The organism is Streptomyces pluripotens (assembly GCF_000802245.2).
Taxonomy (GTDB): Bacteria; Actinomycetota; Actinomycetes; order Streptomycetales; family Streptomycetaceae; genus Streptomyces; species Streptomyces pluripotens.
The window spans coordinates 5,565,969-5,681,311 of sequence record NZ_CP021080.1 but is presented as its reverse complement, the minus strand read 5'-3'; the positions used below and the strand labels follow the sequence as shown (position 1 = coordinate 5,681,311).

At 69.9% G+C, this 115,343-nt stretch carries 94 protein-coding genes, 2 pseudogenes and 1 riboswitch (2 of these 97 cut by a window edge); of the genes and pseudogenes, 31 read left to right on the top strand and 65 right to left on the bottom strand.

Annotated elements, in window-relative coordinates; translation table 11 throughout:
* Positions 1-1,149, bottom strand: the 5' portion of a protein-coding gene (locus LK06_RS25525) for a class I SAM-dependent RNA methyltransferase (protein ID WP_043434898.1). It extends 180 nt beyond the left edge of the window; 1,149 of the gene's 1,329 nt are visible here — the first part of the coding sequence; it begins with the start codon at positions 1,147-1,149; its stop codon lies beyond the left edge, outside the window.
* Between the two features lie 123 nt (positions 1,150-1,272).
* Positions 1,273-3,321, bottom strand: coding sequence for an APC family permease (locus LK06_RS25520; RefSeq protein ID WP_039652457.1), 2,049 nt, complete (start codon positions 3,319-3,321; stop codon positions 1,273-1,275).
* A 396-nt stretch (positions 3,322-3,717) separates the two neighbouring features.
* On the opposite strand from LK06_RS25520, the gene LK06_RS25515 reads away from it, so the two are divergent.
* Together LK06_RS25515 and LK06_RS25510 are read left to right on the top strand one after the other, a co-directional pair.
* Entirely contained in the window at positions 3,718-4,389 is a 672-nt protein-coding gene (locus tag LK06_RS25515; RefSeq protein ID WP_039652459.1) for a potassium channel family protein, read from the top strand.
* Positions 4,389-5,060 carry a potassium channel family protein gene (locus LK06_RS25510; RefSeq protein WP_039652461.1) on the top strand — a complete coding sequence of 224 codons (672 nt, stop codon included), beginning with the start codon at positions 4,389-4,391 and terminating at the stop codon, positions 5,058-5,060. Before LK06_RS25515 ends, LK06_RS25510 begins: the two co-directional genes overlap by 1 nt.
* Before the next feature lie 85 nt (positions 5,061-5,145).
* Here the strand turns inward: LK06_RS25510 and LK06_RS25505 are convergent, their stop codons facing one another.
* From LK06_RS25505 to LK06_RS25475, 7 genes are all read right to left on the bottom strand, one after another.
* Complete coding sequence (locus tag LK06_RS25505) at positions 5,146-5,910, bottom strand: DUF3159 domain-containing protein (protein ID WP_039652462.1); 765 nt, start codon at positions 5,908-5,910, stop codon at positions 5,146-5,148.
* Positions 5,911-5,913: 3 nt separating this feature from the next.
* Complete coding sequence (locus LK06_RS25500; RefSeq protein WP_071659157.1) at positions 5,914-6,312, bottom strand: OB-fold nucleic acid binding domain-containing protein; 399 nt, start codon at positions 6,310-6,312, stop codon at positions 5,914-5,916.
* Between the two features lie 43 nt (positions 6,313-6,355).
* Entirely contained in the window at positions 6,356-7,075 is a 720-nt protein-coding gene (locus LK06_RS25495) for a response regulator (protein WP_052319020.1), read from the bottom strand.
* Positions 7,069-9,651, bottom strand: a complete 2,583-nt coding sequence (locus tag LK06_RS25490) for an ATP-binding protein (protein ID WP_052269914.1) — start codon at positions 9,649-9,651, stop codon at positions 7,069-7,071. Before LK06_RS25490 ends, LK06_RS25495 begins: the two co-directional genes overlap by 7 nt.
* 256 nt (positions 9,652-9,907) lie before the next feature.
* Positions 9,908-10,669 (bottom strand): DUF3710 domain-containing protein, encoded by a 762-nt coding sequence (locus LK06_RS25485; RefSeq protein ID WP_039652466.1) that lies wholly within the window; start codon positions 10,667-10,669, stop codon positions 9,908-9,910.
* Position 10,670: 1 nt separating this feature from the next.
* Positions 10,671-11,231 (bottom strand): dUTP diphosphatase, encoded by a 561-nt coding sequence (gene dut, locus LK06_RS25480; protein WP_039652467.1) that lies wholly within the window; start codon positions 11,229-11,231, stop codon positions 10,671-10,673.
* Positions 11,228-11,812, bottom strand: a complete 585-nt coding sequence (locus LK06_RS25475) for a PaaI family thioesterase (protein WP_039652468.1) — start codon at positions 11,810-11,812, stop codon at positions 11,228-11,230. The genes dut and LK06_RS25475 overlap by 4 nt, the downstream gene beginning before the upstream one ends.
* Before the next feature lie 58 nt (positions 11,813-11,870).
* Here LK06_RS25475 and LK06_RS25470 point away from each other — a divergent pair, with 58 nt between their 5' ends.
* Positions 11,871-12,335: a DUF3093 domain-containing protein gene (locus LK06_RS25470; protein WP_039652470.1), complete on the top strand. Its 465-nt coding sequence runs from the start codon at positions 11,871-11,873 to the stop codon at positions 12,333-12,335.
* Here LK06_RS25470 and LK06_RS25465 read toward each other — a convergent pair.
* The 4 genes from LK06_RS25465 to LK06_RS25450 form a co-directional block, all read right to left on the bottom strand.
* The gene (locus LK06_RS25465) at positions 12,332-13,246 is read right to left on the bottom strand and encodes a hypothetical protein (protein ID WP_039652472.1); all 915 of its coding nucleotides are present in this window, start codon (positions 13,244-13,246) and stop codon (positions 12,332-12,334) included. The two genes, LK06_RS25470 and LK06_RS25465, sit on opposite strands and share 4 nt — an antisense overlap.
* 13 nt (positions 13,247-13,259) lie before the next feature.
* The gene (locus tag LK06_RS25460; RefSeq protein WP_005481602.1) at positions 13,260-13,556 is read right to left on the bottom strand and encodes a DUF4193 domain-containing protein; all 297 of its coding nucleotides are present in this window, start codon (positions 13,554-13,556) and stop codon (positions 13,260-13,262) included.
* A gap of 392 nt (positions 13,557-13,948) precedes the next feature.
* Complete coding sequence (locus LK06_RS25455) at positions 13,949-15,196, bottom strand: sensor histidine kinase (protein WP_039652479.1); 1,248 nt, start codon at positions 15,194-15,196, stop codon at positions 13,949-13,951.
* A 6-nt stretch (positions 15,197-15,202) separates the two neighbouring features.
* A complete protein-coding gene (locus LK06_RS25450) occupies positions 15,203-15,856 on the bottom strand; it encodes a response regulator transcription factor (RefSeq protein ID WP_003993508.1) in 654 nt (217 codons plus the stop codon).
* Between the two features lie 415 nt (positions 15,857-16,271).
* Here LK06_RS25450 and LK06_RS33870 point away from each other — a divergent pair, with 415 nt between their 5' ends.
* On the top strand, positions 16,272-16,445 hold the full coding sequence (locus tag LK06_RS33870) for a hypothetical protein (RefSeq protein WP_167381439.1): 174 nt from the start codon (positions 16,272-16,274) through the stop codon (positions 16,443-16,445).
* Between the two features lie 461 nt (positions 16,446-16,906).
* On the opposite strand, the gene LK06_RS25445 is transcribed toward LK06_RS33870, so the two are convergent.
* Entirely contained in the window at positions 16,907-17,722 is an 816-nt protein-coding gene (locus LK06_RS25445) for an inositol monophosphatase family protein (protein WP_039652483.1), read from the bottom strand.
* An 8-nt stretch (positions 17,723-17,730) separates the two neighbouring features.
* Positions 17,731-18,858, bottom strand: coding sequence for a ferrochelatase (locus tag LK06_RS25440; protein ID WP_039652484.1), 1,128 nt, complete (start codon positions 18,856-18,858; stop codon positions 17,731-17,733).
* 135 nt (positions 18,859-18,993) lie between these two features.
* Here LK06_RS25440 and LK06_RS34550 point away from each other — a divergent pair.
* The 3 genes and pseudogenes from LK06_RS34550 to sepH form a co-directional block, all read left to right on the top strand.
* Positions 18,994-19,642 (top strand): annotated as a pseudogene (locus LK06_RS34550) (MFS transporter); the annotation flags it as partial.
* Positions 19,605-20,924, top strand: coding sequence for a D-arabinono-1,4-lactone oxidase (locus LK06_RS25435; RefSeq protein WP_039652577.1), 1,320 nt, complete (start codon positions 19,605-19,607; stop codon positions 20,922-20,924). The pseudogene LK06_RS34550 and the gene LK06_RS25435, both read left to right, overlap by 38 nt.
* A gap of 430 nt (positions 20,925-21,354) precedes the next feature.
* Positions 21,355-22,383 carry a septation protein SepH gene (sepH, locus tag LK06_RS25430; protein ID WP_039652486.1) on the top strand — a complete coding sequence of 343 codons (1,029 nt, stop codon included), beginning with the start codon at positions 21,355-21,357 and terminating at the stop codon, positions 22,381-22,383.
* 65 nt (positions 22,384-22,448) lie between these two features.
* Here sepH and LK06_RS25425 read toward each other — a convergent pair whose 3' ends face one another.
* Entirely contained in the window at positions 22,449-23,300 is an 852-nt protein-coding gene (locus LK06_RS25425; protein ID WP_039652487.1) for a sulfurtransferase, read from the bottom strand.
* A 322-nt stretch (positions 23,301-23,622) separates the two neighbouring features.
* Between LK06_RS25425 and LK06_RS25420 the strand changes: the two genes are divergently transcribed.
* Positions 23,623-24,414, top strand: coding sequence for a VOC family protein (locus tag LK06_RS25420; RefSeq protein ID WP_039652489.1), 792 nt, complete (start codon positions 23,623-23,625; stop codon positions 24,412-24,414).
* Positions 24,415-24,493: 79 nt separating this feature from the next.
* On the opposite strand, the gene LK06_RS25415 is transcribed toward LK06_RS25420, so the two are convergent.
* The 4 genes from LK06_RS25415 to LK06_RS25400 form a co-directional block, all read right to left on the bottom strand.
* A complete protein-coding gene (locus LK06_RS25415; RefSeq protein WP_039652490.1) occupies positions 24,494-25,144 on the bottom strand; it encodes a thymidine kinase in 651 nt (216 codons plus the stop codon).
* A 70-nt stretch (positions 25,145-25,214) separates the two neighbouring features.
* A complete protein-coding gene (locus LK06_RS25410) occupies positions 25,215-26,405 on the bottom strand; it encodes an alkaline phosphatase family protein (protein WP_039652492.1) in 1,191 nt (396 codons plus the stop codon).
* On the bottom strand, positions 26,405-27,001 hold the full coding sequence (locus tag LK06_RS25405) for a DUF5998 family protein (RefSeq protein ID WP_039652494.1): 597 nt from the start codon (positions 26,999-27,001) through the stop codon (positions 26,405-26,407). Before LK06_RS25405 ends, LK06_RS25410 begins: the two co-directional genes overlap by 1 nt.
* Before the next feature lie 192 nt (positions 27,002-27,193).
* On the bottom strand, positions 27,194-30,034 hold the full coding sequence (locus LK06_RS25400; protein WP_043434033.1) for a bifunctional acetate--CoA ligase family protein/GNAT family N-acetyltransferase: 2,841 nt from the start codon (positions 30,032-30,034) through the stop codon (positions 27,194-27,196).
* A gap of 169 nt (positions 30,035-30,203) precedes the next feature.
* Between LK06_RS25400 and LK06_RS25390 the strand changes: the two genes are divergently transcribed.
* Positions 30,204-30,485, top strand: coding sequence for an HPr family phosphocarrier protein (locus LK06_RS25390; RefSeq protein ID WP_039652498.1), 282 nt, complete (start codon positions 30,204-30,206; stop codon positions 30,483-30,485).
* Positions 30,486-30,776: 291 nt separating this feature from the next.
* Here the strand turns inward: LK06_RS25390 and LK06_RS25385 are convergent, their stop codons facing one another.
* The 4 genes from LK06_RS25385 to LK06_RS25370 all read right to left on the bottom strand — a co-directional run bounded on the left by LK06_RS25385 (position 30,777) and on the right by LK06_RS25370 (position 35,598).
* Positions 30,777-31,463 (bottom strand): GntR family transcriptional regulator, encoded by a 687-nt coding sequence (locus LK06_RS25385; RefSeq protein ID WP_039652499.1) that lies wholly within the window; start codon positions 31,461-31,463, stop codon positions 30,777-30,779.
* A gap of 201 nt (positions 31,464-31,664) precedes the next feature.
* On the bottom strand, positions 31,665-32,417 hold the full coding sequence (locus LK06_RS25380; RefSeq protein WP_039652501.1) for a M23 family metallopeptidase: 753 nt from the start codon (positions 32,415-32,417) through the stop codon (positions 31,665-31,667).
* Positions 32,418-32,429: 12 nt separating this feature from the next.
* Positions 32,430-32,587: riboswitch (cyclic di-AMP (ydaO/yuaA leader) on the bottom strand.
* 219 nt (positions 32,588-32,806) lie between these two features.
* Positions 32,807-34,207 (bottom strand): M16 family metallopeptidase, encoded by a 1,401-nt coding sequence (locus tag LK06_RS25375; protein ID WP_039652503.1) that lies wholly within the window; start codon positions 34,205-34,207, stop codon positions 32,807-32,809.
* Entirely contained in the window at positions 34,204-35,598 is a 1,395-nt protein-coding gene (locus LK06_RS25370; protein ID WP_039652504.1) for a M16 family metallopeptidase, read from the bottom strand. The genes LK06_RS25375 and LK06_RS25370 overlap by 4 nt, the downstream gene beginning before the upstream one ends.
* A 316-nt stretch (positions 35,599-35,914) precedes the next feature.
* Here LK06_RS25370 and LK06_RS25365 point away from each other — a divergent pair, with 316 nt between their 5' ends.
* Positions 35,915-38,374 (top strand): DNA gyrase/topoisomerase IV subunit A, encoded by a 2,460-nt coding sequence (locus LK06_RS25365; RefSeq protein WP_039652507.1) that lies wholly within the window; start codon positions 35,915-35,917, stop codon positions 38,372-38,374.
* Positions 38,375-38,429: 55 nt separating this feature from the next.
* Here LK06_RS25365 and LK06_RS25360 read toward each other — a convergent pair whose 3' ends face one another.
* Both LK06_RS25360 and LK06_RS25355 read right to left on the bottom strand, forming a co-directional pair.
* Positions 38,430-39,515, bottom strand: a complete 1,086-nt coding sequence (locus LK06_RS25360) for a CobW family GTP-binding protein (RefSeq protein WP_086083773.1) — start codon at positions 39,513-39,515, stop codon at positions 38,430-38,432.
* Between the two features lie 172 nt (positions 39,516-39,687).
* A complete protein-coding gene (locus LK06_RS25355) occupies positions 39,688-40,854 on the bottom strand; it encodes a citrate synthase/methylcitrate synthase (RefSeq protein WP_039652512.1) in 1,167 nt (388 codons plus the stop codon).
* A 112-nt stretch (positions 40,855-40,966) separates the two neighbouring features.
* Between LK06_RS25355 and LK06_RS25350 the strand changes: the two genes are divergently transcribed.
* From LK06_RS25350 to LK06_RS25335, 4 genes are all read left to right on the top strand, one after another.
* Positions 40,967-42,223, top strand: coding sequence for a citrate synthase (locus LK06_RS25350; RefSeq protein ID WP_039652513.1), 1,257 nt, complete (start codon positions 40,967-40,969; stop codon positions 42,221-42,223).
* Between the two features lie 53 nt (positions 42,224-42,276).
* Positions 42,277-43,218: a ferredoxin family protein gene (locus tag LK06_RS25345; RefSeq protein WP_043405661.1), complete on the top strand. Its 942-nt coding sequence runs from the start codon at positions 42,277-42,279 to the stop codon at positions 43,216-43,218.
* A 101-nt stretch (positions 43,219-43,319) separates the two neighbouring features.
* A complete protein-coding gene (locus tag LK06_RS25340; RefSeq protein ID WP_071659159.1) occupies positions 43,320-45,017 on the top strand; it encodes an ATP-binding protein in 1,698 nt (565 codons plus the stop codon).
* A complete protein-coding gene (locus tag LK06_RS25335; protein ID WP_039652517.1) occupies positions 45,011-45,694 on the top strand; it encodes a response regulator in 684 nt (227 codons plus the stop codon). The genes LK06_RS25340 and LK06_RS25335 overlap by 7 nt, the downstream gene beginning before the upstream one ends.
* A gap of 27 nt (positions 45,695-45,721) precedes the next feature.
* Here LK06_RS25335 and LK06_RS34545 read toward each other — a convergent pair.
* Positions 45,722-45,945: pseudogene (locus tag LK06_RS34545) on the bottom strand (ABC transporter substrate-binding protein); the annotation flags it as partial.
* 143 nt (positions 45,946-46,088) lie between these two features.
* Here LK06_RS34545 and LK06_RS33425 point away from each other — a divergent pair.
* A complete protein-coding gene (locus LK06_RS33425; protein WP_159025337.1) occupies positions 46,089-46,298 on the top strand; it encodes a hypothetical protein in 210 nt (69 codons plus the stop codon).
* Positions 46,299-46,319: 21 nt separating this feature from the next.
* On the opposite strand, the gene LK06_RS25325 is transcribed toward LK06_RS33425, so the two are convergent.
* The 5 genes from LK06_RS25325 to LK06_RS25305 form a co-directional block, all read right to left on the bottom strand.
* A complete protein-coding gene (locus LK06_RS25325; protein ID WP_039652519.1) occupies positions 46,320-47,912 on the bottom strand; it encodes a solute symporter family protein in 1,593 nt (530 codons plus the stop codon).
* Positions 47,909-48,457: a DUF485 domain-containing protein gene (locus LK06_RS25320; RefSeq protein ID WP_071659160.1), complete on the bottom strand. Its 549-nt coding sequence runs from the start codon at positions 48,455-48,457 to the stop codon at positions 47,909-47,911. The genes LK06_RS25325 and LK06_RS25320 overlap by 4 nt, the downstream gene beginning before the upstream one ends.
* Positions 48,458-48,525: 68 nt before the next feature.
* Positions 48,526-49,209: a response regulator transcription factor gene (locus LK06_RS25315; protein ID WP_039652523.1), complete on the bottom strand. Its 684-nt coding sequence runs from the start codon at positions 49,207-49,209 to the stop codon at positions 48,526-48,528.
* Positions 49,206-50,357 carry a sensor histidine kinase gene (locus LK06_RS25310; RefSeq protein WP_039652524.1) on the bottom strand — a complete coding sequence of 384 codons (1,152 nt, stop codon included), beginning with the start codon at positions 50,355-50,357 and terminating at the stop codon, positions 49,206-49,208. Before LK06_RS25310 ends, LK06_RS25315 begins: the two co-directional genes overlap by 4 nt.
* Entirely contained in the window at positions 50,354-50,872 is a 519-nt protein-coding gene (locus LK06_RS25305) for a DUF1453 family protein (protein WP_039652525.1), read from the bottom strand. The genes LK06_RS25310 and LK06_RS25305 overlap by 4 nt, the downstream gene beginning before the upstream one ends.
* A 717-nt stretch (positions 50,873-51,589) precedes the next feature.
* Between LK06_RS25305 and LK06_RS25300 the strand changes: the two genes are divergently transcribed.
* Positions 51,590-53,176 (top strand): IS1182 family transposase, encoded by a 1,587-nt coding sequence (locus LK06_RS25300; RefSeq protein ID WP_086083060.1) that lies wholly within the window; start codon positions 51,590-51,592, stop codon positions 53,174-53,176.
* A gap of 59 nt (positions 53,177-53,235) precedes the next feature.
* Here LK06_RS25300 and LK06_RS25295 read toward each other — a convergent pair whose 3' ends face one another.
* On the bottom strand, positions 53,236-55,359 hold the full coding sequence (locus LK06_RS25295; RefSeq protein WP_039652526.1) for a DNA gyrase/topoisomerase IV subunit B: 2,124 nt from the start codon (positions 55,357-55,359) through the stop codon (positions 53,236-53,238).
* Between the two features lie 441 nt (positions 55,360-55,800).
* Between LK06_RS25295 and LK06_RS25290 the strand changes: the two genes are divergently transcribed.
* On the top strand, positions 55,801-56,031 hold the full coding sequence (locus LK06_RS25290) for a DUF7455 domain-containing protein (RefSeq protein ID WP_039652528.1): 231 nt from the start codon (positions 55,801-55,803) through the stop codon (positions 56,029-56,031).
* A 100-nt stretch (positions 56,032-56,131) separates the two neighbouring features.
* On the opposite strand, the gene LK06_RS25285 is transcribed toward LK06_RS25290, so the two are convergent.
* The 6 genes from LK06_RS25285 to LK06_RS25260 all read right to left on the bottom strand — a co-directional run bounded on the left by LK06_RS25285 (position 56,132) and on the right by LK06_RS25260 (position 65,855).
* A complete protein-coding gene (locus LK06_RS25285) occupies positions 56,132-56,992 on the bottom strand; it encodes a S1 family serine peptidase (protein WP_043405675.1) in 861 nt (286 codons plus the stop codon).
* A 119-nt stretch (positions 56,993-57,111) separates the two neighbouring features.
* Positions 57,112-58,653, bottom strand: a complete 1,542-nt coding sequence (locus LK06_RS25280; protein ID WP_039652580.1) for an RNA polymerase sigma factor — start codon at positions 58,651-58,653, stop codon at positions 57,112-57,114.
* Positions 58,654-59,083: 430 nt separating this feature from the next.
* Positions 59,084-59,971 carry a FadR/GntR family transcriptional regulator gene (locus tag LK06_RS25275; RefSeq protein ID WP_078859101.1) on the bottom strand — a complete coding sequence of 296 codons (888 nt, stop codon included), beginning with the start codon at positions 59,969-59,971 and terminating at the stop codon, positions 59,084-59,086.
* Between the two features lie 162 nt (positions 59,972-60,133).
* Positions 60,134-62,575 carry an ABC transporter ATP-binding protein gene (locus tag LK06_RS25270; protein WP_174673937.1) on the bottom strand — a complete coding sequence of 814 codons (2,442 nt, stop codon included), beginning with the start codon at positions 62,573-62,575 and terminating at the stop codon, positions 60,134-60,136.
* 154 nt (positions 62,576-62,729) lie between these two features.
* Positions 62,730-63,488, bottom strand: coding sequence for an NUDIX hydrolase (locus tag LK06_RS25265; RefSeq protein ID WP_039652531.1), 759 nt, complete (start codon positions 63,486-63,488; stop codon positions 62,730-62,732).
* Between the two features lie 177 nt (positions 63,489-63,665).
* Positions 63,666-65,855 carry a glycogen debranching N-terminal domain-containing protein gene (locus tag LK06_RS25260; RefSeq protein ID WP_234367499.1) on the bottom strand — a complete coding sequence of 730 codons (2,190 nt, stop codon included), beginning with the start codon at positions 65,853-65,855 and terminating at the stop codon, positions 63,666-63,668.
* Positions 65,856-66,310: 455 nt separating this feature from the next.
* On the opposite strand from LK06_RS25260, the gene LK06_RS25255 reads away from it, so the two are divergent.
* On the top strand, positions 66,311-66,709 hold the full coding sequence (locus LK06_RS25255) for a YunG family protein (protein ID WP_039652532.1): 399 nt from the start codon (positions 66,311-66,313) through the stop codon (positions 66,707-66,709).
* Positions 66,710-66,948: 239 nt separating this feature from the next.
* Here the strand turns inward: LK06_RS25255 and LK06_RS25250 are convergent, their stop codons facing one another.
* Positions 66,949-68,493 carry a DUF4192 domain-containing protein gene (locus LK06_RS25250; protein WP_052319071.1) on the bottom strand — a complete coding sequence of 515 codons (1,545 nt, stop codon included), beginning with the start codon at positions 68,491-68,493 and terminating at the stop codon, positions 66,949-66,951.
* Positions 68,494-68,634: 141 nt separating this feature from the next.
* Here LK06_RS25250 and LK06_RS25245 point away from each other — a divergent pair, with 141 nt between their 5' ends.
* Together LK06_RS25245 and LK06_RS25240 are read left to right on the top strand one after the other, a co-directional pair.
* Positions 68,635-70,800: a RecQ family ATP-dependent DNA helicase gene (locus tag LK06_RS25245; RefSeq protein ID WP_039652533.1), complete on the top strand. Its 2,166-nt coding sequence runs from the start codon at positions 68,635-68,637 to the stop codon at positions 70,798-70,800.
* A gap of 266 nt (positions 70,801-71,066) precedes the next feature.
* Complete coding sequence (locus LK06_RS25240; RefSeq protein WP_039652534.1) at positions 71,067-71,687, top strand: hypothetical protein; 621 nt, start codon at positions 71,067-71,069, stop codon at positions 71,685-71,687.
* Between the two features lie 465 nt (positions 71,688-72,152).
* Here the strand turns inward: LK06_RS25240 and LK06_RS25235 are convergent, their stop codons facing one another.
* The 5 genes from LK06_RS25235 to LK06_RS25215 form a co-directional block, all read right to left on the bottom strand.
* Complete coding sequence (locus LK06_RS25235; protein WP_071659062.1) at positions 72,153-72,776, bottom strand: hypothetical protein; 624 nt, start codon at positions 72,774-72,776, stop codon at positions 72,153-72,155.
* 68 nt (positions 72,777-72,844) lie between these two features.
* Positions 72,845-73,546, bottom strand: a complete 702-nt coding sequence (locus tag LK06_RS25230) for a ribonuclease HII (RefSeq protein WP_039652536.1) — start codon at positions 73,544-73,546, stop codon at positions 72,845-72,847.
* Between the two features lie 1,129 nt (positions 73,547-74,675).
* Complete coding sequence (locus LK06_RS25225) at positions 74,676-75,581, bottom strand: ADP-ribosylglycohydrolase family protein (RefSeq protein WP_039652537.1); 906 nt, start codon at positions 75,579-75,581, stop codon at positions 74,676-74,678.
* A gap of 12 nt (positions 75,582-75,593) precedes the next feature.
* Entirely contained in the window at positions 75,594-76,253 is a 660-nt protein-coding gene (locus LK06_RS25220) for a histidine phosphatase family protein (RefSeq protein ID WP_039652538.1), read from the bottom strand.
* 181 nt (positions 76,254-76,434) lie between these two features.
* Positions 76,435-77,040, bottom strand: a complete 606-nt coding sequence (locus tag LK06_RS25215; protein ID WP_039652585.1) for a YdbC family protein — start codon at positions 77,038-77,040, stop codon at positions 76,435-76,437.
* 153 nt (positions 77,041-77,193) lie between these two features.
* On the opposite strand from LK06_RS25215, the gene LK06_RS25210 reads away from it, so the two are divergent.
* Positions 77,194-77,727 carry a TerD family protein gene (locus LK06_RS25210; protein ID WP_039652539.1) on the top strand — a complete coding sequence of 178 codons (534 nt, stop codon included), beginning with the start codon at positions 77,194-77,196 and terminating at the stop codon, positions 77,725-77,727.
* Positions 77,728-77,810: 83 nt separating this feature from the next.
* On the opposite strand, the gene LK06_RS25205 is transcribed toward LK06_RS25210, so the two are convergent.
* On the bottom strand, positions 77,811-80,705 hold the full coding sequence (locus LK06_RS25205) for a vitamin B12-dependent ribonucleotide reductase (protein WP_043435544.1): 2,895 nt from the start codon (positions 80,703-80,705) through the stop codon (positions 77,811-77,813).
* Between the two features lie 164 nt (positions 80,706-80,869).
* The gene (gene nrdR, locus LK06_RS25200; RefSeq protein ID WP_039652586.1) at positions 80,870-81,421 is read right to left on the bottom strand and encodes a transcriptional regulator NrdR; all 552 of its coding nucleotides are present in this window, start codon (positions 81,419-81,421) and stop codon (positions 80,870-80,872) included.
* A gap of 593 nt (positions 81,422-82,014) precedes the next feature.
* Between nrdR and lexA the strand changes: the two genes are divergently transcribed.
* On the top strand, positions 82,015-82,794 hold the full coding sequence (gene lexA / locus LK06_RS25195; RefSeq protein WP_039652541.1) for a transcriptional repressor LexA: 780 nt from the start codon (positions 82,015-82,017) through the stop codon (positions 82,792-82,794).
* A 198-nt stretch (positions 82,795-82,992) separates the two neighbouring features.
* On the opposite strand, the gene LK06_RS25190 is transcribed toward lexA, so the two are convergent.
* The 4 genes from LK06_RS25190 to LK06_RS25175 form a co-directional block, all read right to left on the bottom strand.
* Positions 82,993-84,969 (bottom strand): ATP-dependent DNA helicase, encoded by a 1,977-nt coding sequence (locus LK06_RS25190; protein ID WP_039652542.1) that lies wholly within the window; start codon positions 84,967-84,969, stop codon positions 82,993-82,995.
* Between the two features lie 199 nt (positions 84,970-85,168).
* Positions 85,169-85,921: a GNAT family N-acetyltransferase gene (locus LK06_RS25185; protein WP_039652587.1), complete on the bottom strand. Its 753-nt coding sequence runs from the start codon at positions 85,919-85,921 to the stop codon at positions 85,169-85,171.
* A 125-nt stretch (positions 85,922-86,046) separates the two neighbouring features.
* On the bottom strand, positions 86,047-88,005 hold the full coding sequence (locus LK06_RS25180) for an IucA/IucC family protein (RefSeq protein ID WP_043435542.1): 1,959 nt from the start codon (positions 88,003-88,005) through the stop codon (positions 86,047-86,049).
* Positions 88,006-88,413: 408 nt separating this feature from the next.
* Positions 88,414-89,907, bottom strand: a complete 1,494-nt coding sequence (locus LK06_RS25175; RefSeq protein ID WP_078859100.1) for a diaminobutyrate--2-oxoglutarate transaminase family protein — start codon at positions 89,905-89,907, stop codon at positions 88,414-88,416.
* Between the two features lie 351 nt (positions 89,908-90,258).
* On the opposite strand from LK06_RS25175, the gene LK06_RS25170 reads away from it, so the two are divergent.
* On the top strand, positions 90,259-90,990 hold the full coding sequence (locus LK06_RS25170; RefSeq protein WP_039652545.1) for a DUF4142 domain-containing protein: 732 nt from the start codon (positions 90,259-90,261) through the stop codon (positions 90,988-90,990).
* Positions 90,991-91,170: 180 nt separating this feature from the next.
* Here LK06_RS25170 and LK06_RS25165 read toward each other — a convergent pair whose 3' ends face one another.
* Positions 91,171-92,535 carry an alkaline phosphatase gene (locus LK06_RS25165; protein WP_043405691.1) on the bottom strand — a complete coding sequence of 455 codons (1,365 nt, stop codon included), beginning with the start codon at positions 92,533-92,535 and terminating at the stop codon, positions 91,171-91,173.
* A 137-nt stretch (positions 92,536-92,672) separates the two neighbouring features.
* Positions 92,673-94,514, bottom strand: a complete 1,842-nt coding sequence (locus LK06_RS25160) for a copper resistance CopC/CopD family protein (protein ID WP_234367498.1) — start codon at positions 94,512-94,514, stop codon at positions 92,673-92,675.
* A 328-nt stretch (positions 94,515-94,842) separates the two neighbouring features.
* Between LK06_RS25160 and LK06_RS25155 the strand changes: the two genes are divergently transcribed.
* Positions 94,843-96,072: a trypsin-like serine peptidase gene (locus LK06_RS25155; RefSeq protein ID WP_174673936.1), complete on the top strand. Its 1,230-nt coding sequence runs from the start codon at positions 94,843-94,845 to the stop codon at positions 96,070-96,072.
* A gap of 72 nt (positions 96,073-96,144) precedes the next feature.
* On the opposite strand, the gene hflX is transcribed toward LK06_RS25155, so the two are convergent.
* The 4 genes from hflX to dapF form a co-directional block, all read right to left on the bottom strand.
* Positions 96,145-97,635 carry a GTPase HflX gene (hflX, locus tag LK06_RS25150; protein ID WP_039652548.1) on the bottom strand — a complete coding sequence of 497 codons (1,491 nt, stop codon included), beginning with the start codon at positions 97,633-97,635 and terminating at the stop codon, positions 96,145-96,147.
* A gap of 166 nt (positions 97,636-97,801) precedes the next feature.
* Positions 97,802-99,367, bottom strand: a complete 1,566-nt coding sequence (locus tag LK06_RS25145; RefSeq protein WP_052319105.1) for a M1 family metallopeptidase — start codon at positions 99,365-99,367, stop codon at positions 97,802-97,804.
* Positions 99,368-99,450: 83 nt separating this feature from the next.
* A complete protein-coding gene (locus LK06_RS25140; RefSeq protein WP_043435763.1) occupies positions 99,451-101,688 on the bottom strand; it encodes a RelA/SpoT family protein in 2,238 nt (745 codons plus the stop codon).
* Positions 101,689-101,969: 281 nt separating this feature from the next.
* Positions 101,970-102,839 (bottom strand): diaminopimelate epimerase, encoded by an 870-nt coding sequence (gene dapF / locus LK06_RS25135; protein ID WP_043405697.1) that lies wholly within the window; start codon positions 102,837-102,839, stop codon positions 101,970-101,972.
* A 69-nt stretch (positions 102,840-102,908) separates the two neighbouring features.
* Here dapF and LK06_RS33420 point away from each other — a divergent pair, with 69 nt between their 5' ends.
* Positions 102,909-103,055, top strand: a complete 147-nt coding sequence (locus tag LK06_RS33420; RefSeq protein WP_159025336.1) for a hypothetical protein — start codon at positions 102,909-102,911, stop codon at positions 103,053-103,055.
* Between the two features lie 150 nt (positions 103,056-103,205).
* Here the strand turns inward: LK06_RS33420 and LK06_RS25130 are convergent, their stop codons facing one another.
* Together LK06_RS25130 and miaA are read right to left on the bottom strand one after the other, a co-directional pair.
* A complete protein-coding gene (locus tag LK06_RS25130) occupies positions 103,206-103,703 on the bottom strand; it encodes a hypothetical protein (protein WP_039652553.1) in 498 nt (165 codons plus the stop codon).
* A gap of 109 nt (positions 103,704-103,812) precedes the next feature.
* Positions 103,813-104,751 (bottom strand): tRNA (adenosine(37)-N6)-dimethylallyltransferase MiaA, encoded by a 939-nt coding sequence (gene miaA / locus LK06_RS25125; protein ID WP_039652555.1) that lies wholly within the window; start codon positions 104,749-104,751, stop codon positions 103,813-103,815.
* Between the two features lie 195 nt (positions 104,752-104,946).
* Between miaA and LK06_RS33415 the strand changes: the two genes are divergently transcribed.
* Positions 104,947-105,087, top strand: a complete 141-nt coding sequence (locus LK06_RS33415) for a hypothetical protein (protein WP_159025335.1) — start codon at positions 104,947-104,949, stop codon at positions 105,085-105,087.
* 190 nt (positions 105,088-105,277) lie between these two features.
* Here the strand turns inward: LK06_RS33415 and LK06_RS25120 are convergent, their stop codons facing one another.
* Together LK06_RS25120 and miaB are read right to left on the bottom strand one after the other, a co-directional pair.
* Positions 105,278-105,991: a class III extradiol dioxygenase subunit B-like domain-containing protein gene (locus LK06_RS25120; protein ID WP_052319104.1), complete on the bottom strand. Its 714-nt coding sequence runs from the start codon at positions 105,989-105,991 to the stop codon at positions 105,278-105,280.
* Positions 105,992-106,210: 219 nt separating this feature from the next.
* Positions 106,211-107,737 carry a tRNA (N6-isopentenyl adenosine(37)-C2)-methylthiotransferase MiaB gene (miaB, locus tag LK06_RS25115; protein WP_052319103.1) on the bottom strand — a complete coding sequence of 509 codons (1,527 nt, stop codon included), beginning with the start codon at positions 107,735-107,737 and terminating at the stop codon, positions 106,211-106,213.
* A 334-nt stretch (positions 107,738-108,071) separates the two neighbouring features.
* Here miaB and LK06_RS25110 point away from each other — a divergent pair, with 334 nt between their 5' ends.
* Together LK06_RS25110 and LK06_RS25105 are read left to right on the top strand one after the other, a co-directional pair.
* Positions 108,072-108,431, top strand: coding sequence for a DUF6204 family protein (locus LK06_RS25110; RefSeq protein WP_039652559.1), 360 nt, complete (start codon positions 108,072-108,074; stop codon positions 108,429-108,431).
* A gap of 54 nt (positions 108,432-108,485) precedes the next feature.
* Positions 108,486-108,938: a MarR family winged helix-turn-helix transcriptional regulator gene (locus LK06_RS25105; protein ID WP_039652560.1), complete on the top strand. Its 453-nt coding sequence runs from the start codon at positions 108,486-108,488 to the stop codon at positions 108,936-108,938.
* A 255-nt stretch (positions 108,939-109,193) separates the two neighbouring features.
* Here the strand turns inward: LK06_RS25105 and LK06_RS35110 are convergent, their stop codons facing one another.
* Positions 109,194-109,436: a hypothetical protein gene (locus LK06_RS35110; RefSeq protein ID WP_324618360.1), complete on the bottom strand. Its 243-nt coding sequence runs from the start codon at positions 109,434-109,436 to the stop codon at positions 109,194-109,196.
* 244 nt (positions 109,437-109,680) lie between these two features.
* Between LK06_RS35110 and LK06_RS25100 the strand changes: the two genes are divergently transcribed.
* On the top strand, positions 109,681-110,718 hold the full coding sequence (locus LK06_RS25100) for a hypothetical protein (protein WP_324618359.1): 1,038 nt from the start codon (positions 109,681-109,683) through the stop codon (positions 110,716-110,718).
* 3 nt (positions 110,719-110,721) lie between these two features.
* On the opposite strand, the gene LK06_RS25095 is transcribed toward LK06_RS25100, so the two are convergent.
* Positions 110,722-111,129 carry a pyrophosphohydrolase domain-containing protein gene (locus LK06_RS25095; RefSeq protein WP_039652562.1) on the bottom strand — a complete coding sequence of 136 codons (408 nt, stop codon included), beginning with the start codon at positions 111,127-111,129 and terminating at the stop codon, positions 110,722-110,724.
* Positions 111,130-111,370: 241 nt separating this feature from the next.
* On the opposite strand from LK06_RS25095, the gene LK06_RS25090 reads away from it, so the two are divergent.
* Entirely contained in the window at positions 111,371-112,369 is a 999-nt protein-coding gene (locus LK06_RS25090; RefSeq protein ID WP_039652563.1) for a TAXI family TRAP transporter solute-binding subunit, read from the top strand.
* A gap of 6 nt (positions 112,370-112,375) precedes the next feature.
* On the opposite strand, the gene LK06_RS25085 is transcribed toward LK06_RS25090, so the two are convergent.
* Entirely contained in the window at positions 112,376-113,794 is a 1,419-nt protein-coding gene (locus LK06_RS25085; RefSeq protein ID WP_039652565.1) for a sensor histidine kinase, read from the bottom strand.
* 9 nt (positions 113,795-113,803) lie between these two features.
* A complete protein-coding gene (locus LK06_RS25080; RefSeq protein ID WP_039652566.1) occupies positions 113,804-114,490 on the bottom strand; it encodes a response regulator transcription factor in 687 nt (228 codons plus the stop codon).
* 288 nt (positions 114,491-114,778) lie between these two features.
* On the opposite strand from LK06_RS25080, the gene LK06_RS25075 reads away from it, so the two are divergent.
* Positions 114,779-115,343 carry the 5' portion of an amino acid ABC transporter ATP-binding protein gene (locus LK06_RS25075; RefSeq protein WP_039652568.1) on the top strand. 212 nt of this gene lie beyond the right edge of the window, so only the first 565 of its 777 coding nucleotides appear in the window; it begins with the start codon at positions 114,779-114,781; its stop codon lies off the right edge, out of view.

The window sequence follows — 115,343 nt, the reverse complement described above, 5'->3', positions numbered from 1 at the left end:
GGACAGGTGCTCGACCGTCCTGCGTCCCGCGCCCGCGCGGGGCGGGTCCAGGACGATGAGGTCGACCTCCGTGATCCCGGTGCGCGGCAACACCGATTCGACCTTGCCCTGCTCGATGCGGACCCGGGGGAAGTCGGCCAGGTTGTGCCGCGCGTCCTCCACGGACCGCTTGCCGGACTCGATGCCGAGGACCGCGCCCTTCTCCCCGAGACGGTCGGCCAGGGCGCCGGCGAAGAGACCGACTCCGCAGTACAGGTCCAGAGCCGTTTCGCCCTTGCGGGGCAGGAGGCCCTGCATGACGGCGGTGACCAGGGTGTCGGCCGCTTTGGGATGGACCTGCCAGAAGCCGCCGTTGCCCACGCGGTAGGTACGGCCGTCAGCACGTTCGCGGACGAAGGGGCGGCCGTGCACGCGGTGGACGCCACCGGACTTCTCGTCCACCCGCAGTACCGAGACCGGCTTGTCCAATTCCACCAGCGGGAGGCGGGCGCCGGGGCGCGGGGTGAGGATCACCTGACGGTCCTGTGAGCCGGTGGCCGCGATCGCCTCCACCGACTCCATGCCGGACCAGTCCCGCTTCTCGATGCCGAGTTCGCTGACGCCCTCTGCCGCGATCATGCAGTGGTCGATGCGTTCGACCTCGTGCGAGCGGTGGCGGCGCAGGCCCGCGTGCCCCTCGGCGTCGACGGCGTACTGCACCCGCGTGCGCCACTGAGGGACCTGTCCGGAGGGCAGCTTGTCCCCTTCGGCGGGAACCACCGTGCCATCCCAGCCCGCCTCCTCGGGGGACAGACCCGCGAGCCGCTTGAGCTGCTCGGCGATCACCTCGGCCTTCAGCCTGCGCTGGGCGCCCGGCTTGGCGTGCTGCCAGTCGCAACCACCGCAGCGGCCTGGGCCGGCGAAGCGGCAAGGGGCTGCGATGCGGTCCTTGGCTGCCTCCAGAATCCGGACGGCATCGGCGCGCAAGAAGCGGGCGCCCTCCTCGCCCTCCGTCACCCGGGCCACCACCCGCTCACCGGGCAGGGCGTGCCGGACAAACAGCACCTGCCCCTCGGTGGTGCGGGCGATGCAGTGGCCGCCGTGGGCAACGGGGCCGATCTCGACCTCGTACTCCTCACCCACCAGCGACTTGGTCGGTTCTGCCTGCATGGTGGGGTGACTCCAGATCGGAAAATCGATGACGGGCGGCGAGAGCGGAACGGCCGCGACGGGTGGGCCGGACAACAGCCCACCAGTCTACGTGTTCGCCGCCCCGCTTCGGTCCGGGCTCGCTCAGTCCTTCCCCGCGGGCGCCGCCTTGGGCCGCTCGGCAGGACCCCGCCGGACCGCACCGGGCGCGTTCCACTCCTGCCGCTTGCGGGCTCGCAGCTTGGCCGCCTCGGAGGAGGCCAGCTGGTAGGGGATGGAGGTGACCATCACTCCGGGGGTGAACAGCAGCCGGCCCTTCAGGCGCAGGGCGCTCTGGTTGTGCAACAGGTGCTCGTACCAGTGTCCGACCACGTACTCGGGAATGATCACGGAGACCGCGTCGCGCGGGGACTCCTTGCGCAGGCTCTTGACGTACTCGATCACTGGCCGCGTGACCTCTCGGTACGGCGAGTCCAGCACCTTCAGCGGAACGTCGATGCCACGGACCTCCCACTCCTCGCGCAGCGCCTTGGTCTCGGCCGGGTCGACATTGACCGTGAGCGCCTCCAGGGTGTCCGAGCGCATCAGCTTGGCGTAGGCCAGGGCTCGCAGCGTAGGACGGTGGATTTTCGAGATCAGCACCACCGAGTGCACCCGGGACGGGCGGACCATGTCGTCGCTCGGACCCTCCGGGGCCGCGATCTCCTCGGCGACGCGGTCGTAGTGCTTCCGGATCGCGGTCATCGTCGCGTAGAAGATGACCATGCCCAGCAGGGCGACCCAGGCGCCATGGGTGAACTTGGTGACCAGGACGACGACGAGCACCAGGCCGGTGAAGAAGGCGCCGAACGCGTTGATCGCGCGGGAACGAATCATGCGGCTGCGTGAGGCCGGGTCCTTCTCGACCGCCAGATGGCGGTTCCAGTGCCGGACCATGCCGATCTGGCTGAGCGTGAAGGACACGAACACGCCGACGATGTACAACTGGATCAAGCGTGTGGAGTCCGCGCCGTAGACGACCGTCAGCAGCATGGCGGCGCCCGCGAGGAGCACGATGCCGTTGGAGAAGGCGAGGCGGTCGCCGCGGGTGTGCAGCTGGCGCGGCAGGTAGCGGTCCTGGGCGAGGATCGAGCCGAGCAGCGGGAAGCCGTTGTACGCCGTGTTCGCGGCCAGGAACAGGACGAGCGCCGTCGCAGCCGCCAGTACGACGAACAGGAAGCTGCCCTCGCCGAACACCGCCGCGGCGACCTGGGAGATCACCGGGTCCTGAACATAGCCGGCACCGAGCGGCTGCCCGTTGTGGAGCAGGTCGGCGGCCGGGTTCTCGGCCATACGGACCTTGGTCACCAGGGCGAGGGCGATGATGCCGCAGAACATGGTCACGGCCAGCAGGCCCATCATCGCCAGCGTGGTCGCCGCGTTCTTGGACTTGGGCTTGCGGAAAGCCGGGACGCCGTTGGAGATCGCCTCCACGCCGGTGAGCGCGGCGCAGCCGGAGGAGAAGGCCCGCAGGAGCAGGAAGATCAGGGCGAACCCGGCAAGTCCTTGGTGTTCGGCCTTGATCTGGTAGTCGGCCGTGGGCGCGCGCATGGTGTCGCCCAGGGCCAGACCGCGGAAGGCGCCCCACAGGATCAGGATGAAGACGCCACCGACGAACACGTACGTCGGGATCGCGAAGAGCTTGCCCGACTCCTTCACGCCACGCAGGTTCATCAGCGTCAGCAGGACGATCACGGCGACCGCGCAGAGCACCTTGTGCTGCACGACGAAGGGGATCGCGGAACCCAGGTTCTCGATGCCGGAGGCGATGGAGACGGCGACGGTCAGGACGTAGTCCACCAGCAGGGCGCTGGCGACGGTCAGGCCCGCCTTCGGTCCGAGGTTGGTGGTGGCCACCTCGTAGTCGCCGCCACCGCTCGGGTAGGCATGCACGTTCTGCCGGTAGGAGGCGACGACGGTGAACATCAGCACGACGACCGCGAGGGCGATCCACGGGCTGAAGTGGTACGCCGACACGCCCGCGACGGACAGGACCAGCAGGACCTCTCCTGGCGCATAGGCGACGGAGGACAGCGGGTCGGAGGCGAAGACGGGGAGTGCGATGCGCTTCGGCAGGAGTGTTTCCCCCAGCCGGTCACTGCGCAGTGCGCGCCCGATCAGGATCCGTTTGGGCACGTCGGTCAGTTTGGACACGACAGAGGATCGTAAGCCTTCGAACTGGCAGCCGCCCACCCGCCATCCCCTATCCGACCCCGAACCGTCCCCTGTCTGCCCCACGAGTGAACTCGGCAGAATGTGGAGTTGCGGATTCCGCAGCCACTGCAGGCTCCGTACCCAGGTCGCAGATTCCCGCCCGCCACCGGCCCCCGGAGGGGCCACGCCCGCGACTGCTGAACTCATTCGGGGCGGCCACCCCTCCCGCCTACCTCGGAATCCTGACCCGGTACGGCGTGCGCAGCATCACTCGCCGACGGGCCGGGCAACCTCCGGCAGGGGGGTTGCCCGGCCCGCGACGCCCGTGTGTAGCTTTGGGCGTCGGTCTGAGACCCTGATGCCGAGCAGTAACTTTTGGACACCGGAAGGACGGTCGTGCACATCGTCATCATGGGCTGCGGAAGAGTGGGTTCCGCTCTTGCCCAGACCCTGGAGCAACAGGGACACACGGTCGCCGTGATCGACCAGGACCCCACCGCCTTCCGTCGGCTGGGTCCGGGATTCGGGGGCCGTCGGGTCACCGGCGTCGGCTTCGACCAGGACACCCTGCGCGAAGCGGGCATCGAGGAGGCCGGCGCCTTCGCCGCCGTCTCCAGCGGCGACAACTCCAACATCATCTCCGCGCGCGTGGCCCGCGAGATGTTCGGCGTGGAGAATGTGGCCGCCCGCATCTACGATCCCCGCCGCGCAGAGGTCTACCAGCGTCTGGGCATCCCCACGGTGGCCACGGTCCGCTGGACCGCCGACCAGATGCTGCGCCGTCTGCTGCCCTCCGGGGCCGAGCCCCTGTGGCGCGATCCCACCGGCGGGGTGCAGCTCGCCGAGGTTCACGCGTCCTCCGAGTGGGTGGGGCACAAGATCAGCAAGCTGCAGGAGGAGACCGGCGTCCGGGTGGCGTTCCTGACCCGTCTGGGCGAGGCGATCCTGCCGACCTCGCAGACGGTGCTGCAGGAGGGCGACCTCGTGCACGTGATGATGCGGACGGACGACGTGGACAAGGTCGAGGCGGCATTCGCCGGAGGCCCGGAAGAGGAGGGCGGTCACTGATGAGGGTCGCCATTGCCGGGGCCGGCGCCGTCGGCCGCTCGATCGCGGGCGAGCTGCTGGAGAACGGCCACGAGGTCCTGCTCATCGACAAGGCCCCGACCGCCATCTCGGTGGAACGGGTGCCGCAGGCGGAGTGGCTGCTGGCCGACGCCTGTGAGATCACCTCCCTGGACGAGGCAGCGCTACAACGCTGCAACGTCGTGATCGCCGCGACCGGCGACGACAAGGTCAACCTGGTCGTGTCACTGCTCGCCAGGACGGAGTACGGCGTTCCGCGTGTCGTGGCCCGGGTGAACAACCCCAAGAACGAGTGGCTGTTCAACGAAGCCTGGGGCGTGGACGTGGCCGTCTCCACCCCGCGTCTGATGTCTGCGCTGGTCGAGGAGGCGGTGAGCGTCGGCGACCTGGTCCGCCTGCTCCGCTTCAGCCACGGCGACGCCAACCTCGTCGAGCTGACGCTGCCCGAGGAGTCGGCCCTGGCCGGCACCCAGGTCGGTGACGTGGAGTGGCCGCAGGACACCTCCCTGGTCACCATCATCCGCGGCACCCGGGTCCTGACCCCCTCCACGGAGGACTCCCTGGAAGCGGGCGACGAACTCCTCTTCGTGGCCGCACAGGCCCGGGAGGAGCAGCTGGAGGAACTGCTATCGGTGCGGCGGGAAGACACCTGACGGTCTCGGCGGCACCGCGGCGGGCGTTCGTGGCTTCAAGGACGCCCGCCGCCACACTCCGACCGGTCCCGCGCCACGGCCAGGGTCACCCCCGGCGGTGCCTGCCGCCCGCCGGCTCGCCGCCCTCGGTGGCCAGCGCCGCCTCGCGCTCCTTCTCGGCCTGCTCCTCGGCCTCCATCTCCGCGAACACGTCGATGGGCGCGGGCGCCTTGGCGAGGAAGACCCAGGTGAGATACACCGCCAGCAGGAACGGCGGGATCTTCAGGATGACCAGGACCCAGCCGAGCTGCGTGGTGTCAGCCCACCAGTACAACGGGAAGAGGATCGCGCACTTGGCGAGCAGGATCATGCCCCAGGCCCAACTGGCCTTCGCATAGGCCTTCTTCCGGCCGGGGTTACGGGTGCGCCAGGAGAGGTTCTCCTTGAACACCGGGCCGAGGATGAGGCCAATCAGGGGCACACCGGCAAGCGTCGTGATGATGTACGCGAATCCCAGGCCCAGCGTGTAGAGCATGCCGGGGAGGTAGAAGTCCTTGGCGTTGCCGGTGAACATCGCGAACGCGACGCCGAAGACCACACCGAAGACGCCGCTGAAGGCGTGCTTGACGGTGTCCTTCATGGCCAGCCGGACGACCACCAGGACGAGGGAGACCGCCAGCGCGGCGATCGCCGACAGGTGCAGGTCCTTGTTGACCGTGAAGATCGCGACGAACAGCAGGCCCGGCACGACCGTCTCGACCATGCCGCGGACACCGCCGAACGCTTCGAACAGCGCCGCCTCGGTCACCGCGCGGGCGTCCCCCGCTAGAGGCTGGTCGGTGTCTTCGGTCGGCTTGTCGAGGGACGTCACCGGCTACTCCCGTCCGAGAGGTCGCAGTTCGTACTTCGGATTGAACAACACCCGGCGGCCCCGGCTCATCGAGATCCGGCCCGATGCGATCAGCTTGCGCCCCGGTTCTATGCCCACGATGGAACGCCTGCCGAGCCACACCACGTCCAGCGCGGCGGAACCGTCGAACAGCTCGGCCTCCAAGGCCGGGACGCCGGCACGCGGACGCAACGTGACCGTGCGCAAGGTACCAGTTACGGTAACGATCTGCCGGTCCCGGCAATCACAGATCTTCGTGCAGCCGGTCGTCTCGGCATCTTCGCGCAGCTCCTCGGACTCCAGGTCCTCCTGGGACGTGGAGAGCCGGTCGAGCATGCGCCGGAACCGGCCGGCCGGCTTTCCGGAACGAGGAACAGCACTCATACCTGAAGCGTACCGGGGCCCGCTGACAGCGCCGTAGCCAAGCTCACTTCTCGAACCGGTACCCCATCCCCGGCTCGGTGACGAAGTGCTTCGGGTGTGAGGGGTCCGTCTCCAGTTTCCGGCGCAGCTGGGCCATGTACACGCGCAGATAGTTGGTCTCGGTCCCGTACGACGGCCCCCACACCTCCTGCAGCAGTTGCTTCTGGCCGACCAGCCGGCCGGTGTTGCGGACCAGCACCTCCAGCAGGTGCCACTCGGTCGGGGTGAGCCGGACGTCCCTGCCGGCGCGACTGACCCTCTTGGCGGCCAGATCCACGGTGAAGCCCTCGGTTTCCACCACCCTCAGATCGTCCTCGGCGGGGCCGACCGGCTCGGCCCGGCGCACGGCGGCCCGTAGCCGGGCCAGCAGCTCGTCCATGCCGAAGGGCTTGGTGACGTAGTCGTCGGCGCCCGCGTCCAGCGCTTGGACCTTCTCTTTCGAGGAGTGCCGTGCGGACAGCACCAGGATCGGCACCCGGGTCCAGCCGCGCAGGCCCCTGATCACGTCAATGCCGTCCATATCGGGCAGGCCCAGGTCAAGGACGACCACGTCGGGGCGGCGGGAGGCGGCGAGTTCGAGGGCGCTCCGGCCGTCGGAGGCCGCGTCGGCCTCGTATCCGCGTGCCTTGAGGCTGATCACGAGGGCGCGCACGATCTGCGGCTCGTCGTCGACCACCAGCACCCTCGTGGGGGTCTGTGGGGTTCCCCCGTTCGGGCTCACCATGGGGTCCGCCTTTCTGGTCCTGCGGTGTCTTCCGCAGCCTCCGCGGTGTTCTTCGGTGCCCGAGCGGACCCGGGACGCGCCCCTGCCGCGCGCAGGCTGAGGACCATGGTGAGTCCACCGCCCGGCGTGTCCTCGGCGTCGAGGGTGCCGCCCATGGCCTCGGCGAAGCCCCGGGCCACCGCGAGCCCGAGCCCGACACCGGCACCGCGCGGGGCGTCACCGTACCGCTGGAACGGCTCGAAGATGCGGTCCTTGGCGCCGTCCGGCACGCCCGGGCCACGGTCCACCACCCGTACCTCCACCCGATCGGCCATGGCACTTGCCGAGACCAGGACGCGCTGCCCGCGCGGACTGTACTTGACCGCGTTCTCCACCAGGTTGGCCACCGACCGCTCCAGCAGCCCGGGGTCGACCGCAACCATCGGCAGTGTTTCGGGCACGTCGAGTTCGACGCTGTCCTCGGGTACGCCCCCGAGCGCCATCGGCACGACCTCGTCGACGTCGATCTCGCGGATGAGCGGGGTGACGGTGCCGGTCTGCAGCCGGGACATGTCGAGGAGGTTGCCGACCAGGTGGTCGAGCCGGTCGGCGCCTTCCTCGATACCCGCCAGCAGCTCGGCCCGGTCCTCCTCGGTCCAGGTGACGTCACCGGAGCGCAGCGACGACACGGCGGCCTTGATACCGGCCAGCGGGGTGCGCAGGTCGTGGCTGACGGCGGCCAGCAGGGCGGTGCGGATGCGGTTGCCCTCGGCGAGCGTGCGCGCCCGGTCGGCCTCTTCCTGCAACCGTCGGCGGTCGAGGACGACGGCGGCCTGCGCGGCGAAGGCGGCGAGCACCCGGCGGTCCTCCGCGGGCAACACACGGCCGGTGAGCGCGAGAGCCATGTGGTCGCCGACGGGCATGTCGACGTCGGCGTCCTCGGGGCGCGCCAACAGGGGCCCGGTCCCGGCGTGGCCCGCGCAGGTCCACGGTTCCGTGTCGTCCGCCCGTTCCAACAAGGTGGCCGCCTCCATAGCGAAGGTCTCCCGGACCCGCTCCAGCAGCTCCTCCAGGCTGGTCTCGCCGCGCAGCACGTTCCCGGCGAGGAAAGAGAGGATCTCGGACTCGGCGCGCAGCCGGGCGGCCTGGCGGGTGCGCCGGGCCGCGAGATCCACCACCGAGGCCACCGACACCGCCACCCCGAAGAAGATCACGATGGCGACGATGTCCTTGGGATCGGCGATGGTCCACCGGTGCAGCGGTGGGGTGGAGAAGTAGTTCAGCAGCAGCGAGCCGAAGACCACCGCGGCCAGGGCGGGCGGCAGACCGCCGAGCAGGGCCGCGGCGACGGTCACGGCCAAGAACAGCAGCACGCCGCCCGCGAAGCCGAGGTGGACCGCGCTCAGCAGCACGGCGAGCGCCACCGGCCCGGCCAGCGCCACCGTCCAGCCCCAGCGGGTCCGGGCCCCACCGAGCCGTCCGCCGCGGGCCATGGGCAGCCCACGGCCTTGGGCCGCCTTCTCGTGGGTGACGATGTGCACATCGAGGTCGGGACCGGAGTCCCGGGCGACCGTCGCACCGACACCGGGCCCGAAGACGTACTGCCAGGCTTTGCGGCGGGAGGAGCCGAGCACGATCTGGGTGGCGTTGACACCACGCGCGAAGTCCAGCAGCGCGGCCGGTATGTCGTCGCCGACCACGTGGTGGAAGGTGCCGCCGAGGTCCTCCACGAGAGTGCGCTGGACGGCCAGCTCCTTCGGGGAGGCAGCGGCGGGGAGGCCGTCGCTGCGGGCTATGTAGACGGCGAGGACCGTGCCACCGGCGCCCTTCTCGGCGAGTCGGGTGGCACGGCGGATGAGCGTGCGCCCCTCGGGTCCGCCGGTGAGTCCGACGACGATCCGCTCGCGGGAGCCCCAGATCCCGAAGACCCGGTGCCGGCTGCGGTACTCGTTCAGGTACTCGTCGGCCCGGTCGGCCACCCACAGCAGCGCCAGCTCCCGCAGGGCGGTGAGATTTCCGGGCCGGAAGTAGTTGGACAACGCTGCATCGACCTTGTCCGGCCGGTAGACGTTGCCGTGTGCCATACGGCGGCGCAGCGCCTGTGGCGACATGTCGACCAGCTCGATCTGATCGGCTCGCCGCACCACCTCGTCAGGGACGGTTTCCAGCTGCCGCACCCCGGTTATCGACTCCACCACATCACCGAGTGATTCCAGGTGCTGAATGTTGACGGTCGAGATCACGTCGATCCCGGCGGCGAGCAGTTCCTCCACGTCCTGCCAGCGTGTGGCGTTGCGGGAGCCGTGCACGTTGGTGTGGGCCAGTTCGTCCACCAGGGCCACGGCGGGGGCCCGGCGCAGTACGGCGTCAACGTCCATCTCGGCAAAGACGGCACCCTGGTGCTCCAGCCGTCTGCGCGGCACCTGTTCCAGACCGTGCAGCATCACCTCGGTACGCGGCCGGTCGTAGTGCTCGACGAACCCGACGACACAGTCGGAGCCGCGCTCCACGCGGCGGTGCGCCTCGGCGAGCATGGCGTAGGTCTTGCCCACCCCCGGTGCCGCGCCAAGGTAGATCCGGAGCTTGCCGCGTGCCATGGCCTCATCGTCTTCCCGTGACTGCCGCGTCTTCCCGTGACTGCCGCCTGCGCAGCGTCGACCTTACGGCCCATGATGCGGGCATCCGGGACGAGGACGCGGGCATCGGACGTCTTTGACGCAACCCTGACGGCAGGGGCGCTGCGTGGTGGATCTCCGCGCGCGCTGTCCCCCGCTGCCTTACCCGGGCCAGGATCGGCCGTACGTGCGGAAGGGCCGCACCCCCACGGGGACGCGGCCCTTGACGCCTTCGCCGTCAACGAACCTCGGTGATCTCCGGTCCGCGCTGCAGCTGGCCCATGCCGCCGGAGAAGCGTGAGGACTCCTCCGACTGGACGCCCTCGGGCACCATCTGGGCATCGTTGGGCAGCTTGAGGACGATCGGGTCGCGGGGGGCCATCGGTCCGTCACCGCGGACCACGACCGTGTCGCGGAAGATCTGCTCCAGCAGCCCAGCGGCCTGCGGCTGCACCGCGCCCTGGCCGGAGATCACACCGCGCAGGAACCAGCGGGGGCCGTCCACACCGATGAACCGCACCACCTGGAAGCCGCCGGTGCCGTCGGGCAGTTGCACCGGCACCTGGGCCCGCAGCTCCCAGCCCAGCGGGCCCTCGACCTCGTCGATGATGCCGCCTTGCTGCGTGATGCCGGAGGCGATCTCCTCGCGGACCTCGCCCCAGATGCCCTCGCGCTTGGGCGCGGCGAACGCCTGCAGTTGGACGGCGCTGTCGCGCAGCACCACGGTCGCGGCGACGATCGCGTCGCCGGCGACCTCGACCCGCAGCTCCATGCCGTCGACGCCCGGAACGAACAGACCGCCGAGGTCCACGCGCCCTTCGCTCGGGTCGCTCACCTCACCGCTGTCCCACGGCCCGTCGGGCCGGGGCCCGGGCTCCAGCCGGACGCGCTCGCGCTCGGCCTCCTCCTCGTCCGCCTCGGTGTCGACGCTGTCGACGACCTGCTCGGCCTCGCCGGCCGCGTCCTCGGCGGCACCCTTCTTCTTGCGACGTCCGAACACGTCACTGTCCTTCCCGGTCGGATACGACCGAAGCGTATCGATTCCCACCCGCCGGACCACCCACGGTGGTCCGGCCCCTTGTGCCGCTGTCGCCGCCCACCGCGGCATGACCACCGGTGGACCCGAAGCCCCCCTCGGCCCGCGTCGAGCCGGGAAGCTCCGCGACCTCACGGAAGCGAACCCTCTCGACCTGCTGGACGACCAGTTGGGCAATCCGGTCGAAGCGCTCGAACCGCACGGACTCGCGCGGGTCGAGATTCACCACGATCACCTTGATCTCTCCACGGTACCCGGCGTCAACCGTCCCCGGGGCATTCACGAGGGCGACACCGCAGCGGGCGGCGAGGCCGGAACGTGGGTGCACAAAGGCCGCGTACCCCTCCGGGAGCGCGATCGACACTCCCGTGGGCAGTACGGCCCGCTCACCGGGCGCCAGCTCGCACGCCTCGGTGGTGCGCAGGTCGGCTCCGGCGTCCCCGGGATGCTCGTATTCCGGAAGCGGTACGTCAGGGTCGACGCGGCGGAGCAGCACGGCGAGTTCCTGGCGGGGCTCACGGCTCACGGGTTCACCTCGAAGGCTCGGGTACGCCGGATCTGGTCCGGGTCGTCCATGACGGCCTGGATCTCGTCCTTGCGGCCGTGGTCGATGAAGTGGTCCACCTTCACTTCGATGAAGAGGGCGTCGGCGCGGACGGCGACGGGCCCGTCGGGACCGCCGATGCGCCCGGTGGCGCTGGAGTAGATCTTCCGCCCGGCGACGGCGGTGACCTCGGCCTCCAGGTGCAGCGTGGTACCCACCGGAACCGGTCGCACGAAATCGGTTTCCAGTCGCCCGGTGACGGCGATGGTCCGCAGCAGCCAGTTCAGCGAGCCGAGGGTCTCGTCCAGGGCGGTGGCGAGCACCCCGCCGTGGGCGAGGCCAGGGGCGCCCTGGTGGGCGGGCTGGACGGTGAACTCGGCGGTCAGCGAGACGCCGTCGCCGGCGCGAGCGGCCAGGTGCAGGCCGTGCGGTTGCCCGGGGCCACAACCGAAACAGTGTTCGTAGTGGGCACCGAGGAGTTCACCGGGTGCGGGCGCATCGGGGTGCCGTACCGGTTGCACCGCGTCGGCGGGGGGCTGAAGAGCTGCAGAACTACCACTCACAGGCGCAGACCTTACCCGCGAGTCGGCGTGTTGCGGATCCCGTGCCAAGCTTGGCCCCATGCAGCTCTCCGCCAGCCCCTACGAAGAACGCCTCACCGCCCCCCGCTCGTGGTGGCTGGTCAGCTTCCTCGTGGGCGTCTCGTTCGCCCTGATCCTGCTCCCCTTCGGACCTCTGCCGCTGCTCGGCGGCCTGGTCGGGGGTACGGCTGCGGCAGCGGTGGTGACCAGTGCCTACGGCTCCCCCCGCATCCGTGTGGTGGGTGACTCCCTGATCGCGGGCGAGGCGAAGATCCCGGTGTCGGCGCTCGGCGAGTCACACGTCCTGGACGCGGAGGAGGCCCGTGCCTGGCGGACGTACAAGGCCGACACCCGCGCCTTCCTGTTGCTGCGCTCCTACATCCCCAGGGCGCTGCGCGTGGAGGTCACGGACCCGGCGGATCCGACGCCGTACCTGTACCTGTCGACGCGGGAGCCGGAGAAACTAGCGGCAGCGATCGCGGCGGCGCGGAAGGCGCGCGCCTAGAGTTCCCCGGGGAGTTCCCCGAGCCTCAGCGGATGGGCCGGCTCCTCTAGGGGCTGCAGTTCGGGCAGCTGGTCCCACGGCACCGCGACCCTGCGCAGGTCGGCGCGGATACGTGCCGCGAGCCTTCTGGTTTCCCGGCGGTTCAGGACCGCACCGACCGCGGCACCCACCATGAACGGCATCAGGTTGGGCACGTCCCGGACGACCCTCTTCATGATCTGCCGGCGTAGCTCGCGCTTCATGTGGCCGCCGAGGGCCGCGTCGTACGTCGACGGTCTGAGCACGTTGATCCCGCGCTCCCCCGACCAGGAGGACAGATACGCGGTGCTGCGGGTTCTGAGGTTTCCCGGCGGCCGTACGCCGTAGACCTCGTGAAGTTCGGCGATGAGCTTCAGCTCGATCGCGGCGACCCCGGTGATCTCGGCGGCCAGCTCGGTCGGCATGGCCGGTGGCACCGGCAGCATCGCCGCCGCCCCGATCCCGGCTCCGAGGGTCGATGTACCGGCCGCGGCACCCGCCACGAGCTTGTCGGCGAGCTCTTCGGGCCCGAGGCCCGGAAACTGCCCGCGCAGGGTCGCGAGGTCGCGCACGGGGACACGTGGGGCGATGTCGATGACCCGGTCCACGAGATAGGTCAGCCCCGCGCGAGCGCGGCTGCCGCCCCTGCGGATGCCTTCCCCGGCCATGTCCCGGGCCGCTTCCGTGATCACCGCGGCCCGTCGCCAGGCGACGGGCGCGGGCTGCTGCGCCGGCGCCGGGTGGTCTGCCCGGTCGGCCGCCGGTTCGAGCGAGGCTCCCGCACCGAATGAGCCCCGCTCGTCGTCACGCGCGCCGTGCGGGCCGTTGGACGGCCCATGGTCCGCTTTCCGCAAGGGGAAGCGGCGCTTCCGAGGAGGGGTCGAGCCAGTCACGGCCGACCCGCCCTCAGTCGCAGTCGCGGCAGATCGGCTGACCGTTCTTCTCCCGGGCCAGCTGGCTGCGGTGATGCACCAGGAAGCAGCTCATGCAGGTGAACTCGTCCTGCTGCTTGGGCAGCACACGGACGGCCAGCTCCTCGTTCGAAAGGTCGGCCCCGGGCAGTTCCAGGCCTTCGGCGGCCTCGAACTCATCGACGTCGACCGCGGAGGTGGACTTGTCGTTCCTCCGGGCCTTCAGCTCTTCAAGGCTGTCCGAGTCGACGTCGTCGTCGGTCTTGCGTGGAGTGTCGTAATCGGTTGCCATATCGCTCTCCCCCTCTGGGTGTCTGCGGTGTCTCCAGCGCACGTAACGCGTGAGAGGCCGGACTTGTGCCCGACCTGAGGCGGAGATTTTGCCTCACATCAAGGTCTGTTACTCAATCGACACCCAATCCGACCCCTCAAGAGTGATCGGCTTGGATGGCGGAGAGGACCGTACACGGTCCCCATGTCGCGCTCCAAAGGCGCCTCACCGTGTACTTCCCGTGATCAAGACCCTTAAAAACCCGGACATTACAGACTTTTCATCCAGCATCTTGATCACGGAGAGTACGTGACCGGAAATCCGCCCATGTGATCGATCACACAGGGACAACCTCGCAGGGCGCCCCGGAAATTCCGCCCAAAGCGAATATCTCTCGCGTGTGTCGGTCTCGATCACAGTGGCAAGGTGACGCGCATCACCAGACCGCCGCCCTCACGGGGCCGAGCCGCGATGTGGCCGCCGTGCGCGCGGGCCACGGACCGGACGATGGACAGACCGAGGCCCACACCCTTGTCACTGCCCGTGCGCTCCGTACGGAGCCGTCTGAAGGGCTCGAAGAGGTTGTCGATCTCGTACGCCGGCACCACCGGCCCTGTGTTGGTCACGGTCAGCACAGCCTGCCCGTGCTCGACGCCGGTTTCCACCTCGACCCATCCGCTCTCCGGGACGTTGTAGCGCACCGCGTTCTGCACCAGGTTCAGCGCGATCCGCTCCAGCAACACGCCGTTGCCCTGCACCACGGCGGGCTTGCGCTCGCCGCGGATCTCGACGCCCTTGGCCTCCGCCTCGGCATGCACCTGATCGATGGCCTGCGTGGCGACCTCGGCCAGATCGACGGGTTTGCGCTCGACGATCTGGTTGTCGCTGCGGGCAAGCAGCAACAAGCCTTCGACCAATTGCTCGCTGCGCTCGTTGGTGGCCAGCAGCGTCTTGCCGAGTTGCTGCAGTTCCACCGGCGCATTCGGGTCCGACAGGTGCACTTCGAGGAGCGTGCGATTGATCGCGAGCGGGGTGCGCAGCTCGTGGGAGGCATTGCCGACGAAGCGCTGCTGGGCGGTGAAGGCGCGCTGCAGGCGCTCCAGCATGTCGTCGAAGGTGTCCGCCAGTTCCTTCAGCTCGTCGTCTGGGCCGTCCAGCTCGATCCGGCGGGACAGGTCCGAACCCGCCACCGCACGTGCCGTGCGCGTGATCCGGCCGAGCGGGGACAGCACCCGGCCCGCCATCGCGTAACCGAACGCGAAGGCGATCACGGCGAGGCCCAGCAGGGCCAGCAGCGAGCGGCTCAGCAGGTTGTCCAGGGCGGCCTGGCGCTGCTGGTCCACACAGTGGGCAATCGCGTCGTTGAAATCCGACAGCGCCAGGCTCTTGGTGTTGATCGCGGGACAACTGTCACTGGAGACCTTCAACTCCTGGAAGCTGACGATCTTGAACAGGGGCTGGTTGCCCGTACTGATCGCCTGAGCGGCCAGCAGGTAGATGATCGACAGCAGCAGGATGCCGGCGATCAGGAACATGCCGCCGTACAGCAGCGTGAGCCGTATGCGGATGGTCGGGCGCAGCCACGGGAAGGGGGGCTGCGGTCGCCTGGGGTCCCAGGTGGGTTTCGGTGGCGCCTGGGGCGGCGCGGGTGTCGCGGCCACGGGGGATCAGATCCGGTAGCCGGAGCCGGGCACGGTGACGATGACGGGCGGCTCGCCCAGCTTGCGGCGCAGGGTCATGACCGTCACGCGCACCACGTTGGTGAACGGGTCGGTGTTCTCGTCCCAGGCCTTCTCCAGCAACTGCTCGGCCGAGACGACCGCTCCCTCGCTGCGCATCAGCACCTCCAGCACCGCGAACTCCTTCGGCGCGAGCTGCACCTCCTTGCCGTCACGGAAGACCTCACGGCGGTTGGGGTCGAGCTTGATGCCGGCGCGCTCCAGGACCGGCGGCAGGGGCACGCTGGTCCGGCGACCCAAGGCACGCACCCGCGCGATCAGCTCACTGAACGCGAACGGCTTGGGTAGATAGTCATCGGCGCCGATCTCGAGACCTTCGACCCGGTCGCTGACGTCACCAGAGGCTGTGAGCATGAGCACGCGTGTGGGCATGCCCAGCTCGACGATCTTGCGGCAGACGTCGTCGCCGTGCACGAGCGGGAGGTCGCGGTCGAGGACGACCACGTCGTAGTCGTTGACGCCGATGCGCTCCAAGGCGGCTGCACCGTCGTACACGACGTCGACGGCCATGGCCTCCCGGCGCAGTCCGGTGGCCACCGCATCCGCGAGCAGCTGCTCGTCCTCGACGACGAGTACGCGCACGTCGCTCTTCCTTCCTGTGTCCACCCGTGTGGCGCTCCGTGAGCGCGTGAGGGCAGGGATGTCCTGGGGTTGCGGCCTCCATCCTGCCCTTTTCCGCCGTAAGTCGGCTGTAAGACGGATGCCGGACCGCAGGGGCCGGGGCTCCGGCGCGGGCGTGCGGGATTTTTTTTCCTGCGGTTGAGGTTTCCGCCGAAGGGAGTGGGGGGAGGACGGCTTTACACCCCGCGATCACGCTCTGCATGTGCCGCAGCACCATGCGGTACTCCGCGATCCGCTTCGCAGAGCGGGCGTGGGTGTCCGGCACCGTCGCCGCCCGGCAGGGCAGCGCTGGGCACCTGCGAGAGACGTGATCGCCCTTCCCGACCGGCACACCCCCGTGCCACCGACCCACGACCCAAGGACGAGGGGGCGCAGCATGGACGCTTTCACCGCAGGACTTCTGCAACGCATAAAGGCGACCGAGTCCGATCTGTCGCGGGCTCGTGACGAGGGCGACGACTTCCTCGTCGAGGTGGAGCAGGCAGAACTCGACGACCTGCGCCGCCTCGCCGCCGAGCATGGTGTGGAAGTCGGCGCGTCACGCGTCTGACCGGCCCGCAAGCACAGCTAGACGGGCCCCCGGCGCATCCAGGACACCGCTGGTGGATCGTGGGGGGCGAGCATGACATCGGCCTTCACGACCTGCTACGGATCGTGAAGGCCGATGTCATGCTCGGCAAGGAGCCGGTACCGCTGCGCGCAATGCGGCCGGGCCACCGAAACGCCTCACGAACCGGCCGTACGTCCGGCTCCAACCGGCCGCTGAGCGGCGTGGGGCCCTCACCGGCCCACGGCTCCCGGCCCCTCGTCACCCGGGCGTTCGCTCGCATGACGAGGGGGTGGGGGCCGATCCGGGGGCCTCAAACGCACCGGGACACGTCCGCATGTCCCAGCGCACCGTGCCGGCCGAATCCGCCGGCAGTGTCAATGCCGCGCGGGGTCCCGCTCCGCTGTGTGCGACTGGCTTCTCCGTGGCCACGCCCCGCACGTGCGTCCGGCTCACTTCGGGGCTCAGTCGTGCCAGGCCCCAAAGTCCTCCAGCAACTGCTGCAGGAGCTCGAAGACTCCCGGCGTCCCCGCGACGGTCAGATCGCGCGACGGGCGCTCTCCGGGCCGTCCACCGGTCAGCACGCCCGCCTCCCGCGCAATCAGGTCCCCGGCCGCGACGTCCCATGCGTTGAGCCCGCGTTCGTAGAACCCGTCCAGCCTGCCGCAGGCCACGTCACACAGATCGATCGCCGCTGAGCCGCCGCGCCGGATGTCCCGCAGCAGCGGGACGAGCCGGCCGACCACCTCGGCCTGGTGAGCACGGACCTCGGCGACGTAGTTGAAGCCGGTGGAGACCAACGCCTGGTCCAGCGGGGGCGCGGGACGGCAGGAAAGCGCCCGCTCGCCCTCCCACGCACCCGTGGCCCAGGCACCGCCGCCACGCACGGCGTGGTACGTCTCACCGCGCATCGGAGCCGCGACGACTCCGACGACGGTCTCGCCGTGCTGTTCGGCGGCGATGGACACGGCCCAGGTCGGCAACCCGTACAAATAGTTGACGGTGCCGTCGAGCGGGTCGATCACCCAGCGGATACCGCTCGTGCCCTCGACGGAGGCGCCCTCCTCGCCGAGGAAGCCGTCGTCGGGGCGCCTGCCGGCGATCAGATCGGTGATCAGCTTCTCCGCCGCGATGTCCATCTCGGTGACGACGTCGATCGGACTGGACTTGGTCTTCGCCACCACGAGATCGGCCGGACGGCCGTCCCGTAGCAGTTCACCGGCGCGCCGAGCGGCCTCCCGGGCCAGTTCGAGCAGGTCGTGGTGCAGAACGTCGGTCACGGGTCTCCTCACGCGTAGGGACTGTCGGCGCCTGCGGCGGCCGGATGGGGGGCACGGGCCGGACAGCAGCCGACCGGACACAGGTGGTGGCTCGGGCCGAGGGCGCCCAGGGCGCAGGGGGCGACCTCCTGCCCGCGCTCCGCGGCGGCCCGCTCCTGGACCAGCTCCCGGACCGCTGCGGCGAACCGGGGGTCGGCACCCACGGTGGCCGAGCGGCGCACCAGCAGTCCCAGTTCCTGGGCCTTGGCCACGGCCTCGGTGTCGAGGTCGTAGCGGACCTCCATGTGGTCGGAGACGAAGCCGATGGGGGCCATGACGACGGCCGGGACGCCAGCCGCGTGCTGCTCTGTCAGGTGGTCGCAGATGTCCGGCTCCAGCCATGGAATGTGCGGGGCGCCGGAGCGGGACTGGTAAACGAGTCGCCAGGGGTGTTCGACACCGGTCCGCTCGCGGACGGCGTCGGCGATCAGCCGGGCCACGTCCAAGTGCTGCGCGACGTAGGCACCGCCTTCCCCGTGGGCCTCGGCGGGGCCGGAGGTGTCGGCCGCGGAGATCGGGATGGAGTGGGTGGTGAAGGCGATGTGGGCGCCGCCGCGGACCTCCTCGGGAAGGTCGGCGAGGGAACGCAGCACGCCCTCGATCATGGGCTCGACGAAGCCGGGGTGGTTGAAGTAGTGGCGCAGCTTGTCGACCCTCGGCAGCGGGACGCCCTCGGCTTCGAGGACGGCCAGCGCGTCGGCGAGGTTCTCGCGGTACTGGCGGCAGCCCGAATAGGAGGCGTAGGCGCTGGTGGCGAGCACCAGGATGCGGCGGCGGCCGTCGGCGGCCATCTCACGCAGGGTGTCCGTCAAATACGGCGCCCAGTTGCGGTTGCCCCAGTAGACCGGAAGGTCCAGTCCGTGCTCGGCGAAGTCCTTGCGCAGGGCGTCCAGGAGTGCACGGTTCTGACCGTTGATGGGGCTGACCCCGCCGAACAGGAAGTAGTGCTGCCCGACTTCCTTCAGGCGTTCCTTGGGGATGCCGCGTCCGCGCGTGACGTTCTCCAGGAACGGGACCACGTCATCCGGGCCTTCCGGGCCGCCGAAGGAGAGCAGGAGCAGGGCGTCGTAGGGAGTGGCATCGAGCGCGTCTGGCATGACTCGATCCTGCCACCCGGCGCCGGCAGCGGGGAAACGGCGGGGGGACGAGTCGGATTCGACGGGTTCGGGCGGAGGGGCACTCCAGCGGACCCTCAGCGGTCGCCCCCGCCGCGAAGTCGATGCACCCGGTCGCCCACGGGTCTCCCGAGTCCGTGTGCCGGCTGCGGTTCCGCTCTGCGGCCGGTGGGATTCCGGGCGCTGGTGGCGGCTTTCGCGACGGCCGCCACGGTTCTCGGTGCGTGAACGTGGTCCCCGTCGCCCTCGCCGGCGAGCGCGCCCATCAGGGCGCGGCGAGCACGGTCCCGGCGCTGTGCGCAGCCGGTTTCCGCGCGGCCGGTACGGTCCTCGGACCGGCGCGCACCGCTGGGGTACCGGAACCTCGCCGGCTGCCGGGCGTGGCGGCGGCAGCCATGAGTATGATCCCCTTCCTACTGGTCGGAAACCTACCGCTTCTGGCCGTGGCGCTGTTCGTTGCGGGGCTGTCCATCGCACCGACGATGATCACGACGGTGTCCCTCGTCGAAGAGCACGTACCTCGCGCACGGCTCACCGGGGTCACGACCTGGGTGGACGCCGACCTCACGGTCGGTGTCACGTTCGGCTCGCCCGCGGCGAGCTGGGCGATCGACGCAGCCGGCGCGCGGGGTACGGGGTTCCGGTGGCGTCCGGGGCCGTCGCGGTCGCGGTCGGTTTCCTCGGGTACCGCCGGCTGCGCAGGCCGGCCGCGGGTCGGGGAGGCACCGTTGAGCAGCACAGCGAGCGGGAAGATCGGAACCTGGCGCAACTGGGGCGGGAACGTGGCCGCCCGGCCCGCCCGGCAGGTGACACCGGCCTCGGTGGAGGAACTGGCCGCCGCAGTGCGCCGGGCCCGGGAGGACGGGCTCAAGGTGAAGGCGGTCGGGACGGGCCATTCCTTCACGTCGATCGCCGCCACCGACGGTGTGCTGATCCGCCCTCAGCTCCTGACCGGCATCCGCACCATCGACCGTGCGTCCATGACCGTCACCGTCGAGGCGGGCACCCCGCTCAAGAGGCTCAATGCAGCTCTGGCCCGCGAGGGCCTGTCGCTCACCAACATGGGCGACATCATGGAGCAGACCGTCTCCGGGGCCACCAGCACCGGCACCCACGGCACGGGCCGCGAGTCCGCTTCCATCGCTGCCCAGATCAAGGCACTCGAACTCGTCACGGCGGACGGCTCGGTGCTCAGTTGCTCCGACGAGGAGAACCCCGAGGTGTTCGCGGCCGCCCGAATAGGTCTCGGTGCCCTCGGCATCGTCACCGCGATCACCTTCGCCGTAGAGCCCCTGTTCCTGCTCACCGCGCGCGAGGAACCGATGCCGTTCGATCGGGTCCTCGCCGAGTTCGACCAACTGTGGGCCGAGAACGAACACTTCGAGTTCTACTGGTTCCCGCACACCGGCAACACCAACACCAAGCGCAACAACCGCAGCGCCGGCCCCGAGCGACCCGTGGGGCGGCTGGCCGGCTGGTTCGAGGACGAGTTCCTCTCCAACGGCGTCTTCCAGGCGGCCCAGTGGATCGGCCGCGCCGCGCCCGCAGCTGTCCCCCCGATCGCGCGGATCTCCAGCAAGGCCCTGTCCGCGCGGACGTACACGGACATCCCCTACAGGGTCTTCACCTCGCCGCGCCGGGTGCGCTTCGTGGAGATGGAGTACGCCGTTCCCCGCGCGGCCCTGACCGAGACCCTGCGTGAACTCAGGGCCATGATCGACCGCTCGGGTCTACGGATCAGCTTCCCGGTCGAGGTGCGCACCGCGCCAGCCGATGACATCACCCTCTCCACCGCTTCCGGCCGGGACAGCGCCTATGTCGCCGTGCACATGTACCGGGGCACGCCGTACCAGGCCTACTTCAGCGCGGCGGAGCGCATCTTCACCGCCCACGAAGGACGGCCGCACTGGGGCAAGGTGCACACGCGGGACGCCGGGTACTTCAACCGGACCTACCCGCGGTTCGGCGAGTTCACGGCGCTGCGGGACCGACTGGACCCGGAACGGCTGTTCCAGAACGACTACTTGCGGAGGGTGCTGGGGGCATAGGCGTCCCGACGGAGCCGACGGAAAACGGGGCATTGAGCTCCGATGTGCGGATTGCGTGAGGTTCGCCACGTTCATGATCGACAAGACCGGTTGGTGGGGGCCAAGTCGCCTTCCTTGCCAGAAGTTGGGCGGCGCGCCAATCCACGCACGTGGTCCGAATGGAGTACTGTTGCGAGCCCTGGGTCCGGTCTCCCATCAGGGTGCCCGGTGCCTTGCAGGACCGCCGGGAGGGGGCTAGTTGCACAGGGTGACGCGGTTCGTCACTTAGCGTTGCGAACAGGTAACCGTGCCATAACGGCGATCCAGGGCCCGCGCCCGACACGCCGGGCAACTCGGCAAGGTTGTGGCAGGCTGCACCCGGGCAGGCCACACTCGACTAGCGGAAGCAGCGACGCACGTGACGTCGGCAGGCACCACCCGGGAGGTCCCCATGCCCGAACTGCGTGTCGTGGCCGTCTCGAATGACGGCACACGGCTGGTGCTGAAGGCTGCCGACTCTACGGAGTACACGCTTCCGATCGACGAACGGCTGCGTGCCGCCGTGCGCGGTGATAGGCCTCGCCTCGGACAGATCGAGATCGAGGTCGAGAGCCATCTCCGACCCCGCGACATCCAGGCCCGTATACGCGCCGGTGCCACCGCGGAAGAGGTCGCCCAGCTCGCCGGCATCCCGGTCGACCGGGTACGCCGCTTCGAGGGCCCCGTGCTGGCCGAGCGTGCTTTCATGGCCGAGCGCGCCCGCAAGACACCGGTCCGCCGGCCGGGTGAGAACTCCGGCCCGCTGCTTGGTGAAGCCGTCCAGGAGCGGCTGCTGCTGCGTGGCGCCGAGAAGGACACCGTGCAGTGGGACTCCTGGCGCCGCGACGACGGCACCTGGGAGGTGCTCCTCGTCTACCGGGTCGCGGGCGAACCGCACTCGGCGGGCTGGACGTACGATCCGCCCCGACGGCTCGTACAGGCCGTGGACGACGAGGCACGCTCGCTGATCGGCGAGTCCGACGACCTCGCCGTGCCCGAGCCCAGTTTCCCGTTCGTCCCGCGCATCGCCCGGCTGCCGCGCGAGCGCGCCCTGGACCGGGGCGACCGGGAGCGGCCCGGCCTGCCCGCACAGCCGTCCGAATCCGCCGAGGAGAACACGGGCGAACGCGACTCGCTGACCAGCCTGCTGGAGGCCGTGCCGAGCTTCCGGGGCGACCTGGTGGTCCCAGAACTACCGTCGGAGGCCACGGCCGAGTCCACCGAGGAACCCGCCGTCGAGGAGCCCCCGGCACCCGCCGCCTCGGCCGGCTCGGCCTACGCGGACGTCCTCATGCCCCGCTCCGTCGGCAGCCACCGCGACCGCCTGGTCGGGGCCACCGACCGCCAGGCCGAGGCCGACGGGGTCCGCCCCGGCCGCCGCGCCGCCGTGCCGAGCTGGGACGAGATCGTGTTCGGCACGCGCCGCAAGAAGCAGGAGTAACAGGCCGCAGGGCAGCGGCGGGGCGGGGCGCACGGAGAGGCGCGCCCCGCCCCGCTCGGCTGCCGCTACTGCGGGTCTGCCCCCACCGCCACGGGGCGGGCCGGGTCCGCGGACCACTCGGACCACGAACCGACGTACAGGGCCGCCGGGATACCCGCCACGGCCAGCGCGAGCACCTCGTGGGCGCCGGAGACGCCCGAACCGCAGTAGACCCCCACCTCTGTGTCCCCGGAGATGCCCAGGGCCTTGAAGCGGTCCCGGAGTTCCGCGGCGGGCAGCAAACGGCCGTCGGGGCCCACGTTCTCCGTCGTCGGCGCCGACACCGCACCCGGAATGTGCCCGCCGACCCTGTCGACCGGCTCCACCTCACCGCGGTACCGCTCCCCCGCGCGCGCGTCCAGCAACACCCCCGTACGGGCCAGGGCCGCGGCCCCGTCCGCGTCCAGCAGGCGAACCGCGCCCGGCGCCGGCACGAAGTCCCCCCGGGCCGGGTCGGGTGTCTTCGTCGTCAGTTCGCCCTCCCAGGAGGACAACCCGCCGTCAAGGACACGCACGTCCGGGTGACCTGCCCAGCGCAGCATCCACCACGCACGCGCGGCCGCCCAGCCCTGTCCGTCGTCGTACACCACTACCGGCCGAACGGGTGACACGCCCGCGCGGCGCATCGTGGCACCGAACCGAGCGAGGTCCGGCAGCGGATGCCGGCCGCTCGCCCCCGGCGGGGCGGCCAGTTCCCCGTCCAGGTCGACGAAGACCGCACCAGGGATGTGCCCTCCCGCGAATGCGGCCCGCCCGTCGAATGCCGGCGCGCCCGTCGCCTTCGCCAGGCTCAACTGCCACCGGACGTCCAGCAGCACGGGCGGGGTCGCCCCGGACAGCGCTTCTCCGAGTTCGGCTGAGGTGATGATGGTTGTCATGGCGTCCATCCATACGCCAGGGGTGGCCGCGGCGTCCAGGTCCGGCTACTCTGCTCGGCCGGACAAGCTCGATCACGAGGCGTATGGGATCGAGCACGCGCTGTACGGCCGACGGACATCCGGCGGCCATCGTCAGGAAACGGCGAGAGACAGCAGACCAGGCATCCTCCCGGAGGCACCGGCGGGCCGCGGCGCGGTACAGCGGGCTGCACCGTGGAGGATGCGGGGACCGGCACGGGCGTACCCGTGGCCGGCGTGGACACCCCCTTCCGGGGAGCGGAAGCGACACGGCCACCGCAAGGGGCCGGGGAGAGAGTGATCGATGACCGAGGCACGGGAGCCGGCCGGTCCGCACGCACGGCGCGCGCCCGGCACGCCCTGTTGGGTGAGCCTGATGGTGCACGAACTGGCCGCCACCGAGGAGTTCTACGGTGAGCTGTTCGGTTGGGAGTTCCGGCCGGGGCCGCAACAGCTCGGCCCGTATGTGCGGGCGCTGCTCAACGGCCACGATGTGGCGGGCATGGGGCAACTACCCCCGGACCACAGGCTGTCGATCGCCTGGACTCCCTACCTCGCCTCGGACGACGTGGACCAGACGGCCGACACGGTGCGGTTGTGCGGAGGCACCGTGGCCGTGGGCCCACTGGACGCCGCCGAAGCCGGACGGATGGCGATCGCCTCCGATCCCTCCGGGGCGGTATTCGGGATCTGGCAGGGCACCGCACTTCTGGGTACGGCGATCACCGGTGTTCCCGGCACACCGGCCTGGAACGAGCTGCTCACCTTCGAGACCGAGAGCGTCGCCAAGTTCTACCAGAGCGTGTTCGGCTACGAGACCGAGCCGGTGGTGTCCGCTGACTTCGACTACGTCACCCTGCACCTCGGCGGCCGTGCGGTCGCGGGCCTCCACGGCATGGGCCACGCACTACCCCGCGACCGCGGCTCGCACTGGCGGACGTACTTCGAGGTCGCCGACGCCGACGCGACACTGCGACAGGTCGCGGCCCTCGGCGGCCGGGTCCTCAGCCCGGCCCACGACAGCGCGCACGGACGGGTCGCGACGGTGTCTGACCCCGAAGGGGCCGAGTTCTCGGTGATCCAGAACCCGCACTGAACGCTGGGGCGTTCCCTCGGTCCGGCACCCGGCCGAACGTCAGGGAGCTCTTGGTGGTTCCGGAACCCGTGCCGAACGCTCAGGTGGTCGAGACGGGCAGGACGTCCGGGGAGAGGGCCGCCGCGCGGGCCGCCGCGGCGGTCATCCGGCGCCGGTGGTGGCGGCGGCACAGCACCTCGTAACCGACCTCGCCGGCGGACTGGTTGACGTCGCCGACGACCACCTGGGCGCCCTCGACCACCATCTCGCCGCCTATCGTGCGGGCGTTGTGCGTGGCGCGGGCCCCGCACCAACACAGCGCCTCCACCTGGAGCACCTCAATGCGGTCGGCGAGCTCCACCAGCCGCTGCGAACCGGGAAAGAGTTTGGAGCGGAAGTCGGTGGTGATCCCGAAGGCGTAGACGTCGAGCCCGAGGTCGTCCACCACGCGCGCAAGCTGGTCGATCTGGCCGGGTCCGAGGAACTGCGCCTCGTCCGCGATCACATAGTCGGCCCGGCGGCCCTGCGACAGGTGTTCCACGAGGTAGGCGTACAGGTCCTGGTCGTCCTCGACCTCTACCGCGTCGGTGACCAGACCGAGCCGGGAGGACAGCTTGCCCTGCCCCGCACGGTCGTTCCGGGTGAAGATCATGCCGATGAGGCCCCGCGCGGAACGGTTGTGCTCGATCTGCAGAGCCAGCGTCGATTTCCCGCAGTCCATCGTTCCGGAGAAGAACACCAGCTCGGACATGAGGGATTGAACACCTTTCGGTGGGACGCCTTGTGGCGTGTCGTCGTGCGGGGACGGAGGGTGAGTGGGTTCAGGAGCGTACTTCGAGCAGCGGCACGAACTGCTCGGCAGGGGTCATCGAACCGTGGTTGCCGACGAGCGCCGACTCCTTGGGTTCCCGCTCGGAGGCGGTGATCAATACGTCGTCGCAGGCAGCCGCGATCACGTCCCCGAGCCGGGCGTACACCCGCTCGTCGACGTGCGGCCCGAACCAGCCTGCCGCGATGGCCTCGTCCCGTGAGGCCACCCAGAACCGCTCCCCGAGCACCTCACGCCAGCAGGTCAGCACGTCACTCTCGGCACCGGGCACCGCGTACACATGTCGTGCCCGCCCCTCGCCACCCAGCAGGGCGACCCCGGCGCGCAGCTCCCAGTCCGTGTCGAAGTCAATGCGCTGCTCCTCGTCGAACCCGATGTCGACCATGCCGTGGTCCGCGGTCACATAGAGCGTGCTGCGCGGCGGCAGTTGCTCGGCAAGGCGCTGGGCGAGCCGGTCGACGTACATCAGCTGGCCGCGCCAGGTGTCGGAGGCGATGCCGTAGCGGTGGCCCGCGCCATCCAGTTCGGCGTAGTACGTGTAGACCAGCGAGCGGTCCCCGGCGGCCAGTTGCTCGGCCGCGACGTCCATGCGGTCCTCCCCGGTGAGCCGTCCGTGGAAGGTGCCGCCGCTGAGCGCGATCTTGGTGAGCGGGGTGTGCTCGAACGTGGGCGAGGACACCTGGGCGGCGTGCACCCCGGCGTCGTGCGCCAGCTGGAACACCGTGGGGTACGGCTGCCAGGGGCGCGGCGAGGTCCATGGATTCCAGCGCAGCTGATTCATCAGCTCGCCCGTGGCCGGGTTGCGCACGGTGTACCCGGGCAGGCCGTGGACACCCGGTGGCAGCCCGGTGCCGACGGAGGCGAGCGAGGTCGCGGTGGTCGCCGGGTAGCCGGCGGTGAGCGGGCGGCCAGTGCCTCCGCGTGAGCTGCCCAGCAGCGAGTTCAGGAAGGGGGCCTCGTCGGGGTGGGCCCGCAGTTGCTCCCAGCCGAGCCCGTCGACAAGGAAGACACAGGCCCGGTCGGTCGCGGTCAGTTCCGGGATCGTGGCGGTCAGGCCGGGGACGCCCATGCCAGCGGCCAGGGTGGGCAGCAGATCGGCGAGCGAGCCGGTGCCGTACTCGGGCAGCGGGGCGGTGTTCAGGGCGAGCGGTTCCGGGTGGCCCCAGGCAGAGAGCTGGGACATCAGCGTGTGAGGTCCGCGGTCGCCTCCGAGATGGCCTGCGCGAAGGCGAGCGCCTGGCGCACGGTCTCCGGTCCGTCGCCGGCCTCGGAGACGCGCAGGCTGAGGTCATCCGCCGTGGAATTGCCCGTGTATCCGTGATCGGCATCGCAGTTGGGGTCACCGCACGCGGCGGGCTCCAGGTCGATGCGGTTGACCGCGCCCCAGCCGATGGTCAGTACGACCTCGCGGGGCAGGGTGCCCGGCTTGTACTGCTCCGGATTGGCGACCACACGGCTGACCACGACGGACGAGATCCGGCCCAGCTTGACGGACTCCGTGGAGGTGGTGGCGTACGGCGTCGGGGAGGTGCTGTCGGCCGCCTGCTCGTCGGTGTGGCTGACGATGAAGCGGTTGCCGGTGAGGACCAGTACGGTGACGTGCCGACGCACCTCGTTCTGGTCGAACGTCGTCTCCTGATGGACCAGGTACGACCGGACGGGCTCGCCGCCCACAGCGGCCTCCACCGCCTCGGCCACGAGGGTGGGGTAGTAGCCGCTGCGCTCGATCGCCGCACGCAGCCCCTGGGTCGTCGTACTGGTCTTGGCCATGACGTCCATCCTAATCCGTGGGCAAGGGGGGTCAGGGCCAGTCGTGGGGACCGGGACAGCACGGTGGGCCGGCAGCACGGGTGCCCCGGCACGTGGCCGGCGCCCGGCCCCGCTCGGCGACCGGGCAGCCGACGGCTTCCGGGCGTCCCGGCGTGCGCAGATACCCACGGGCGTCCGACCTGCTCGGTGCCCCCCACTGTCTCAGTAGGCCGGCAGCGTGCGCGGACCGAGGTCGTCACGGGCAGGCGGGGGAGCCAGCCGTACGGCGGCGCCCAGGACACTCGCGCCGTGCGGCGCGACGACGACCGGTTCCAGCGTGACCGCGACCACTTCCGGATGGTCGTCGACCAGCCGGGACACCCTCAGCAGCAGTTCCTCCAGCGCCGGGGTGTCCACCGGTGTCGACCCGCGCCAGCCGAACAGCAGCGGCGCCGTGCGGGTCGACCTCACCAGCGAGGTCGCCTCCCGGTCGGTCACCGGGATCAGCCGGTGCGCCATGTCTCCGAGCAGTTGCGAAGCAGCCCCGGCGAGCCCGAAGGACAGTACGGCCCCGGCCGCCGGGTCGATCACCGCACGTACGACGGTGTCGACGCCCCGGGGCGCCATGCCCTGCACCACGAGCCTGAGCGCCTCCGGATTCCCGAACAGCTCGATCAACTCCGCGTACGCCCGTCGTAGTTGCTCCTCATCCGCCAGGTCGAGACGGACACCGCCCAGGTCTGCTCGGTGCCTGAGGTGCGGAGCGGTCGCCTTGAGGGCCACCGGGTAGCCGAGGGAGCGAGCGGCCTCCGCGGCAGTGTCCGGAGTGGGTGCCGGGAACGCCCGGCGCACCTGAACGCCGTACATCCCGAGTAGTTCGCAGGTCTCCGCGGCAGGGATCGTCAGTCCCTTCCCACGCGCGAGCAGGTCACCGATCAGCCGGGCGGCTCCCTTTTCGTCGATGTCGTCGTACTCCGGCACCTTCCCGGGATCGACCGCCTCCCGCCGCCACTGGGCGTACCTGACGGCCTCGGACAGCGCCCTGACGGCACGCTCGGCCGCGGGATAGGCGGGGATGAGCCGGGCGTCTTCGGGGACCGGGTCCCGCAGGGCGGCTGCCGCGGCGTCCCCCTCAGTGGCTCCGGTGGTACTGGTGGTACCCGCAGTGGGTGGCCGGTCAGCAGCCTGCGGTGCCGTGCTCGCCGCGGCCGACAACGCCTGCGCAAGGCCCCCGAGCTCCACGTGGACGACCAGCACCGGTTTGCCCGGCGCCGCCGCCGCAGCGGACCGGAGCGCCTCCGCCAGCTCCGCGTCCCCCGGTGATCCCTCCCCGATGGCGGGGATCGCCGTCACCACGACCGAGTCGCAGGTGTCGTCGGCCAGCGCAGCGGACAGCGACTGGTGGAAGTCCTCCGCCGTGGCCGCGGTCGTCAGGTCCACCGGGCGCGACGGCCTGAGTCCCTCGGCGATGCAGCGGTCGTACGTCAGCACGCCCAGCGATTCGGAGTTGCCGAGTATCGTCACGCGCGGTCCGGCGGGCAGCGGCTGTCGGGCGAGCAGCAGGCCCGCGTCGACCAGTTCGGTGATCGTGTCCACCCTCAGCACACCGGCCTGCCGCAGCAGCGCGGAGACGGTCTCGTGCGGTAGCCGGGTGGCCCGAACAGCGTGCCCCTGCGGTGCGGTCCCCGTGCCCTGCACGACGACCAGCGGCTTCGCCGCCGCCGTCCGACGGGCGAGGCGGGTGAACTTGCGGGGGTTCCCGATGGACTCCAGGTACATCAGGACGACGTCGGTGTCGGGGTCGTCGTACCAGTACTGCAGGACGTCGTTGCCGGAGACGTCGGCGCGGTTGCCGGCGGACACGAAGGTGGACACGCCGGTGACGCCGGTCACCCCTCCCCCACGCCGGTGCAGCCGGGACAGCAGGGCGATGCCGATGGCGCCGGACTGGGCGAACAGACCGATGCGGCCCGGACGGGGCATCTGCGGGGCGAGGGAGGCGTTCAGCCGGACGTCCGGGGCGGTGTTGATGATCCCGAAGGCGTTCGGACCGATGAGCCGCATCCCGTACGCACGTGCGTGCCGGACGAGGGCCCGCTGCCGCTCGCGCCCCTCGGGCCCGCTCTCGGCGTACCCGGCGGAGAGCACGACGAGCCCCTGGACGCCGTGCTCCCCGCACTCGGCCACCACAGCGGGCACCTGCTCGGCCGGTACCGCGACGACGGCGAGGTCCACGCCTTCCCCGATATCCCGCACCGAGCGGTACGCGGGCACCCCGTCGACGTCCTTGGTCTGCTCGGGGAAGGCCTTGTTCACGGCGTGCAGGCGGCCCGGATAGCCGGCGTCCCGGATGTTACCGAGGATGCTACGGCCCACTCCGCCGGGGGCGCGGCCGACACCGACCACCGCCACGGAGCCGGGCGCCAGGAGCCGCCGTACCGAGCGCGCCTCGGCACGCTGCTCCCGCGCGCGCTGTACGGCGAGGGAGCGGTCGGTGGGTTCAAGGTCGAACTCCAGGCGTACGACTCCGTCCTCGAAGCTGCGCTTCTGGGTGTAGCCGGCATCCGTGAACACCTTGATCATTTTGGTGTTGGCCGGCAGCACCTCGGCGGCGAAGCGACGGATGCCACGCTCGCGTGCGACGGCCGCGATGTGCTCCAGCAGGGCGGAGGCGACGCCTCGGCCCTGGTGGGCGTCCTGCACCAGAAAGGCGACCTCGGCCTCGGCCGCCGGTGCGGAGGCGGGCATGCCGTCGGCGCCGATGCGGTCGTAGCGCACGGTGGCGATGAACTCGCCGCCGACGGTGGCCGCGAGTCCCACCCGGTCCACGAAGTCGTGGTGCGTGAAGCGGTGGACGTCCTTGGCGGACAGCCGAGGGTAGGGCGCGAAGAAGCGGTAGTACTTCGACTCGTCCGAGACTTGCTCGTAGAAGCTGACCAGGCGGTCGGCGTCGTCAACGGTGATGGGCCGGACGCGCGCGGTACCCCCGTCGCGCAGCACTACGTCCGCCTCCCAGTGGGCGGGGTACTCGTGCCGGTCCTGCCGGTCCGCCGGGGTCTGCATGGGCCCCAGAGTACGGCTCGCGTACGACAACGGCGCGGGGCAGCCCGCGGGGGAGACGGAGGCGGGGTGCGGCGACACGCCGGAGTGGGAGAGAAGGCCCCTTCCGGGCACGCCCCACGATATGGGAAACTGGTCTAGACAACCCTGAAAAGCTGAAGGGCAGCAACACATGGCTGAGCGCCGCGTCAACGTCGGCTGGGCCGAGGGCCTCCACGCCCGTCCCGCCTCCATCTTCGTCCGAGCCGCCACGGCCGCAGGCGTCCCGGTGACGATCGCCAAGACCGGCGGCACCCCGGTGAACGCGGCCTCCATGCTGGCCGTCCTGGGCCTGGGCGCCCAGGGGGGCGAGGAGATCATCCTCACCTGCGACGCCGAGGGCGCGGACACCGCGCTGGACCGCCTGGCCAAGCTGGTCTCCGAGGGCTTGGAGGAGCTGCCCGAGACCGTCTGACCACCCGGCGCGACCACTCCCGCCGAAGCCGCGTCGTCCCCTGGGGGCGCCGCGGCTTCGGCGTGTCCACCGCGTCTCCCCCCTCATCATTGACCGCATTTTTCCGCAGCACTCACGGGGCAGACCTGACGAATTTCCGGCACAGCAACGTGCACGCCGGCGGATACAGCACCACGGGTACGACGAAAGCACGAAGGTGGAACAACGGCCGGACCACAATCGACGACACGGAATTCGGGCAGCGGAAAACCGCCCGCCATCGAATACCCTCCTTTGTATACGACGTCCGTGTTAATACCGCACCCCAGGCGTGTTTACGGAATGTTGCGAAGTCCTCACACGCTCCGGGACGGTGGAAAAGCGAAGGCGGTGGCCGGCCGTCGCACGCTCGGTGTGCAGTGCCGTGACCGCCCGTGCGCGCTCACTGTCGCCGCGCGCCACCGCGTCCACGATCGCGCCGTGCTCGACCCAGGACTCCACCTGGCTCCGCGCGGCCTCGACCCGGTACATCCAGGCGATCTTGTGGCGCAGCTGGGTGAGCGTCGCGGTGAGCGAAGGGCTGCCGGACGCCTGCGCGAGCGTCTCGTGGAACCAGCCGCCCAGCGAGCGCAGATCCTCGCTGTTTCCTCTCCTGGCCCGCTCCTGGCCCAGCCGGACCAGGCCGCGCAACACCTTGAGGTGAGCCTCCGTGCGCCGCTGTGCGGCCCGTGCGGCACCAAGCGGCTCCAGGAGCATGCGCATCTCCAGCAGGTCGGCCGCCTCCTGCTCGGTGGGTTCGGCCACGCATGCGCCCGCATGCCTGCGGGCCACCACGAAACCCTCCGCCTCCAGGGTGCGCAGGGCCTCGCGGACGGGAACGCGCGAAACTCCGTAACGGCGGGCCAGGACTTCCTCGGTGAGGCGGCCGCCACGCTCATGGACACCGGCGACGATGTCGTCCCGGATCGCCGTGCACACCGAATGCGCCGGAATACGCATGACCGACCTCCGTCTTAATCCCCGCGAAACGTCGACGATGGACGCGTGTTCCGTGACTCTATTGCAATGAGTCAGAATTTCCGACGGCAGGCCGGAATCCATAGATATTTTTTGGACAACGGACCCGGTGAACACTGCGAAACGGCGGAAGCCCCGGCTCGCTGAGCCGGGGCCGCCAACGATCTCGTGATGGGTGGTCCGTCACACGTTCACGCCGTGCCCGCGGAGGTAGGCAACGGGGTCGATGTCGGAGCCGTAGTCGGGAGTCGTACGCGCCTCGAAGTGGAGGTGCGGGCCGGTGACGTTCCCGGTCGCCCCGGACAGCCCGATCCGCTGGCCCGGGACGACCTCCTGGCCGACCGTGACGCCGATGGACGAGAGGTGGCCGTACTGGGTGTACATGCCGTCGGCCATCCGGATCACGATCTGGTTGCCGTACGCACCGCCCCAGCCCGCGGAAACGACCGTGCCGGAGCCGACCACGTGGACGGGCGTACCGGCGGCCGCGTGGAAGTCAATGCCGGTGTGCGAACCGGAGGACCACAGGGAGCTGCTGGCCTTGTAGCCCGTGGAAACGTAGGAGTGCGCGATCGGGGCGACGAAGGCGTTCAGGAGCTTGCGCTCGGCCTCACGGGCCGCGCGGATCCTGGCCTCACGCTCCTGCTCGGCCCTCTCGGCAGCCGCTTGAGCCGCGGCCTCCTCGGCGGCCTTCTGGTCGGCGGCCTGCTGCTGGGCGGCGGCCTGGACGTCTATCCGCTCGGCCAGACCGTCGCCCACGGTGAGGATCGGCATGAGGCCGGTCTGCTCCGCGGTCTCTCCTGCGGCGAGCGCCGGGGAGGCGGCGAGGGTGCCGACGACACCCGTGGTGAGGGCTGCGACACCGGCCGCCTGAACGGTGGTGCGCTTGGCCCGGCCGGGCTTGCGGTGCTTCCCGGTGGCGCACATGAACGCCATGAAGTGGCTGGTCCTTTCCTTCCCTCTCGCCTACCGGGTTAGCTGACGGGTTCGGAGCAGGAAGGTCTCCTACGGGGCCACGGCTGTGCGGGGCGCCCGATTCACCCCAGGGACTGTGGGTCCCCGGCTCCCCTGGCTCGCGCCTCACGGGGACTCGGCGATGACTGCCCGGTGCCGCGGGTGCGGCGCGATACCCGACGGACAGCCCGGACGACGCTAAGGGCGCTGGCTCCAGGTCCCCAAACGCAGCCGGGGTTTTGTAGCGCATCCCACAGGTCAGACAGGCAACCTCCACCCCAAATCGGGCACCTGGGGAAACGGGTGGAACACCCGAGACCCTGACGGCCCGTAGACCGTCAGGGCCCTGCGCGCGTTGCGCCGCCCCTGCCCTACTCGGCCGTGACGACGGTGACTTCGCCGATGCCGAGCGCCTCGACCGGCGCCTTGATCTGCGAGGCGTCACCGACGAGGACGGTCACCAGACGGTCCACCGGGAAGGCGTTCACGACGGCCGCACCGGCCTCCACCGTCCCGGTGGAGGCCAGCTGCTGGTAGAGCGTCGCCTGGAAGTCATCGGGCAGGTGTTGCTCCACCTGGTCGGCCAGGGTGCTCGCGACGGCCGCCGCGGTCTCGTACTTCAGCGGCGCCACACCGACGAGGTTCTGCACGGCGACGTCCCGCTCCGCGTCGGTCAGGCCCTCCGCCGCGAGCGTGCGCAGCACCTTCCACAGGTCCTCCAGCGCGGGGCCGGTGTTGGGGGTGTCCACGGAGCCGCTGATGGCGAGCATCGCGGCTCCGGTGGCCCCTCCGGGAGAAGGAGGTGCCGACCTCAGGACCTGCCCGAAGGCACGCACGCCGTAGGTGTAGCCCTTCTCCTCGCGCAGGACGCGGTCCAGGCGGGAGGTGAGAGTGCCGCCGAGACAGTAGGTGCCGAGCACCTGGGCGGGCCACACGCGGTCGTGCCGGTCGGGGCCGACGCGGCCGATGAGGAGCTGCGTCTGCACGGCACCGGGCCGGTCCACGATGACCACGCGGCCGGTGTCGTCGGCGCTCACCGGGGGCACGGGCCGGAGCTCGGCCGGTGTGCCGGTCCAGGCGCCCAGGGTGTCGGCGAGCAGGCCGTCCAGGTCGGCCCCGGCGAGGTCGCCGACCACGACCACGGTGGCCGTGGCGGGGCGCACGTGCCGGTCGTAGAAGGCGCGCACGGCCGCCGCGTCGATCTTCTCGACGGTCTCCTCCGTGCCCTGGCGTGGGCGGGACATGCGCGAGGCGGCCGGGAACAGCTCCTTGGACAGTTCCTTGGCGGCCCGGCGGGAGGGGTTGGCCAGCTCGTGCGGGATCTCGTCCAGGCGGTTGCGGACCAGCCGCTCGACCTCGCTCTCGGCGAAGGCGGGCGCGCGCAGGGCATCGGCGAGCAGACCGAGCCCCTTGGCCAGGCGGGAGGCGGGGACCTCCAAGCTGATCCGGACGCCCGGGTGGTCGGCGTGCGAGTCCAGTGTGGCGCCCGCTCGTTCCAGTTCGGCGGCGAACTCCTCGGCGGAGTGCCGGTCAGTGCCCTCGGAGAAGGCCCGCGCCATGATCGTGGCGACGCCGTCCAGGCCGGCCGGCTCAGCGTCCAGGGGCGCGTCCAGCAACACCTCCACGGCGACGACCTGCTGGCCGGGGCGGTGGCAGCGCAGTGTCGTCAAGCCGTTGTCGAGCGTGCCGCGCTCCGGGGCCGGGAACGCCCAGGGCCTGGCCTCGCCCGGCTGCGGCTGGGGATGGAACTGCATGGTGGCGAGCTCGGTCACTTGGCCGTCTCCTCGTTCTCGTTACCGGCCTCTACGGTCGCTTCCTGCTCCGGGTCCTCCGGGACCTCGGCGTCCTCGACGGCCTCCGGAGACTTCGGCTCGTAGACGAGGACGGCTCGGTTGTCGGGCCGCAGGCGGGCCGACGCGATCTCCTGGACTTCCTCGGGCGTCACCGCCAGTACCCGCTGGACGGCGGTGAGCGCGAGCTGCGGGTCGCCGAACAGAACGGCGAACCGGCACAGTTCGTCGGCACGTCCGGCGACCGTGCCGAGCCGGTCCAGCCATTCGCGCTCCAACTGGGCCTGGGCGCGCTCCATCTCCTCCGACGTGGGGCCCTGTTCGGCGAAGCGGGCCAGCTCCTCGTCGATGGCGGCCTCGATGACCGGCACCTCGACGTCACCGGAGGTCTTCACGTCCAGCCAGCCCATCGAGGGAGCGCCCGCCAGGCGCAGCAGGCCGAAGCCGGCCGCGACGGCGGTACGGTCGCGGCGTACCAGCCGGTTGTACAGGCGGGAGGACTCGCCGCCGCCGAGGACGGTCAGGGCGAGGTCGGCCGCGTCGCACGCGCGGGCGCCGTCGTGCGGGAGACGGTAGGCGGCCATCAGGGCGCGCGCCGGTACCTCCTCGACGACGACCTCCCGCTTCTGCTCGCCGATGGTCTCGGACAACGAGCCGTCACGGGGCTCCGGCTTGCCGTCGTGCGCGGGGATCGAACCGAAGTACCTCTCGATCCAGGCGAGGGTCTGCTCGGGGTCGATGTCGCCGACCACGGAGAGCACCGCGTTGTTCGGTGCGTAGTAGGTGCGGAAGAACCGGCGCGCGTCCTCCAGCGTGGCCGCGTCCAGGTCCGCCATCGAGCCGATCGGCGTGTGGTGGTAGGGGTGGCCCTCCGGGTAGGAGAGGGCGGTCAACTTCTCGAAGGCGGTGCCGTAGGGGACGTTGTCGTACCGCTGGCGGCGCTCGTTCTTGACGACGTCCCGCTGGTTCTCCATGGACTCGTCGTCCAGGGCGGTCAGCAGCGAGCCCATGCGGTCGGCCTCCAGCCAGAGAGCGAGCTCCAGCTGGTGGGTGGGCATGGTCTCGAAATAGTTGGTGCGCTCGAAGCTGGTGGTGCCGTTGAGCGAGCCGCCGGCACCCTGCACCAACTCGAAGTGACCGTTCCCCTTCACCTGCGCGGAGCCCTGGAACATCAGGTGCTCGAAAAGGTGAGCCAGGCCGGTACGCCCCTTGACTTCGTGCCGGGAACCGACGTCGTACCAGAGGCAGACCGCCGCCACTGGGGTCAGGTGGTCCTCGGAGAGCACCACGCGCAGACCGTTGGCCAGGCGGTGCTCGGTCGCTGTCAGGCCCCCGGAGCCTGCCTCGGCTGTGGTCGTGTGACCCATGGGCATGTGCGTCCCTTCGCAAGCGGAATCGGTTGCGGAAACCGCGGTTTTCCTGCCGTTCCCGCCACTGTATGCAAAGCGTGCGGGGCCCCGGCGAAGTTCCCGCGGAGCGTACGCCCACAGCAGATCGCGTAGCCTGCGTCACGCGTGCCCCAGGACGCCTTCCGGCACCGGGCGGAAGCACACGGACCGGGTGGTGCCCGGGTTGTCGGTGCCGCGGTCCACAATGGTTTGCGTCAGATCCGTCAATCGCTTGCGCGAGAGCGAGCCGGGGGGTGCGCGCCCCCTCGGTGAGCGACCAGATCAGGAGGAGCCGGCAGCGATGGCCCGCCGCAGCACGAAGACCCCGCCGCCCGACGATTCGTACGAGGAGAAGATCCTCGACATCGACGTCGTGGACGAGATGCGTGGCTCCTACCTTGAGTACGCCTACTCGGTCATCTATTCGCGCGCCCTGCCGGACGCCCGGGACGGGCTCAAGCCGGTGCACCGCCGGATCGTCTACCAGATGAACGAGATGGGCCTGCGCCCCGACCGCGGCTACGTGAAGTGCGCGCGGGTCGTCGGTGAGGTCATGGGCAAACTGCACCCGCACGGCGACACGTCGATCTACGACGCCCTGGTGCGTATGGCGCAGCCCTTCTCCATGCGTCTGCCGCTGGTAGACGGACACGGCAACTTCGGCTCGCTGGGCAACGACGACCCACCGGCCGCCATGCGGTACACCGAATGCCGGATGGCCGAGGCGACGGGTCTGATGACCGAGTCGATCGACGAGGACACGGTCGACTTCGCGCCCAACTACGACGGCCAGGAACAGGAGCCGGTGGCGCTGCCGGCCGCCTTCCCGAATCTTCTGGTCAACGGCTCCTCGGGCATCGCGGTCGGCATGGCGACGAACATGCCACCGCACAACCTGCGCGAGGTCATCGCCGCCGCCCGCCACCTGATCAGGCATCCGAACGCCGACCTGGACGCGCTCATGAAGCACGTCCCGGGCCCCGACCTGCCCACCGGGGGCCGGATCGTCGGCCTGCCCGGCGTCCGGGACGCGTACGCGACGGGCCGTGGCACCTTCAAGATGCGCGCGACGGTATCGGTCGAGACCGTGACCGCCCGCCGCAAGGGCCTGGTGATCACTCAACTGCCCTTCACCATCGGCCCGGAAAAGGTCATCGCGAAGATCAAAGACCTGGTCAACGCGAAGAAGGTCCAGGGCATCGCCGACGTCAAGGACCTCACCGACCGTGAGCACGGCCTGCGCCTGGTCGTCGAGGTGAAGAACGGCTTCGTACCGGAGGCGGTCCTGGAGCAGTTGTACAAGCTGACTCCGATGGAGGAGTCCTTCGGCATCAACAACGTGGCACTGGTGGACGGTCAGCCGCTCACGCTGGGCTTGAAGGAACTCCTGGAGGTCTACCTCGACCACCGCTTCGACGTCGTCCGGCGCCGCAGCGAGTTCCGCCGCGGGAAGCGGCGCGACCGACTGCACCTGGTCGAGGGCCTGCTGACCGCGCTGGTCGACATCGACGAGGTCATCCGGCTGATCCGGTCCAGCGAGAACTCGGCGCAGGCCAAGCAGCGCCTGATGGAACGGTTCTCGCTGAGCGACGTCCAGACGCAGTACATCCTCGACACACCGCTGCGCCGGCTCACCAAGTTCGACCGCATCGAGCTGGAGGCGGAGAAGGACAGGCTCAGCACGGAGATCGAGGAGCTGACCCGGATCCTGGAGTCCGATGCGGAGCTGCGCAAGCTGGTCTCGGCCGAACTAGCCGCCGTGGCGAAGAAGTTCGGCACCGAACGGCGCACGGTCCTACTGGAGTCCGCGGGCACCCCTGCGGCCACCGTGCCGCTGCAGGTGGCCGACGCCCCGTGCCGGGTGCTGCTGTCCTCGACGGGGCTGCTGGCCCGTACGGCGGACGACGAGCCGCTGCCGAAGCAGTCGGGGGCCAAGCGCGTCAAGCACGACGTGATCATCTCAGCGGTCCCCACGACCGCGCGCGGGGAGATCGGTGTGGTGACGTCGGCCGGCCGTCTGCTGCGGATCAACGTGGTCGACCTGCCCGAGCTGCCCGAGGCGACGACCGCGCCGAACCTCTCTGGAGGAGCGCCGCTGGCGGAGTTCGTCTCCCTGGAGGACGACGAGTCCGTGGTCTGTCTGACCACGCTGGACGAGTCGTCCCCGGGTCTGGCCCTGGGGACCGAGCAGGGTGTCGTCAAGCGCGTGGTGCCCGACTACCCGTCCAACAAGGACGAGCTGGAGGTCATCACGCTCAAGGAGGGCGACCGGATCGTGGGCGCGGTGGAACTGCGCACCGGCGAGGAGGACCTGGTGTTCATCTCGGACGATGCGCAGCTGTTGCGTTTCCAGGCGTCCATCGTCCGTCCGCAGGGCCGTCCGGCGGGCGGTATGGCGGGCATCAAGCTGACCGAGGGCGCGAAGGTGATCTTCTTCACCGCAGTCGACCCGGCCGTTGATGCCCTGGTGTTCACGGTGGCGGGGTCGCGCGGCACGCTGGACGACTCGGTGCAGACGACAGGCAAACTGACCCCGTTCGACCAGTACCCGCGCAAGGGTCGGGCCACGGGTGGTGTGCGCTGCCAGCGGTTCCTGAAGGGGGAGGACTGCCTGGCACTGGGCTGGGCGGGTCCGGCTCCCGCGCGCGCGGCGCAGAAGAACGGCACCCCGGCGCGGCTGCCGGAGCCGGACCCGCGCCGGGACGGCTCGGGCGTCTCGCTGCCGAAGACGGTGGCGGTGGTCGCGGGGCCGGTGTTGTAGCGCCGCATCGGCCACGGTCGCCCCGGCGCGACCCCCACACGCGCGCTCCGCGGCATCAGGGGACACCGGGGGGATCTTCCAGGTCCGCTGTTTCCGGACCCCGGACGTAGCGGAGAACGCCCCACATGCCGTGTTCGTCGGTGTGTGGGGCGTCGTTCTTCGCCGCCTCCAAATCCTTGCCGAGGGACTCGGCGGCGATACCGGAGCCGATCAGCACGAGCTGGGTCAGGCGGGCACCGGCGGGCGGCCAGGGCTCCGGGTAGAAGCGCAGAAACCGGCCTACGGCATGAACGGTGTAGCGGTTGAGCGTGTCGTAGGGGCCGAAGTCGACGTATCCCTTGATCCGGTACAGCCCCTCGGGCCGGCTGTCCAGGAACTGCATGAGCCGACGGGGCTCCAGGGGCACGTCGGAGGTGAAGGACAGGCTGTCGTACGTGGTGTGCAGGTGACCGGCGTGGTCGTCGTCCTCGTGGTGCTCGTGCGGGTCCTCGTGGTGCAGGTCGTCGAAGGACAACTGTCCGATGCGTTCCTCGCTCGGCCTGCAGTCGAAGAGGAGCTCCGGGTCGATACGGCCGTAGGAGGCGGGAACGACGGCGGCGCGGTCCACGAGGGACCGCACCAGGCCGAGCACCCGCTCACCGTCGGCGGCCCGGTCGAGCTTGTTGACCACCGCCAAGTCGGCAAGGGCGAGGTGCCGGTCGATCTCCGGGTGCCTGGCTCGGGTGTCGTCGAACTCGGCGGCGTCCACGACTACCACCAGCCCCCCGTACACCGCTCTCGGGTGCTCGCCGGCCAGGACCATGCGCACGAGCTCCTGGGGCTCGGCTAGCCCGCTGGCTTCGATGACGATCACGTCGATTCCGGCACCGGGTGCGGCGAGCCGGGCCACGTAACCGTCCAGCTCGCTCGCGTCGACGGCGCAGCACAAGCAGCCGTTGCCGAGCGAGACGGTCGAGTCGCCGAGGGCTCCGGCAACGGCCATGGCGTCGATCTCAATGGCCCCGAAGTCGTTGACGATCGCCCCCACACGGCTGCCTCCGCTGTGGTGCAGGAGGTGATTGAGGAGCGTGGTCTTCCCGGAACCCAGGAAACCGGCGAGTACGACGACCGGGATCTGCTGCGGACTGCGGCTGTTGCCCAGGTTGTTCCCCAACGGGCGACCTCTCTCACGTGGACCGGCTGCCGGACCAGGATAGGAGCAGGGCGAAAGGGCCCCGCGGGCAGCGGCGCTCGCCCTTGAGCGCCGGCCCATCCCCTGGGGGGCGAGGCTTCCGTGGGGCATCGGCGCGTCCCTCGGGCGAGGACGCGTGCCGTCAACCGACCGTGGGTACCGCGACCTGCGGCTCCGGTCCCACGTAGCGCGCCACCGGGCGGATGATCTTCGCATCGGCCGCCTGTTCCAGGATGTTGGCGCTCCACCCCACGATCCGCGCCGCCGCGAAGGTGGGGGTGAACATCTCGCGGGGCAGGCCGCACAGTTCCATGACGATGCCCGCGTAGAACTCCACGTTCGTGTGGAGTTCGCGACCCGGCTTGAGCTCGGCGAGGATCGCCTCGACCCTGTGCTCGACCTCCACCGCGAAGTCCACACGGGAGCCTCCGAAGGACAGAGCGATGTCCTTGAGCAGCCGCGATCGGGGGTCTTCCGTGCGGTAGACCGCGTGCCCGAAGCCCATGATCCGGTCACCGGCGAACACCCGTTCCCGGATCCAGGGATCGATCCGGTCCGGAGTGCCGATCGCGTCCAGCGTGTCCAGCGCCCGGCTGGGCGCTCCTCCGTGCAGCGGCCCCGACAGGGCGCCCACGGCACCGGTCAGGCAGGCGGCCATGTCGGCACCCGTGGAGGCGATGACACGCGCGGTGAAGGTTGACGCATTGAATCCATGATCAATGGTGGAGATCAGGTATTGCTCGACCGCACGGGCCCGACGCGGGTCGGGTTGCGAACCCGTCAGCATGTACAGGAAATTGGCCGCGTGGGAGAGCTCCTCGCGCGGCTCGACCGGGTCGAGGCCCTGCCCGAGCCGGTAGAGCGCGGCGAGCAGGGTGGGGGCGACGGCACAGATGCCCACGGTGTCGGCCCGACGCCGGTCGGCGTCGATGTCGTACACCGGGCGGAGCCCCTGTGCGGCACCCAGCAGCGACAGGGCGGTGCGCAGACCGGCCAGCGGCCCCGAGAGCCGGCTCGCTGCGGCGATCGCGGGCAGTGCCCTGCGGACCTCGTCGGGGATGCGGCGCAGTGCTGCGGTCTCGGCGGCGAAGGCGGCACTGCGCCGTGCATCTGGGAGCGCCCCGTGGACCAGGAGATGCCAGACGTCCTCGAAGCCGCGGGTGCGTGCGAGTTCAACGGCCGAGTACTGGCGGTAGTGGTAGAAGCCCTCTCGGCCCCGCACGTCACCGATCTCGGTGTCGGCGACGACCACACCCGCGAGACCGCGCGGTGCGTCGATGAGAGGGGTTGGGGTCCTGTTGATGGCCATGATTCTCCTCCCTGAACTTGATCCAACTGTCCAGGATTGACGATTTTCTTGTCAATATTGATTGAATCAATGCAATGCCATCAAGGAATGCAGATGCGGCTACGGTGGCCGCATGCGCGATCACGAGCCCGTCGCCGGCCTTGCCGGGCGGAGGCTGACCACCAAGGAGACCGCCGAACTGCTCGGCGTGAAGCCCGAGACGGTGTACGCGTATGTGAGCCGCGGCCTGCTCAGCAGCAGACGCGAGCCCGGCAGCAGGGCCAGCACCTTCGAGCCCGGAGAGGTAGCGACTCTCGCCCGGCGCAACCGCCGCGAAGCGGCTGGGAGTCCAGGCTCCGGCGGTGACCTGTCGGTACGGACCCACATCACGCTGATCGAACAGGACCGGTATTACTTCCGGGGTGTGGACGCCGTCGAGTTGGCCACCCACCGCTCCTACGAGGAAGTCGCGGAGTGGCTGTGGACGGGCCGACTGACCCCTGGCATCACCTTCTCCCCGCCCCGAAGCACCGTCGAGATCGCCCGCCGCGCGGTGGACTCCCTGTCCGAGCACTGCTCACCCGTCGACCGGTTGCGGGTCGCGGCCATCGCCGCTGCGGCCGAGGACCCGCTGCGCTTCGACCTGTCCGAGGCTGCCGTGCTCAACACGGCCCGCATCCTGATCCCCACCCTCGTCACCGCGCTGCCGCCGGTCCTGAACGACCGCCAGGACGACGGTCCGCTGGCCCGCCCACTGTGGGGCCGGCTGACCGGCCGTCCCGCCGACGAGGCGTCGCTACACGTCCTGGACACCGCCCTCGCCCTGCTCGCCGATCACGATCTGGCCGCCTCCACGCTCGCGGTCCGCGTCGCCGCCTCGGCCCGTGCGCACGCCTACGCGGCCGTATCGGCAGGGTTCGGCGTGCTGGAGGGCCCGCTGCACGGAGCCGCCAGCGGCCTAGCCCACCGCATGTTGCTCGACGTCATCGACCAGGGCACAGCGGTCCCCGTGATCGCCGGCGAGTTGCGCGCCGGCCGCCGCATCGCCGGGCTCGGCCACCGGCTCTACCAGGGGGAGGACCCTCGCGCGCGAGCGCTGTTCGGCCTGCTGGAACAGGTCCCGGCAGCGGAGCCCGCACTGCTCGCCGCCCGCGACATCGTCGCCACCACCGCCCGGCACGCCCCGCTGCACGCCAACGTCGACCTGGCCCTGGCGGTCTTCACCACCTCCTGCGGCATGCCCGCCACCGCGGGCGAGACGATCTTCGCCGTGGCCCGGACGGCAGGCTGGATCGCACATGCTCTGGAGGAGTACGGCGAGCGCCCGCTGCGCATGCGCCCCAGCGGCCACTACGTCGGCCCCCGACCACCACAACCCGTGCCGACGTAGAGACCGGCACGGCCGGAAGTCGCCCTGCGAAGAGTCAGGTTAGGCTCACCTCTGTGAGTAGGTGCGCGACCGTCTCCCGGAACCTTGACGAGCCGGTTTCCGGTACGGCAGCCACGGCAACGACGTGGCTGCTACTAGAACAGCCCGGCCCATGGGGCGCCAAGGCGCTCACTTCGAGCCACCTGGACCCCGCACTGGGCCGGGCACTGGAAGCCGCCGCAGCGGGAACCGGCGTTCGCGTCGCGCTCATCCGGCGCCCCGGACGCCATGCGGACCCGGGCACACCACCGGTCCGCAATGTGTACGCCGCCCACACCGTGCCGGGGCGTGTCTGGCTGCACAGTGCCACCACCCGCGATCCACAACGGCTGCTCGACCTCGACCTCGCCGCCCTCGGGGCAGGCGACCACCGATCCTTCGGTACCGCGCTCGGCGGGCGACCGCACACCGGCGATCCTCTCGCGCTGGTGTGCACCAATGGCAAGCGCGATCGCTGCTGTGCCCTCCTCGGCCGGCCCCTCGCCGCCGAACTGGCCGCTTCCGGGGTGCACGGGGTCTGGGAAGTCACCCATCTGGGTGGACATCGCTTCTCGCCGACGGTACTGGTCCTGCCGTACGGCTACGCCTACGGCCGTGCCGAGGCGCACACGGTCAAGGAGGCCCTGCACGGCATCCAGGAAGGGCATGTGGTCCTGGCCGGTTGCCGCGGCTGCTCCGCCTGGGAACGCCCCGGCCAGGCGGCCGAACTGGCGGTCCGGTCGGCAGCGGACGAGTACCGGACGGGTGCGCTGACTGTCGTGCGGACCAACGGATCGGCCCCGCACTGGGAGGTCTACGTCGAACACGCCGACGGCCGCCGGTGGCAGGTCACGGTGGCACAGCGAGCCTCACTACCGCCCCGCCCGGAGAGCTGTGGCGCGACCGTACTGGGTGCGCCCGCCAGGATGGACGTGACCGCCGTACGAGAGCTGAGGCCCACTGCGCTGGCGAGCTGAACCTCCGCTCCCCCGGCACGCCTTTCACGAGCTCGGAGGCGACCAGGAGATCCACACCACTCCCATGGGCGCTCGCGGCCCGCCCACGTACGGTCGTGGGTATGAGCCCCACTCCCCCAGCACGCCGTCTACGCCTCGGACTGCCACGGCGGATGTTCTCGCAGGTGCTCCTGATGCAGGTGGCGGTCGCGGCGGGGGTCGCGGTGCTCGCCACCGGATTGTTCCTGGCACCGCTGAGCAAGCAATTGGACCAGGAGGCCATGCGGCGGGCGCTGGCCATCGCCGAGACCACCGCCCAGGACCCGCAGATCGCCGAAGGGGTCCTCACCACCCCGCCGACCAGGAACGGCCCGGTGCAGCGGGAGGCCGAACGGATCCGGATCGCCACCCACGCCGAGTACATCGTGGTGTTGGACCGCACCTGGGTGCGCTGGTCGCATCCCACGGCTTCGGAGATCGGCCGGAAGGTCTCCACCGACCCCTCACGGGCCCTGACCGGCGAGCAGGTCATGGAGATCGACGAAGGCACCCTGGGCCGCTCGGCGCGTGGCAAGGTACCGCTGTACGACACACACCACCGCATCATCGGCGCGGTATCCGTCGGCCTCGCCTACGACAGCGTCCGGGCACAGTTGATCAATGCGATCCCGGGGCTGTTCGCATACGCCGGCGGTGCGCTCGCGGCGGGCGCACTGGCCGCCTGGCTGATCTCCCGCAGGGTCCAGCGCAAGACCCGGGACCTGGCCTTCTCCGATATCTCGGCGCTGCTCGCGGAACGTGAGGCGATGCTGCACGGCATCCGGGAGGGGGTAGTCGCCCTCGACCGCAGTGGTCGCATCCGCCTGCTCAACGACGAGGCACGGCGGCTGCTGGGAATCGGCGACGAGGCGGCCGGGCAGACCCTCGACGAGGCACTCGGACCGGGCCGTACGACGGACGTCCTGGCCGGCCGGGCGACCGGCACCGACCTACTCACGGTGCGCGGTCAGCGCGTCCTGGTCGCCAACCGTATGCCCACCGGCGACGGTGGTGCCGTGGCCACCCTGCGCGACCGCACCGAACTGGAGCAGCTGGGGCGGGAACTCGACTCCACGCGCGGGCTGATCGACGCCCTGCGCGCCCAGGACCACGAGCACGCCAACCGCATGCACACCCTGCTCGGGCTGCTGGAACTGGAGATGTACGACGACGCGGCGGAGTTCGTCAGCGAGGTGGTCGGCGACCACCGGGTCACCGCCGAACAGATCACCGAGAAGATCCAGGATCCTCTGCTCGCCGCCCTGTTGGTCGGCAAGGCGACCGTGGCGGCCGAGCGCGGAGCTGGCCTGTGGATATCGGAACACTCCCGGCTTCCCGACCGGCTGATCGATCCACGGGGACTGGTCACGGTCGTCGGCAACCTCGTGGACAACGCCCTCGACGCAGTCGCGGGCACCCCGCACGCACGCGTGGAGGTCGAGTTGCGCGCGGAGGGCCGTACGGTCGTGCTCAGGGTGCGCGACACGGGCCCAGGGGTCCCTGCGGACCAACGGGAGCTGATCTTCGCGGAGGGATGGTCCACCAAGAAGCCGCCCGCACACGGTAAGCGGGGCATCGGGCTCTCCCTGGTGCGCCGGCTCGCCGAACGACAGGGCGGGAGTACGGCCGTGAACACGGCGGTCGGCGGTGGCGCGGAGTTCACCGTGGTCCTGCCCGAGGCACTCACCGAGCCAGAACCGGGAGCGGCCCCTTCCGCGGCAGCCGGGTTCGGCACACCCCCTGCGGACGTCCCCGCCGCCACGGAGGAGGAGGCATGGTAATCGAGGTCCTGGTCGTGGACGACGACAGCCGGGTGGCCCGGGTCAATGCCGCCTACGTCGAGAAGGTGCCCGGGTTCCACGTGGCCGGTGAGGCGCACAGCGCAGCGGAGGCGCTGCGCCGGGTGGAAACCCTGCCGCGGCTCGACCTGGTACTCATGGACCATTGGCTGCCCGACGGCACCGGGCTCGCGGTGGTCCAGGAGATGCGGCGCCGCGGCCATCAGACCGACGTGATCATGGTGACGGCGGCGCGGGACGTATCGACCGTTCAGGCCGCCATGCGGCACGGGGCTCTGCAGTACCTGATGAAGCCGTTCACCTTCGCCGGTCTGCGGGCGAAACTGGAGGGGTACGCCCAGCTGCGGCGCGCCCTGGACAGCGGCGGCGAGGCCGAACAGGCTCAGGTGGACCGGATGTTCGGTGCCCTGTCCGCACCGCCGGAACCCGAGCTACCCAAGGGGCATGCCCCCGCGACGGCCGAGCTGGTGCGCCAGGCGCTGATGAAAGCCGCGGGCCCGATGTCCGCCCAGGAGATCGCCGAGCGGACCGGAGTGAGCCGGCAGACCGCCCAGCGGTATCTGAAGCTGCTGGAGCGCACGGGCCGGGCCCGGCTGACCCTCAAGTATGGCGACGCGGGCCGCCCGGAACACCGATACGTGTGGGCGGCCCGCGCCTGAGCGCACGTCATGGAGCACCTGGCGCAGTCATCCGGCGGCCTTGACGAATTCCGTGGTGCAGGTCCTACTCAAATCGAGCTTCGCGTTCTTGATCCGGGGTTGAACACCTTGAGCACCTTCGCGACCGTTTCGGGGCTGCCCCGGGGCATCACGCCGTCATCCGTGAACATGGGCAGGGTGCTCTTGACGGCCTGGTGATAGAGATTCTTGTCGCCCTGGGAGTAGTCGGCGGGTGTCTCGGCGGCACTGTGGGGTGGGGACAGCGAGTCACGGTCGCCGGACGCCTCCCCGAAAACGACCTCGTCCGCGCCCGGGACCTAGGAGAACTGCGCCGCCGACTCCACCGAGCCCTCGGCGCGACCGGGGCGACACCTGCGAGGCTGACCATGGCGGCGTGGACGCCACCCATGGTGAAGGTGAAGGTGTTCTGCGACTACGCGACGAGCAGGTGCACCAGCTCCGTCGCCTGGAGCAGGCGGGCTGCCTCCAGCTCTCCCTCAGTTACGGCGGCACCGGCCGGCCGGTGGCGCCGTACACATGGGTGTCGCCCCAGGTGCTCCGGTCCATGGGGCTCCCACGGGGCTGGGGACGCGGCCGGCGGTGACCGCTACGTCGGCAAGGACCACTACACCGCGCCGGCCCCGGTCAGTGACCGTACCTCGGTCTCGGCGTACTTGCCGTCGTCGGCGACCTCGTCCGAGGTGACCGTACCCAGCCAGCCAGCGAGAAATCCGAGCGGAATGGAGACGATGCCCGGGTTCTGCAGCGGGAAGTACTGGAAGTCCACGTCCGGAAACAGCGAGCCCGGGCTCCCCGACACCACCGGGGACAGCAGCACGAGACCGAGCGACGGGACCAACCCTCCGTACACGGCCCACACCGCGCCACGCGTGGTGAAACCGCTCCAGAACAGCGAGTACAGCAGCACTGGAAAGTTCGCCGATGCGGCGACCGCGAAGGCGAGACCGACCAGGAAGGCGACGTTCAGGTCACGGGCCAGGAGACCGAGCGCGATCGCCACGACACCGATGCCGACCGCGGCGAACCGAGCCACCGCCACCTCACTGCGGGTCCTGCCGTGCGGTCGGCGCAGCGACGCGTACAGGTCGTGGGCCACCGAGGCCGAGGACACGAGCGTGAGACCGGCGACCACCGCCAGGATGGTGGCGAAGGCGATGGCGGCGACAACGGCGAACAAGACCGTCCCCGTCGTGGAGCCCGCACCACCGCCCAGATCCAGGGCGAGGAGGGGTACCGCCGTGTTCCCGGCCGCATTCGAATGGCGCACGGCCTGCGGCCCCACCACCGCCGCAGCGCCAAGCCCGAGGACGATCGCCATCAGGTAGAAGCCCCCGATCAGACCGATGGACCACACCGCAGAGCGGCGGGCGGCCCTCGCGGTCGGCACCGTGTAGAAGCGAGACAGGATGTGCGGCAGTCCCGCCGTGCCCAGCACCAGCGCGAGCCCAAGGCTGATGAAGTCGAGGCGAGAGGTCCAGTTTCCGCCGTACCTCAGCCCCGGTGCCAGATAAGCGTCCCCGTGACCGCTGTGCTCCGCAGCCGTGACCAGCAGCCGGTCGATGTCCCCGTGGAAGCGGAGCAGGACCAGCACCGTCAGTGCGATCGTCCCGCTGAGCAGCAGGACCGCCTTCACGATCTGGATCCAGGTGGTGGCCCGCATCCCTCCCAGCGACACATAGATCACCATGAGCGCACCGACCCCGATGACCGCCCAGACCTGGGCCGCGCCGCTCGTCCGGCCCAGCAGCAGCGCCACCAGGCTGCCCGCACCGACCATTTGTGCCACCAGGTACAGAATGGACACCGTGACCGAGGACGTGCCCGCGGCAATCCGCACCGGCCGCTCGCTCATCCGCGCGGCCACGACGTCAGCCAGGGTGAACCGGCCGCAGTTGCGCACCAGCTCGGCCACGAGGAACAAGACGACCAGCCACGCCACGAGGAAACCCACCACATACAGCAGCCCGTCGTACCCGTACAGCGCGATGAGACCCGTGACGCCGAGGAAGGAAGCCGCCGACATGTAATCCCCGGCGATGGCAAAACCATTCTCCATGGGGGAGAACAATCGGCCGCCCGCATAGAACTCCTCCTCCGAACCGTGCCGCCGGCGGCCGACCCAGGTCGTGATCCCCAGCGTGACGGCCACAAATCCGCTGAACAGCAGCAAGGCCAGGGTCTGATGGCTGCCGGTCACGAGGCACCTCCTTGCACGCCACGAGTCAGCTCCTGGGTGTCCCAGCGCAGGTCCAGCGCGGCCCGGTCCCGGCGCAGCCGCGCATGCCGGGCGTAGGCCCAAGTGAGCAGGAATGTGGTGAGGAACTGCGCGAGCCCCGCGAGCATGCCCACGTTCACCGCCCCCGCCACGGGTCGGGCCATAAGTCCGGGCGCGGTCGTAGCAGTGACCACGTATCCCACGTACCAGGCGAGGAAGGCGATGGCTCCCGGCGCTACGAACCGTCGGTATCTGCTGCGCACCTCCTGGAACGCCGCGCTGCGCTGCACCTCTAGATACACGTCGCGGGCCCGAACCGTCGTCCCGCTGTTCTCTCCGCGAGCGGACGGCACGGCAGGAGCGGGCGTGCCCGTGCCGTCCACTTCACCCCAGCCGGAGGCCAGCGCGTCGTACCAGGGGTCTTCCGGCTTCACATCGTGAGCGGGTGCACCGTGGTCTTCTCCGCCCCCGGCCGAACTCTCGGGACCGCCCCCGGCTCCGCGGGCACGACCGTTGCTTGACTGCATGCCCAAGGATGGACAGACCGGGAAGATCCCTGACCTGTCTTCCCCCGGCCTTCACCCCATCAGGTGACTCACCCCACGGGCGGACTCGCCAGCCCCTTGCCGTAGGCATAACGCACGGCTTGCGCCCGGTCCTTGAGGCCCGTCTTGGCGAAAAGGTTGTTGATATGCGTCTTCACGGTCGCGGTGGAGACGTGCAGCCTGCGAGCGATCTCCTGGTTGGTGAGGCCTTCGGCAATCAGTACCAGCACCTCAGTCTCACGCGCGGTCAGCCCATCCGGAGGCTGACCGGCCACCGGTTCGGGCTCGGACTGCGACAAGCGCTCCAACAGCCGACGCTGAATTCCCGGCGACAGCCCTGCTTGTCCTGACAGCACGCTCTCCACGGCGCGCACGATCTCGTCACCCCCCACGTCCTTGGTGAGGTAGCCACGGGCCCCGGCCCGCAGCGCAGGGAACAGGGACTCGTCATCCGCATACGTGGTGAGCACCACGACCTGGGTACCGGGGTACTGCTCCCTGATCCGTCGGGTGGCCTCCACACCGTCGCAACGGGGCATCCGGAGATCCATCAAGACGACGTCCGGGGCGAGTTCCCCGACCAGCCGTACTGCCTCCTCACCGTCGCCCGCGGCACCTACCACCTCCATGCCCGGCAGCAGCCCGAGCAGCATCACGATGCCCTCCCGGACCACGGTCTGGTCGTCGGCGACCACCACCCGTGCGGGCTTCTTCCCGCCTTCCGTCCCCGTCATGCGGGCACCTTCAGCGTCACCAAGAACCCCTCCTCGTACGGCCCCGCGTCCAGCGAACCACCCAGTAGCTCAGCGCGCTCGCGCATCCCGAGCAGACCGTACCCGCCCCCGGACCGGGTGAATTCGCCCACTCGGCCGCCCGAATCCCGTATGTCCAGTGTCACTTCGCGTTCGCCGTAGTGGAGTCGCAGGCGTACCTTGGCGCCTTGGGCGTGCTTGCGGACGTTCGTGAGCGCCTCCTGCGCGACCCGGCGCACCGCCTGGGACGCCTCGGCCGACAGGGGCCTGCGCTCACCCGTGACGGTGACCTCCGCACCGTCGGCCGCGCTGACGAGTTCCGTCAGGAAGTCCTCAAGCGGTGTCAGCTCACCCCGGAGTGCGGACAGAGCCTGCCGGGTCTCGGCAAGGCCGTCGCGAGCCATGCCCCGAGCGGCCACCACCCGCTCCAGAACCCTTTCGCGATCGGCGCCGTTCTCGATCAGTAGCCGAGCGGCCTCCAGGTGCACGAGCTGCGCCGAGAGACTGTGGGCCAGCACATCGTGGATCTCCCGCGCGATCCGGGCCCGCTCGGCCAGCGCCGCGGACTCAGCCTCTGCGGCCCGGGCAGCGCGCTCCTGGGCGAGCAGTCGGTGAGCGTTGCCCCGGGCTTCCGCATCCAGCCGTAGGACATATCCGGCGAGAACCATGCCCGCCACCGTGGCCGTCGTGGTCAGCCAGACGTCGTTGTTGAACGCGGCGTACAAGGCCAGCGCCGCCGAGGCCACCGGTCCGGCTGCCACGAGCGGCAGCCTCTCCAAGGCAGTGATCCCGCAGCCGCACCAGATCACCACGGCTGGTCCTGTGAACCCGGTGGCCTGCGCGATCACCGCGATGCTGAGGAGCCCACCCACAAGGGCCAGGGAAGGCACCAGCCGGTGCTGGTAGGTGGTCCGGAAGAAGGCCCAAGCCACGAGACCGGCGATGAGCACTCCGGTAGCCGCTACGAGTGCCCCCCGCACGCCAGAGTGTTTGTGGCTGAACACACCCCACAGGAACATGGCGAGCACCAGCAGCCTGACGACCCAAGCGAGTAGGCGCCGAGACCTGGTAATTCCCGCATGGCCGAGTGCTTCACGCGATGGCCAGCGTGTCCAGGCGTTCTCGGTCACACGCATTCCTCCCACACCGGCCTCCCCTCACCGTGCGCCGGGACGGGACAGCTCCCGGCCCCAAGGGCCCGCACTCGCCCGACCAGGATCGCCTCGCGGATCAGCAGGGTGCCAGCGAGGCCGAGCATCAGGGCCGCACTCCCCTGGTGCAGGCCGAGCGCGGAACCGACGGCGACAACACCGGCCCGCAGGGCTACGCCCCCACCCCACACTGCAACGCTCGCTTTGGTGCTCTTGGTCCACACGACGCCGTCCGGAGCCGTCCAGATGCGGGTGGTCCAGGCCCAACCTGAGCCGGTGGCAAGGCCTATGAGCAGCCCGACCCCGAGCAGCATTGCGGATTCTGTGTGGTGGTGCTTGTCGAGGATGCCGGGCTCGCGCAGTGCGACGACGGCAAGGATCAGGGGAAGCAGCCACCGACGCCGGTCCGCGCCGATCGCACGGGCACGGAACTGCCGCGCGACCACTACGACGACCACAGCCACGATCGCCACCGCGTTGACGAGCCCGGACATCAGAGCCTCCGTGAGGAAGAAGGTGGTGTCGGTAGCTAGAGCTGCCGACTCCTTCGAACTTACGCAAATCCACTGGTCAGGAGATCGGAGCCGGGGTGGATCTCGGGTGGAGGCCCTGAACGACCCCACCTCCACCCAGGGGTGGAGAGGCTGACGGACCTACCGAGCCCACGGTGTGGCGGTCACGACCGGTTGGTACCAGGCGGCCGCGATCACTCACCGGACAGGCCAGTTCGCCCGGGGCGCTCGGCTGAGTGGTTGGGGCGAACGGGGTACTGCTCAGCGCCGGTGTTGGACGGCCCGGGGGCCCGTGGCAGAGAGGGCGTGACGAAATGGCAAGAGGGAGGCAATGGATTGGGGTGCAGCCCGCCGGTGCGGATACCGGCCAGCGGCGCCGGGCCCTCGGCCGCCGCCCACTGGCGAATTGTGGGGGCCGGGAGCCACCGACAGGCCGGGACGCCGGCGAGAGGGACGGCGGATAGCCGAGCGGCAGACCGACCAGGGACTGTGCCGCCGTACCCCGGCGCCCGGCGGATGCCCTTCCTCCCGCCAGGCTCTGCCCGGCGGGAAGCGAAACGGCTCAACCCACGACCGTCCATCGGCAGGACCGGACACCTGCAGGCCCGACGAGCCGGAGCAGAGCCGGACGGCTAGAAGACTGCTGAAAATCTCGGGTTCTGGCCCCGGCTCGGTGGAGTCGGGGCCAGTCTTGTAGGCATGCAGGGGGAATGGGCCGGAGAGATGGTCGGGCCGGATGTGTGGGAGACCTGCCGGGAGTTGATCCCGGCAGGGAGTGTGTTCGCGTTCCTCGCCGAGCATCGCGAGGTGCTGTTCCCGCCAGGAATGTTCACCGACATGTACCCCTCGTCCAACGGCCGTCCGAGTCTGCCGCCGCAGGTCCTGGCCGTGACGGTGGTGCTGCAGAGCCTGCACGGGCTGTCGGACTTCGAGACAGTCCAGGAGTTGCGGTGTGACCTGCGGTGGAAGGCCGCCTGCGGGCTCGGCCTGTACGACACCGCTTTCGACCCGTCGCTGCTGACGTACTTCCGGCGCCGGCTGCGTCACTCGGCCGACCCGACGCGGATCTTCACCAAGGTCAAAGAGGTCGTGGCCGGGACCGGCGTGCTCAAGGGCAAGCAGCGGCGGGCACTGGACTCCACCGTCCTCGATGACGCGGTGGCCACCCAGGACACCGTCACCCAGATCATCTCCGCCGCCCGACGGGTGATCCGTGAGGTCCCCGGCGCGCAGGAGACCGCGGAGCAGTGGTGCACGGCACACGACTACACCGACCCCGGCAAGCCGAGGATCGCCTGGGACGACGAGGCCGCCCGCGCCGCGCTGGTCGACGCGCTGGTCACCGACGCCCTCAACCTGCTCGGTCACCTGCCCGAACAGGAACTGGGCGAGAGGGCGGCGAACGCGGTGGGCCTGCTGGCCCTGGTCGCGGGCCAGGACGTGGAGCCGGCCGAGGACTCCGACGGACGCGACGGACGCTGGCGCATCGCCCAGCGCACGGTCGCGGACCGGACCGTGTCCACCGTCGATGCGGACGCGCGGCACATCCACAAAAACCGAACCCGCCACCAGGACGGCTTCAAAGGGCATGCGTCCTTCGAGCCGGAGACCGGGCTGTTCACCGCGGTTGCCCTCACCAGCGGCTACGGCCCCGACAACCACGAGGCCGCCGTCGCCTGCGATCTGCTGGCCGACGAGGACGAGGGCCAGGAGTTAACCGTGCTCGGCGACTCCGCATACGGCACCGGCGACCTGCGCGCACACCTGCAGGCCGACGGCCACACCCTGGTGATCAAGCCGCCGCCGCTGCGGCAGGCCATCCCCGGCGGCTTCACCATCGACGACTTCCACGTCGACTCGGCGGCCGGCACCGCGACCTGCCCGGCCGGACACACCGCCAACCTCGGACAGGTCAAAGCGGACGGTGCTCGCACCGCCCAGTTCAAGCGCATGTGCACCGACTGCCCCCTGCGCGGACGCTGCACCACCTCCAAGACCGGGCGCACCCTCAACGTCCACCCCCAGCACGAACTGCTCACCGCAGCCCGCCACCAGGCTGCCACCGACCCCGTCTGGCAGGACGAATACCGCAGATGGCGGCCCCCAGTCGAACGTGCCATCGCCTGGCTGGTCGCCAAGGGAAACCGCCGGGTCCCCTACCGCGGCGTCATCGCCAACAACGTCTGGCTCCACCACCGCGCCGCCGCCCTCAACCTCCGCCGACTGATCAACCTCGGACTCACCAGGGCCAACGGCAGCTGGCACCTCACCCCGGCCACCGCATAAGCAAGAAGGGCTGTCCGACCTACGGCTGGACAGCCCACGACAAGATCTTCAGCAGTCTTCTAGGCGTCGATGCGCGACCGGTCCAGTGTGGCCGCCGAGCTGGAGATGAACTCCTTGCGGGGCGCCACCTCGTTGCCCATCAGCAGATCGAAGACCTGCTCGGCGGCTTCCAGGTCGGAGAGGTTGATACGGCGCAGCGTACGGTGACGCGGGTCCATCGTTGTTTCGGCCAGCTGGTCGGCGTCCATCTCCCCCAGACCCTTGTAGCGCTGGATGGAGTCCTTGTACCGGATGCCCTTGCTCTGGAGTTCCATGAGCTTGTCGCGCAGCTCGCGGTCAGAGTACGTGTAGACGTACTTTTCCTGGCCCTTCTTCGGCTGGACGATCTCGACGCGGTGTAGTGGCGGCACGGCGGCGAACACCCGGCCGGACTCGACCATGGGCCGCATGTAGCGCTGGAACAGAGTGAGCAGCAGACAGCGGATGTGGGAGCCGTCCACATCGGCGTCGGTCATCATGATGATCTTGCCGTAGCGGGCCTGTTCGATGTCGAACGTGCGGCCCGAGCCTGCTCCTATGACCTGGATGATCGCACCGCACTCAGCGTTCTTCAGCATGTCGGTGATCGACGACCGCTGCACGTTGAGGATCTTGCCCCGAATCGGCAGCAGGGCTTGGAACTCGGAGTTCCGCGCCAGCTTGGCCGTACCGAGCGCAGAGTCGCCCTCGACAATGAACAGCTCGCTGCGGCCGACGTCGTCGCTGCGGCAGTCGGCGAGCTTGGCGGGCAGGGAAGAGGACTCCAAGGCAGTCTTACGCCGCTGGGCGTCCTTGTGCTGGCGGGCCGCAACACGGGTACGAGCGGCTGCCACCACCTTCTCCATGACGACCCGAGCCTGGGTCGCGGCATCACGCTTGGTGGCGGTCAGGAACGCCTTCAGCTCCCTGGAGACCACGTTGTTCACGATGCGGCGAGCCGCCGAGGTGCCGAGGACCTCCTTGGTCTGCCCCTCGAACTGCGGCTCGGCCAGGCGGACGGTGACGACGGCGGTGAGGCCCTCCAGGGCATCGTCCTTGACGATGTTGTCCTCGGCCACGCGCAGCAGTTTCTTAGCGCGCAGGACGTCGTTCATCGTCTGGGTGAGGGCCTGCTCGAAGCCCGCGACATGGGTGCCGCCCTTGGGGGTGGCGATGATGTTGACGAAGGATCTGACGGCCGTGTCGTAACCCGTGCCCCAGCGCATAGCCACGTCGACGCCGAGTTCGCGGGTGACCTCGGTCGGCGTCATCTGGCCGTGCTCGTCCAGGACCGGGACCGTCTCCTTGAAGGTGCCCTGCCCCGAGAAGCGGAGGACGTCGCAGACCGGCTTGTCGTTCGCCAGATACTCACAGAATTCGCTGATGCCGCCGTCGAAGCGGAAGGACTCCTCACCCTTGCTGCCGCCCTCGCCGAGGCCGAGCTCGTCACGGACGACGATGGTCAGGCCCGGAACCAGGAAGGCGGTCTGCCGGGCGCGCTGGTGCAGCGTCTCCAGGGAGAGCCTGGCGCCCTTGAGGAAGATCTGCCGATCGGCCCAGTAACGCACGCGCGTGCCTGAGCGGGTCTTGGGGATCTTCTTGGGCTTGCGCAGACCACTTCTGGCCTCGAACTTCGCATCGGCGCCGCCCGACGCGAAGACGCCTGGCACACCGCGCCGGAAGCTGATCGCATGCGTGTGGCCGCCCCGATCCACCTCGACATCGAGGCGGGCCGAGAGGGCATTGACCACGGAGGCGCCAACGCCGTGCAGGCCGCCGGAAGCGGCGTACGAGCCGCCACCGAACTTTCCGCCCGCGTGGAGCTTGGTCATCACGACTTCCACACCGGACAGGCCGGTCTTGGGCTCCACGTCCACGGGGATACCCCGGCCGTTGTCGCGCACCTCGACGGAGCTGTCGTCGTGAAGGATCACCTCGATGTGGTCGCAGTAGCCGCCGAGGGCCTCGTCCACCGAGTTGTCGATGATCTCCCACAGGCAGTGCATCAGACCGCGACTGTCGGTCGAGCCGATGTACATGCCCGGGCGCTTGCGCACGGCCTCAAGGCCCTCAAGGACGAGCAGGTGCCGCGCGGTGTAGTTGGAACCGTCGCGGTCTGCTCCTGCCAGCAGCGCTGTGGACGGCACGGACGTATCGGCGGTCACGCGGTTCGCTCCTCGCTGAATTTCAGGTGCCCCCTTTCTGGGTAAGGGGGGCGGCTTCGGTCGCCGCTCAGAGGGTACCGAGGCCTGGTAGAGCCGGTGTAACGCCACCCTCGTCGAGAACTCAGACTAGTCCAGGGTCGCATGCACGTTCGATACCCCGATGGGGTGAAGTGCATATCACGTTCCCTTGGAGGCATGAACCATTTAGGCTCCGGGCACGTCCTCATGAACAACCGGCAACCCAGCCGGGAGGACCGAGACCCAAGACAGCGCGAACCCGTAAGCACATAAGACACGCAATACGGCACATTCGCCGCCAACCGGCAGCAGACAGCCGCCCCGGAGAGATTTTTTCGAGGAAAAGCCACGAGCGGGAACGTTTTCGGGCTGGTTGGATGTTGACCCTGGTACGACAGCTCGTCGAGCTAGAGAAGAGGCGACGTGACTACTGTTCTGACCCCCGCGAGCCCGCTGACGGCCGCCGATCGCTGCGACCGTTGCGGCGCACAGGCATACCTACGCGTCGTCCTGCTGAGCGGCGGAGAACTGCTCTTCTGCGGCCACCATGGCCGCAAGTTCGAGCCGGAACTCAAGAAGATCGCCGCTGAGATACAGGACGAGACGGAGCGGCTGACGTCCGTTCCCGGCACTGCTTCCGACGAAGAGCGCTGACATCTCGCAGACACGACGAGCCAGCCCCGGCACAGGCCGGTGAACGGGCGGCCGCTCCTCTTCGGGAACGGCCGCCCGTGCTCATCTCCCGTAGCGCCGCTCAGGAGTGCCTGCGGAGCCCCTTTCGGCCCCCGGAAGCCTGCCCCCAGACCCGCACGACGTCGGCGATGCGCGTGTAGACGCCCGGGCTGCCCGACCGCCCACAGCCGCTGCCCCACGACACGAGTCCGATCAACCGCCCTCCAGCCACCAGCGGCCCACCGCTGTCCCCCTGGCAGGCGTCGGGCCCCCCAGCGGGCTCACCGGCGCAGAGCATGGTGTCGGCCCGGTAGGTGCCGTCCGGCCCGCCCGGATAGGCGCGCACGCAGAGGTCGTCGGGCAGCACACGCACACGTGCCGCGTGCAGCCTGCGCGCGTAAGCGCCACCACCGGTGGTGTCGCCCCACCCAGACACCAGAGCCTGCGTGCCCGGCCGATAGGACGGATCCCCCGCACCTGCCATGGCGACCACCGTGCTCTCCGGGAGCGGCTCGGCGAGCGTGAGTACGGCAAAGTCACCGGAGTTGGTCGCCGCGTCGTATCCGGGGTTGACCCAGGCGTCCCGCACCGCGATCTCCTCCCCCTCTCCGGACAACAGGTCCGTGCGGCCCGCAATGACCCGGAGGTCGCGCACACGGTTTGGTGGCGCACCCAGAACCTCCCCGGCCAGACAGTGGGCCGCGGTGAGCACGGCGGTCCGCGTGACCGCCACGCCGCCGCAGAACTGACCCGCCCGTGTACCTCCGAACCGGTCACGACTGGCCAGCGCGACCGTCCAGGGGGCGCCGGAGACGTCTATCGGAAATCCTCCGACCACCACACCACCGGCGGCCGCCGGGGCCGCCGTCGACAGGGGTATGGCGGTCATGGCAGCTGCCAACACCAGCGGCCGGATCAGTGCCTGGGCAACGGAACGGCGCATGAGGCTCCTCACTCTCGGATGTTTCCTGGACACCCAGAGTGATCCATCTCGCCGCCGCCCGCAGCACGAAGGCCCGGCCCCCCGAGGGGAACCAGGCCTTCGTCGCGGTTCAGCGCAATCTAGTCGAGGTAGTCGCGCAAGACCTGCGAACGCGACGGGTGGCGCAGCTTCGACATGGTCTTGGATTCGATCTGTCGAATGCGTTCGCGCGTCACGCCGTAGACCTTGCCGATCTCGTCCAGGGTCTTCGGCTGGCCGTCGGTGAGACCGAAGCGCATGGAGACAACGCCGGCCTCACGCTCGGACAAGGTATCCAAGACGGAGTGCAACTGCTCCTGCAGGAGCGTGAAGCTGACGGCGTCGGCGGGAACGACGGCCTCGGAGTCCTCGATGAGGTCACCGAATTCGCTGTCGCCGTCCTCACCCAGCGGGGTGTGCAGCGAGATGGGCTCGCGACCGTACTTCTGAACCTCGATGACCTTCTCCGGGGTCATGTCGAGTTCCTTGGCCAGTTCCTCCGGGGTGGGCTCACGGCCCAGGTCCTGGAGCATCTGGCGCTGCACGCGCGCGAGCTTGTTGATGACCTCGACCATGTGCACCGGGATACGGATGGTGCGGGCCTGGTCGGCCATGGCTCGGGTGATCGCCTGGCGGATCCACCAGGTGGCGTACGTGGAGAACTTGTAGCCCTTGGTGTAATCGAACTTCTCGACCGCACGGATCAGGCCCAGGTTGCCTTCCTGGATGAGGTCCAGGAAGAGCATGCCGCGGCCGGTGTAGCGCTTGGCCAGGGAGACCACCAGACGGAGGTTGGCCTCCAACAGGTGGTTCTTGGCACGGCGGCCGTCCTCGGCGATGATCTCCAGCTCGCGCTTGAGCTTCGGGGCAAGCTTGTCCGAGTTGGCCAGCTTGTCCTCGGCGAACAGACCCGCCTCGATGCGCTTGGCCAGCTCCACCTCCTGCTCGGCATTGAGCAGGGGAACCTTACCGATCTGCTTGAGGTAATCCTTGACCGGGTCGGCGGTAGCGCCGGCCGCGGCGACCTGCTGCGCGGGGGCGTCGTCCTCGTCCTCGTCGGACAGGACGAAACCCGCGTTCTCGGCGCCCTCGGGCTCGTCGGCGACCTTGCCGTCTTCAAGGACCTCGTCCTCGAGGACCTCGGCGGCGTCCTTCTTGGCGGTGGTCTTCTTGGCGGCCGTCTTCTTGACGGCCGTCTTCTTAGCAGCGGCCTTCTTCGCGGTCGCCTTCTTAGCAGCGGCCTTCTTGACAGGCGCAGCTTCCTCGGCGGAACCGGCCGGGGCCGCGGCGGCGGACACCGCGGGGGTGGCCGGGGCAGCGGTGGCCTTCCTAGTGGTCACCGCCTTCGCCGCGACCGTCTTGGTGGCGGTGCGCTTCGCCGGGGTCTTCGCTGCGACGCTCTTTCGGGTGCGCTTGGGCTCTGCGGCACTGACCATCAGCGTCACACCCTCTTCCTCAAGAATCTGGTTGAGGCTGCGCAGTACGTTCTTCCACTGAGTGGCCGGAATCTGGTCAGCTTCGAAGGCCCGACGCACATCGTCGCCGGCGATCTGCCCCTCAGCCTTTCCCCGCTCAATGAGCGCCATGACAGAGACGGACTCGGCGATCTCCGGCGGGAGCGTACGGGATGTGCTGGCCGACACGAACAACCTCTCGGAACGTTGGAAAACGGCTTCCGGCACCGTCCGTGGCGGACGAGAGCCGACCACCGGCCTGGGAGTGGGCCGACGGCGCGGGCGGGGCCGGGAAGATGCACAGCGCCTTGTATGGCATCCGTATTCCCTCCGCGGCTGTCACCTCTTAGGTCATCGTGCTGTTTCCACAAGCGTTACGCCCAATCTGCGTGGCCCGAGTCACACCCCGTAAGGAGTTAAAAGCGATCAAATATGGATAGACATGGTCACCGATGGTATCGTCCCGATCACACTCGCGACCCTGGCGCCCGTCGCGCCCCCGGATTCCGCAGGACACCAGCACATCCGGCGGAATCCGGCGACGGCATCCCCCGACCCCGGCTTCGCCCGGAGAACACCGAGGACGCCGCGCGTGCGCGACCACATCGCTTCGCCGCGATCAGTGCTCGCGCGGCGCGGGAACCACGCGCTCCACCTCGGGATGGACCGTGAGCAACTGACGCATGGCTGTCTCCGCCGCCGCACCGTCACCGGTGCCGAGGGCGTCGACGATGCGCGCGTGCTGCGCGAGAGACGCCTCGTTCGGCCGGTCACAGCCCGTGACCGGGCCACCCGAGACCTGAAGGGCGGCGGAGACGATGCCGGACAGGTGCTCCAGCATCCGGTTGCCGGCGATCTGAATGAGCAACCCGTGGAATTCATTGTCGGCGCGTGAATAGGTCAGGGCGTCACCTTGCGCCATGGCATGGCTCATGACCTCGACCAAGTCGCACAGACGCTGCTGCACCTCCTCGCGCCCATGCCCGGCTGCGAGACGGGCAGCAAGCGGCTCGATCATCCATCGCAGCTCGCTGAGCTCTCGGCGCTGATCGTCGCGCTGGGGCCCGAAGGCCCGCCACTCGATGATGTCCGGATCGAGGAGGTTCCAGTCGCTGACCGGACGCACGCGCGTGCCGACGTTGGGCCGGGCACTGACCAGCCCCTTGGCCTCAAGGACACGGAGCGATTCGCGGACGACGGTGCGGGAGACCTCGAAGCGCTGGCCGATCTCCTCGGGTACCAGCGGCCGATCCGCCCCCAGGTCACCGGAGACGATCATCTGCCCCAGCTGCTGGACAAGCTGGCCGTGCAGTCCGCGCCCGCGGCTGCCCGAAGCACGCCTGCCGACGCGGCCCAGCTCCTGGTCCGCACCGTCCCAGGAGGGCACTCCGACGCGATCGGCCGCGGGGGCCTCTCCGTAGGGGTAGCGGTCGAGTTCGCCCGGGCCGGCCAGACCTGAATCGGCGGAGCGGGCGGCGGTCATCATGGTGTGCGCAAGGGTACTCACGGATCCTTTGTCGGCGCCGCCCCCAACTCCCTTGAGGGCTTTGGTGAAAAGCACACGAAAGGGTGATCGCTCACCCCGTCGCAATTGACGCCTTATCGGAAAGAAATGGCCTTTCTGTGGGGAGTTGTGCGCACAGCGGGTCCAGAAGCGAACGAGCCGTCGTCACCGGCCCCTGGAACGCAGCATCGTGACCAGATATGCGCAGAGCAACGCGCCCAACGACAACGCCAGTGCCTCGCCCATGGGTTGAGCAACCACGTGGGCCGTCCCGATCAGGTAGCGCTCCCCGCCGAAGGGCCATTGCAGCAGGAATGCCTCCCGCATCCGCGTCAAAAGCCCTGCGGCCACCCGCGTACCAGGGCCCTGCAGCACCTCGTGCACAAACGGCGCTACGACGACGGGCACGGCGAGGACGGCGGCCAGCCCGGCCGTGGTGGACCGGAAGACACCGCCCGCCAGTACACCGACCCAGGCGCAGCAGGCCACGAGGCCGAACCAACTCGCGCACGAGGAAAGCCACCCCCCGGGAACCTGCGACAACTCCCGCCCGTAGACGATGTAGAGCACCTCGGCGTCGCAGCCCACGGCGAGGAGGGCCAGGAACAGCGCGATGGTTCCGGAGACAAGCAGTTTCGCGACCAGCAGTCCCAGCCGCCGGGGCACGGTGCCCCGGTCCGCCGCCAGGGCGGGGTGGCGGAACTCGTCCCCGAAGGACAGCGCACCGAGTAGCCCCGCCGCGAGCGCCGCCGGCGGTAGCGGCAACTCCCCCGGCCATGCCGCAAAGAGCCGTGCCTGCGGGGTGTGGCCGAGCCGGGCCAGCACGACGGCCACGAGCGCGGACACCAACAGCGTGACGCCGCAGACGAGGAAGTCGGTACCGACTCCTACGGCACGCCGGATTTCGTAGCGCAGGGGACGGAGGGGGGTGGGCGCCGGACGGACGGAAATGGGGGGCGGGAGGAGGGAAAGGGTGTCGGGGCTGCGGACCCCTTCGGGTCGTGGTGCGCGGCTGGGCCGCTGCTTGCCGGGGCCCGGGGTCCTGGCGCCGGGAAGGCGGGTGCGGGTGGTGGAGACAGCGGCTGGAGGAGGGGTCGCACCGTCGACCTGTGAGTGCGGAGGCTCAGTGAGCCCGGTGTGACCCGTGTGACGGGCATGAGCTGGCTCAGACGGGACTGTCGCGTTGACGGCCCGGCTGCCGTCGGCCCTCGCGAGCGCCTCGCGGGGGCGTGTGTCGGCGCCGATGCCGGAGAGGCCGGCCCCGTACGCCGTACCGTCGGCGCCGTCGGCCACGGGGGCCGGCGACAGTTCCCGGTCTAGGCCGTGGTGCCTCTCCGCGACGTCCGGCGCTGGCGGGCGGCTCGGGTCCCCGGTCGCCGAGGACCGCCCGTGACCGCCGGCTCGCCCCTCTTCGGCCGAGGCAGAGCCGGCAGGAATCAAGCCATCGGGGGTGAAGCCGGACGCGGCCCGATCGCCCATCGGCGAGCCTTCTCCGGCGGTGTGCTCCCGCTGCCCGGAAGGACCATCTGACGTCACCAGGTTTCGATCCGCCTGCGAAGCATCTGGCGCCGGAACGCCCGGGGTACCTCGCTCCACCAGGCAAGCACCGGATGCGGTGCGTTCCGGTTCCCCCGGCGATCCGTCCTGCGCGACCGGCTCATACCGGGTCGACCGCTGCTCCCGGCCGGCCCCCGTTCCGCCGTCGCGCCCGGCACCCGCACCGGGCCCCATGTCGCCCACTTCGTCGGCGAGCTGGTGGACGAGAATGCCGTGGCGGAACGCCGTCTCCCCGATGTCGGCGGTCGTCGTGCCGTACACCGAGAGGCGGTTGCCGCACTCTCGCACGACCTCCACCGAGCGACGGGTGGTGCGGGCCTCCCTGGCGAGCAGAGCAGCGAGGCGTGCGGCGTGAGGGCTACGGACGGCCACACGCGCCCGCAACCGGTTGCGGGCGAATTCCTTGGCGTCCTGGTCCGCGACGAGCCTGCCGCCGTCGAGGGTGACGATCCGGTCGGCCGCGCGTGCAGCTTCCTTCGGATCGGCCGTCGTGACGAACACCGTGCCGCTGTGGTCGGCATGAGCCCGCAGCATGCCGTACAGCCACTGCGCCTCACGGGCGGAGAGACCTGCGGCGGGCTCGTCCAGGACGAGGGTGTGCGGGTCGGGCAGCAGGGCACAGGCAAGTCCCAGCCTGCGGTCCATCCCCCTCGACAGCGCGCCGAGGCGCTCCTCTCGGAGACTGACGAGACCGACCACTTCTAGCACCTCGTCGGCGCGTCGGGCAGGAACTCCGGATGCCGCGCAGAGCATGCGCAGATGACCGCGGACCGATCGGGCCGGATGTCCTGGTACGTCCCCGAGGAGCACGCCGACTTCCCGCGAGGGGTGGGCGATACGGTGCAGGGGCCGTCCTCTGAAGCAGGTGACACCACGCCCCTGTTGCAGTTCGAGCATCAGCCTGAGCACCGTCGTCTTTCCCGCGCCGGCACTCCCGAGCAGCGCGGTGACATGTCCGGCACGCGCCTCGAAGGAGACATCATCAACGGCGGGCGGTTGTGCCTTGCGGGGGGCGCTGGTCAGTCCGAAGGCCTGGATCACCTTCAGCAAGATAGCGCCATATGTCCAGTTTTTTCGGGTATCGGTCGTTTTGCTCTTCGGCGTCGCGCGGGCTCGCCCCTCTGCGTCCGCCATCCGAGGCAGAAGGGCCCGACGCATGTGGCAGCCCCGCCCGCGATCCCGCGACTGCCGGGATCGGGACGCGTCAGACCTCGGGACGCAGCATCGGCGGGTTGAGGAGGGGCGCTCCGCCGGCCCGGAAGAGCTGAGCAGGCCGGCCCCCCTGACGCGTCGTGGTCCCCCCCGTGGGCACGAGGAATCCAGGAGTTCCGGTGACCTTGCGATGGAAGTTGCGCGGGTCGAGCGCCACGCCCCACACCGCCTCGTACACCCGGCGCAACTCACCGACGGTGAACTCCGGCGGGCAGAACGCCGTGGCCAGCGACGAATACTCAATCTTGGACCGGGCGCGTTCCACACCATCGGCGAGAATCTGGGCGTGGTCGAAGGCAAGCGGTGCGCGAGGCTCGCCCTCACGGGCGTACCCGCCCCGGTGGAGCAACTCCTCGACGGGTACCCAGCGCGCATTGCTGGCGTCACCGCCTGCACGCGGTGCGGGTAGATCAGGTGCGAGCGCGAGGTGCGCGACGCTGACCACGCGCATACGAGGATCCCGCTTGGGGTCACCGTACGTGGCAAGCTGCTCCAGGTGGGCCCCGTTGTCCTGGGCCGGAACGGAGGGATCGTGTGCGCGCAACCCAGTCTCCTCGGCCAGCTCACGCGCCGCCGCCTGGGACAGATCCTCGTCAGCCCGCACAAAGCCGCCGGGCAACGCCCAGCTTCCCTGGAAGGGGGGCTCGCCCCTGCGCACCGCCAGCGCGCACAGGGCATGACGGCGCACGGTCAGCACGACCAGGTCCACGGTGACGGCGAAGGGCGGAAAGGCTGACGGGTCGTAGGGCATGTGGCGATCATAGTCGTCTTCCTGACGATAAACACTCCCTCCCCGACCCACGGCATCAATGGCGGTTGCGTTCCGTTGCGTCGTGGGACGCCGCTTCGTCTCCCGTTCAGTGTCGCCGTCGCCCCACAACGGCACATGCGCCCGTTTGCAGAAGGTCAAACTCCCTGTTTTGCGAGGTCACACGCCCAGTTGCAGACCATCCGCCGCGTCCTCGACCATGGCGAGTCCGAGTCGGCTGACCCGTACGGCGAAGGGCGCCCCTGCGACGCGCAGTGCGGTCAGGCCGAGTTCACCGAGGGGGGCACTGCGCACGGGACGCAGGGTGACGGAGCGGGCGGGGCTGTCGGGACGGATGCCCACAAGAGCGGTGAGCACGAGGATCACGGAGGCCGCGGCAGTGGCCGCGGGCCGGCAGGCCGCTGGGTGCGGCAGCGGAGCGCCACCGGCAGTTCGCTGCTCACCGGCGAACATCTCGGGCAGCCGGTGACCGAAGTGTGGCGCCGCTTCCAGCAGTCCTCTCAGTAACCCGGTGGCTTCCCTCTCATAGCCTGCACTGGCCAGACCTGCGACGGCGAGTGCTGTCTCGTGCACCCGCACGGCTCCAGTCCGATGGCCGAAGGGGTTGTACCCCGTCTCCTTGGCGCCGAGACCGCGCAGGCCCCAGCCCGCGTCCATGGCCGGGCCGCCGAGCAGTCGGGCCAGCTGTGCGGTCTGCACCTTGTCGAGCAGACCCGGGGCGAGCCGACCGGAACCGAGCAGACCGGTGTCGAGCAGGTGAACCGCCGCGGAGCCAAGGTGCGTCACGGGACGACCATCCGGCGCCAGCGCCGCGGCGGGACGCCCGCCGCCGCGGTCCTCGACCCAGAAGTCGGCACGAAAGGCCGTCCGCAAGGTCCCGGCCCACTGGCGTAACTCCGTGCCGCCCGGTCTGTGGTAGGTGTCGAGGAGATCGGCGCCGAGCAGTGCCGCGCGATACGCATGGGCCTGGGTCTCGCTACGGGCTGGGCCGCAGGGTTGCGGGTCAGGCAGGTAGGGGCCGTCGCCGACCGCTGTCCGCAGCCAGGTCAGGCAGCGTTCGGCCGCGGGCAGCAGTTCCTTCGTCTCCTGTTCCGCGAGGCCCCAGCGGCGGGCCTCGGCAAGCAGCACCGGGAAGAACAGTGTGGCCTCGGTTCCCGTGCAGCCCGGCGGAAGGAACGGGCCAGCGTCACGCCGTGGCCCGGGGATCAGACCGGCCCGGTGGCCTGGTCCGGGCAGCTGTGTACGGGCCAGGGCGCGCAGAGTGCCGGCGGCGAGTCGGGTGCCCAGGGGCAGGGCCATGCGGGCGGCGGCCAGGGCTTCGGCGGGGGCCATTCCGCAGCGCCAGGGCGCGCCGGCAGCGACGTAGGTGTCGGAGGGGTGCGCTGGGTCGCGCAGGAGCAGGGCCTGGAGGTCAGCAACGGCCGCACGCAGCAGTGGGCCCACGCGCGGATCATCACCGGCTGCCCGGGCAGGTGCGAGAGGACCGGCCGCGGTATGTCCCGCAGCCCGCAGCGGCCCGGCTCCGCCGGGTCGTACGCGCAGTTCGATGGTTGTCGCCCCACCGGGTGGCAGGTCGAGTTCCCAGCGCAGCAGTCCGGCGGACGCCAGGGCGTCGGTGGGCGCCGGGTTGGCGGTGACGCAGGCGGAGGCGTCGGCCGTGGCCCAGCGCAGGCCCGAGTCACGGACGGTGGCCGGGAGTTCGGGACCTGCCCGGCCGGTAGCGATGGTGCCGAGTTCGGCGAGATCCGTGCCGAGGGCGGCCTCCACGGGCAGGTGCAGGGGACGCAGGGAGGCGTTGCGGAGGGTGATCCGCTCGGTCCCGTCGGCGCGGCGTACACGCTCGACGACCACGTCCGGGTCTGGTCCCGCCGTAGGTGAAGCCCACACGGTCCCCACGAAACGTGCGCTGTCGGCACCGGTCATCCCAGCCTGCACCGCCAACGGTTCCCGACCGGCCACGCGGACCTGACACCGCGAGAGCAGGCGTCTGCCGCCCCGGTAGAACCCCTCCAGGCCCTGGCCGGACAGCTGCCCACTCTCGTCGGAGACGGCGAGGCCAGGCAAGGCGGTGCAGACCAACGCCGTGTGCGTAGGTGGCAGTCCAGGCGTCTGGCGGGCGCCCGGAGTGGTGTGCGGCGCGGGTGCGGAAGGCCGGCGCGACCGGTCGCCGGCCAGGGGCGGTCGGCCGCCGTGGATGACCGGGGACTTGGGATCGGCGCGCGGAGGAGTCGGCCGTGGGACGCCAGTGGCCCCCACTGAGGAACCGGCACCGTCCACCAGGTAAGGCTCGTACCTGCCCCAGGGGGGACGTCCGTCGTCGGCAAAGGGCGGGATCGGCTGCTCGTGCATGGGGTGGCTTCTTCTGCGCTCGGGGCACCTAGGTCGTGCTGGGCGGCCGGTGGGACTCACCGGGGGACGAAACGTGTGGGTGGCAGAGCCCGTCCGGGTACTTTCGCCACGCGGATTGAACGGGCAAGGACTCGTCCAGGTCACGGTCATGGTGTCCTGCCCATCGGACAGGGATTACCAGCCCCCGTACCTCCACCATCCCGGCCGTGGGCGGCAGCGCAGGATCGCCGGTTCCAGCCGCCCGTCCTCGATCGAGATCCCTGGAACTTCTGTCCACGGACAGTGGGACATCCGGGTGAACGGACCGCTCAAGTCCTTACTGGCGGACAGTTGATCTCCCCGTCCAGTACTCCTATTCGTCCCCTGTGCGGCGGTTCGTGCGTGCTCGGGAAGGCCGGGCCATTTGTGGCGGCTGCGCCACGCCCCATGTCAGTGGTGGCTGCGATGCTGGCGACATGATCCCTTGGAACCTGCTCGCTCTCGACAAGGCCCTGCGTGTCAGCTGGGCCTCCGACACCTGCTCGCCCGACGACCAGGCCGACTGGGAACCCGGCAACCCGGCCTGGGGGCACTGTGACATCACGGCCTTGATCGTCAACGACGTTTTCGGCGGCGATCTCGTGGTCGGTGAGGTGCGCCTTGACCAGACCCAGCATGGCTTCCACTGGTGGAACCGGTTGCCCAGTGGAGTGGAACTCGACCTGACGCGCGAGCAGTTCCAGCACGGACAGAGTGTCACGGCTGCTCGTGTCATCGAGCGTCCGCCGGGCCCGCTGCCCCGCCGCTGGGAGGAGTACCTCCTTCTGCGCGAGCGTGTCATCGAGCATCTCGGTTCGCTCCCGGAGCCTGCCTGAGGAGCTGCGATCAGCCCGTCTAGTTCAGCGGGACGACGTCCTGGCTGCTGGTGGCCCGGGTCAGCCGCAGCGAGGAGCGCTCGGCGAGGACGATCAGACGGAGGCCCTTTCAACCAGCGTCAAGACCGGCTCGGGCGGCGCACCAGACCTCCCGGCCACCGTCTGCGCGCCCGGGTTGCTCCCGGTGGGCACGAGTAGCCACCCGGCCGGCCGATGGGGCGTGCTCGCGTGAGCGGCGCTCAGTCCTCGCCCTCGGGCTCACGGTGCGAGCGGCCCGACGCGGCACCCCCGGTGATGTCGTCGCCAGTGCCCGCTGCACGCGTACGTGCGGCCCTGGTGTTCCGGGTGCCTGATCGTGAGCCCTCGGCGGCCCGTGACCACGGAGGGGAGCTCGCCGGCCGACGCCGTGCATCTGCAGGCCGAACGGCGCGGCCGCCATTCGCGGGACGTGCTCGACGCTGTCGCCGCACCCGCGTGCGCGCACCAGGTGCGGCCTTCCGACCGTGCTCCGCCCGGACACTCGGCCCGGACACCGGGGCCGGGGTTTCCGTGCGGCCAGTCCTCGCCGTTCGCGTCACGGGGTCCGGCCGCTCTGCGCTACGTGCCGATGTGTGTCCCGAACGTGCCGCGCGCAGGCACCGGCGGATCGACTCCGGATCGAGCCCGTCGTTGCAGGCCTGGTGCAGCAGGCGGGCGAAGAGGTAATCGGGATCCGCGCCCAATGCCATGGCCAATGCCTCGCGGGCCTCCAGCTCGTCGCCCGTCGACCAGGCGACCCAGCCGGCCAGGGTCAAGGGGGCGGCTGCGTGCTCGCTGTAAGGACCGACGCAGCGGCGTGCCAGGGAACGCCAGAGTCGCAGGGCGGGGCCCGCTTCCTCACCCTCCATCCACGCAGCCGCCTGATCACGGGTCGTGCGGTCCTGGAGCCCGAAGATCAGAGCCGCCGCTTCGTCGTGCCGGAGCAGGCGGTCGTCACGCAGGTCGGCCCGATGCGTGCCGGACACGGGCGCTGCCGCGGCGAAGCGGCGGATGATCCGCTCGGTGAGGGCGAGTGTCTCCTCCGCCACGTCCGTGCAAGTCGCCTCGTCGAGCATGCGGGGCATCAAGGTGGTCCCGGCCGTGTCCAGGGCGACCTCCTGCTCCAGCGTCCCGGCGGTCTCCCAGGGGCGCAGCCTGGCGCGCATTTCCCCGAGCGTGCCACGGACCTGAATGCCGGCGTAGGTGGCTGCTGCGGCGAGCACGGAGGTGCCGGGAAGGCCCATCGGCGTACCCCCTTCCGGACAGCAGCCCTCCTTCGGGCAGCAATAGCTCCAGAAGTGGCCGTCAGAGATGCACAGCGCCTCGATGACCGGAACGCCGAGGTCGCCACACCGGGTGCGCAGCAGGTGAGCCAGCCGCCCGAGTCGCCGTTTGACGTCCCGCCCGGATTCTCCCGGCGCCGGTTCCTGGCAGACGTAGGCCACCATCTGTTGGGGCCGGACGCCTCGCCGCCGCTCACTGCCAGCCACCAGCCCCTGCGCCAGTTGTCGTGCGGCCGCCTCCCAGTCCTCCTCGCTCGCGGGGATGCCCAGGCGCGCCCGCCCGCCGAACCTGCCGCGGCCCTCGTGGTCGTGGAGGGCAACCAACACCATGCTGTCCTCGGGCCGGTAACCAAGCAGGTAGGGCAGGGCGTCGGCCAACTCCGCGGGGGTGCGAAGGGTGACCTGTGTGTCGTACCCGGACGGCTCCTGTCCTGAGATGTCGCCGTTTTTGGATGGTCCGGTCGTTTCGCCGTGATTCGTCATGTGGAGACGATCTCGCGGATCCCAAAATTCCACTCACCCTTGTGGATAAGTATGGACAGGAGCACGACAAGCCTGTCCAAGTTGTCCACATCCCAGGGCTGGGCCCCCCGCTGGTCGGTCCCGTCCTGTTGTATGGAACTCATGGAGCACACGAGTAACGCGGACCTCCGAGCAGCGGCCGACGCCGTCCTGGCCAGGCTCGTCGGGGACAGCACGGGCACGGCCCGGTTGCGCGAGGACCAGTGGCAGGCGATCGAGGCGCTGGTCGCCGACCGGCGCCGGGCTCTCGTCGTACAGCGCACGGGATGGGGCAAGTCCGCGGTGTACTTCGTGGCGACCTCGCTGCTGCGGGCCAGAGGGAGCGGGCCCACCGTGATCGTCTCACCCCTGATCGCGCTCATGCGCAACCAGGTGGAGGCCGCGGCCCGGGCCGGTATCCGCGCCCGGACCATCAACTCCGCCAACACCGAGGAGTGGGAAGACGTCCGGGCCGCAATCGAGGCGGGTGGCGTGGATGTCCTGCTCGTCAGCCCCGAGCGCCTGAACAACCCCGACTTCCGTGACCAGGTCTTGCCCAAGCTCTCCGCAGCGACCGGCCTGCTGGTCGTGGACGAGGCCCACTGCATCTCCGACTGGGGCCACGACTTCCGTCCCGACTACCGACGACTGCGCACCGTGCTCGGCGACCTCCCGCCCGGCGTGCCCGTGCTGGCCACCACTGCGACGGCCAACGCTCGGGTGACCGCGGACGTCGCCGAGCAACTGGGCACCGGCGCCGCCTCGGACGCCCTGGTGCTGCGAGGCCCGTTGGACCGGGAGAGTCTGAGCCTCGGCGTACTGCAGTTGCCGGACGCGGCACACCGGATGGCCTGGCTCGCCGACCACCTCGGCGACCTGCCGGGTTCCGGCATCGTCTACACGCTCACCGTCGCCGCAGCCGAGGAGGTCACCGCCTTTCTGCGGCAGCACGGGCACACCGTCGCCTCGTACACGGGGAGGACGGAGAACGCCGAAAGGCAGCAGGCCGAGGACGATCTGCTCGCCAACCGGGTCAAGGCCCTGGTGGCCACCTCCGCCTTGGGTATGGGCTTCGACAAGCCCGACCTGGGCTTCGTGGTCCACCTCGGTTCTCCCTCCTCCCCTATCGCCTACTACCAGCAGGTGGGCCGGGCCGGTCGCGGTGTCGAGCACGCCGAGGTACTGCTGCTTCCGGGTAAGGAGGACGAGGCGATCTGGCAGTACTTCGCATCACTGGCCTTCCCCTCCGAGGATCGGGTCCGGTGCACGTTGGACATCCTCGCCCAGGCCGACAGGCCCTTGTCGCTGCCTGCTCTGGAGCCCCTTGTCGACCTGCGCCGCTCACGGCTGGAAACCATGCTGAAGGTTCTCGACGTGGACGGAGCCGTGAGGCGGGTCAAGGGCGGCTGGGTCGCAACCGGTGAACCTTGGTCGTACGACGCCGAGCGCTACGACTGGGTCGCTCGGCAGCGGGCAGCCGAGCAGCAGGCGATGCGCGCCTACGCGTCCACCGCCGCATGTCGGATGGAGTTTCTGCAGCGCCAGTTGGACGACGAGGGCGCCGCACCGTGCGGCCGTTGCGACAACTGCGCGGGGCCACGCTTCGCCATCGAGACCTCCGTGGCCGCGCTGGAGGCCGCCCGGAACGACCTGGGCCGCGCCGGAGTCGAGGTCGAGCCACGTCGTATGTGGCCGACGGGCCTCCAGGCGGCCGGTATCGATCTCAAGGGACGAATCCCGGTTGGTGAACAGGCCGCGCCGGGGCGGGCTCTGGGACGGCTGTCGGACATCGGCTGGGGCAATCGGCTGCGTCCACTCCTCGCCTCCGGGGCGCCGGACGCGCCCGTGCCGGACGACGTGGCGAGAGCCGTGGTGGACGTACTGGCCGACTGGGCCAGAGGCCCTGCCGGCTGGGCCTCCGGTGCATCCGACGCCCAGGCCCGACCCGTGGGGGTGGTCACCGTCGCCTCGCGCACCCGGCCCCGGCTGATCCATTCCCTGGGCGCCCGGATCGCTGAGATCGGCCACCTGCCTCTACTCGGTTCCGTGGAGTACTCCGGGGAAGTACCCCGGGTACCTCGCAGCAACAGCGCGCAACGGCTGAAGGCCCTCGACGGCGCGTTGGTGGTACCGCCCGCCCTCGTATCGGTGCTCGCCGAGGTGCAGGGTCCCATCCTGCTGGTCGACGACCGCACGGAGACCGGCTGGACCCTCGCGGTCGCGGCCCGTCTGCTCAGAAGGTCCGGCGCGCAGGGGGTGTTGCCGTTGGTCCTCGCCGTCCAGGGCTGAACCCGCCGCCGGTCGTGGCAGTCGGCGTGCGGTGAACGGACGCTCCAGGCGTCGTCAGCCGACACTGTGGGTAGGGATATAAACCTCGCACCATCAGATAACAGACGGTGGCGCCAATTGCTCGTTGCCGCATCTCAGTTCGGCAGGAAGAATTGAGATCCGCTCCCCGCACGGTCCGTCCGTGATCCGGTTGGGCTTCGCTGCGGTGCGCGCTCCCCCGAATCCGACCTCGCCCGCAGTGTGGGCGCGTAGCCGAAGGGAGGAACGTGACCTTCGGATTCGCCTCGTCCTCGGCGGCCTCGTTGTCGACGCCCGCGTCCGCCGCCTCCGCCAGTCGCCTGCTCGAACCGGCGGAGTGGGCCGCCGCCGGAATCCCGCTGCTCCGCAATCCCCGTGAGATCGTCAGCGGGCTGCACGCCCGTCATCACCCGAAGCCCTCCACGGCGATTGTGGCCGTTCTGGATCCAGACGAACGGCTCTGCGCCAGCGCCTCCTTCACACGCCGTTCCGCCCCAGCCGACGGCTGGATGTTCCGCAACGCTCTACTGGCTCAGCTGCGCCGGGTGATCCCGCACGACCTGCGGCGGCGTACGCCCGTGCGGACGGCTGTACTGCTCTACTGCCGTGAGGGCGACGCGCATTGGACGGAGGAGGACGGCGCCTGGATGTGGGGCCTGCGCGATGCCTGCACGCTGCACGGGTTGAGGTGCGGGGCCTACATCACACTGACTCACGAGGGGTGGCAGGTACTTGGTGAGGGACGCGGTGGGCGCAGGCCCAACGCCCACTCCACACCGGAGTCCTTCGCGTTGTCGGAGGCTCCGCCGCTCGCCCCCCGCACCGGCGGCCCTGTCTCCGAAGTCCTGCGCAGGGCGGCGGCCCGCTGAGAACGGGCCACGGGGCCGGTCGTCCAAACAGCCACCGGAGCGGTGATCCGGCGCTCCGAAGCAGGGCGCCGGTTCAGTACGTCCACACAACCACCGGAGCCACTGACCGGAGCCGGCCGTAGAGGAGCTGGCCGGCGGCTGCTCGGACACCTGGTCGCGCACGGAATCGAGACACCGATCTACACGTACGGCTGATCCATCACACGCGATGGCCGACGAGATCCGCTCATGGTGCGCTCCGGGCGCCACCGTGCAGGCGCAGCCCATCACCGATTCCGGTCCTCGATATCACCATGGCGGACCACGACGGGCCACGCCGCACCCACCACTCACGCCCGAGCCACCGGGGAGCCGCCCCGCCGAACGGGACGGCCGCCAACTGCCCGGCACGCCAAGGGTTACGCGGTGCGTACACCCGCCACGGCGGCCTTCAGGCCACCCAGCGCTCCAGCGGCTGGACGCGGCTCAGACGCCGGCGCCCAGCACCGAGTTGATCTGTTGGGGGTCACCGCAGACGATCAGCAGCGCACCGGCCCTGGAGTGTGCCAGGGGAAGGACGGCGGCAGCGGCAGACGCGGGTCCTCCGTTGACGGCCACGACGACCACGGAGCGGGACGCGGCTCGAGAGGCGACGGCGGCATCTGTGTAGAAGACATCGTCGCCTGCGTCGTGCTGCGCCCAATAGGAGGCTTCTCCGAAGGACAGCTCGTGCTCGGCCCACGGGTGCTGGGCACCCGTGGTGATCACGAGGACGTCTTCGGGGGCACGACCCGAGTCCAGCAGCAGGTCGACTGCCTCTTCGGCGGCGTCGAGCGCGCCCCCAGCAGAGGCCGGGATCAGCTGGATCTGCGGTTTGGCCGCGGCGGCAGGCGCAATCGGACTGGTCGGGCCCGGCTTGGCCGTGTCACGCGGCGTACGCTGCGTTGGCGGCGTGGGCCGCATGGGGCCCGGTCGACCGGGGCGGGACGGAGCCGCGGGTCGGGGGCCAGGTACGGGGCGAGGGGTCGGCGCGGTGCGGCCGCTGGCCGGTGTGGCGCGGGGACCCTGGGCACTCTCGTGAATCTGAGGCTCCTCGGGAATGAGAGGCATGAGTTGATTTTTATCAAACATTGGTGCGGCACGGATGACCGGGTGGCACATGAGTGCGAGCGGAACCGTCAGAAATCAAAGCCGAGCTGGCCCTCGATTTCCGGAACGCCTCCGTCCGCCCAGCTGCGGGCCTTCTTGAGGTGCCGCCACTGAGGCAACGCATCAAGATACGCCCACGACAATCGGTGATGCGGGGTGGGACCCCACCTCTCCAGTGCGGCCTTGTGCACGGGTGACGGATACCCAGCGTTGTCCGCAAAGCCGAAGTCTGCATGGTCGATACCCAGTTCGGCCATCATTTTGTCGCGCTGAACCTTGGCGATCACCGACGCCGCCGCGACGGCCACGCACGATCGATCGCCCTTGATTACCGTACGGACCTTCCAGGGGGCACCGAGATAGTCGTGCTTCCCATCGAGGATGACGGCGTCGGGGCGGACCGGGAGGCCGTCCAGGGCGCGAACCGCGGCCAGCCGCAGGGCGGCCGTCATCCCCGAGTTGTCGATCTCCTCGGGAGAAGCATGCCCCAGCGCGTAGGCGGTCACCCACGTCCGCAGAACTTCGGCCAGTTGCGTACGCCGCCCGACCGTCAGCAGCTTGGAGTCGGTCAGCCCTTCAGGCGGCCGTCGGAGTCCAGTGATCGCCGCGCAAACGGTGACAGGTCCGGCCCAAGCGCCACGACCCACCTCGTCGACACCGGCAATGATCTTCGCTCCGGTCGTAGCGCGCAGGGAGCGCTCGACGGAGTGTGTGGGCGGTTCGTACGGCATGGCGGTCCCAGACTACGCCGCCCGGATCCCCATGCGACACCCCGGTCACCCGACCGGCGCCGAGGCCACCGACAGATGTGGCCCAGCTCCGCGAAGCCACGGCGGCAAAAGCATAGCCCGGGCGGTTGCCCCCGTGAAACCAGTGCACCCCCTCTTCGCTCAAGCACATTTCCAGCTGATGCAGCATCGCGACCGAAGAGCCTCGAAGGTGCCACGATCAACCACATCCGCGCGCACCATTCATCACACTTATCAGGAGCGATGACTTCACAGTGCGGCATGACGGTCGACGCCACCACGCTCCCAACGACCACCCCACGGAACACACAACGCGCCACCCATCGCATGTGTGAATCACCGTGCACAGCATGCAGCCGGGGCAAGCGACTGATCCGCTGTACCTGCCGCATCAGGGGAGCACATCCACGTATCACCTCGTACCCCGGAGCGGTCCGTGCATCGGGCGGTCCGGAGACCAGTGCACGACCGCATCCAGGCCCTTCCCCGGAGACCAACTGCGGAGGCCCGCAGCCACGTCGGTCTGGACGGTCCGCCTGGCCACGTCCCGCGGTCGGGCCCTCGCAGCTGGCCACCCGGCACGGCGGACCCCTGCGCCGCCCCCACGTGCGCGAGGAGCGGGCAGGGAGGCAACGGCTGCCGCGGTGCAGCGACGGATGACACATGACTCAGTGCGGACCCGTTCAGGTGCACGCGTGCTGCGGCGTAACCGGCGGCCTTCGCCGTGGACGAGGAACCGCAGATCCAGGCTCTGAAACGGAACCACTCCAGTGCTACGACGATGCCCGGCCCCCTTGAGCTCCGCAGCTTCGGCTACGTCCGCCACGGCGCCGCGGGCCTGTTCGTCGCGCGCTGAACACCGTGACCGGCGAGGTGATCGGGAAGCTATGCGCACAACACCGGGCGGTGGGCTCCCGTCACTCCCTCGATGAGCTCGACTGCGACAGGACCTCCGAACCAGGACACGGGATCACACGTCCTTCCCTGTCCCCGCTTTCCGCCCCGCCCGCTCCCCATGAAAGGTGCGGCCGTTGCGGATACCGGAGGGACGACCTTCACGGAGGGTAGCCGTCAAGCGCGGAGCGTCTCCGTCAAGCGCGGATTCCACGGCTCAGATGATCGCGGGCGCCCAGCCCGGCAGCGCCTCCGTCCGTTTCACCCACTCGGCGGGAGGTGCACCCGCCTCACCGGAGGCAACGACACCGCCCACGATCGCGCAGGTCGTGTCCACGTCCCCGCCCACCTGGGCGGTCGTCCAGAAGGCCGCCTCATAGTCACCGAGACGCCGTGCGGCCGACCAGAGAGCGAAGGGAACGGTGTCGTGGGCCGTCGTACGCCGTCCGCAACCCAGTACAGCCGCGACGGTGGCCGGGTCACCGTAATCGAGCATGTCGCGGGCGCGCCGGAGTCCCTGACCGACCGCGCTCTTCGGCACGAGGGCGATGACATCGCCGAGGAATGCCTCAGGCCTGGGCGGTCCGTCCGGCGATCCGGCCAGCGCAGCGGCTGCGGCGACCGCCATGGCACCGACCACAGCTTCCCGGTGCTGGTGCGTGGGATAGGCCGAGATCTCTGCCTGGTGCGTGGCCTGTTCCGGGTCGTCCGCGTACCAGGCACCCAGGGGAGCGATCCGCATGGCCGCGCCGTTGCCCCATGATCCCTGGCCCTTGAAGAGCCCTGCGGCGAGATCACGCCAGTCCCCACCCTCGCGGATGAGACGCAGCAGCCGGTTGACCGCAGGTCCGTAGCCCCGGTCGAAATCGTGGTGCTCAGCGAAGGAGCCGGCCAGTGCGTCCTGGTCGACACGCTGATGGGCGGCGAGAACGGCTACCACGGAACAGGCCATCTCCGTGTCGTCCGTCCACTGCCAGGGGCCCGCCGGCAGCTCGCGCCGCTTCAGCAAGGGGTAATGCGCCGGAACGAAGAACTGTGAGCCCAAGGCGTCCCCCACGGCCAGTCCGCGCAGGCTGGCCAGGGCCCGCTCAAGGCGGCCGAGGGATGAGGTGTCAGCGGTCATCGCTCTGCCACTCTATCCGGTGACCCATTGCGGCACCGGCTCCCGCCAGCGCTCGAAGGGCCGGTCAAGTGTGTACTTGCCGTTCTCTCCCAGAACGAGCACCCGCATCTCGGCGTTCCCCGGATTCGCCAGGGACTCGAAGTCCGCCACCGTCCAGTGGAACCATCGCATGCAGAACAGCCGCATGGCGAGCCCGTGCGTCACCAGGAGCACGTTCGGGGGATGGTCCGGGGCCTCGAAGCTGCGGAACAGGCTCTCCAAGAAGCCGCCGACCCGGTCGTACACGTCGGCACCGGACTCCCCCTGGGGGAAGCGGAAGAAGAAGTGGCCGTAGGCGTCACGGTAGGTCTTCTGCAGGCGCACGTCGTCGCGATCCTGCCAGTTGCCCCAGTCCTGTTCGCGCAGTCTGGGTTCCTCACGGACGCGAATGAGGCCGGGGTCGAGACGGAAGGCGCGGAGCGTCTCGTGGGTGCGGCGGTACGGGGACACGTACACGCTCACGCGTTCCCGGTCGAAGAGCTCCCGTAGCTTCCCGCCAGTCTCCTCCGCCTGTCGCCAGCCGCGCTCGGTCAGCGCGAGAGCATGGTCGGGCTCCCGTTCATACACGGAGTCGTCGACATTGCCGGTTGACTCTCCGTGCCGGACAAGGACGATGCGCCGTGGTCGTGCCATGCCAAGACCCTAGATCGAGCCGGGGAAGGTCGGGCACTCGCACCGGCTCCATACGGCGTAGGTCACATGAATTCCGCGTCCAAGCCCCTTCCTGGGCACCACTCGCGGCTCCTGCGGGTCCGAGGTTCGCCTCCGAAGTGAGGTTTGGTTTCCAAACGCACTGAACCCACTGAACCCGGGTTCACACCGTCCAGGACGGCTCAAGCTCCACGATGTCACCCGAAACCGCCGCGATGTCCGCCTCGGTCTGAGCGCGCAGGGCGAGGCGTTCGACCCGCTCCGTGCGGTACTTGCCGTGCTCGGCGGCCGAACGCCACATCGACAGCACCAGGAACTCTTGTTCGGAGGCCTCGGCGAACATACCGCGGATCATGCCCGGCGAGCCCGCCATCGCCGGGTTCCAGACTCTCTCCTGCATGAGCGTGAAGTGCTCCACGCGCTCGGCACGCACCCGGCACAACGCCAACCTGATCAGGTCGGTGTCGGTGAACCGAGGCTCGAAACCCGTCTTCACGTCGAAGCGGTACTCGAAGAGCTTGGTCTGAGCGTCCGTGAACGTGCCGGACTGAGCGGCCGCCAGACGGTCGTGGGAGCGGGCCATGAAGGAGTCGTAGAAGACACGGCTCTCCCAGAAGCCGAAGATGTGCGCCACCCCCTGCCGCTGCCGGCTCCAGCCTCCGCCCTGTCCCCGAAAACCCGGCTCCCCCAGAAGCCCCGCCCATTTCCGCTGCCCCCGCTCGAAACCACGGCGGTCCACCACGGTGCAGCGAATCCACTTGACCAGCACCGCGCCATCGTAAGGCCAGCCGGCGTGGCCTCGGTCACGTCTGGCGGAGATCTCCCGCTCACGCGCCCCCACACGCATGGCACGATGGACAAGAAACCCTCACTCCAGGGGAGTTGGGGGACGAGAGCGCCTCAGGGGGAAGGGGGAAGCCCGGTGACCGGCTTCAGCAAGGGAATCCGCAAGGCCGAGGTCGCACTGAGGTGGGACCCCAGTCCGACGGGTCAGCCACCGACCGATCTCGACCTCATCGCCGCGACGTTCGTGTCGGAAGACGCGTACGGGACTCCGGCTTATCTGGTGCATTTCGACAGCCGGTCGCCGGACGGCACGATCAATCTGAACCGCGACAGCACGGACGGCAGGGGCTTCGGCTGGGACGAGGTCATGACGCTCGAACTGGACCGTCTCGACAGCCGGTACACACGCGTGGTGGTGGGTGTCGTCATCCAACAGCGACCGACGCGCAGGACGTTCGTGGACGTTCTGAATCCGGCCACGCGCATCCGGGAGGGCTACACCATACTCGGCGAGGACGACTTCGGTTCGGTTCTCGGGTCGACGGCGGCCACGATCGCCGAGTTCGTGCGGGACGGGGCCGGGACCTGGACCCACCTTCCAGGTGTGCGCGGCTTCGACGAGGACCCGGCGACGTTCACCCGGGTCATGGGCAGGGCGCACCAACCCTGACGGGGAGTGCGCTCCGCACGAAAACGCGTGAAGCGAGGGGCGCCGGACGGGCCGTCGCCCCTCGCTTCACGAACCGTGTGTCATCAGCTGCAGCCGCTGGTCGAGCCGCAGCCCTCGCAGATGTAGCAGGAGCCGGCGCGCTGCATCTTCGTGCCGCAGGAGAAGCACAGCGGAGCGTCGGCCTGGATGCCCAGTTGCATCTCCACCAGCTCCGCGCTGGTGTGCGCCTGCTGCGGGGCGGACTTGGCCACCTCGGCCGCGGCCTTTGGCGCGGTGACCGCCCTCAGTTCCTGGGCGCGCGGCGCCGACTGGGCCAGTCCTTCGACGTCGACCTCGTCGTCGGCCGGCTCGTAGGAACCGGTCTCCAGGTGGCGCTGGCGCTCCTCAGCGGAGTGGATACCGAGCGCGGAACGGGTTTCGAAGGGAAGGAAGTCCAGCGCCAGGCGGCGGAAGATGTAGTCGACGATCGACTGCGCCATTCGTACGTCCGGGTCGTCTGTCATACCGGCCGGCTCGAAGCGCATGTTGGTGAACTTGGAGACGTAGGTCTCCAGCGGCACGCCGTACTGCAGACCGACGGAGACGGCGATGGAGAAGGCGTCCATCATGCCCGCGAGGGTCGAACCCTGCTTGGACATCTTCAGGAAGACCTCCCCGAGACCGTCGTCCGGGTAGGAGTTGGCGGTCATGTAGCCTTCGGCGCCGCCGACCGTGAAGGACGTGGTGATGCCGGGACGGCCCTTGGGGAGTCGCTTGCGGACCGGCCGGTATTCGATGACCTTCTCGACCGTCTCGCGGATGGCAGCCTCGGTCTTCTCCGTGACCTCGGCCTTCTCCGCCTCCTTGGTCTTGGCCGACAGCGGCTGGCCGACCTTGCAGTTGTCGCGGTAGATGGCGAGCGCCTTGACGCCGAGCTTCCAGGCCTCGTAGTAGATCTCCTCGACCTCCTCGACGGTCGCCGTCTCCGGCATGTTGACCGTCTTGGAGATGGCGCCGGAGATCCACTGCTGGATCGCAGCCATCATGCGGACGTGGCCCATCGGGGAGATGGCGCGCTCACCCATGGCGCAGTCGAACACCTCGTAGTGCTCGTGCTTCAGACTGGGCGCGTCGATCACATTGCCGTGCTCGGCGATGTGGGCGACGATCGCCTCGATCTGCTCCTCCTGGTAGCCCAGGCGGCGCAGGGCCTGCGGCACGGTGCCGTTGACGATCTGCATGGAGCCGCCGCCGACGAGCTTCTTGAACTTGACCAGGGCCAGGTCAGGCTCGACGCCCGTGGTGTCGCAGGACATCGCGAGACCGATGGTGCCGGTCGGGGCGAGCACGGATGCCTGGGAGTTACGGAAACCGTTCTTCGCACCGAGGCGCAGCACGTCCTGCCAGGCCTCCGTGGCAGCGGCCCACACCGGGGTGTCCAAGTCGTCCATGCGGACGGCCTTGTCGTTGGCGTCGGCGTGCTGCGTCATGACGCGGTTGTGGGCGTCGGCGTTGCGGGCGTAGCCGTCGTACGAGCCCACGACCGCGGCCAGTTCGGCGGAGCGGCGGTAGGCGGTACCCGTCATCAGGGAGGTGATGGCACCGGCCAGGGCGCGCCCGCCGTCGGAGTCGTAGGCGTGACCGGTCGCCATCAGCAGGGCTCCGAGGTTGGCGTAGCCGATGCCGAGCTGGCGGAAGGCACGCGTGTTCTCGCCGATCTTCTGGGTCGGGAAGTCCGCGAAGCAGATGGAGATGTCCATCGCCGCGATGACGAGTTCCACGACCTTCGCGAAGCGCTCGGCCTCGAAGGACTGGTTGCCCTTGCCGTCGTCCTTGAGGAACTTCATCAGGTTCAGCGAGGCCAGGTTGCAGGACGTGTTGTCCAGGTGCATGTACTCGCTGCACGGGTTCGACGCAGTGATCCGGCCGGACTCGGGGCAGGTGTGCCAGTTGTTGATGGTGTCGTCGTACTGGATGCCCGGGTCGGCACAAGCCCACGCGGCCTCGGCGATCTTACGGAAGAGCGACTTGGCGTCCACCTCCTCGATGACCTCACCGGTCATCCGGGCACGCAGGCCGAAGTTGCTGCCCGCCTCGACCGCCTTCATGAACTCATCGTTGACGCGGACCGAGTTGTTGGCGTTCTGGTACTGGACGGAGGTGATGTCATCACCACCCAGGTCCATGTCGTAGCCCGCGTCGCGCAGGACGCGGATCTTCTCTTCCTCCTTGACCTTGGTCTCGATGAAGTCCTCGATGTCCGGGTGGTCGACGTCCAGCACCACCATCTTGGCGGCACGGCGGGTGGCACCACCGGACTTGATGGTGCCGGCGGAGGCGTCGGCGCCGCGCATGAAGGAGACGGGGCCGGAGGCGTTGCCGCCGGAGGAGAGCAGTTCCTTGGAGGAACGGATCCGGGAGAGGTTCAGGCCTGCGCCGGAGCCGCCCTTGAAGATCATGCCCTCTTCCTTGTACCAGTCGAGGATCGACTCCATGGAGTCGTCGACGGACAGGATGAAGCAGGCGGAGACCTGCTGCGGCTGCGGGGTGCCGACGTTGAACCAGACCGGGCTGTTGAAGCTGAAGACCTGGTGCAGGAGGGCGTACGCCAGTTCGTGCTCGAAGATCTCGGCGTCGGCGGGCGAGGCGAAGTACTTGTGGTCCTCGCCTGCCTTCCGGTACGTCTTCACGATGCGGTCGATCAGCTGCTTGAGGCTGGTCTCGCGCTGTGGGGTGCCCACCGCGCCCCGGAAGTACTTGCTGGTGACGATGTTGACCGCGTTCACCGACCAGAAGTCGGGGAACTCGACGCCACGCTGCTCGAAGTTGACCGAGCCGTCGCGCCAGTTGGTCATGACGACGTCACGGCGCTCCCAGGAAACCTCGTCGTACGGGTGTACGCCGGGAGTGGTGTGGATGCGCTCGATACGCAGCCCTTTGGTGGCCTTGGCACCCTTGGCTCGGGAACCTCGTGCCGGACCGCTCGCCGTCTCTGTCATGCCGCCTCCCTGTACGGGCGAAAACGCCCTGAAGTGCCCCGTTTGTTCCGTGGCACGGTGTTCTGTCTTGTGTTGCGGGCACCCTCAGCTGCGACCCGCAACAGGTCTTCGGTCGCCGCCCCCCGGCCGGACCCCGGGCCTCCTGCCGGTGTCCGGTCCGCTGGTCAGTCGGCGGCGTGGGCAGGCACGGCGACCGGACTGGTCTCGCCGGGCCTGCGATCGTCTTCCTGGCTCCCCGCTGCCACGTCTTCGTCGTCGGCGGCGCGCCCCTGGGTCGCCTCCCTCAGTTCCGCGATGGCGGCCTCGAAGTCCTCGAGCGACTCGAACGCCCGGTAGACGGAGGCGAACCGCAGATAGGCGACAAGGTCGAGCTCCTGCAACGGGCCGAGTATGGCCAGACCCACGTCATGGGTGGTCAACTCGGCACTTCCGGTGGCTCGCACCGCCTCCTCGACCCGCTGGCCGAGCTGGGCGAGTGCGTCCTCAGTGACAGGCCGCCCCTGGCACGCCTTGCGCACGCCGTTGATGACCTTGGTACGACTGAAAGGCTCGGTGACTCCGGACCGCTTGACCACCATGAGCGAGCACGTCTCCACGGTCGTGAAACGACGGGAGCAGTCCGGACACTGGCGGCGCCTGCGAATCGACGTGCCGTCGTCGGTCGTACGGCTGTCGACCACTCGGCTGTCGGGGTGCCTGCAGAAGGGGCAGTGCATGATCTCCAACCCTCCTCACAGCAGACTCAGCAACCCCACCGGACCCTTGGGCCCCGCGAAGCAGCCCTAAGCATAGGCGATCGTGGAGCCACTTCAGACCCGGACCACAACTTGTGGGCTGCTGTAGCCATCCAACCACTAGATGTGGGGATGAACTGATCGGCAACGACAGACTCGCGTGTCGCGGAGGGAACGGCAGGCAGGGACGCTACGACAGCGCGCCAACGGTCCGCCAACGACCCACCGGCAACCACCGGAACACCGCGGACAAGGCCCGGGCGCCACCGCCACGGCATCCACGGGGATCCACGGGCACCGCAGAGAGGATCACGGAACCCACACCCGGGAGGAGCCAGGATCCCGGTGGAACGGAACGGGGATGGCAGACTGGGGTGCGGCTCACAAGGCCGACAACCCCGACGGTGAAGAGTACAGCAATGTGCGCTTTTGTCCGTCGGTCATGGGGCGAGCTGTACACCCACACATGTGATCCCGTCAGGCGAATCGCACTTTTTCACTCGAACGTGTGTTTGGCGCAACCTTTCGAAAGCAACTACCGTTGTGCAGCAGGGAGACCATCGAGAGGGGCCGCCGTGACCACCACCGCAGACAGTGCCACCATCACCGCCCAGGACCGCTCCCAGGGCCGAGTCGAGCCGGTACACGCGATGAACGAAGCCATCCATCCCGAGGGGCACAAGCGCTCCCTGCCGGGCCGACCTCCTGGAATCAGGGCGGACAGCTCCGGGCTCACCGACCGGCAGCGCCGGGTGATCGAGGTCATCAGGGACTCCGTACAACGACGCGGCTACCCGCCGTCCATGCGGGAGATCGGCCAGGCCGTCGGCCTCTCCAGCACTTCCTCGGTCGCACACCAGCTCATGGCGCTGGAGCGCAAGGGCTTCCTTCGTCGCGACCCGCACCGCCCACGCGCGTACGAGGTACGCGGTTCCGACCAGACCATGGCCGTGCAGCCCACGGACACCGCCGGCAAGCCTGCCGCTTCGTACGTCCCCTTGGTCGGCCGCATCGCCGCCGGTGGCCCGATCCTGGCGGAGGAATCCGTCGAGGACGTCTTTCCTCTCCCCCGCCAGCTCGTCGGTGACGGCGAACTGTTCGTCCTCAAGGTCGTCGGCGACTCCATGATCGAAGCCGCGATCTGTGACGGTGACTGGGTCACCGTCCGCCGTCAGCCGGTCGCCGAGAACGGCGACATCGTCGCAGCCATGCTCGACGGAGAAGCCACGGTCAAGCGCTTCAAGCGCGAAGACGGCCACGTCTGGCTCCTCCCGCACAACTCGGCCTACGAGCCGATTCCCGGCGACGACGCGACCATCCTGGGTAAGGTCGTCGCCGTACTGCGACGCGTCTGACGGTTGCGGCGGACGGCTCCGGCCGACCCGCTCCCTGACCGGGCCTCGGGACCTCTGCGCCGGTTCCGGGGCCCTGCCCATGTCCGGGCTACACCCCTGCACCCCGGACTGCTTCGCCCCGCACGCGACCTGACCGGCGGAGGCCAAGCCGCTCTCGCGATCACTCCGCCTCCGCCCGCCACCGGTCCCCCCTGCGGCCTACTCGGCCTCCGCCTGCTTCGCTGCCGCATCGATGGCAGCGAGTGACCTGCGGACTTGATGACGGTCCGTGGTGTACCAGAAGTCAGGCAGCGACGCCTTGAGGTATCCGCCGTACCGCGCAGTAGCCAGTCGCTGGTCCAACACCGCGACGACACCCCGGTCCCCGGAAGCGCGCACCAGGCGACCGGCGCCCTGGGCCATCAGCAGGGCCGCATGTGTGGCCGCCACTGCCATGAAGCCGTTGCCCCCCGCCTCCTCCACCGCTTTCTGGCGGGCGCTCATCAGCGGGTCATCGGGGCGGGGGAACGGGATCTTGTCCATGACGACCAGCTGGCAGCCGGACCCTGGGACGTCGACCCCCTGCCACAGTGACAGCGTGCCGAAGAGACAGGTCTTCGGGTCGGCCGCGAAGTTCTTGATCAACTCGCCGAGCGTCTCCTCGCCCTGCAGCAGAATCGGGAACTCGGGAATCCGTGACCGCAGCTCCTCCGCGGCGAGCTGGGCAGCCCTCATGGACGAGAACAACCCGAGCGTGCGGCCTCCGGCCGCCTGGATCAAATCCGTCAATTCGTCGAGCATGTCGGCCCGCTCGCCGTCACGCGCGGGGCGCGCCAGGTGCTTCGCGACATACAGAATGCCCTGCTTGCGGTAGTCGAAGGGTGAGCCGACGTCGACTCCCTTCCACTTCGGCAGGTCTTCTCCCTCCGATCCTTCGGGGCCCAGCCCCAAAGACGCTCCCACACCGTTGAAGTCACCGCCCAACCTGAGGGTCGCGGAGGCGAGGACCACACTGCGGTCCGCGAAGAGCTTCTCCCTGAGCAGCCCTGACACCGACATGGGGGCGATCCGCAGGGAGGCACCGAAGCGGTCGTGCCGCTCGTACCAGACGACATCCCACTCGGAGCCGTTCAAGACCCGCTCCGCCACATCGTGCACCGTCTCCACCGAGGCCAGCGCCTGCTTGCGGACGGCGTCCTCATCCTGAAGGGACTTGTCGCGGGTCGCGCCGATCGCGGTGATGACCGCCCGGGCCGCGTCACGGAGCGCCATCAGGGCGTAGCCGAGATCTTCCGGGATCTCCTCAAGACGGCCCGGCAGCGCCAGCTCCATCAGTCGTTCGAAGCCCTCGGCAGCGGTCTGGAGCTGGTCGGCAGCCTTCTCGTCCACCAATTTGGCGGCACGACGCACGGCACGGTTGACCTGACCGGCCGTGAGTTCGCCGGTGGCAACACCGGTCACGCGGGGGACGAGTTCGTGTGCCTCGTCCACGATCAGCACCTCGTGCTGGGGCAGCACCGGAGCGCCTTCGATGGCGTCGATGGCCAGCAGCGCATGGTTCGTGACGACGACCTCGGCGAGCTTGGCTCGCTCGCGGGCCATCTCCGCGAAGCACTCGGCGCCGTACGCGCACTTCGACGCACCCAGGCACTCCCGCGACGACACCGACACCTGTGCCCAGGCGCGGTCCGAGACGCCAGGGGTGAGATCGTCCCGGTCGCCGCTTTCGGTCTCATCCGCCCAGTCCCGCAGCCGCAGTAGGTCCTGGCCCAGCTTGCTGGTGGGCGCGGCTGCCTCGAACTGGTCGAACAGGCCCTCCTCCTCGTCCTGCGGCATGCCCTCGTGCAACCGGTGCAGGCAGAGGTAGTTCGACCGGCCCTTGAGCATCGCGAACTCCGGGCGACGGCGCAGCAACGGGTGCAAGGCATCGACCGTGCGTGGTAGGTCGCGTTCCACGAGCTGACGCTGAAGCGCGAGCGTGGCCGTCGCGACGATCACCCGCTCTCCGTGCGCGAGCGCGGGCACGAGATAGCCCAACGATTTGCCGGTGCCGGTGCCGGCCTGGACCAACAGGTGGGATCCGTCATCGATCGCCTCGGCGACTGCTTCGGCCATGGTCACCTGACCGGGACGCTCCGTGCCGCCGACGGCGGTGACGGCGGCATGCAGGAGTTCGGGGAGTGAGGGCTTTGTCATAGCCCGACCACCCTACGGCCCGGCACTGACAAACGGGCGGACACGGCCGGACCAGGGTCGGAATCAGGGCGTCTTCCGCGCCGGGCCGGGACAGCGGACGGTGGGGCCGGATGCCGGAACACCGGTCCCGACGCACTGGGGCCCGGGAACACCACGACCCCGCCGTCCGTACTCACTGTGAGGATGCCGTCACGTGTCGCTACATCGCATCGCGCAGGAGACGGTCCCGGATCATGAGGGCGGCCCGCTTGCCGGGGAGGTCGACCTCGGCCTCGTACCGGAAACCGGCGCTCAGAAACGCGGCGACGGAAGAGGTGTTACGAAGATCGGGTTCCGCCACCACGCGGGAGCAGGCGGGGCGCCTGTCGAGGATGAGGTCGGCCACGGCTCTGAGCAGGACTGAGCCCAACCCGCGGCCCCGGTCGGCGGCGCCACCGACGAGGAGGTGGATCCCAGTGTCATGCGGACGGGCCGGATAGTGGCGGGCCAGCGGGTCCAGATCCGCCCGGTAGATCTCCCAATAGCTCATCGGTGTGCCGTCCAACACCCCCACACACGGCACACTGCGCCCGTCGCCATCGAGTTGCGCCCGCAGGTGGTCCTCCGTCAGGCTCCGGGGCCCGGCCAGCTCCCAGTACTGCGCGACGGCGGGATCGTTCATCCAGTGGTGGACGAGCGGCAGGTCTCGCTCCACGCGTACCGGCGCCAAACGGAAGCAGCCGACGGAGGTGACGGCAGACCCCCACGCGTGGAGCTGGTCCAGGAGGCCGGGCACATCCGTGGCGAGGAGGGCGAGGAACCCGGCGGGGAGGCGCAGGTCCAACGTGTCCTCGCTGTCCGTGCCACCGCCCTCAGCGGTGGAGGGGACCGCTCGCGCCGGGCTGTCCGGGGCGGGGCCGGGGTGGAGGCCGGGACCCGGGCGGGTGGCGGTGTTCGCGTCGGTGGGAGGCATGGTGCGCTCCTCTCGGGAGACGGAGTGGGTCATGGTCCCCGGAGATGCGGGAGACGGGCCGGAGTGCTCATGACGAGCGCGGGGAGGGCCGAAGAGCCGATCGGAGACGTGAAGGAAGGTGGTGATCACGCGTGGAGAGGGTTGGCGATGGTGACGTACACGGACTGGGTGTCGACCGGGCCGACGAGTTCGTCGAGGCCGTGTAGCCGGGTCAGCAGGTTGGCCTTGCAGCGCAGCACGGGTGAGTCGAGGAGACGGCTGGGCAGGGTGGTGCGCAGGGCGCGGGGGCCCGAGGCGACATCGCTGAGGAAGCGGCGGAAGGCCGCGAGGAGTAGTCGCTCGTCTGCGAGGCGCTGCGAGCCGAAAGCACCGATCAGGCCCAGCACGTTGTTGACGGCGAGGTAGTAGGCGAAGCGTTCGTCGGTGACCTCGTCGGAGACGAACGTGTCGCTGTGCTCGCCGATACCGGGGAGGCGGACGTCCAACTCGGCCTGGCGGGACTCACGGAAGTAGTACCCCTGGTTGTCGCGGTAGCGGCCGCCGGCGGGCCATCCGTCACCGTCCAGCAGGACCAGCGTGTTCTGCTGATGGGCCTCAAGGGCGATGCCGGCCTCACCGTCCAGCCAGAGCAGGGGACGCACGACCTGTTCCAGGTAGCGCAGGAACCACTCGGCGGCGACGGCTCCCCCGGGACGGCCGGTGCGTGCGGCGAGCCGCGCCACGAGCTGCGCCAGCCGGGAACGCATGCTCCGGACCGCTTGCCGCGGCGAGGAGCCGGAGTCCGGGTCGGGCAGTGGCCGGGGCGAGACGAGTCCCGCAACGCAGCCGACGTTGTCCCTCGGGGTGAACGGGTTGTGCCTGATCACCACGTCGAGTCCGGGCAGCGGCGCCCCGTCCGGATCGTCGACGGCGATCCAGGCCGGGTCGCGGACGATGTCGAAGCCCGGGTGCACGTCCTGCCACTGACTACACAGGCCCGTGCGCAGCAGCCGGTGCACCTCGACCCCGCGATGGAGTTCCTTGCGCAGGTTCTCGCGCCGGGAGTTGGTGATGCGCAGGCCCAGCGACAGCTTGAGCATTGCGGGCGCGCCGGACCGGTGGACCGTGCGCACGGAGGAGGTGGGGTGCCAGGGCATGCCGAGGGAGCCGAGGTCGCGCAACAGTCCGCGGTCGAGGAGGGCGGCCACGGATTCGCGGTGCCTCACCTCTCGTACCTGCCACGGGTGGAGTGGCAGGACGGTGTATCCGTCGGGGTGGCTCGGCGTGGTTCCGGCGAGACGGCGGGTGAGGTGGGCGGCAGGGACCGGACGGCCCCGCTCGGTCCAGGCGGAGTCCGTCGCGAGCAGCGAGGGGGCGACAGCCATCCAGTGCAGGGGGAAGGATCCCCGCAGTTCAGGTGAGTACTGGCGGGCTTCGGTCTCGGTCAGCCCTTCCCGGCTCTTGGGAGTGGGGTGCAGGGGATGTCCGAGCACGAGGGCCTGTTCGGCGTCGAGGAAAAGGTCGGCGGCGGCGGAAGGCTGTTCGCGCCTGTCGCGGATGAAGGTGGTGACGCGGCGGAGGGAGTCGGCCACCCTGGCTGCGAGGTCGCTGCCGTCACCAAGGCCGAGTGCTGCGGGTGCCGGAGCCGGGGGAGCACTACTGCCGGTGTCTGCGGCTGCCTGCCTGGCCAGCAGGGCCGCGAGAGTGACGGCGTCGACTGGCGGGGAGGCTGCGGGGGCACCGGCGAAGCGTGCTGGTCCGAAGCGGTGCCAGCCCGTCGGGGACCAGTAGCGGACCGGGGCGATCAGTGCGGTACCGCTGGCCGGCAGCGGGATGCGCAGGGTGCCCGACGTGGGGGCGCCGAGGTCAGTCTCACGTACCCAGCACCGTAGAAGGTTCTCCACGGCGGCGGCCTGGGCCACGGCGCCTGGGTCGGAGTCATCCAGCGGGTCGGTACCGGGCTGCGTCCATGGCACCGGCGTCGCCGTGCGCCTCTGCTGCTGGGGGACTGACTCGGCGAGCGGGACAGGAGCGGTCGGCGCACCGGGGTCTCCCTGTTCGTCGGGAGCAGCGGAGCTGCCGTCGGGGGTGAGGCTGTCGGTCATGACGGCTCCTCGGGACTGGGGGTGAGGTGGTCAGGGGCCATTCGCCGTTCGTGTCCCTGCTGTGCCGTTCGTTCGTGTCCCCCGTTGTGACCGTTGCCCTGGCCCGCGCGATCGCGGTCTCCGTCCACCGCTCGGCCGCAGTTCCCCTGGGCCGACGACCGTCTCGGCGCGCGGGTGCAGCGCCGGCGGAGAGACCGGGAGCGGGGAAGCGGCGTTGCGAGAGCAGGCGGCAATGCGCTGGTCGCTGGGCGGACTGTGTCGGGGGCGTCCCTTGCGGGTGGGATCGGTGGCTGGGTGGGACGGGGCAAGAGCCACGCCGTGTGCGCTGGGGACACGGCGTGGCCCTCGGCCATGGGGTATTGCCCTGGGACACGGCTGTTTCAAGGCCCACCGGCGGGTGTGCGGCTCTCAGCCCACGCGCTGGGCGGGGCTGGGTTGCCGTAGGTAGTGCGGGCCGTGCTGCTCGTGGTTGCGGGCCACCGCTGCCACCGCGTCGGTGAGACGGTCAAGGACTGCGGCAGCCTGTTCGTCGCTGATGGTCAGGGGAGGGAGCAGCCGCACCACTGCCGAGTGGCGGCCACCGAGTTCGACGATCAGCCCGCGCTGGAGGCACTCCCGCTGGACGGCTGCGGCGAGTTGGGGTGCGGCCGGACGTGGGCTGAGGGCCGGCTCCAGGCTGCCCGGTGTCATCGGGTGGTCGGAGGGCGGCGAGGGGTGGACGACGGGCGGGGGACAGCCGCCGGGCACCGGACGGCCACCGGGAGCGGCCGCGTCGCTCTCGGGTTCCACCAGTTCGATCCCGATCATCAACCCACGTCCGCGTACCTCCCCCACGCATGCGAACGCGCCGAGAGAATCGGCCAGCCGGGCCAGCATGCGGGAGCCGAGGTCGGCGGCTCGTGTGGCCAGGCCGTTCTCACGCACGTAGGCAAGGGTGGCGGTGCCCGCGGCCATGGCGAGCTGGTTCCCTCGGAAGGTGCCCGCGTGAGCACCGGGTTGCCAGACGTCGAGATCGTCGCGATAGACGATCACGGCCAGGGGGAGGCTGCCGCCGATGGCCTTGGAGAGAACCATGACGTCGGGGGTGATGCCGCTGTGGTCGACGGCCCAGAAGGCGCCCGTGCGGCCGACGCCCGTCTGGATCTCGTCCGCGATCAGCGGGATGGAGCGGTCCGCCGTGAGCCGCCGCATGCGACACAGCCAGCTGTCCGGCGCCGGGAGCACCCCGCCCTCGCCCTGGACGGGTTCCAGGATCATCCCGGCGGGCAGGGGTACGCCCGACTTGGGGTCGTCGAGCAGCGATTCGGTCCAGCGGGCAGCGAGTTCGGCGCCGCGGGGGCCACCGATCCCGAAGGGGCAGCGATGGTCCTGCGGGTAGGGCAGGCGGGCGACTTGGACGTCGCCGGCACTGCCGGAGACCGCCAGGGCACCCGCGGTCATGCCGTGGTAGGCGCCGGTGAAGGCCAGGATGCCGGTGCGGCCGGTCGCGGCTCGGACGAGTTTCAGAGCGGCCTCGACGGCGTCGGTGCCGGCCGGGCCGCAGAACTGAACGCGGGCCCGGTCGGCCAGGCCGGGCGGAAGGGTGCGGAACAGTTCAGTAGTGAAACGGTCCTTGACGGGGGTGGCGAGGTCGAGGACGGAGAGGGGAGCACCCGAGTCGAGGACCTTGCGGACGGCTTCCAGCACGACCGGGTGGTTATGGCCGAGGGCGAGTGTGCCTGCGCCGGAGAGGCAATCCAGGTAGCGGCGGCCGTCGGCACCCTCGATGGTGAGCCCGCGCGCCCGGACCGGCACGATGGGTAGGGCCCGAGCATAGGTACGGGCGGAGGATTCGCGCGCCGACTGACGTCTGAGGATCCCCTCGTGCACAGCACGCACTTCCCTGTGCGTGCCTTCAGCCATCGGCTCCGTAACGGCCAAGGTTCGCTGCCTTCCCCACTGTTCAGATGACGGATCGATCTGCGGAGACCGGACGCGGATAGCAGGCCCCCTATCTCTACAACCGCGGGCACCCCAACGGGTTACGGGTTGCCACAAGATCCTTTGTCGTGAAGGACCCTCGCGGGTCCGGACCGCCTTCGCCCAGGTCGTCGTGGGCGCGGGCGGCGAGGCCTGGAACGACGCCCCGAACGGAAAGGGTGAGTGTGTGTCAGAGAACACACAGTGCCACGCGAATTTTTCCCGGCGCGGTGATCGGCCCGGCCGTCTTCTCCGTACGTCCTGGTGTCCGGGACGCTCACGGCAGGAGGCGCCATGCACTTCTCGCGCAACACGATCGGCACCGTCTTTGTGGGCGGCGCAATGACTCTGACCCTTGCCGCACTCGCCTATCCGTCGATGCTGGGCGTGCAGAACGTCAGCACCAACACCAGCCGCATCATCGCCAACACACGGTACGGTCCGTTGACCGAGGCCGACCGTGACTTCGTCGTCAAGGTCCGCTCCGCCGGACTGTGGGAGTACCGCCTCGGGCAGGACGCCATGAAGCACGGCGCGACAAAGCCCATGCGGGAGGCCGGCGAGCATTTGGTCATCGGGCACGCCCTACTTGACGACAGTTGTCGCAGGATTGCCACGGAGCTCCACATCACCCTGCCCAACCAGGCCACCCCGCAGCAGCAGCAGTTCGTGGCCACCGCGGAGTCGAAGTCCGGTACGGAGTTCGACTCCACCGCGGCCAACATCATGCGCGTGACCCATGGGCAGATCTTCCCGGCCATCGCCAAGATCCGGGCCACCACCCAGAACACACTGGTGCGTCAGCTCGCCGACCAGGCCAACGAGGTCGTCCTCGACCACATCGCCTCGATGGAGAAGACCGGTCTGGTCAACTTCGATCAGGTCAACTTCCAGGAGACCACTCCGCCCAAGCTGCCGCAGAGCCAACTCACGCCGCCCCCGCCGCAGCCCGGCTCCCCCGTCGTGAAGCTCACCTCGCCCCCGGGACTCAAGAACTTCTACACGTCCACCGTCCACGTGCCCTGAGCCCCGCCCCTCTGTCCCCCTCTGTCCCCCTCCGTGCCCCCGCTACCCCACGCCCCGCCAGGCCCGGACAAGCCCAGCCGCCACGAACTCGTCTCACTCACCATGCTGTGCAGCGGCGTTCCGGACATGGTGGAGGGGGGAGACCACACATCGCGGCCTCCCCCCTCCACCATGCGCGGGTCAGCGCAGGTGAAGGGCCTCACGCATGGTCGTGAAGAGGTCGGTCTGGTTCGTCACCCCGAGAACGCGGTACGCCTGAGGGCCCTGAGCGGCGATGCGGACCTCGGTGCCGGTGTGTTCCTGGGACCGGCCCGGGGTGTCGGTCGAGTAGTTGACCTTCAGCTGCTGGCCCTCGTTGGTGACAAGGGTGGAGGACAGGCCGGGCGGGTTGGCCCCCAGCGGGACGATCTGGCTGGTGTGGCCATGGTCGGCGGTCGTGACGACGAGGGTGTCTGGGTGCTGGGCGGCGTAGGCGCGGGCGACCTTGACCGCACGGTCGAAGGCGGCGGTCTCCCCGATCTGTCCACACGGGTCCGCGGCGTGGTCCCGCTTATCGATGGATGCGCCCTCGATCTGCAGGAAGAAGCCCTTGTGCGAGTGGGCCCGCCGCTGCTTCGCCGCCAGCAGCCGGATGGCCTCGGCGGCGGAGTCCGCGAGACTCGGCGTGCCGGAAGGACGGTCCGGGTTCGAGGTCACACACCGCTGCGGGTCGGTGCCGCCGACCGCCGCCACCTCACCCGTCCACTCCACCGGTACGTTGCCCGTGGCGAAGAGACCGAGGACCGGCTTGCCCGCCTTGGCGGCCTTCATCGACGCGTCGTCGGTGACGACCTGGTAGCCGAGCCTGCGTGCCTGCTCAGTGACGGTGAGCCCCTTGTACCTGCCGTCGGTGACCTGCTGGTCGAAGCGCCGCCTGCCGCCGCCGAAGAGGACGTCGACCTTGTGGTTGACGAACTGCTCGGCGATCGATCCGGGTCCGCCGGCCGCGATGGTGTCCTTGGGGCACTTGGCCATGTCTGCGGGGCCCTGGCAGGAGCGGTCGGTGGCGTGCGAGGCGAGCACGGCCGGGGTGGCGTCGGTGAGTTCGGCGGTGGTGACGCTGCCGGTGGCGTAGCCGTTCCGCTGCGCCAGTTCCAGGATGGTCCGGACCGGCTTGTCGGTACCCGGCGTCTTGGAGATGCGGCCGTTGACCGTCTTGACGCCCGTCGCCCAGCCGGTGCCGCTGGCGGCGGAGTCGGTCACGTAGTCCGGTGTCCCGTCGGCGTGCACCGAGTAGGTCGTGTACGCGCCGGTGAGCGGGAACCTGTCCATGTTCAGCCGACCGTCGGCACCGACGGTGTAGTCACGGGCCAGGGTGATCTCCGAGTCGCCCATGCCGTCACCGATAAGCAGGATGACGTTCTTCGCCTTGCCGCCCCGGATGGCGCTCCTGGCCCGGTCCTTGCCGTCAAAGGCACCGGCGGTGGTGGTGACGGCCACGGCGGCCGTGGTCGCGGCGACCAGTGCGGTGGCGGTCATGAGGTGGCGACGGGTGGGCTTGAGCATGGATACGACTCCTTGAAGCGTCCGATAGCCGGGTGAGATGGCCAACGCAGCCAGATCACCATGCACGGGCAAAGGAACCGTAAACGATTGACCAGGTGGACACATCCAGGACATGACACGAGACGCCTCGCACGGAATCACCGGCTGATCGCCACGGTCTTCGAGACGGTGACCTGGTCGATGTCGGAGACCCGGACGGTCGCCTTCACCGTCCAGGTCCCGGCGAGCGGAAGGTCGAGGGTGTCACTGCCCCAGTAGCCGGTCTCATCCGCGAGGTGGGCATTCAGCGGACCGACGTGCCGGTCGGCGAGGGTGAACGTCAGCCGCAGCTCAGGGACGCTGACGGGACTGCCATCGGCGCCGTACACGATCGCCTCCACCACGTTCCGGCCGACGCCGCCCGGTTCCAGGGTGATTTGCAGCTTGCCGCGCCCGGCCAAGGAGTCCTTGCCGGTGTCGTAGGGGATCAGGGTGAGGCTCACGTCGGGCTGTCCGGGCACCGTGGGCCGCACCGCGGCGGCCTCCGTGGCGGCCCGGCCGGGCTGGGTTCCCGTCAACACGGTCGTCAGGACCAGCACCGCCACTCCGACGGCTACCTCGGCCGTCACGGTGCGGCGCAGGCCACGCTGCTGTGCCGGTGGCCCGGACCCGGCAGCGGTCCGCCCTGGCTCTTCCCGGCCGACGGCGCCCGTGGCGCGGCCGGACCGCAGGCCGGGATCGCCACCCACCGTGGCCGGCACCGGTGCACCGTGCGGAAGGCGCAGCAGTTGTCCGGCGAAGCGCCGGGAATGCCATGCCACGGCCAGCATCAGGAGTACGGACCACACTTTGTAGACCAGCAGCCTGCCGTAGCCGGTACCGAAGAGCGCGCCCCACGAGCCCAGGCCACGCCAGGACTGATAGACGCCGGTCGCGGCCAGCACGGCCACCGCGGTCAGCGCGAGGCGGGAGAAACGGCTCACGGCGGCGAGCGGCAGCGGATCCTCGGCCGGTGCCCGGTACAGCGCTGTCAGCAGTGCGGCCAGACCGCCCAGCCACACTGCCATCGCCAGCAGGTGCAGCACAGAGGAGACCACGGCCACCGGCACCTGGACGCCGGTGGCCGCATGGTCGGACAGCGCCCAGGTGGCGGCCAGGGCGAGCGCAAACGCGACAGCGGCGGTGGCTGCCCGCCGGCTGGGTCTCGTCCCCAGGCCCCGCCGGCGCCTCGCCGGTACCGCCGCCGCCAGCAGCAGGACCAGCCGGGCCAGGAGCGCCACTCCGGGCCGGGTGCCGGCCGTGCGCCAGAGCAGTTCCGGGTCGATCATTCCGCCCGGGCCGACACCGCTGTCGTAGGGACCACGCAGCAGCAGCGCCAGGACGGTGGCGCCGAACAGCACCCACCAGCCGGCCAGGAGCGGCCGGCGCACCACGCGCACGGCCGTGGCCGAAGGCCAGCAGACCAGGACGAACACGGCGACGCCGAGCAGCAGGGCCAGACCGGCGTAGGCGAGGTAACGCCCGATACCGTAGAGCGTGTTGACGGCCGGGGCCACGGCGGGGCGGGTAGCCGCGAGTGCCCGAGTCTGGGACGGTTTGCCGACCGAGAAGGTGAAGGCTCCGGAGACGGCGTGACTGTCGGCGGACACCACCCGCCAGGAGACGGTGTACGTGCCCTGCCCCAAGCGGCTGGTCAGCGACACCCGGGCGGTGTCCGCGCGGCCCTCCACATGGGTGGGATCGCCGGCGGTCACCGGACGGTTGTCCGGGCCAAGCACCCGCAGGGAGTTCTCCATCAGGGCGACTGATTCGTCGAAGGTGACGGTGACCTGCTTCGGAGCCGTCTTCCATACGCTGCCCTCACGCGGGTCACTTGCGGTCAGGACTGCGTGCGCGGCAGCCGGTGCGGCGCAGCGGAGCAGGGCCAGGGCAAGCGCAGCGACCACCACCAGCACCGAGAGGGCCGTGTGTCTGCCGTCGTCGACCAGTCGTCGCACCACGTCGTGTCTCCGGGTCCGGGTTTCTGAAGCACAGTTACGTACGGGAGCATCGGGGGCCTTTCTCATCGGGCCACCGTTTCGCCTGTGACCGCGACCGACGGTTCGTCACACCTGCGCAGAGCAGCGCCGGTCAGCCAGGTCAGGCGGATCGGACGGCCGAAGGGCCGTAGCCGAACCGTTGTGGATCAGTCAGAACTCCCGTACAGCGAGGGCATAGTGTGTGATGCCGTTCCAGACGGACGCGGGTCCGGCGTGAACCGCCCATGAGTGCGCTGCCGGCAACGCGGCCGGAGCACCAAGTTCCGTCACCACAGGGGGAGTCAAGAACATGCGATCCATACGGCCGTCGTCCACCGTTCGGCGGAGGAGGAGCAGCTGCCGCGCCTCCCCCGCGCTCGCGGCGGTCGCCCTCGCCTCGGCGCTGGCGCTGACCGCCACCGCCTGCAACGGCGACGGTGGCGACAACGCCGACGGCAGGCCGACCGCCACCGCGACCGCGGCAGGTTCCGGAGACGGAAAGATCAAGGTCCCGAGCGACCTCAAGGAGAGGCTCAAGGAACACGGGATCGACGTCGACAAGTGGAAGAACGGCGCCTGGAAGAACTGGAACAGGGAAGACTGGCTGCGCGAGGCCAACGACTTCATCAACCCGATCATCAAGGGCCTGTGGGACCCGAACCGGATGCGGGACGCCAACGACCCGGACAAGGGCGTCGATGACAACGACATCTCCGGTGACCAGGGCGTGACCGACCCGACGCCGGAGCCGGTGAGGGCGCAGGCCGTCACGGCGCCTTACCACACCACTGCGGCGCCCTTCGGCAAGGTGTTCTTCGACTCGCCCAAGGGGACCATGGTCTGCTCGGCTACGGTCGTCAAAGACCCGGCGCACCCGGGCAAGTCCAACCTCATCTGGACCGCGGGGCATTGTGTGCACGCTGGAAAGAAGGGCGGCTGGTACCGCAACATCGCCTTCGTGCCGTCGTACAACAACGCTGGTGAGCCGGCTGCCCGGCTGCGGCACGCCAGCCGGTCCGAGATCGCCCCGTACGGTGTCTGGTGGGCCGACGCGGCGCAGACCTCGCAGCAGTGGATCGACCGGGGCGGGGAGACCGGCGGCGACGGCGCCTCGTACGACTTCGCGGTCATCCACGTGACGCCGGAGCAGGGCAACGGCGGCAAGTCGCTGGAGGAGACGGTCGGCGGGGCACTGCCCGTGAGCTTCGACGCACCGGCCGTGCCGAAGGTCAGCAGCATCACGGCGTCCGGGTACCCGGCGGCGGCCCCGTACGACGGCCAGCTGCTGTACCGGTGCCAGGACAAGCCGGGCCGGCTTTCCTTCAACCAGACCGACCCGACGATGTACCGGATCGGCTGCACCATGACCGGAGGCTCCTCCGGCGGGGGCTGGGTGGAGACCGCTGCCGACGGCAAACCGGTGTTGGTGTCCAACACCTCCGTCGGTCCGGTGAGTTCGGGCTGGCTGGCGGGCCCCCGGCTGGGCGACGTGGCCCAGGGTGTGTACGACTCGGTCAGCAAGAAGTTCGCCGGGCGGTAACGGCGCGCGCTCCGGCACGGCACGGCGAAGGCCCGCCGCCCTGGGGGCGGCGGGCCTTCGTGACGGCGCGGGTCAGACCGCCGGGACCGGTGTGTACGGTGCCAGGTCCGCTGCCAGTTCCTCGTGCACCCGGACCTTGAGCAGGGTGCCCTCCGCGATGTGCTCCTCGGAGATCACCTCGCCCTCGGTATGGGCCCGGGCGACGAGTTTGCCGTGGGTGTACGGCACCAGGGCCTCGATCTCGACCGAGGGACGGGGCAGTTCATCGTCGATCAGGGCGCGCAGTTCATCGATGCCCCGGCCGGTACGGGCCGACACGGCGATGGAGTGCTTCTCGATCCTGAGCAACCGCTGGAGGACCAGCGGGTCGGCCGCGTCCGCCTTGTTGACCACGACGATCTCGGGTACGTCGGTGGCCCCGACGTCCTGGATCACCTCGCGCACCGCGGCGAGCTGCTCCTCCGGGTTCGGGTGCGAGCCGTCCACCACATGCAGGATCAGGTCGGAGTCGCCGACCTCCTCCATGGTGGAGCGGAATGCCTCGACGAGATGGTGCGGCAGGTGCCGGACGAAGCCGACGGTGTCCGTCAGTGTGTACACCCGGCCGCTCGGCGTCTCCGCCCGGCGCACGGTCGGGTCCAGGGTGGCGAACAGGGCGTTCTCAACCAGGACGCCGGCGCCCGTGAGGCGGTTGAGCAGGGAGGACTTTCCGGCGTTGGTGTAGCCGGCGATGGCGACGGACGGCACCTTGTTGCGGCGGCGCTCCTGGCGCTTGATCTCGCGGCCGGTCTTCATATCCGCGATCTCCCGGCGCATCTTCGCCATCTTCTCGCGGATCCGGCGCCGGTCCGTCTCGATCTTGGTCTCACCGGGGCCACGCGTGGCCAGGCCACCGCGACCACCACCCATCTGTCGGGACAGCGACTGGCCCCACCCGCGCAGCCTGGGCAGCATGTACTGCATCTGCGCGAGCGCCACCTGCGCCTTACCCTCGCGGGACTTGGCATGCTGGGCGAAGATGTCGAGGATCAGAGCCGTACGGTCGATGACCTTGACCTTGACCACGTCCTCCAGCTGGATCAGCTGGCCGGGGCTCAGCTCACCATCGCAGATGACGGTGTCCGCGCCCGCTTCGAGGACGATGTCACGCAGTTCGGCGGCCTTGCCGGAGCCGATGTAGGTGGCGGCGTCGGGCTTGTCACGTCGCTGGGTGACGCCGTCGAGCACGACCGCGCCCGCGGTCTCCGCAAGGGCGGCCAGCTCCGCGAGGGAGTTGTCCGCGTCCTGCGCCGTCCCGGTGGTCCACACCCCGACGAGCACCACCCGCTCCAGCCGGAGCTGCCGGTACTCGACCTCGGTGACGTCCTCCAGCTCGGTGGAGAGCCCCACCACACGACGGAGGGCGGCACGGTCGGCGCGGTCGAACTGGTCGCCGTCCCGGGCGCCGTCGATCTCGTGCCTCCAGGCGACGTCCTCTTCCATCAGGGCATCGGCCCGAAGACCCTCGGGATAGGCGTGCGCGAGGCGCTTGGTGTCCTGGGAAGGGGAAGAAGAGGAGGTCATTGGATCCTTACGTCGATGGGAATACCGTGGCGGCATCCGTGCGGCGGTCCTGTGGAACGCCGTACCGCTCGTGTGTGGTCAACGCATGAGCACCCCGGGAGATTCCCCTGCCCGTCTCGCGCCGACCAGAAGATGGTCGCACGAGGCAACGCGTCCCGTCACCGTGTTAACGCGGTGTGGTCCGCGATCCTGCCGGCCTGGCCCGCACGGTCCGCTGGACGGGCTCCGTCGGCTTCCAATCGGGATGGCCGGGCATCGGCGGGGTCTTCTCCCCGTAGAGCCAGGCCTTGAAGAAGCCGCTCAGATCACGGCCGGAGACCGCCGAGGCCAGCCGGACGAAGTCGGCGGTGCCCGCGGTGGAGTCCCGGTGTTCGCGAACCCAGATCCGCTCCAGCCGCTCGAAGGCCGGCCGGCCGATCTCCTGCCGCAGGGCGTAGAGGACCAGCGCGGCGCCATCGTAGACATTGGGCCGGAAGATGCCGATCTTCTGACCGGGCGCAGGGGGCTTGGGCCGGGCGGGCGGGCCGCCGGCCTCGCGCCAACGGTCGGATGCGGTGTAGGCGGCCTTCATGCGGTCCGCCATGGGCCGGTCCGCCTTCTCCTCGGCGTACAGCTCCTCGTACCAGGTGGCATGCCCCTCGTTCAGCCAGACGTCGGACCAGGTCCGGGGGCTGACGCTGTCGCCGAACCACTGGTGGGACAGCTCGTGCACCATGATCGACTCGACGTACCACGTGGGATAGGCGGGCTCCGTGAACAGGTACTCCTCGAACAGCGACAGCGTCTGCGTCTCCAGTTCGAAGCCGGTGGAGGCCTGTGCCATGAGCACTCCGTACGTCTCGAACGGGAACCGGCCGACCTTGCTCTCCAGCCAGGCGATCTGGTCGGGTGTCCTGGCGAGCCACGGTTCGAGGGCCTCGCGGTCACCGCTGGGCACGACGTCACGGACCGGCAGGCCGTGCGGCCCCTCGCGGTGCAGCACGGTGGAGCGGCCGATGGACACCTGAGCGAGTTCGGTGGCCATGGGGTGCTGGGTGCGGTAGGTCCAGGTGGTGGTGCGGCCGACCCGGTCCGCTCCGGCCGGCAGACCGTTGGCGACGACGGTGTAGTCGTTCGGGGCGGTGATCCGGAAGGTGAACATCGCCTTGTCGGACGGATGGTCGTTGCACGGGAAGACCAGGTGTGCGGCGTCGGCCTGGTTCGCCATGGCAAGTCCGTCGGAGGTGCGCACCCAGCCGCCGTCCTGGTCCTCGGCGGGAACCGGGTCGCTGGTGTGCCGGACGGTGATCCGGGTCCAGCTGCCCTCGGCCAGCGGACGCTCCGGAGTGACGACCAGGTCTTCACCGGCGCTGGTGAAGACCGCGGGACGTCCGTCGACCTCGACGGACTGCACGGTGCCGTGCGCGAAGTCGAGGTTGAGGCGGTCCAGACGGGCGGTCGTCCAGGCATCGATGGTGGTGACGGCCCGCAGCGGCTTGTCGTTGGTGCCGGAGTAGGTGAAGGACAGGTCGTACGCGGCCACGTCGTAGCCGGGATTGCCCAGGTACGGGTAGAGCCGGTCGCCGACGCCCAGCGGGCCCGCCGGGGCCGCGGCGGCGAGGAGGCAGACGGAGACGGCGGAGGCAAACAGGGCCGCCCCCTTGCGGCGCCGGGAGACCCAGGAGCGGGGACGGGAGCGGGACATTGCGGACGGGGACTCCGGCCTGGCCCGGAAGCGGGGGGTGAGCAGCATGGACCACCGCTACCAGTGCGGGCCCCCGGTACGGCGGCGACGCGCGCCCGGCCCACCCGAACGGGTTTGGTCCGGCGCCGGGCTCAGGGGGTCGACGCCTGGTGCCGGATCCGGCTCACGTCGTACACCCCAGGCACGTCCCGCATGGCGCGCATGAGGGCGGGCAGGCGGGCCGCGTCGGGCAGCTGGAGAGTATAGGTGTGGCGCACCCGCTGCTGGCTGGGGGGTTCGACGGTGGCGGAGACGATCTCGACGCCCTCCAAGGCGATCGCCTCGGTGAGGTCGGCGAGCAGGTGGGGGCGGCCGAACGATTCAGCGACGAGCGTGACCCGGCATTCGGTGGCCTCTCCCCAGCGCACGCAGACTTCCGCGCGCCCCCGACCCTTCATATGCGCCACCGCGGGGCACTCCACGCGGTGCACGGTCACCACTCCCCCGCGCACCGTGAACCCGGTGATTTCGTCCGACGGTACCGGCGTACAGCAGCCGGCCAGCCGTACAGGGGCCCCGGGCCGGTCCACCAGGACGTCGGCGCCCCGGGGACGGGAAGCGGGAGGGCCATCCGCAGGGCGGGCGGGCGGCGCGGTCCCCGGGGTGGTGTCCGCGGCCCGTGCGGGGGCGGCGCCCTCGTCGGGTTCGGGACGGGTACCGCTCGCCTCCGGTGTCTCCCCGCCGGTGCCCGTGCCGGGATGTGTTGCCAGCCAGCGTTGGATGGCGATGCGGGCGGCCGGGGTGTGAGCGTGGTCCAGCCACGCGCGGGAGGGCTCAAAGACCGCGTCCTGGCTCATGAGCAACTGGACCGTGTCACCGTCCTCCAGGACGGTGCTGAGGGTGGCCAGGCGGCCGTTGACGCGGGCACCGATGCAGGCGTGGGCGTCCTCGCCGTACTGGGCGTAGGCGGCGTCCACGCAGGTGGCTCCCGCGGGGAGGCTGAGGGTGCCGCCGTCGGGGCGGAAGACGGCGATCTCCCGATCCTGGGCGAGGTCCTCGCGCAGCGTGGACCAGAAGGTGTCGGGATCGGGCGCGGCCTGCTGCCAGTCGAGGAGGCGGGAGAGCCAGCCGGGGCGGGTGGGGTCGGCGCGCTCACCATCCGCGGGGTCGTCGGCTCCGGGAGCGTACGGGTTGCCGAGCGCCACCACCCCAGCCTCGGCGACCTTGTGCATCTGGTGGGTGCGGATGAGGACTTCGACGACCTGGGCGCCCATGGGAGTCCCCCCGGGCGAGTCGGTTCGGGCCTGCGGGAGGGCCACAGCGGTGTGCAGCGACTGGTACAGGTTGAACTTGGGCACGGCGATGAAATCCTTGAACTCCGAGACGACCGGAGTCATACAGGTGTGCAGTTCACCGAGGACGCCGTAACAGTCGGCGTCCTCGTTCACCAGCACCAGCAGGCGGCCGAAGTCGGTGCCGCGCAGCTGTCCGCGTCTGCGGGCCACGCGGTGGAGGGAGACGAAGTGCCGGGGGCGGATGAGGACTTCGGCCTGGATGCCGGCGTCGCGCAACACCCCGCGGACCTCGTCGGCGACCTCGGCGAGGGGGTCGGCGGGGCGGGCGGCGTTCTCGGCGAGGAGTTCGCTGGTGTGTGCGTGCTCCTCCGGGTGGAGGATGGCGAAGACCAGGTCCTCCAGTTCGGTCTTGAGGGCCTGCACGCCGAGGCGTTCGGCGAGCGGGATGAGGACGTCCCGCGTGACCTTGGCGATCCGAGCCTGTTTCTCCGGGCGCATGACGCCCAGCGTGCGCATGTTGTGCAGGCGGTCGGCGAGCTTGATGGACATCACGCGCACATCGTTGCCGGTCGCGACGAGCATCTTGCGGAAGGTCTCGGGCTCGGCGGCGGCACCGTAGTCGACCTTCTCCAGTTTCGTGACTCCGTCGACGAGGTAGCAGACTTCCTCGCCGAACTGCTCCCTCACCTGCTCCAGCGTCACATCCGTGTCCTCGACGGTGTCGTGGAGCAATGACGCGGTCAGGGTCGTGGTTTCGGCGCCGAGTTCGGCGAGGATCAAGGTCACGGCCAGCGGGTGGGTGATGTACGGCTCGCCGCTCTTGCGCATCTGACCGCGGTGCGAGGACTCGGCGAGGACGTAGGCGCGGTGCAGGGGGTCGAGGACCGCGTCCGAGTGGTGGGCGCGGTGTGCCTCGACGACATGCCCGATGGCATCGGGCAGCCGGTCACGACCGGCGGGCCCGAGCAGCGCGGCGCGGCCGAGCCGGCGCAGGTCGATCCGGGGCCGGGACTTCCTACGGACGACCGCGGGCGCCACCGATGCTGGGCGCGCCACCGGGCCAGGGGTCGCAGGGTTCGTGGCCTCCGCACTCATGGGCACCTCCGGCTCGTGGACCGGCGGACAGGGCCTCAGGGCGTGCGCGACTCAGGGATGGCGACGTTCCCCCGTCCGTGCCGGTGCTTGATGCTATCGAGCCCACCACGTACGGCCGACCGCCTCTCGCCGAGCGTGAAACGGATCACCCATTCGAGCGATGCAAAGAAGGTTTGCGGTTTGCGTCACGTGCCCTGGACTCGGCCGCGGTTTCGAACGCCCCGGCCATGGAGCTCCGCTGCGCCGGGTGTGCGGGGCCGTCGTCGTTTCCGTCCAGGAAGTCAGCGGAGCGCTTCCTGAAGCCATGCGCCGTCGATCTCGCCTTCGGCGACGATCACGGCGGGTCCGGTCATCTCGATCTCGCCGTCGGGCTGCTCGGTGATGACCAGGCGTCCGCCGGGCAGGTCCACGGTGTACGTCGCCGGGGTGCCGGTGACGGCCGGGTCGGCGGCGTCGCGGCGGGCGGCAGCCACGGCGACGGCGCACGCACCCGTGCCACAGGAGCGGGTCTCGCCGGAGCCGCGCTCGTGTACGCGCATGGCCAGGTGGCGAGGGCCACGGTCGACCACGAACTCGACGTTGACGCCCTCGGGGTAGGCGGTGGTCGGGCTGAACGGCGGGGGGGCGAGCAGATCACCGGCGTGCGCGAGGTCGTCCACGAAGGCGACGGCGTGCGGGTTGCCCATGTTCACGTTGCGCGCGGGCCAGTCGTGTCCGCCGACGCTCACGGTGACGTCACCCTCGGGTAGACGGGCCCTGCCCATGCCGACGGTGATGTCCCCGTTCTTGGCGATGTGGATGGTCTTCACACCCCCGCGCGTGCCGATGACGAGGTCCCCCTCGCTCACGTACCCGGCGCGCTGGAGGTAGCGCGCGAACACGCGGACACCGTTGCCGCACATCTCGGCGACCGAGCCGTCGCTGTTGCGGTAGTCCATGAACCATTCCGCCTCGGCGGCCATGCCCTTGGCCTCCGGGTGAGCCGCGGACCGCACCACGTGCAGCACGCCGTCGCCACCGATGCCGGCCCGGCGGTCGCACAGGGCCGCCACGACGGGAGGAGTCAGGTCCAGGGCGTTCTCGGGGTCCGGGAGGATCACGAAGTCGTTCTCCGTGCCGTGCCCCTTGAGGAAGGCGATCCGCGTGCTCATTCCTCGATCGTACGGGCTGGGTCAGGTGATCGGGGTAGCGGGAGCGCCGCGCGTGGTGCGGCCCCGGCCGTGGTGGATGGCGTCCCCGGGCACGGCATGAACCTGCCACCGGGAGCCCCGCCGCCGCTTCCGTTCCCGGTCGAGTCGTCGCTGCAGGAGCTGGAGGAAGCGCTGGGCATCGAAGCGCTGGAGCTCCAGCAGACATGTCGAGGATGACCAGGGTCGTCTGCGGACGTAGGGCGGCACCCGCACGGGGCCACCGCCGGGCGGAGCACCGCCGGGCAGGTGGGGGGGCCAAGACGTGGCGGAGACCCGAGCAGGGACCGGTCGGCGCGACGCTCCGTCCGGGCACCCACCGTGCACCGGCTAACGCAGCCGGGCCACGCGCCACACCGCGAGTACGACGGCTACGGCCACCAGCAGCGCATAGGAGAGGGCGACCCGCCAGTCGGTACGGCGGCCGGAGCCACGCGGGGTCAGGCCCGGCCAGGTGTAGCCCACACGGCGGGCGGCCATCATGCCCCAGCCCGCGGCGCAGGAGCAGATCAGCAGGCCGAGCATGGCGATGACCGCACCACTGTCGCCGTCGAAGGCGAGCGGGAAGGCGAACATCAGGGAACCCACCGCCGACAGTCCCACGATGGGCGCGAGCTGCCAGATCCGCAGCCGACGCTGCGGGCGCAGCTCGACCTCGACCTCAGGCCCACCCTGGAACATCTCCTCGGGCGCGGGTCCATCGGCAGTGACTCCGCCCACCGTCTCATCGGGTCCGTCATCGGTCAGGCGGGCCTCACCCGAGTCGGGTTCGTCCTCGGTAGTGAGGTACTCGATATTGTGTGCGGTGTCGCGAGGGCTGGCCTCCATCGCCACGCGCCCTCCCAACTAGGACTCCATTTTGGTCGATCGAAGCTCGATGATGGCACGGCACACACGGCCACGATGACCGGCGGCGCATCCCGATGCCATCACGTGATCAGGCTGTAACCGGTCGTTCGATCAACGCCAGGGCCCGCCGCGGAAGTTCCGCTCGGTCGGCCGTGCCCCCACTCAACCACTGCACCCGGGGGTCGCGCCTGAACCACGAATCTTGACGGCGCGCGAAGCGCTTGGTGGCGCGTACGGTCTCGGCCCGCGCGTCCGCTTCGGAGCACTCCCCGGTCAGGGCGGCGAGCACCTGCTGGTAGCCCAGCGCGCGCGACGCCGTGCGCCCCTCGCGCAGCCCCTGCGCCGCAAGGGTTCGCACCTCGTCCACGAGGCCCGTCTCCCACATCCGGTCGACGCGGTGCGCGATGCGCTCGTCCAGTTCCGGACGGGCCACGTCGACACCGATCTGGACCGTGTCGTAGACGGAGTCGTGACCAGGCAGGTTCGCGGTGAAGGGTTGACCGGTGATCTCGATCACTTCCAGGGCCCGGACGATACGGCGTCCGTTGCTGGGCAGGATGGCGCGGGCGGCGTCGGGGTCAGCCGCGGCCAGACGGGCGTGCAGCGCGCCCGAACCGCGCAGCACCAACTCCTCTTCCAGACGTGCCCGCACCTCGGGGTCGGTGCCGGGGAACTCCAGGTTGTCCACGGCACCGCGAACGTACAGCCCGGAGCCGCCGACCAGGATCGGCCAGCGGCCGTCGGCGAGCAGCGCGTCGATCCGGGCGCGGGCCAGCCTCTGGTACTCGGCGACCGAGGCGGTGACCGTGACATCCCAGATGTCCAGCAGGTGGTGCGGAATACCGCTGCGTTCCTCGGGTGTCAGCTTGGCAGTGCCAATGTCCATCCCCCGGTACAGCTGCATGGAGTCGGCGTTGACGACCTCGCCACCGAGTTGTTGGGCCAGGAAGACACCGAGATCGGACTTTCCGGCCGCGGTGGGTCCGACGACGCAGATGACACGGGGGGCGGGGGATGCACTGCTCACCCCACCAGTCTCGCAAACCTCCGGGCAGCGTCTCGAACGGGTTACGTGGCGGCAGGCGTTCCGGGGCGTCGCCCCGGGCGGAATACCGCTTACCAGGCGGCCGGGTGCGCTGGCCCGAGCGACGCAACCGGTGCCCACCGGGCAGCACGGCAAGTCCCCCGCACGTCACCCGGGCGAGTGCCTTGTGGAGTGGACATGGACATGGACATGGACATGGACGTGGACGTGGACGTGTTCGCACGACTTCTCGGCAAGCCGAAGACGGCTGCGGCGGCACCGACCGCAAACGCGCAGGCAGGGGCGGAGCCGGTAGTGGCGTGGACGGCGGCGCCGTGATCGCCCGTACGCATCGCGCTCACCCGGCTTGCGGGAGCGCCGACCCGACGGCGGCTGAACGGCGTACGGTCGTGGAACGGAACGGATCCCGGTCGTCATCCGGCGTCGCCGCCTCAACGCCGACAAGCCCCAACCGGGGGCAGTAGGGGCTGCTCGTGCCGCAACAGGCAACGTTCGCCCCGTCGCGGCACTAGGACCAGGTGGCGACCAGGTAGCCCACGCCGTACGGGGCCTCCTCGTACAGCAGGGTGCCGGTGAGGTCCGCCGTCTCGGCGGCACCGGCCAGGACCTGCCAGGGGGCGCGACCTGAGACCTTCAGCTCGCGTGCCAGCCCCGTGTCCAACGCCCGGACGGCTGCCGCGTCCGCCGCACCCAGTGCCCGCGCGATCTCCGCGTCGAAGGGGGCCGCTCGCTCATCCAGGTATCCGGGAGCCTTGACCGAGCGGCACGCACTACCGTCACCCATCACGAGCAGCGCGACCCGCCCCGCGCGGCCGCCGATCTGCCTGCCGACTTCGGTGCATCGCCCGGGCCCGAGGGTTTCCCCGACACCGAGTCCCTCGACCGGGGCATCCGCCCAGCCCACCCGTTCCAGCAGCCAGGCGCCGACGGCGAGTGAGAGTGGCAGCTCGCGCTCGGGAACGACGCCCGTGGCGTGACCGAGACACACCTCCAGGTCGACCCCGAACCCGCGGAAGGACCCCGGGGTGCCCTGCGGAAACGATCCGCATCCCCTCTCTCCGGCAGGGCCCAGGACCACCAGCAGATCGGGGCGGGCGGCGACCAGCACGCCGAGCGCATCCCTGCACGCCGCGCGCGCGGCGTCCAGTTCGGGTGCGGCGCCCGCGGCAACCTCGGGCACGAGCAGCGGAGGACAGGGGCAGGCTGCGGCGGCGACAAGCATGATCGGCAGAGTAACCCCAACCCCGTCATCCCGTACCCCTCATCGGCCGGCACTCCAGGTCACCACCGGTCGCCCCCCCAGGGCGGACGGCAGTTGGTGGCGGGCCCTCCCCACCCACACGAGGCCTCCTAGCCCGCCGACGAGAGCCGTCGTCCAACTCCGCCGCCGAACTCCGGTCACTGCCCCCGTCGCCCCGCTCCGACCCCAGACTCCGGTCAGTCAGTCGCAGCCGCACCCGCTCGTGGCGACCGGCAGCGGCGCCGGTACACCGATCTTCGGCAGGCCGAGCATGACACGCGCGGACTTGGCGACCTCGGCGGCGTTGCGCTTCTCCCAGGCGTCCCCCGCGCGCGTGCGGCGCACGCCGAGGACCGGGCCCTCGGCAAGGAGGTGGTGCGGCGCGGCGTAGGTCACCTCGACGGTGACCACGTCACCAGGGCGCACCTGCTGCTCCGGCTTGGCGAAGTGAACCAGGCGGTTGTCCGGGGCACGACCTGACAGCCGGTGCGTGGCACCGTCCTTGCGGCCCTCGCCCTCGGCAACCATCAGCTCCAGAGTGCGGCCGACCTGCTTCTTGTTCTCCTCCCAGGAGATCTCCTCCTGGAGCTCGACGAGACGCTCGTAGCGTGCCTGGACGACCTCCTTGGGAACCTGGTTCTCCATGGTCGCGGCCGGGGTGCCCGGACGCTTGGAGTACTGGAAGGTGAAGGCTTGGGCGAACCGCGCCTCACGCACCACGTGCAGCGTCTGTTCGAAGTCCTCCTCGGTCTCGCCAGGGAAGCCCACGATGATGTCGGTGGTGATCGCCGCGTGCGGGATGGCTGCCCGCACCTTCTCGATGATGTCGAGGTAACGCTCTTGCCGGTAGGAACGGCGCATCGCCTTCAGAACGGTGTCGGAACCGGACTGGAGCGGCATGTGCAGCTGCGGCATGACGTTCGGCGTCTCGGCCATGGCGGCGATGACGTCGTCGGTGAAGTCACGGGGGTGCGGGGACGTGAAGCGGACGCGTTCCAGTCCCTCAGTCTTCCCGCAGGCACGCAACAGCTTGCTGAACGCCTCGCGGTCGCCGATGCCGGAGCCGTAGGCGTTGACGTTCTGCCCGAGCAGCGTGACCTCGGAGACGCCCTCCGCGACCAGGGCCTCGACCTCGGCGAGGATGTCGCCGGGGCGGCGGTCCTTCTCCTTGCCGCGCAGGGCAGGGACGATGCAGAAGGTACAGGTGTTGTTGCAGCCGACGGAGATCGACACCCAGGCCGCGTAGGCACTCTCGCGCCGGGTCGGCAGAGTGGACGGGAAGGCCTCCAGCGACTCGGCGATCTCCACCTGCGCTTCCTGCTGGACGCGGGCGCGCTCCAGCAGGACCGGCAGTTTGCCGATGTTGTGCGTGCCGAAGACGACGTCCACCCAGGGCGCCTTCTTCACGATGGTGTCGCGGTCCTTCTGCGCGAGGCAGCCGCCGACCGCGATCTGCATCCCGGGCCGCGAGGCCTTCTTCGGCGCGAGCCGGCCGAGGTTGCCGTACAACCGGTTGTCGGCGTTCTCCCGGACAGCGCAGGTGTTGAAGACGACGACGTCGGCGTCCCCGTCCGCCCCCTCGGGCGCACGCACATACCCGGCGTCTTCGAGCAGCCCGGCCAATCGCTCGGAATCGTGGACGTTCATCTGGCACCCGTAGGTGCGGATCTCGTAGGTGGCGGTCTTCTGAGCATCCACTGCCGGGCTCCGGTCGCTGCTGCTGGTCATGCCTCAAGGGTAGGTGGTCACCAAAGACCGCTGGTGCGGCGCTGTGCCCGTGGAGGATGCCGGTGCCGACGGTGGCCGTGGCGCTGGTGGCCATGGCACTGATGGCAGGGAGAGAGCCCAAGGTGATCCAGAACTGCTGACTCGCGGTGGCCAGTCCGGTAGCCATGTCCTCAAGGGACGGATGTGGTCCACCGGGGCAGGCCGGCAGGGGTGACGGCGGCGGCCTCCGGCGTGCTTCGCGGGGTCCAGCCCCCGGTTGCCCGGTGTCACCTCGCCGACTGGGACGGCGAAAACCCGGTGGAGGACCCACGCCCGCTGTGCCTAGGGTCACGGAATGAGTACCCGTACCTTCCGTATCACCGTCCGAGGCGCCTTCGACAGCCTCACCGACGCACAGCGGGCCGCCTTGCTGGCCGACGCCTCCGCACACGATGTGCTGCGTGCCGCCTTCACCCCCGAGGGGAGCCTCACGTACGACATCGCCGCCCGGCCTGCCTTCGTCTTCCGGTTCTCCGACACGGGTGAGGAAGAGGAGGACATCCTGGAGGCGACCGAGCGGGCCGAGGAGGCGGCGACAGCCTGGCTGACCGAGCGCGGCTACGCCTTCAAGAACCTCCGGTCCACCGCCGAGGACCTCTCCCAGGCGCCCCTGGGCAAACGGCAGCGCCGTTCGGCTCGTTCACTGAGCGCATAAAATTGAGTAGTCTTTGAGTAGTCAAGGAGATCACCATGAATTGTCGGAACAGCTATGAGTGATGCCCTGGAGGTGTCACTCCGGCTGGTGAGGGCCCAGACGGCGCTCGTTCGACGGTTCGACGCCCGGCTGAGCGGGCTGCACGGGGTCAGCCTGGCCGACTTCACCCTGTTGCTGAAACTGGGGCGGGCGCCCGGCGGTCGGATGCGCCGGGTCGACCTCGCCGAGGCCCTGGGTCTGACGGCCTCGGGGGTCACCCGCGGGCTGGTTCCACTGGAGCGGATCGGGCTGGTGACCCGCGAACCGGATGCCCGGGATGCGCGCGTGGCCTACGCTGCCCTGACCCGGACGGGCCGGGAGCGGTTGACGGAGATGCTGGCAACAGCCGAGGAGACCGCTGCCGAACTCTTCGCCGGCCCGGGCTGGAGCGAAGCGGACGTGGCGCTGTTCTCGGGCCTGCTGGCCCGACTCGGGGGCACCGGACTTCCCAGCCCCCTTCCCCGGTAAGGGGCACATCACGCGCGGAGGCGGCAGGGTCGCCGGATCGGTGCTACCGGCGGCCCCATGCTCCAACTCTCAGGGAAATCAAGGGTTTACAGGCCGCTCGCTGTGAACTCGCAGTGTCACAGGTCACGTTGGTTCCTGACTGGTTTGCGAAGGATCCACGAATGAGGCGTGGCATGCTCAGGGCTCACCATTGAGTTACCGATCGGTTCTACCCGTGAGTAGAAGACCGTCGGCACCTCTCTGCTACCCCCCACCTCACTCAGGATCCACTGTGCACAGACACACGAGACACAGGCGTGCCCTGCTGCCCGCCTTCGCCGTGGCCACGCTGTTCTTCACCGCGGCCTGCTCCTCGCAGGCGCCGCAGAGCGAAGACGCGGCGACCAGCGCGCACAAGCAGCAGATCACCGTCAAGAGCCGTCCCACCGGCGACACGGACCGCTCGCTCGCCGTCGCCGCGGCACCCTCCAACGCCCCGAGCGCGACCGCAATCGCCACGGCCAGCCCCGTCGGCCCCGAGCGGCGAGCACACCGGACCACACTGGCCGTCAGCTCCTACGACAGCCACACGCGCCGCGCCATCATATCCAACCAGCCGCCGAGAAAGGGGAATTCGGCAGGTCCGCCCGCTCCATCCGCTCCGTCCACTCAATCCCCTCCGCCCACTCCGTCCACTCCGTCCGATCCACCCACTCCATCCACCGCTCCTTCTATCGCACCGCACACAGCAGCGGTGGGGGACGTGATCGCCAGTGCCCCCGCGCCCGGGGCACCGCATGGACTGCTCGCCAAGGTCACCAAGGTGGTCGGGGAGACTGACCACGGCACCGAAGTACAGACGGAACCGGCCACGCTCAATGCGCTGTTGGGCGATGACACCGCGAAAGGCGAGGTGCCCGTCGCCCCGTCCTCCTTCACCGTCGACAAGTTGCTGCCCGATGTGAAGGTGTCCCGCTCGAAGACCGGGGCCGTCCGCATCGGCCCCAAGGACACGGCCGTACCGCTCGGCAGCCTCCGGCTCGACGTCAGCGCGAAAGTCCCGACCGCCAAGGACGCCCCGGCGACCGCCACCGCCTCCGTGCACGGCTACGTCCAGATCGCGCCGCGGGTCGACTTCGCCTACGGCGGAGCCGGGGCCAACGCGGTACCCGGCTCGGCATACCTCGGTGTGTCCGGCACCTGGTCCTCAGGGTGGACGCTCAAAGGCCGGGCCGCCGCGGCCACCGGCGCTCCGCTGCGCATACCGTTCGCCACACTGCACTCCGACCCCGTCCTGCAGGTCGGTCCCGTCCCCGTCGTCGTCAACCTCGATCTGACCTGCTACCTGCAGATCAGCGGCGACGGGCATGTCACCGTCGACGTGCAGCAGAGCCTCAAGGGCGGGTTCAAGGCGGGCGGTGCCTTCGACCTGGCCAAGGGGTGGACACCGGTCAGCTCCTCAACCATGTCGAGCACCCCCTTGCACGCCTCCGTCAGCACGGCGGGCCACGTTCGGACAGTACTCGGCGCCGAGGCCTCGGTCGGCCTCTACGGCACGGTCGGCGTCACCGCCGATCTGGCTCCATACCTGCGCGGCGAGGCCTCCGGGGCGATCATCGCTTCCTCCGACCAGGGCGGAGCCGGGGCGAAGGGCACCTGGGACGTGTACGGAGGGGTCGATCTGTCCGGAGCGCTGCGGCTGCAGCTGTCCGTCTTCGGAACGCCGATCGTCCAGCGGAACATCCCGCTGGGCTCGCTACACCGCGAGTGGAAGCTGGCGGGCGGCTCGCTGCCGTCGTAGCCGTCAGACCGCGCCGCCCGGTATCCACCCCTGGCGGCGCAGTACGGCGGAGACGTCCGGCGCCCGGTAGTACCGCCCCTTGAGGACCTTGCCGTCGGCCCGGCGGTCGACCTGTCCGTCCGGGCCGAGCTTGCTCATGTTGGCGCGGTGGATCTCGGTGATCACCTCGTCCAGGTCGATGCCGTGGACCAGAGCCGTGCCGTACGCCACATAGACCACGTCCGCCAGCTCGTGCGCGAGCCGGTCCAGTGGGCCCTGGACCGCGACCTCGGATACCTCTGCGGCCTCCTCGGCGAGCAGTTCCCCACGGTGGGCGGCCAGTTCGGGGTCCACCTCCGACGGCGTGTTGCGGGCGCCGAGGCCGAAGGCACGGTGGAACTCACGGACGAGGTCGGCGGGCGAAGTGCTCATGAAACGACTCTAACGGCCCCCGCCGACACAGCCGAAGGGCCGCTTTCCCGATGGCCCCTGTCCCGGTCCCCGGTGGCCCGCGTCCCCCGTTCGCCCGCAGTGGCCCCGCGCCCCGCCCGGTCCCGGCCCGCGCTCCCCCTCGCAAGCGCACCGGCACCGGCACCCTCCGCATGGACCCGGCCCGGCTTCGGAATGGTCTCGGCCCTGGCCCGCGCCGCCCGTGGCCTGGCAGGATCGCCGCATGTCCAAGATGTTCCCCCGGATCAGCAGGCGCCGTGCGCTGCGGAGTGCGACCGTCGGCGCGGTGGCCCTCGGCCTACTGCTGTGGTGGTTGCTGCCCCTGAGCGAGGGACCGCCGAACGGGACGATCGTCTTCAGCACCGGCGCGCCGCGCGGGGTCTACCAGGAGTACGCCGAGCGGCTCCGCGCCGAGTTGGCCCAGGACATGCCTGGCCTGCGGGTGAAACTGCTGGACAGCGCCGGTTCCCAGGAGAACGTCCAGCGGGTGGCGACCGGCAAAGCCGACTTCACCATTGCGGCTGCCGACGCCGTGGACACCTACAGACTGGAGCACCGCGAGGGCGCTGGTCGACTGCGTGGTGTGGCCCGACTCTACGACGACTACGTCCAGCTCATCGTGCCCCGGGACTCGAAGATCAACAGCGTCGCGGACCTGCGGCACAAGCGCGTGGCCACCGGGTTGCCCGACTCCGGTGTGCGGCTGATCGCGGACCGGGTGCTGCGTGCCGCGGGCATCGACCCGCACAAGGACATCATTCCGGTGGCGTCCGGCATCGAGCACGGCCCCAACCGGCTGGCAGAAGGCAAGTTCGACGCCTTCTTCTGGTCGGGCGGACTGCCCACCAAGGGGTTGGTCGGGCTCGCCGGCAGGTCCGCCTTCAAGTTCATACCGATCAGCGGCGATCTCGTCGCCAAGCTGCATTCCGGCGGGGAGGCCGCCCGCTACTACCGGGCCACCAACATGCCCGAGTCGGCATACCCGTCCGTGCAGCACGGCTCGTCGGTGCCGACCATCGCCGTCTCCAATCTGCTGGTGACCCGCAAGGACGTGGACCCCCGGCTGACCGAGTGGGTGACCCGGACGGTCATCAACAGTCGCGACGACATCGGCGCCCACGTCCACTCAGCCCAGCTGGTCGACCTGCGCACCGCGATCTACACCGATCCGCTGCCCCTGCAGGAGGGCGCCCGGCGCTACTACCGGTCGGTGAAGCCCTGAGGCGGATCATCCGCCGCTCGGCCCGTCGCCGGTCTGCCGCGGCACCGTGACCGTCACCCGCAGCCCCCGCGGCTCGTGGTGAGCGTAGGCGATCGCGCCGCCGCCCGCCGCGAGCAGGGCGCGCGTGATGGACAGCCCCAGCCCCGAGCCCTTGACGTTCTGGTGTCGGCCACTGCGCCAGAAACGGTCGCCCACACGTGTGAGTTCTTCATCGGTGAGGCCGGGGCCGGTGTCGATGACGACGATCGCGGAGGTGTCGGCCTTGGAGGAGACGGCCACCTGCACCGTGCCGCCCCCGGGGGTGAACTTCACGGCGTTGTCGATCACGGCGTCCAGCGCGCTGGACAAGGTGGTCGCATCAGCCCAGGCGGTGGTGGGCGGGCAGTCACCGGTCAGTCGGACGCCCTTGGCCTCGGCAACGGGGGCCCAGGCCGCCACGCGCTCCTCGGCCAGCGCGCCTACGTCAGTCAGTCCGAGGTCCGCCTCGGCGTGCTCAGCCAGCGCCAGACCGAGCAGGTCGTCCAGGACCTGAGCGAGACGCTTGCCCTCGGTACGGACCGAGGCGATCTCCTCGTTGCCCTCGGGGAGTTCGAGGGCGAGCAGTTCAATGCGCAGCAGCAACGCCGAGAGCGGGTTGCGCAACTGGTGCGAGGCATCGGCGACGAAGGCGCGCTGCTGCTCCAGCACGTCCTCGACATGGTCCGCCATCTCGTTGAACGAGCGGGCCAGCCGCCGCAGTTCCGGTGGCCCCTCGGCAACCGCAACCCGGGACTTCAGGCGTCCGGTCGCGATGTCGTGTGTGGTGGCGTCCAGGAGCCGTACCGGCCTGAGCACCCAGCCGGTCAGCCGTAGTGCGGCACCGACCGCGAGCAGCATCGCGGCGATTTCGCCCGCGCCGATGAACAGCCATCCGCTCAGGATCCGTGAACGCAGCTGCCCGGTGGGCGAGTCGGTGACGACGACCGCCACGACATCCCCGTCCCGGATCACCGGTGAGGCGACCACCAGCCGGCCCCGCCGCCAGGGCCACACCTGTCGCGGATCGTGGCTGCGCCGGCTCAGCAGCGCCTCGTCGAACGCCTCCCGCACCTCCCCCGAGGTCGGCACGAACCAGTCGCCCGGGGCGTTGGCCATCGCCGTACCGTTTCGGTAGAAGACACCCGCGCGTATCCCGTAGACGCCGTAATAGCTCTCCAGTTCGCTGCGCAAGGCCTCCCGTCGGTCGTCGGTCGTGGTGCGGCGAGTGCCGCCGGGCCCGTCGGTGACGAACTGGGCGAGCGCGGCGAAGCGCGCCGTATCGTCGATCCGGTCGACGACGACCTTCTGTTGCTGGGCGGCTGCCACACTGGCGGCGAGCGGAATGCCGAGCGCCAGCAGGACAGCCGCCAACAGGACGATGAGCAGGGGCAGGAGGCGTGCGCGCACCCGGCCCCGCTAGGTAGCCGGGGCGACGAGCCGGTAGCCGACGCCGCGTACGGTCTCGATCAGCGCGGGCATGCGCAGCTTGGCGCGTAGGGAAGCGACGTGCACCTCCAGGGTGCGGCCGGTGCCCTCCCAGCTGGTGCGCCAGACCTCGCTGATGATCTGTTCCCGCCGGAAGACGACGCCCGGTCGCTGGGCGAGCAGCGCGAGCAGATCGAACTCCTTGCGGGTCAGCTGGACGACCGAGCCCGACACGCTGACCTGCCGGGTGGGCAATTCGACACGGACGGAGCCGAGTTGCAGGATGCTCTCGCCGTCCGTGGTCGTGTCCTCGTGGGCGGTGCGTCGGCTGACCGCGTGGATTCGGGCGAGCAGTTCCCCGGTGTCGTACGGCTTCACCACGTAGTCGTCGGCGCCCAGGTTGAGCCCGTGGATGCGGGAGCGGACGTCGGAACGCGCGGTGACCATGATCACCGGCGTGCTGGTGCGTTTGCGGATCTTGCCGCAGACCTCGTAGCCGTCCTGGTCGGGCAGGCCGAGGTCGAGCAAGACCACGCCGAAACCGGCACCCTCCGGCACGAGGGCCTGCAGGGCTTCCTCGCCGCTGCGTGCGTGCGTGACGTCGAAGCCGTGCCGTGCGAGGACGGCGGACAGGGCCGCGGCAACGTGGTTGTCGTCCTCGACGAGCAGCAGTTTCATCCCGGCCCCCTCCGGTTCAGCGGTCGTACGGTCTCGGTTCTCGTACGTCCTGTACCTCACGCGCACGCGCACCATGGCAGTGACGCCGATGGACAAGGACGGCGTCAAGGGCGTTCCGGTTGCCTGACGCTTCCGTTATCCGGCCGATACGCGCGCCCGCACGAGCACTACGACACGTGTCCGGCCGCTGCCGGATCGTGATGCTCAGATCTCCCTCAGATGTGATGACGCAGGTCACAGGCGCTCATTACTGTCCTCCGAAACCGAGGAGGATGGAGCCCGAGAGCGATGACCAATGTATCGGCGGCCAAGGAAAATGTGGCCGCGTCCGACGAACTGGTCGTCCTGAAGAGCGTCAACAAGCACTTCGGCGCGTTGCACGTGCTCCAGGACATCGACCTGACGATCACCCGCGGCGAGGTCGTCGTGGTCATCGGACCCTCCGGGTCCGGCAAGTCAACCCTGTGCCGCACCATCAACCGCCTGGAGACGATCGACGCGGGCACCATCACGATCGACGGCAAGCCGCTACCTCAGGAGGGCAAGGAGCTGGCCCGGCTGCGTGCCGACGTCGGGATGGTCTTCCAGTCCTTCAACCTCTTCGCGCACAAGACCGTGCTCGAGAACGTGATGTTGGGCCAGCTCAAGGTCCGCAAGTCGGACAAGAAGCGGGCCGAGGAGAAGGCCCGGACGCTACTCGACCGGGTCGGCGTGGGCACCCAGGCGGACAAGTACCCCGCCCAGCTGTCCGGCGGCCAGCAGCAGCGCGTGGCCATCGCACGTGCGCTGGCGATGGGCCCGAAGGTCATGCTCTTCGACGAACCGACCTCGGCCCTCGACCCCGAGATGATCA

Coding starts and splice junctions, on each gene's coding strand:
- LK06_RS25170 (WP_039652545.1), top strand. CDS start 90,259: ATGCACTTCTCGCGCAACACGATCGGCACCGTCTTTGTGGGCGGCGCA.
- sepH (WP_039652486.1), top strand. CDS start 21,355: ATGCCCGAACTGCGTGTCGTGGCCGTCTCGAATGACGGCACACGGCTG.
- LK06_RS33870 (WP_167381439.1), top strand. CDS start 16,272: ATGGACGCTTTCACCGCAGGACTTCTGCAACGCATAAAGGCGACCGAG.
- nrdR (WP_039652586.1), bottom strand. CDS start 81,421: ATGCACTGCCCCTTCTGCAGGCACCCCGACAGCCGAGTGGTCGACAGC.
- LK06_RS25365 (WP_039652507.1), top strand. CDS start 35,915: ATGGCCCGCCGCAGCACGAAGACCCCGCCGCCCGACGATTCGTACGAG.
- LK06_RS25155 (WP_174673936.1), top strand. CDS start 94,843: ATGCGATCCATACGGCCGTCGTCCACCGTTCGGCGGAGGAGGAGCAGC.
- LK06_RS25410 (WP_039652492.1), bottom strand. CDS start 26,405: ATGTCCCAGCTCTCTGCCTGGGGCCACCCGGAACCGCTCGCCCTGAAC.
- LK06_RS25140 (WP_043435763.1), bottom strand. CDS start 101,688: ATGAGTGCGGAGGCCACGAACCCTGCGACCCCTGGCCCGGTGGCGCGC.
- LK06_RS25090 (WP_039652563.1), top strand. CDS start 111,371: ATGTCCAAGATGTTCCCCCGGATCAGCAGGCGCCGTGCGCTGCGGAGT.
- LK06_RS25500 (WP_071659157.1), bottom strand. CDS start 6,312: ATGAGTGCTGTTCCTCGTTCCGGAAAGCCGGCCGGCCGGTTCCGGCGC.
- LK06_RS25105 (WP_039652560.1), top strand. CDS start 108,486: ATGAGTGATGCCCTGGAGGTGTCACTCCGGCTGGTGAGGGCCCAGACG.
- LK06_RS25285 (WP_043405675.1), bottom strand. CDS start 56,992: ATGCGCCGTTCCGTTGCCCAGGCACTGATCCGGCCGCTGGTGTTGGCA.
- miaB (WP_052319103.1), bottom strand. CDS start 107,737: ATGACCAGCAGCAGCGACCGGAGCCCGGCAGTGGATGCTCAGAAGACC.
- LK06_RS25250 (WP_052319071.1), bottom strand. CDS start 68,493: ATGACGAATCACGGCGAAACGACCGGACCATCCAAAAACGGCGACATC.
- LK06_RS25320 (WP_071659160.1), bottom strand. CDS start 48,457: ATGCAGTCAAGCAACGGTCGTGCCCGCGGAGCCGGGGGCGGTCCCGAG.
- LK06_RS25300 (WP_086083060.1), top strand. CDS start 51,590: ATGCAGGGGGAATGGGCCGGAGAGATGGTCGGGCCGGATGTGTGGGAG.
- LK06_RS25305 (WP_039652525.1), bottom strand. CDS start 50,872: ATGTCCGGGCTCGTCAACGCGGTGGCGATCGTGGCTGTGGTCGTCGTA.
- LK06_RS25390 (WP_039652498.1), top strand. CDS start 30,204: ATGGCTGAGCGCCGCGTCAACGTCGGCTGGGCCGAGGGCCTCCACGCC.
- LK06_RS25245 (WP_039652533.1), top strand. CDS start 68,635: ATGGAGCACACGAGTAACGCGGACCTCCGAGCAGCGGCCGACGCCGTC.
- LK06_RS25265 (WP_039652531.1), bottom strand. CDS start 63,488: ATGCCCTACGACCCGTCAGCCTTTCCGCCCTTCGCCGTCACCGTGGAC.
- LK06_RS25080 (WP_039652566.1), bottom strand. CDS start 114,490: ATGAAACTGCTGCTCGTCGAGGACGACAACCACGTTGCCGCGGCCCTG.
- LK06_RS25510 (WP_039652461.1), top strand. CDS start 4,389: ATGAGGGTCGCCATTGCCGGGGCCGGCGCCGTCGGCCGCTCGATCGCG.
- LK06_RS25470 (WP_039652470.1), top strand. CDS start 11,871: ATGCAGCTCTCCGCCAGCCCCTACGAAGAACGCCTCACCGCCCCCCGC.
- LK06_RS25205 (WP_043435544.1), bottom strand. CDS start 80,705: ATGACAGAGACGGCGAGCGGTCCGGCACGAGGTTCCCGAGCCAAGGGT.
- LK06_RS25175 (WP_078859100.1), bottom strand. CDS start 89,907: ATGGCTGAAGGCACGCACAGGGAAGTGCGTGCTGTGCACGAGGGGATC.
- LK06_RS25385 (WP_039652499.1), bottom strand. CDS start 31,463: ATGCGTATTCCGGCGCATTCGGTGTGCACGGCGATCCGGGACGACATC.
- LK06_RS25120 (WP_052319104.1), bottom strand. CDS start 105,991: ATGCTTGTCGCCGCCGCAGCCTGCCCCTGTCCTCCGCTGCTCGTGCCC.
- LK06_RS25355 (WP_039652512.1), bottom strand. CDS start 40,854: ATGGCCATCAACAGGACCCCAACCCCTCTCATCGACGCACCGCGCGGT.
- LK06_RS25230 (WP_039652536.1), bottom strand. CDS start 73,546: ATGCCGTACGAACCGCCCACACACTCCGTCGAGCGCTCCCTGCGCGCT.
- LK06_RS25095 (WP_039652562.1), bottom strand. CDS start 111,129: ATGAGCACTTCGCCCGCCGACCTCGTCCGTGAGTTCCACCGTGCCTTC.
- LK06_RS25180 (WP_043435542.1), bottom strand. CDS start 88,005: ATGACCGACAGCCTCACCCCCGACGGCAGCTCCGCTGCTCCCGACGAA.
- LK06_RS25350 (WP_039652513.1), top strand. CDS start 40,967: ATGCGCGATCACGAGCCCGTCGCCGGCCTTGCCGGGCGGAGGCTGACC.
- LK06_RS25340 (WP_071659159.1), top strand. CDS start 43,320: ATGAGCCCCACTCCCCCAGCACGCCGTCTACGCCTCGGACTGCCACGG.
- LK06_RS25130 (WP_039652553.1), bottom strand. CDS start 103,703: ATGGAGGCCAGCCCTCGCGACACCGCACACAATATCGAGTACCTCACT.
- LK06_RS25145 (WP_052319105.1), bottom strand. CDS start 99,367: ATGCTGCTCACCCCCCGCTTCCGGGCCAGGCCGGAGTCCCCGTCCGCA.
- LK06_RS25490 (WP_052269914.1), bottom strand. CDS start 9,651: ATGGCACGCGGCAAGCTCCGGATCTACCTTGGCGCGGCACCGGGGGTG.
- LK06_RS33415 (WP_159025335.1), top strand. CDS start 104,947: ATGGACATGGACATGGACATGGACGTGGACGTGGACGTGTTCGCACGA.
- LK06_RS25190 (WP_039652542.1), bottom strand. CDS start 84,969: ATGACAAAGCCCTCACTCCCCGAACTCCTGCATGCCGCCGTCACCGCC.
- LK06_RS25315 (WP_039652523.1), bottom strand. CDS start 49,209: ATGACGGGGACGGAAGGCGGGAAGAAGCCCGCACGGGTGGTGGTCGCC.
- LK06_RS25260 (WP_234367499.1), bottom strand. CDS start 65,855: ATGCACGAGCAGCCGATCCCGCCCTTTGCCGACGACGGACGTCCCCCC.
- LK06_RS25420 (WP_039652489.1), top strand. CDS start 23,623: ATGACCGAGGCACGGGAGCCGGCCGGTCCGCACGCACGGCGCGCGCCC.
- LK06_RS25425 (WP_039652487.1), bottom strand. CDS start 23,300: ATGACAACCATCATCACCTCAGCCGAACTCGGAGAAGCGCTGTCCGGG.
- LK06_RS25235 (WP_071659062.1), bottom strand. CDS start 72,776: ATGCCTCTCATTCCCGAGGAGCCTCAGATTCACGAGAGTGCCCAGGGT.
- LK06_RS25380 (WP_039652501.1), bottom strand. CDS start 32,417: ATGGCGTTCATGTGCGCCACCGGGAAGCACCGCAAGCCCGGCCGGGCC.
- dapF (WP_043405697.1), bottom strand. CDS start 102,839: ATGAGCACGCGGATCGCCTTCCTCAAGGGGCACGGCACGGAGAACGAC.
- LK06_RS25335 (WP_039652517.1), top strand. CDS start 45,011: ATGGTAATCGAGGTCCTGGTCGTGGACGACGACAGCCGGGTGGCCCGG.
- LK06_RS25415 (WP_039652490.1), bottom strand. CDS start 25,144: ATGTCCGAGCTGGTGTTCTTCTCCGGAACGATGGACTGCGGGAAATCG.
- LK06_RS25460 (WP_005481602.1), bottom strand. CDS start 13,556: ATGGCAACCGATTACGACACTCCACGCAAGACCGACGACGACGTCGAC.
- LK06_RS25255 (WP_039652532.1), top strand. CDS start 66,311: ATGATCCCTTGGAACCTGCTCGCTCTCGACAAGGCCCTGCGTGTCAGC.
- LK06_RS25495 (WP_052319020.1), bottom strand. CDS start 7,075: ATGGTGAGCCCGAACGGGGGAACCCCACAGACCCCCACGAGGGTGCTG.
- LK06_RS25405 (WP_039652494.1), bottom strand. CDS start 27,001: ATGGACGTCATGGCCAAGACCAGTACGACGACCCAGGGGCTGCGTGCG.
- LK06_RS25225 (WP_039652537.1), bottom strand. CDS start 75,581: ATGACCGCTGACACCTCATCCCTCGGCCGCCTTGAGCGGGCCCTGGCC.
- hflX (WP_039652548.1), bottom strand. CDS start 97,635: ATGACCTCCTCTTCTTCCCCTTCCCAGGACACCAAGCGCCTCGCGCAC.
- LK06_RS25185 (WP_039652587.1), bottom strand. CDS start 85,921: ATGCCTCCCACCGACGCGAACACCGCCACCCGCCCGGGTCCCGGCCTC.
- LK06_RS25370 (WP_039652504.1), bottom strand. CDS start 35,598: ATGCCCATGGGTCACACGACCACAGCCGAGGCAGGCTCCGGGGGCCTG.
- LK06_RS25110 (WP_039652559.1), top strand. CDS start 108,072: ATGAGTACCCGTACCTTCCGTATCACCGTCCGAGGCGCCTTCGACAGC.
- LK06_RS25440 (WP_039652484.1), bottom strand. CDS start 18,858: ATGCCAGACGCGCTCGATGCCACTCCCTACGACGCCCTGCTCCTGCTC.
- LK06_RS25400 (WP_043434033.1), bottom strand. CDS start 30,034: ATGCAGACCCCGGCGGACCGGCAGGACCGGCACGAGTACCCCGCCCAC.
- LK06_RS25220 (WP_039652538.1), bottom strand. CDS start 76,253: ATGGCACGACCACGGCGCATCGTCCTTGTCCGGCACGGAGAGTCAACC.
- LK06_RS25165 (WP_043405691.1), bottom strand. CDS start 92,535: ATGCTCAAGCCCACCCGTCGCCACCTCATGACCGCCACCGCACTGGTC.